Source organism: Aureispira sp. CCB-QB1 (assembly GCF_000724545.1).
Taxonomy (GTDB): Bacteria; Bacteroidota; Bacteroidia; order Chitinophagales; family Saprospiraceae; genus Aureispira.
Window position 1 is genome coordinate 1 of sequence record NZ_JHBV01000013.1, and the last position, 82,494, is coordinate 82,494.

The 82,494-nt window shown below is 35.5% G+C and carries 66 protein-coding genes; 37 read left to right on the plus strand and 29 right to left on the minus strand.

The genetic code is table 11. The features are described from left to right. Positions 1 to 318 precede the first annotated feature (318 nt). Positions 319 to 627: a hypothetical protein gene (locus CG11_RS04755; protein WP_052593679.1), complete on the plus strand. Its 309-nt coding sequence runs from the start codon at positions 319 to 321 to the stop codon at positions 625 to 627. 121 nt (positions 628 to 748) lie between these two features. Here the strand turns inward: CG11_RS04755 and proC are convergent, their stop codons facing one another. Continuing rightward, positions 749 to 1,540, minus strand: a complete 792-nt coding sequence (gene proC, locus CG11_RS04760; RefSeq protein WP_052593681.1) for a pyrroline-5-carboxylate reductase — start codon at positions 1,538 to 1,540, stop codon at positions 749 to 751. A gap of 205 nt (positions 1,541 to 1,745) precedes the next feature. Between proC and CG11_RS04765 the strand changes: the two genes are divergently transcribed. Next, positions 1,746 to 2,198, plus strand: a complete 453-nt coding sequence (locus CG11_RS04765; RefSeq protein ID WP_052593683.1) for an SRPBCC domain-containing protein — start codon at positions 1,746 to 1,748, stop codon at positions 2,196 to 2,198. On the opposite strand, the gene CG11_RS04770 is transcribed toward CG11_RS04765, so the two are convergent. From CG11_RS04770 to mdh, 4 genes are all read right to left on the minus strand, one after another. Then, on the minus strand, positions 2,181 to 3,170 hold the full coding sequence (locus tag CG11_RS04770; RefSeq protein WP_052593685.1) for an SDR family NAD(P)-dependent oxidoreductase: 990 nt from the start codon (positions 3,168 to 3,170) through the stop codon (positions 2,181 to 2,183). The two genes, CG11_RS04765 and CG11_RS04770, sit on opposite strands and share 18 nt — an antisense overlap. A 9-nt stretch (positions 3,171 to 3,179) precedes the next feature. Next, positions 3,180 to 4,385, minus strand: coding sequence for a sulfotransferase (locus CG11_RS04775; protein WP_052593686.1), 1,206 nt, complete (start codon positions 4,383 to 4,385; stop codon positions 3,180 to 3,182). A 2-nt stretch (positions 4,386 to 4,387) separates the two neighbouring features. Beyond that, a complete protein-coding gene (locus CG11_RS04780) occupies positions 4,388 to 5,572 on the minus strand; it encodes a DUF1214 domain-containing protein (RefSeq protein ID WP_052593688.1) in 1,185 nt (394 codons plus the stop codon). Positions 5,573 to 5,793: 221 nt separating this feature from the next. Continuing rightward, the gene (mdh, locus tag CG11_RS04785; RefSeq protein WP_052593690.1) at positions 5,794 to 6,723 is read right to left on the minus strand and encodes a malate dehydrogenase; all 930 of its coding nucleotides are present in this window, start codon (positions 6,721 to 6,723) and stop codon (positions 5,794 to 5,796) included. Positions 6,724 to 7,428: 705 nt separating this feature from the next. Between mdh and CG11_RS04790 the strand changes: the two genes are divergently transcribed. Then, positions 7,429 to 9,699 (plus strand): zinc-dependent metalloprotease, encoded by a 2,271-nt coding sequence (locus CG11_RS04790; protein WP_052593691.1) that lies wholly within the window; start codon positions 7,429 to 7,431, stop codon positions 9,697 to 9,699. Between the two features lie 162 nt (positions 9,700 to 9,861). Here the strand turns inward: CG11_RS04790 and CG11_RS04795 are convergent, their stop codons facing one another. Next, complete coding sequence (locus CG11_RS04795; protein ID WP_197043780.1) at positions 9,862 to 10,938, minus strand: nucleotidyltransferase domain-containing protein; 1,077 nt, start codon at positions 10,936 to 10,938, stop codon at positions 9,862 to 9,864. Next, a complete protein-coding gene (locus CG11_RS04800) occupies positions 10,922 to 11,701 on the minus strand; it encodes a nucleotidyltransferase domain-containing protein (RefSeq protein WP_052593693.1) in 780 nt (259 codons plus the stop codon). Before CG11_RS04800 ends, CG11_RS04795 begins: the two co-directional genes overlap by 17 nt. An 844-nt stretch (positions 11,702 to 12,545) precedes the next feature. On the opposite strand from CG11_RS04800, the gene CG11_RS04805 reads away from it, so the two are divergent. The 6 genes from CG11_RS04805 (at position 12,546) to rpsA (ending at position 19,310) form a co-directional block, all read left to right on the plus strand. Beyond that, complete coding sequence (locus tag CG11_RS04805; protein ID WP_052593695.1) at positions 12,546 to 14,675, plus strand: nitrite reductase; 2,130 nt, start codon at positions 12,546 to 12,548, stop codon at positions 14,673 to 14,675. Positions 14,676 to 14,703: 28 nt separating this feature from the next. Then, positions 14,704 to 15,468 carry a uroporphyrinogen-III C-methyltransferase gene (cobA, locus tag CG11_RS04810; protein ID WP_052593697.1) on the plus strand — a complete coding sequence of 255 codons (765 nt, stop codon included), beginning with the start codon at positions 14,704 to 14,706 and terminating at the stop codon, positions 15,466 to 15,468. 5 nt (positions 15,469 to 15,473) lie between these two features. After that, a complete protein-coding gene (locus CG11_RS04815; protein ID WP_052593698.1) occupies positions 15,474 to 16,055 on the plus strand; it encodes a bifunctional precorrin-2 dehydrogenase/sirohydrochlorin ferrochelatase in 582 nt (193 codons plus the stop codon). A 55-nt stretch (positions 16,056 to 16,110) separates the two neighbouring features. Further along, entirely contained in the window at positions 16,111 to 16,377 is a 267-nt protein-coding gene (locus CG11_RS04820; RefSeq protein WP_052593700.1) for a DUF2061 domain-containing protein, read from the plus strand. Then, positions 16,343 to 17,047, plus strand: a complete 705-nt coding sequence (locus CG11_RS04825) for a phosphoadenylyl-sulfate reductase (RefSeq protein ID WP_052593702.1) — start codon at positions 16,343 to 16,345, stop codon at positions 17,045 to 17,047. Before CG11_RS04820 ends, CG11_RS04825 begins: the two co-directional genes overlap by 35 nt. Before the next feature lie 346 nt (positions 17,048 to 17,393). Continuing rightward, on the plus strand, positions 17,394 to 19,310 hold the full coding sequence (gene rpsA, locus CG11_RS04830; RefSeq protein ID WP_052593705.1) for a 30S ribosomal protein S1: 1,917 nt from the start codon (positions 17,394 to 17,396) through the stop codon (positions 19,308 to 19,310). 366 nt (positions 19,311 to 19,676) lie between these two features. On the opposite strand, the gene CG11_RS04835 is transcribed toward rpsA, so the two are convergent. From CG11_RS04835 to rsfS, 4 genes are all read right to left on the minus strand, one after another. Then, entirely contained in the window at positions 19,677 to 20,957 is a 1,281-nt protein-coding gene (locus CG11_RS04835) for a hypothetical protein (RefSeq protein WP_156039661.1), read from the minus strand. A gap of 30 nt (positions 20,958 to 20,987) precedes the next feature. Continuing rightward, positions 20,988 to 21,620 (minus strand): LUD domain-containing protein, encoded by a 633-nt coding sequence (locus CG11_RS04840; RefSeq protein ID WP_063833009.1) that lies wholly within the window; start codon positions 21,618 to 21,620, stop codon positions 20,988 to 20,990. A 142-nt stretch (positions 21,621 to 21,762) separates the two neighbouring features. Then, entirely contained in the window at positions 21,763 to 23,772 is a 2,010-nt protein-coding gene (gene ftsH / locus CG11_RS04845) for an ATP-dependent zinc metalloprotease FtsH (protein ID WP_052593711.1), read from the minus strand. A 143-nt stretch (positions 23,773 to 23,915) separates the two neighbouring features. Next, positions 23,916 to 24,305 carry a ribosome silencing factor gene (gene rsfS, locus CG11_RS04850; RefSeq protein WP_052593713.1) on the minus strand — a complete coding sequence of 130 codons (390 nt, stop codon included), beginning with the start codon at positions 24,303 to 24,305 and terminating at the stop codon, positions 23,916 to 23,918. A gap of 202 nt (positions 24,306 to 24,507) precedes the next feature. Here rsfS and CG11_RS04855 point away from each other — a divergent pair, with 202 nt between their 5' ends. Then, the gene (locus CG11_RS04855; protein ID WP_063833012.1) at positions 24,508 to 25,281 is read left to right on the plus strand and encodes a biotin--[acetyl-CoA-carboxylase] ligase; all 774 of its coding nucleotides are present in this window, start codon (positions 24,508 to 24,510) and stop codon (positions 25,279 to 25,281) included. A gap of 8 nt (positions 25,282 to 25,289) precedes the next feature. Here the strand turns inward: CG11_RS04855 and CG11_RS04860 are convergent, their stop codons facing one another. Continuing rightward, on the minus strand, positions 25,290 to 26,492 hold the full coding sequence (locus CG11_RS04860) for a CapA family protein (protein WP_081909460.1): 1,203 nt from the start codon (positions 26,490 to 26,492) through the stop codon (positions 25,290 to 25,292). 337 nt (positions 26,493 to 26,829) lie between these two features. On the opposite strand from CG11_RS04860, the gene CG11_RS04865 reads away from it, so the two are divergent. The 3 genes from CG11_RS04865 to CG11_RS04875 all read left to right on the plus strand — a co-directional run bounded on the left by CG11_RS04865 (position 26,830) and on the right by CG11_RS04875 (position 29,245). Next, positions 26,830 to 27,228, plus strand: coding sequence for a (deoxy)nucleoside triphosphate pyrophosphohydrolase (locus CG11_RS04865; protein WP_052593717.1), 399 nt, complete (start codon positions 26,830 to 26,832; stop codon positions 27,226 to 27,228). A 414-nt stretch (positions 27,229 to 27,642) separates the two neighbouring features. Next, positions 27,643 to 28,584 carry a thioredoxin-disulfide reductase gene (trxB, locus tag CG11_RS04870; protein WP_052593719.1) on the plus strand — a complete coding sequence of 314 codons (942 nt, stop codon included), beginning with the start codon at positions 27,643 to 27,645 and terminating at the stop codon, positions 28,582 to 28,584. A 250-nt stretch (positions 28,585 to 28,834) separates the two neighbouring features. After that, entirely contained in the window at positions 28,835 to 29,245 is a 411-nt protein-coding gene (locus CG11_RS04875) for a hypothetical protein (protein WP_052593721.1), read from the plus strand. 1,056 nt (positions 29,246 to 30,301) lie between these two features. Here the strand turns inward: CG11_RS04875 and CG11_RS04880 are convergent. Both CG11_RS04880 and CG11_RS04885 read right to left on the minus strand, forming a co-directional pair. After that, positions 30,302 to 31,189 (minus strand): hypothetical protein, encoded by an 888-nt coding sequence (locus CG11_RS04880; RefSeq protein ID WP_052593722.1) that lies wholly within the window; start codon positions 31,187 to 31,189, stop codon positions 30,302 to 30,304. Between the two features lie 84 nt (positions 31,190 to 31,273). Beyond that, on the minus strand, positions 31,274 to 32,815 hold the full coding sequence (locus CG11_RS04885) for an acyl-CoA carboxylase subunit beta (protein WP_052593724.1): 1,542 nt from the start codon (positions 32,813 to 32,815) through the stop codon (positions 31,274 to 31,276). A 746-nt stretch (positions 32,816 to 33,561) separates the two neighbouring features. On the opposite strand from CG11_RS04885, the gene CG11_RS04890 reads away from it, so the two are divergent. The 6 genes from CG11_RS04890 (at position 33,562) to CG11_RS04915 (ending at position 39,309) form a co-directional block, all read left to right on the plus strand. Continuing rightward, a complete protein-coding gene (locus CG11_RS04890) occupies positions 33,562 to 35,109 on the plus strand; it encodes a leucine-rich repeat domain-containing protein (protein ID WP_052593726.1) in 1,548 nt (515 codons plus the stop codon). Between the two features lie 35 nt (positions 35,110 to 35,144). Next, positions 35,145 to 35,687: an HD domain-containing protein gene (locus CG11_RS04895; protein ID WP_052593729.1), complete on the plus strand. Its 543-nt coding sequence runs from the start codon at positions 35,145 to 35,147 to the stop codon at positions 35,685 to 35,687. A 65-nt stretch (positions 35,688 to 35,752) separates the two neighbouring features. Further along, complete coding sequence (locus tag CG11_RS04900) at positions 35,753 to 36,436, plus strand: NAD-dependent deacylase (RefSeq protein ID WP_052593730.1); 684 nt, start codon at positions 35,753 to 35,755, stop codon at positions 36,434 to 36,436. Between the two features lie 199 nt (positions 36,437 to 36,635). Next, positions 36,636 to 37,202: an NUDIX hydrolase gene (locus CG11_RS04905; RefSeq protein WP_052593732.1), complete on the plus strand. Its 567-nt coding sequence runs from the start codon at positions 36,636 to 36,638 to the stop codon at positions 37,200 to 37,202. A gap of 155 nt (positions 37,203 to 37,357) precedes the next feature. Beyond that, positions 37,358 to 38,128: an ABC transporter ATP-binding protein gene (locus CG11_RS04910; RefSeq protein WP_052593734.1), complete on the plus strand. Its 771-nt coding sequence runs from the start codon at positions 37,358 to 37,360 to the stop codon at positions 38,126 to 38,128. 5 nt (positions 38,129 to 38,133) lie between these two features. Beyond that, positions 38,134 to 39,309: an ABC transporter permease gene (locus tag CG11_RS04915; RefSeq protein ID WP_052593736.1), complete on the plus strand. Its 1,176-nt coding sequence runs from the start codon at positions 38,134 to 38,136 to the stop codon at positions 39,307 to 39,309. A 120-nt stretch (positions 39,310 to 39,429) separates the two neighbouring features. Here the strand turns inward: CG11_RS04915 and CG11_RS04920 are convergent, their stop codons facing one another. Then, complete coding sequence (locus CG11_RS04920) at positions 39,430 to 40,482, minus strand: Ig-like domain-containing protein (protein ID WP_052593738.1); 1,053 nt, start codon at positions 40,480 to 40,482, stop codon at positions 39,430 to 39,432. A 462-nt stretch (positions 40,483 to 40,944) separates the two neighbouring features. Continuing rightward, on the minus strand, positions 40,945 to 42,363 hold the full coding sequence (locus tag CG11_RS04925; RefSeq protein ID WP_052593743.1) for a T9SS type A sorting domain-containing protein: 1,419 nt from the start codon (positions 42,361 to 42,363) through the stop codon (positions 40,945 to 40,947). Between the two features lie 215 nt (positions 42,364 to 42,578). Here CG11_RS04925 and CG11_RS29710 point away from each other — a divergent pair, with 215 nt between their 5' ends. The 4 genes from CG11_RS29710 to CG11_RS04945 all read left to right on the plus strand — a co-directional run bounded on the left by CG11_RS29710 (position 42,579) and on the right by CG11_RS04945 (position 46,076). Further along, a complete protein-coding gene (locus CG11_RS29710) occupies positions 42,579 to 44,651 on the plus strand; it encodes a DUF1697 domain-containing protein (RefSeq protein ID WP_081909461.1) in 2,073 nt (690 codons plus the stop codon). Positions 44,652 to 44,761: 110 nt separating this feature from the next. After that, positions 44,762 to 45,064, plus strand: a complete 303-nt coding sequence (locus tag CG11_RS04935; protein WP_052593745.1) for a helix-turn-helix transcriptional regulator — start codon at positions 44,762 to 44,764, stop codon at positions 45,062 to 45,064. Positions 45,065 to 45,114: 50 nt separating this feature from the next. Further along, a complete protein-coding gene (locus CG11_RS04940) occupies positions 45,115 to 45,387 on the plus strand; it encodes a hypothetical protein (protein ID WP_052593746.1) in 273 nt (90 codons plus the stop codon). A gap of 86 nt (positions 45,388 to 45,473) precedes the next feature. Next, positions 45,474 to 46,076: a short chain dehydrogenase gene (locus CG11_RS04945; RefSeq protein ID WP_052593747.1), complete on the plus strand. Its 603-nt coding sequence runs from the start codon at positions 45,474 to 45,476 to the stop codon at positions 46,074 to 46,076. A 72-nt stretch (positions 46,077 to 46,148) separates the two neighbouring features. Here the strand turns inward: CG11_RS04945 and CG11_RS04950 are convergent, their stop codons facing one another. From CG11_RS04950 to CG11_RS04995, 10 genes are all read right to left on the minus strand, one after another. Further along, positions 46,149 to 47,120: an SdiA-regulated domain-containing protein gene (locus CG11_RS04950; protein WP_052593748.1), complete on the minus strand. Its 972-nt coding sequence runs from the start codon at positions 47,118 to 47,120 to the stop codon at positions 46,149 to 46,151. A 7-nt stretch (positions 47,121 to 47,127) separates the two neighbouring features. Further along, positions 47,128 to 47,745 (minus strand): 1-acyl-sn-glycerol-3-phosphate acyltransferase, encoded by a 618-nt coding sequence (locus CG11_RS04955; RefSeq protein ID WP_052593750.1) that lies wholly within the window; start codon positions 47,743 to 47,745, stop codon positions 47,128 to 47,130. A gap of 41 nt (positions 47,746 to 47,786) precedes the next feature. Then, entirely contained in the window at positions 47,787 to 48,131 is a 345-nt protein-coding gene (locus CG11_RS04960; RefSeq protein WP_052593752.1) for a hypothetical protein, read from the minus strand. Positions 48,132 to 48,346: 215 nt separating this feature from the next. Then, positions 48,347 to 48,598: a membrane protein insertion efficiency factor YidD gene (yidD, locus tag CG11_RS04965; protein ID WP_052593754.1), complete on the minus strand. Its 252-nt coding sequence runs from the start codon at positions 48,596 to 48,598 to the stop codon at positions 48,347 to 48,349. A gap of 12 nt (positions 48,599 to 48,610) precedes the next feature. Continuing rightward, positions 48,611 to 49,003, minus strand: coding sequence for a ribonuclease P protein component (gene rnpA / locus CG11_RS04970; RefSeq protein WP_052593756.1), 393 nt, complete (start codon positions 49,001 to 49,003; stop codon positions 48,611 to 48,613). Positions 49,004 to 49,266: 263 nt separating this feature from the next. Continuing rightward, entirely contained in the window at positions 49,267 to 50,121 is an 855-nt protein-coding gene (locus CG11_RS04975; protein WP_052593758.1) for a metallophosphoesterase, read from the minus strand. Positions 50,122 to 50,245: 124 nt separating this feature from the next. Then, complete coding sequence (locus CG11_RS04980; protein WP_052593760.1) at positions 50,246 to 51,604, minus strand: sodium:solute symporter; 1,359 nt, start codon at positions 51,602 to 51,604, stop codon at positions 50,246 to 50,248. A gap of 127 nt (positions 51,605 to 51,731) precedes the next feature. Beyond that, positions 51,732 to 53,165 (minus strand): SusD/RagB family nutrient-binding outer membrane lipoprotein, encoded by a 1,434-nt coding sequence (locus CG11_RS04985; protein ID WP_052593763.1) that lies wholly within the window; start codon positions 53,163 to 53,165, stop codon positions 51,732 to 51,734. Positions 53,166 to 53,223: 58 nt separating this feature from the next. Continuing rightward, complete coding sequence (locus CG11_RS04990; protein ID WP_052593765.1) at positions 53,224 to 56,421, minus strand: SusC/RagA family TonB-linked outer membrane protein; 3,198 nt, start codon at positions 56,419 to 56,421, stop codon at positions 53,224 to 53,226. Positions 56,422 to 56,562: 141 nt separating this feature from the next. Then, a complete protein-coding gene (locus CG11_RS04995) occupies positions 56,563 to 57,258 on the minus strand; it encodes a DUF2064 domain-containing protein (protein WP_052593767.1) in 696 nt (231 codons plus the stop codon). A 279-nt stretch (positions 57,259 to 57,537) separates the two neighbouring features. Here CG11_RS04995 and CG11_RS05000 point away from each other — a divergent pair, with 279 nt between their 5' ends. Next, the gene (locus tag CG11_RS05000) at positions 57,538 to 58,281 is read left to right on the plus strand and encodes a leucine-rich repeat domain-containing protein (protein ID WP_052593769.1); all 744 of its coding nucleotides are present in this window, start codon (positions 57,538 to 57,540) and stop codon (positions 58,279 to 58,281) included. A gap of 644 nt (positions 58,282 to 58,925) precedes the next feature. Next, the gene (locus tag CG11_RS05005; RefSeq protein WP_052593770.1) at positions 58,926 to 66,125 is read left to right on the plus strand and encodes an Ig-like domain-containing protein; all 7,200 of its coding nucleotides are present in this window, start codon (positions 58,926 to 58,928) and stop codon (positions 66,123 to 66,125) included. A 97-nt stretch (positions 66,126 to 66,222) separates the two neighbouring features. On the opposite strand, the gene CG11_RS05010 is transcribed toward CG11_RS05005, so the two are convergent. Next, on the minus strand, positions 66,223 to 67,332 hold the full coding sequence (locus tag CG11_RS05010; RefSeq protein ID WP_052593772.1) for a hypothetical protein: 1,110 nt from the start codon (positions 67,330 to 67,332) through the stop codon (positions 66,223 to 66,225). Between the two features lie 401 nt (positions 67,333 to 67,733). Between CG11_RS05010 and sigZ the strand changes: the two genes are divergently transcribed. From sigZ to CG11_RS05035, 5 genes are all read left to right on the plus strand, one after another. Then, positions 67,734 to 68,294 carry an RNA polymerase sigma factor SigZ gene (gene sigZ, locus CG11_RS05015; protein WP_052593774.1) on the plus strand — a complete coding sequence of 187 codons (561 nt, stop codon included), beginning with the start codon at positions 67,734 to 67,736 and terminating at the stop codon, positions 68,292 to 68,294. Between the two features lie 72 nt (positions 68,295 to 68,366). Beyond that, positions 68,367 to 69,152: an arsenite methyltransferase gene (arsM, locus tag CG11_RS05020; RefSeq protein WP_052593776.1), complete on the plus strand. Its 786-nt coding sequence runs from the start codon at positions 68,367 to 68,369 to the stop codon at positions 69,150 to 69,152. A gap of 311 nt (positions 69,153 to 69,463) precedes the next feature. Continuing rightward, positions 69,464 to 70,759 (plus strand): MalY/PatB family protein, encoded by a 1,296-nt coding sequence (locus CG11_RS05025; RefSeq protein WP_081909464.1) that lies wholly within the window; start codon positions 69,464 to 69,466, stop codon positions 70,757 to 70,759. Between the two features lie 226 nt (positions 70,760 to 70,985). Beyond that, complete coding sequence (locus CG11_RS05030) at positions 70,986 to 71,588, plus strand: hypothetical protein (protein WP_052593778.1); 603 nt, start codon at positions 70,986 to 70,988, stop codon at positions 71,586 to 71,588. Position 71,589: 1 nt separating this feature from the next. Continuing rightward, on the plus strand, positions 71,590 to 72,306 hold the full coding sequence (locus tag CG11_RS05035) for a cytochrome c biogenesis CcdA family protein (protein WP_052593779.1): 717 nt from the start codon (positions 71,590 to 71,592) through the stop codon (positions 72,304 to 72,306). A gap of 259 nt (positions 72,307 to 72,565) precedes the next feature. On the opposite strand, the gene CG11_RS05040 is transcribed toward CG11_RS05035, so the two are convergent. Further along, positions 72,566 to 73,606, minus strand: a complete 1,041-nt coding sequence (locus CG11_RS05040; protein WP_081909465.1) for a two-component regulator propeller domain-containing protein — start codon at positions 73,604 to 73,606, stop codon at positions 72,566 to 72,568. Between the two features lie 360 nt (positions 73,607 to 73,966). On the opposite strand from CG11_RS05040, the gene CG11_RS05045 reads away from it, so the two are divergent. Next, entirely contained in the window at positions 73,967 to 74,257 is a 291-nt protein-coding gene (locus tag CG11_RS05045; RefSeq protein ID WP_156039663.1) for a hypothetical protein, read from the plus strand. Positions 74,258 to 74,661: 404 nt separating this feature from the next. On the opposite strand, the gene CG11_RS05050 is transcribed toward CG11_RS05045, so the two are convergent. After that, positions 74,662 to 75,942, minus strand: a complete 1,281-nt coding sequence (locus tag CG11_RS05050) for a hypothetical protein (RefSeq protein ID WP_052593785.1) — start codon at positions 75,940 to 75,942, stop codon at positions 74,662 to 74,664. A 437-nt stretch (positions 75,943 to 76,379) separates the two neighbouring features. Between CG11_RS05050 and CG11_RS05055 the strand changes: the two genes are divergently transcribed. From CG11_RS05055 to CG11_RS05080, 6 genes are all read left to right on the plus strand, one after another. Further along, positions 76,380 to 77,639: a hypothetical protein gene (locus CG11_RS05055; RefSeq protein WP_156039664.1), complete on the plus strand. Its 1,260-nt coding sequence runs from the start codon at positions 76,380 to 76,382 to the stop codon at positions 77,637 to 77,639. A gap of 73 nt (positions 77,640 to 77,712) precedes the next feature. After that, positions 77,713 to 78,357 (plus strand): hypothetical protein, encoded by a 645-nt coding sequence (locus CG11_RS05060; RefSeq protein ID WP_156039665.1) that lies wholly within the window; start codon positions 77,713 to 77,715, stop codon positions 78,355 to 78,357. Continuing rightward, positions 78,354 to 79,271: a hypothetical protein gene (locus CG11_RS05065; protein WP_052593790.1), complete on the plus strand. Its 918-nt coding sequence runs from the start codon at positions 78,354 to 78,356 to the stop codon at positions 79,269 to 79,271. Before CG11_RS05060 ends, CG11_RS05065 begins: the two co-directional genes overlap by 4 nt. Before the next feature lie 5 nt (positions 79,272 to 79,276). Next, positions 79,277 to 80,086 carry a phosphodiester glycosidase family protein gene (locus CG11_RS05070; protein WP_052593792.1) on the plus strand — a complete coding sequence of 270 codons (810 nt, stop codon included), beginning with the start codon at positions 79,277 to 79,279 and terminating at the stop codon, positions 80,084 to 80,086. Between the two features lie 21 nt (positions 80,087 to 80,107). Continuing rightward, the gene (locus CG11_RS05075) at positions 80,108 to 81,118 is read left to right on the plus strand and encodes a phosphodiester glycosidase family protein (protein ID WP_052593794.1); all 1,011 of its coding nucleotides are present in this window, start codon (positions 80,108 to 80,110) and stop codon (positions 81,116 to 81,118) included. Next, positions 81,108 to 82,334, plus strand: coding sequence for a LamG domain-containing protein (locus CG11_RS05080; RefSeq protein ID WP_052593796.1), 1,227 nt, complete (start codon positions 81,108 to 81,110; stop codon positions 82,332 to 82,334). Before CG11_RS05075 ends, CG11_RS05080 begins: the two co-directional genes overlap by 11 nt. Positions 82,335 to 82,494 lie beyond the last annotated feature (160 nt).

The window sequence follows — 82,494 nt, forward strand, 5'->3', positions numbered from 1 at the left end:
TTTTTGTGGTAATTAAATCTAGTAGATTCCTATCTTTTTTCCAAAAAAAAAGTCATCGCCGAAAAATTCGGGATGACTCATGTTTATATTTTACACCTTAGGTAGCGCGTAGAATGCTTTATTGAACATCGATAATTTATTCTTGATCTTTATCAAAAAAATTTAAAACCTTACTTTTGTTCTTGTATTTACGTATTATAAATAAATTGGATGCAGATGGTATGCGTTGAAAAAAGCTGGAGATATAAAACTTCTTTTGCTCAATCTTTAAAACCAATGCGTTGTATAAATTTAGATTTAAACTTTCAATAAAAATCAATGAAAAAAATAGCAATATTAGTATTTACCTTTTTAGCCCTTTCATTTAGTAGTTGTGATGATGGTGCTTCTTCAATTATTACAGGGCAAATCATAGGAAAAGATGTCGCTGCCTGTTCTTGCTGTGGTGGTTATCTAATTCTTATTAATAATTTTACGTATCGTTTTTTTGATGCAGATTTACCAGCAGGAACAACGTTTTTGAACAATGCAACATTCCCAATTACAGTAGAATTAGAGTTTGAAAACCAAAGTAATTTGTGCAATAATATTGATCGTATTAGCATTAGCCGAATTGTAGAAAAATAGTTGCTTTATAACCTTTGTTAGACCTTTTTACTGCTTTTTTATTTTGTTATTAAGCACAAACTTAACGAAAGGATAAGACGAAGGTTTCCATAATCTATCATTGGAGAGGCAATATTTCTATCTATTGTTCAATTTTTTGATAAGAATTTAAAATTCCTTTGATTAGAGAAGAACTAAACCCTCGATGCTCCATTTCGTTTAATCCCGAAATGGTACAACCCTTGGGCGTGGTTACTTTGTCAATTTCCTCTTCAGGGTGTTTTCCGCCTTTCAAGAGTAGTTCTGCTGCACCTTTAACCGTTTGTTCTGCAATTGTACTTGCTGTGATGGCATCAAAGCCAATTTCAATACCTCCTTGCATCATGGCACGAATAAAACGAAACACAAACGCAATTCCACAAGCACCTAGTACTGTAGCAGCCTCCATGAGTTCTTCTTGGATAGCAACCGAAGCACCTAGGAGGTTGAATAAATCAGCAATCAAAGTATCTTGTTCTTTGGTAGCGTATTGCGAGCAAAAACAAGTAATGGATTCTTGAATCTCAATCGCAGTATTCGGCATTGCTCTAAAAGTTGGAATTTCAAATCCTATGGTTTTAATCATTGTTTGAATGGTAATTCCTGTTGCAACAGAAACTAAAATATGTTTCTGAGGATTTAAAGCTGGCCGGATTTCTTGTAATACTTCAGCAACTTTGTAGGGTTTGACAGCAATAATGATAATATCTGCTTGTTGAACGGCTGCTGTATTGTCTTTCCCAACTTGAATACCTTCGGCTTTTAGATGCGCCAACCGTTCTACTTTATTTCGGGTAATAAAAATATTGCTTGGAGCATACTGCTTGCTTTTGTACAAACCTTGTGCGATGGCACTCCCTAGATTTCCTCCTCCTAAAATGGCTATTTTTTGCATTGTGTTAAGAATTTAATACTTAGCCTACTGTGTACTAAGCTATTTTATACTATTTTATAATGATAATAAGGTCAGTTTGCAATAAAGAAAAAAATAATAGAAAAATGATCAGAAGAGTAACAAAAAATAAGTTTTTGTCAATTGACAATGATATATTACAATTTAGAATTGATCGTGCCACTTTATCATAAAAAATAACTTGCCTATGCCTAAGCACTTAATTGAGTCCAAAATAATCATCAATGCTCCGATACAAAGCGTTTGGAAAGTGCTTTCTAATTTTGATAATTACCATCAATGGAATCCTTTTACGCCTAAAATTGATATACAAAATACAATAGGCAGTACCATAGGCTTACACGTTCGGTTGAATCCTAAGTCAGCTAAAACTATTTTGCAAAAAGAGACCCTTTTGGCATGGGAAGAAGGACAACGTTTAGAATGGGGAATACAAAACTCATGGTTCGTACAAACCATAAGAATACAACGTTTAACAGCAATAGATGCGCAAACGACAGAGTATTATACTTCCGATGCTTTTAAAGGTCCTTTAACAGGGGTGATTCTATTATTATATCGGCAAAAAATTCAAATTGGATTTGACGATGTTTGTATGGGATTAAAAAAAGAAACAGAAGGCTTACAAGGCAAAGCCTAGTTCTGCCAGCAGTTGTTCTGATGCCTTCCAGACTTCCCGACCATTTTCGGCGTCATAAGCAGGATCTGCCATCATTTTGTCTTGCATCATATGCAGATATAAATTAGTTTTGCCTTCCATTTTAGGACTGCAAGCAAAGTACACAGCTGGGCGAGAGGCTTGAACAGGTGTTTGGAAAAAAGCTTTAAAAACCAACCATAAGATGGGTTTTAATAGAGTAGGGGAGTGTCGAGAAATATTGCTATGTACTGCTCCTGGGCAAAGTGTAAAAATAGATAAGTCGTCGCCATTGTTGGCATATCTGCGATTAAGTTCTACAATAAAAATATTCAGAATTAATTTATAATAACCATAGAACTTGACCACTTTGGCGGCACTGTAAGGAATCGGTTTCCCAAACGTTTTATAATCAATAGGGACATCAACTCGATGCGATTCTGAAGAAACAAAAATTAACCTTGGACGAGGCGTGTTTTGAGGGCGTATAATTTCATGTTTTAGGAGCAGATTAACAAAATAAAATGTAGATAAGTAATTTACAGCAAACATCAAATCCAAGCCATTGGCTGCGACCTTGCTTCCAGCTGAAACCATTCCAGCATTACAAACCAAGATGTCAATCGTTATGGCTTGTGCTTTGAGTCTTAAAACCAAATCTTGAATGGATTGTAGGTCAGATAGCTCTACAAATTCCATATGGACATTTTTATGCCCGCTTAACTGTTGGATTTCTTCTCCTTTTTCAGGAATCCCACTGCGAACAGCCATAATAATGTGACCACCTCGTTGAGCTAATTTGGTGGCAATGGCAAATCCTAATCCTGTATTTGAACCTGTAACTAAAACTGTTTTGCCATCAATTCGATCGTTTTCGGCAAGTATTTTATCTGTTTTTGGAGGAAATAAAGCTTCTTTTATCCCTGTAATAGTTGCTTTGAAGGTGCTGTCAAATTTTTGATTATTCGAACTCATAGTACAAATTTAGTTGGTTATTAGTTGAGGATGTGCGTTTAGATAGAAAGAGAAATCTTGTTCGATGGAGTGATGGGTGAGTCCAAAGTCAGCCATCTTATATTGATGCTTGCCATACTTGTTTTTCTTGTTGTGAAGCATGGCCTTTTGGAGTTCCGCTTTTATTCTATCATTCCAAGGACGTCCAATTTGTTGGTAGATGGTTTGAATATAGGCAATCGGATTGTTAATTAGATCTGCATAGTATAGATCAATGATCTTTAAATTGGGATGTTTTTTGCGAATTGCCATTGTGTGTTTTAACATGCCAATATTCTTACTTACCCAGTGTTGCGCAACAGCAATTGGGTCAACCGCTTTGCTAAAGATTTTTCGACTATGGTATACCATGCTACAAAAAGAAGGAATGCACTCTTTAGGATGGCGATGGGTATGTATGATAACCGCATTGGGAAATTTTTTTGCCACCACATCCATGTATTCTAAATGTTGAGGGGTTTTGAGAATCCAAGTTTTAGGAGCTTTTTGCCACTCCAACACCTTCAACATTTTAATCATCCAATCGTAGGCAATACCATGATCTTGACGGGCAACCCATTGGCTAAAACTAGGAACATTTAAGGTCGCTTCAGGAATTGCACTCAACAAAGTCATGTCATTGAGCAAAATTTCTTCTTCGGGGCTATCAAATTCTACTGGGTGAATACTAAAGAAAATAGGAGACATATAGTGCAATGCCTTTTGGCTCGTTAAGGCTTGCTGAATGCGCTTCTTCTCCTCGTTCTTTCCTTTTAGAGGAATTGGATTGAGCGCCTCCCAAGATAATAAGGCTCGATTGTCACTATCAGCAGCTAGAAGACGCTGCAAAAAAGTGGTGCCCGTGCGCTGCAAACCTGCAATAATGATTGGCGGGTTTAGTTGCGTATCTAAAATTTCGGGCTGTTCTTTGAAGAGCTGAATGGCTCTCAAACGATTTTTTAAGACGCCTTTTAAACGCTCTTTGTTGGCAAAAGCTCCAAAAGGGTGCAACTGAGCTTCAGTATTAATAGCATGACAGAGCTTTTGTAAACGATCTTGATAATCACTAGCGCCAAAATCTGTTAGTCCAACACTTTTTTGTGCGGCAAGAATTAACTTTTGAGCATCAATTGTTGTATTGGAGAAGAAACGATTGTAAGCACGGATTAAAAAAGGATAGGAAGAATGTAAGCTCATTTTTATTGAATTATATTAGCAATATCCGTAAATTGAATGACCTCGATGTTGGGCTGAGGGTTGCTTTCGGCATAAGCCCAACGAAGCAACATGGTGCCTTCGTTATGATGAACGGTATCAATCCAGTTGGGATGCGGAGGCTTTTGATGCGCAACAAATATTTTAACACTGCCATCCGGTTCAACATGGGCGGTATGCCTGTTGATATGGATATTAAAGTAACGATAATCTAAGGATTCCATCCAATAGTTGTTCAATTGAAAGTTCCAGTATTTGCATTTAGGAGGCGTAAAGTGGATATAAAGAGCTTCGTGGTCTGCTAATTTCCAATAACTATGATAATACCAAATATTATCATCACCTCCAGCTGCATTTGAGACCTCTGGTGGGAATAAGGGAAGTTGATTAGGGTGTTTGGTAAAACCTGTTGCCCATTTTGAGAATAAAAAAGAAGCGCCAGCAACAAAAGTTCCAGCCATATTTAAGCCATTATAAACCAATTCAGGGCTCAACGGGAGTGGCTTTTCGGAGCCGCCAATACATTCAATCTGAACGGCTGCTGCTACTTCGTTCTGGGTGTCCATAAATGTTTGACGAAGCATTAATAAAGTAGTTTCAGCTTCGATTTTTAGCCAATTTTTTCCCTTTTTTTCTTTGGTCACAAAAATTTCGAACGAACCATCTTCTTCAAAATACATTTCACCATCTTCTAAAACGCCACAAGGGGATAATCCACCTGTACTTCCATAACTCCCATTTTGAGTAAAAAAGCCCATATAAAAAACAGAATTGCGATTGCCCCAAATGCGATATTCATAGGCACCACTAATTTGGGCATTAGAATAATGATTGTCAGGATTATCGGCTCCTAACTTTACTGTTTCATGAACCATTCTTTTGAAACTTGGGAATTGTGGATCAGCGTGTTCGATAAAGGCATCCAAGCCAGCCCTTGTCAGCCTAGTGAGATAGCGAATTCCTTCTGCCTGTTGAAAAGGATCTAAAGGAGCGTTTCCATAGAGCAAAGATGTACCAGCAGTCTTTAAGGTATCGCAGAAATCTTCCCAAGCTTTACCCGTAACAATTTGCTGATGAATGACATCTTGTTCTGTCTTACCCAATACTTTGTTTTTTAGGTTTTTTACTTTTTTATAGGTATTGGCAATTCCAAAAATTAGTTTTTTCATATGATTTTAATTGAAGGACACTTTATTTTGTGGGAATAATGTAGTGGCGCGATCTCACGACCGTAGGGAGTAACAAAGTAAACTAAGCAAAGCGACCTCACAAAGTGAGTCGTATTAGTTTAATTGTACCTATTTTGACCACTTATGTGTGATCTAAAAAAAGAAAGCCACTCCTAGATTAGGAATGGCTTGGTATATATTTTTAGAGAAGAAATCGAGTATTATAATTCAAGATTTCCATTGTTAGTTTTAACGGCTTCAGCAGAAGCAGCCAAGTGTTCTTTTTCGGCATCATTTAATTCAATTTCAACAATTTTTTCGATACCATCTTTTCCTAAAACAACAGGAACACCAATACAAAGGTCAGATAAACCATACTCGCCCTCTAATAAAGCAGAACAAGGGTAAATTTTCTTTTGATCGCATAGGATCGCTTGCACCAAACCAGATACAGCAGCACCAGGAGCATACCAAGCAGAAGTTCCTAATAATTTAGTTAGTGTTGCACCTCCAACTTTGGTATCTTCTTTTACTTGATTCAAGCGATCTTCTGAAATAAATTCCGAAACAGGAACAGAGTTGCGTGTTGCCAAACGAGTCAATGGTACCATACCTTTGTCAGAGTGACCACCAATAACCATTCCATCAACATCAGAAATAGGAGCACCCAATGCTTCTGCTAAACGATACTTGAAACGAGCAGAGTCTAATGCTCCTCCCATACCAATAATTCTATTCTTTGGCAAGCCAGTTGTTTTATGAACTAAATAAGTCATTGTGTCCATAGGATTAGAGACAACAATGATAATGGTATTTGGAGAATGCTCTACTAAGCTCGCAGATACAGATTTAACGATACTTGCATTGATTCCCAATAATTCGTCACGAGACATTCCTGGTTTACGAGCAATACCAGAAGTAATCACACAAACATCAGAACCTGCAGTTTTGGCATAATCATTTGTAACACCAGTAACTTTGGTGTCAAAACCATTCAAAGAAGCTGTTTGCATTAAATCCATTGCTTTTCCTTCAGCAAATCCTTCTTTGATATCAAGTAATACAACTTCTGCCGCAAAGTTTTTAATAGCGATGTACTCCGCACAACTAGCACCTACAGCACCAGCACCAATAACCGTTACTTTTCTCATGTCTAAATTTTGTTTTTCTATAAGATTAATTAGATAATCATTTTAATTCACTTGATGGACTTAATTTGTTGTTAATTAGTGGTTTAAGTCCTTGTGTTTGTGAATTGCAATCTATACTTTGTGTAAAAAGAAGGAATATGCAAAAAAAAACTGATTTATCCTTGTTCTTGCCACATAAATGTAAAAAAAAAGAGATTACAAGCTCTTTTTGTTTTAGATGTTTTTAAGTGTTAAAAAAAAAACTTATAATTGACTTATCACATTATACTCATCCAACCAAACAGTTATAATTACTTTGTGTTTTATTGTTGATGTCAATAACCCCAACTATGTACACTGACTATAAAACACATTATAAAAATCTATTATTAGAAGCCTTCTCTAAAGACTTCGATTTTGATAGATAAATCCAAAGAATAATTTGTTTTAATTGACAGTTACTTGATAGAATCAATTGCTTCTGTCATACTATATTCAATTCTGTAAAATTTTCGTGCTAAAAATTGCTATACCCAAAAGTTTTTGCTTTTTTTGAGGTTGATAAAGAGTAATGATTAAGTTGGTTTCATTGCTTTTGCGACCTTCAAAATTCATTATGTTGGTATTGTAAGAGGTTATAATATCTATAAACAAATGAGTTTAGGAAGGAGCAATCAAACGTATTGGTTATATATTTATTAATTCATTTTAACTCAATCCAAGGTTATGGTTCGTTGTTTATTATATGTAATAGGAGTGATCTTGTTATTCGGAATACAAAGTTCTGATGTACAGGCTCAAATCCAAACTACTACTCACAATCATGCGCAATGTGGCGTAGGTCTAATTGAAGGTCAAGCCATCAAAAATCGTATGCTTGATAATAGAAGGAATAAGGTTCAATTACTAGAAAAATTTGAAAGAGGACGTGGAAACGACAGTACGGTATATGTTCCTATTCAATTTCATATTGTTAACAAAAGTGATGGAACAGGAGGAGAGAGCAATCAAGATATTTTCGACAACTTATGTCGTTTAAATCAAGATTATGCAGGTATTAATGTTGAATTTTACCTAGCAGGTCCAACCCGCGTTATCAATCAAGATTTGCTATATACCAATAGCTTTGATAACGGAATGGCAAATTATTTCATGGGATTATACCGTGTACCTGGTGTTGTTAATGTTTTCGTTGGTAACGAAATTGTAAATGGTCAATCAGGTGGTACAACATTAGGATATTATACTAATGGTTTAGATATTGTTTATGCTATTCAAAGTGCTGTAAGAGGTACGGGTACCACTCTAACGCATGAGTTGGGGCACTTCTTTGGTTTGCCACACACCTTCTTTGGGTGGGAAAACAAAAACTATGGAGGTGTAATGGCAAATACAACAGGTCGTACACCAACTATCGTAACGTACAACAACCAACCTTATGATGTAGAGTTGATTGCTCGTAAAAATTCAGATGCACCAGAGAACTGTCAAGCAGCAGCAGATGGATTCTGTGATACAGATGCAAACTACTTGTTTGGTTTCTTTGGGTCACTTTACAACAATGGTTGTGAATATGCAGCTACCGCAATAGACCCTAGAGGATGGTTGTTCCGTCCAGAAGTTATCAATTCAACACCAAGTCGTTTCAAAATCCTAGAAGATGAAACGGCATTTGATGAATTGTGGTTGAAAAATAACTCTACAAAAGATAAAATCTATCCTAAAACATTGATTGTTGTAGAAGCAGAGTATACATTGGGTGGTACAACGACTATGATGTGGCAAGATACAATTGGTGATTCAGATACGACAGATATTTACTGTAACACAAATTCGGATGATAATATTATTGGTACAGGAGTATTGGACGTTAAAAAAGGTTTTATTAACCTAAACAATCACCGTTTAGACGTAAACGTTACGGCTCCTTCTGCACCAAGTTTATCTTTTGCGGCGGCTCCTGCTGAGTATACCATTACTCCAGCAACTGGCAACCACAGAACAGACATGGATAGTTTGAGAGTGATGAATACAAGTACAACGGTAACGGTTAATGCAGGAACAAATGTTATTGCTACGGATATTTTCTACAATGGTGGAACACAAGTATCTTCAAGCGATAGAACATACTCTTTGCCAGTTGCTTTGGCTCCAGGAGAAGCTTATACGTTCTCTCCAGTAGATTTGAGAGTAGATGCTATGCAACTAGCAGGTGTTACTTTTGGTATCAATACATATGCACCTCACAGAGATACATCTGGAACTACCTCTGAAAATGTGATGAGTTATTACGATGATAACTGTGCTACTCAGTTTTCTGTAGAGCAAGGAGACGCAATGAAGATGGATATTGCATCTAGAGGGTTTGCAACACTTTATGCTAAACCATCTAACATTGTTATTACAGATACAGCTGTTGTATTGCATCCTGTAGATAACTCAATTGCTCCTCAACCATTAGTACATTTCGCATGGAATCCTGTTAATGGAGCGACAATGTATCACGTATTCATTTACGAAATTAATGCGATTGGTGCACCTTTGTTGGGTGGTCAACAATTTGATGTAGTTGTTAATGGTACTGACTATTGGCAAACACTTACAGCAAATAGCCGTTTTGAGTGGGTGGTTACGCCTATGAATGCAACTACTTTCTGTGATCGTGGTATTGCTTCTAAAAAAGCAAAATTCCGAGTATTTAATTGGAATGTGGGAGTTGATAATGTAGAAGCTGAAATTCACTCTTCTAAGATTTATCCAAACCCATCTAACACTCGTCAAGATGTTATTTTGGAAGTAGAGTCGAAAGTAGCAGGAGATGCGCAAATTACAATCTTTAACGGTATTGGTCAAGAAGTAATGCCTACTCAAGCGATTAGCTTGATACCTGGTAATAACATTCAAAAATTGACAACTTCTACTTTGGCAGCAGGTTTGTACGTTATCAATGTTAAGACGCTTAATGGTACTACTAGTCACAAATTGTTGATCAAATAGTACTTTGAAAAATAAAAGATAGATCTTCTATCTTAAACTATAAGAGGCAACCTTATCAATAAGGTTGCCTCTTTTTAGGTTTAATAAGAGACGGGTTCTTTGTATTCAATAGTTAGCTACGTTGCTACTATGTATTATGATTACTTATCCTCTCTCAAAACATTAAGAACAACTATAGGCATGGTAAAATGCTTTTCGAATCGTTACCAGTATTTTTTCTATCTGTATTTTATCTGGTTTTGAAGGAAGTGTAGAATGTTGATACAGTTGCTCAATTTTTTTGACTTTCACTTCTGCCTTTTTCATCAATACCTCATATTCAAAAGTACCCTTTCGGATTTCTAGTAGCTCAGCTCGATTGGGACGATGTACTTGAATTTCACCAGTAGATAAAATTTCTTCTGCCATGTCCAACAGCCGAAACGTGTGCATAATATTTTTAGCATCATAATTTTTCCCATGCGCAATAGTATTGGCATAGCGACTATCATTGCGGTTGTTGACCCATTCCCAATACTGCTTATAGTCTTTACAATATTTTTTATAGCCATCCTTGTTAAAATAAAGAACAGCTAATTGTCGTACCTCTTTAGGAATACTACTCAAAAGAATGGTATCAACCGTTTTAGGTTTGATAATGCCTTGAAAATTATATTGATTATCAAAGTCGTAATATAAGCCATAAAGGTCTTTCATATGAGGAATATTGACCAATCCACAACGTTCTTGTATCAAACCGTGTTCGTTTAGCCAATCTTGCACTCCAATAGCACCTTGTTTGTATTGTACATAACAAAAATCCAAAACCCCTTTTCGTTGCTTTTCCATTGGATTCATGATCTTTTTGTTCAATCCCCTTGCTTTTTTGATTTGAGACATTGCATAACCTGCAAATGTATCCTTACATTGTTTGGATAGAAAAAGAGCTGCATCCAATTGCTTGAATAAGGGGTGTTCGTATAAAATGCAATCCTTTGGAGTGTTTAGCAGTTCTAAAATATTGGGATTGTTCTTGTATAATAATTCCACAAAGCGTCCTAGCTCATAATAAACTTGATCATTATTACGATCATTTACTTGAGGGATATAATTCAAACCATAAAAAATATCTTGAGGGAGCACAAAGACTCCTTTTATATCTGTATCGGAAGTAGGCAAGGATAAACCATAAGCCTTGCTGCCACTAATAGCTTCAAATAGAAGTAAATTTTGTGTTTTAAGGTCATTGATTGTCAACATAGGATAACTGAATAAATGCTCTAAATAAATGATTTAAAGGAGTACTAACAGCTTGCTCTGCGGATAAATCCTTAGCAAGAATAGCACATGCTGTCAACTGTTTTTGTATAAACGTTTGAATAATACGAACAGGTTCTGTTAGATCCCCTTCCAAAGCAGCTACTTTTTTACGAACTAATGTTTGAATCGCTGCATACAATGCTTCTTCTGATTTTAATTGTTCTAACAAGGGGACAAACTCCATTGGAGGCACTGTTTTTTTATGACAAATCCAGTAGGCAGCTAGAAGTGGTCGCAAGACATAGAAGTATTTCTTAATGTCCATCAATCCATCAACCAAGCCTTTTTTAGAAGAATTTTTTGCTAAGCCCAAGTAATGAAAAGTCATAGAACGTGGCTTGAAGTAAGTATTGGTCAATTGCCATAATTCGGATCTAAAATTATAAGGATCTAGATATACGATAGGAGATTGCAACCATTCAAAAGGACTCGCATTAGACCCTCTAAATAAGCGAAGTGTTTTGCGCAATTCCCACCCCGTTAAATCTAGTTCGTGCTCGTCAATGGCAAAATCCAGCATATCTTTTGATTCATCTATAGAAAGGTACCAATCTTGAGAATGAACGTATATGAAACGGACATCCCAATCACTATTTGGCGAAGCAAATCCCCAAGCTCTGCTACCTGATTCACAAGCGTATAATATCGTGATGTTATGAATCGTTTCTAGTTCTTTTAAACGTTTTAGGATTAAATCTTTCATAAGTTTTTTTAGTTTTTAGCATACATTATTTTCCTGAATGATTGCGGAATAGTAATGCTGATGAATGGTTTATGTAACTCATAAACGTAAGGTATAGTTCCAGTACCTGAATAGTTTTGTTTGTTGAAACGATGTAGAAATAGCAGATAATAGCACAGTACTACTAGCTAAGTTTGTCAAGTAATGAAACTTTATCAGTTGATTATCGATACTTGGAATTTTTAAGTGTTTTAGGTGTATAATATTGGTAGTTAGGTTTTTATGGTTTTTAAAAAAGGAGTGTTGTACGGAACAGTTACCCAATTTATGGATTATTTTGAATAAAAAAATAACTCCAAAACTTGCATTTTTAATTTTTAATGTACAGCTTTGTATTATCAAACCGACTAAAATGGTTTTTAATTAAAAGACAAACATGAAATTTATCATTACATATTCAATCAATACTTGTTGTTGTTCTTGTCAGAAAAAACTCTGGTAGGAATGCGTTATCTTATATGTAATCATAATTAAATAAAATATAACCAAGAACCTTCTAGAGATACTAATTTCTAGAAGGTTTTTTTTATTCTGTATCTATAAAATCCACGAAACGTTAAGAAATTGAGTGGAGTCAATCAATATCAATTTATGTCTATTTATACTCTATATAACTGTTGTACCTGCTGTTGTTGTTGCTTCAAGATAATTTCTTGTAAGTGGATGTGCACGTTATGGATAAACCTATATTGATAGACAAATAATAGTATTCATTTAATGCAAAAGCCCTTTCAGGAAATATTACTTCCTGAAAGGGCTTTCTCTTTTATTTCTTAACTGTGGATCACTAAAAAACTTATATGTCATGGCAACTAAATTAAACTTAGAAGGTATTCAACCTGCTGATCAAAAAGACATTACTGAATTAAAACAAAAGATAACAGATGTTCAATTGGGACGGATTGATGAGGAACGTTTTAAACATTATAGACTGACAAGAGGGGTATATGGACAACGTCAGTTGGGGGGGCAAATGTTTAGGACAAAAATTCCGTTTGGTCGTTTGACAACAGAGCAGTTGGATGCTTTGGCAGATGCTTCAGAACGATATAGTACGGGAAATTTACATTTGACGACGCGTCAAAATATACAGTTGCATTATGTGAAGCTCAAGGATACACCTGCTTTATGGGCTGACTTATCTAGAGTTGGAGTGACTGCAATGGGGGCTTGTGGCAATACGATTCGAAATATTACGGCTTCTGCAAAAGCGGGTATTCACCCTGACGAACTGTTTGATGTGTCTCCTTATGTACATGCTTTGTTTGAGTATTTTTTGAGAAATCCTATTGCGCAAGAAATGGGACGAAAAATCAAAATAGCCTTTTCTGCTACCAATGAAGATTCCGCTTTTGCTTACTTCCATGATTTTGGATTTATACCTCGAATTAAAAATGGAGAACGAGGCTTTAAGGTATTGTTAGGAGGAGGCTTGGGGGCACAAGCGATGATAGCACCAACTGTTTATGAATTTTTGCCGACGTATAAAGTCATTCCATTTGTAGAAGCTTCGATTCGAGTTTTTGATCGTTATGGAGAACGAGAAAAAAGAATGAAAGCTCGATTGAAATTTTTATTAAAAAAATATACAATCGCTGAGTTTTTAGAACTGGTAGAGCAAGAAACCCGTGCTTTAGCCAATGCTTCCATAGAAATTGAGGATAGTAATAATTGGCAACCAACGCCACCCGCTACGTTGGCAGAAGAAACTTCTATTAGCATTCAAAATCCTACTGCCTATCAATTATGGCGCTTAACAAATGTTTTTGAACAAAAGCAAAAGGGGTATCATGGCGTACAACTGAAAATTCGACTCGGCAACTTAAGTGCATCTTTGGCTCGACAATTAAGTGGAATTGTTCGAAAGTATGCTGCTAATGAATTGCGTTTGACGATTAATCAAGGAATTCTACTAAAATACATTCCAACAGATTCTTTGCCTGCGATTTACAATGCCTTAGATGCTTTAGGCTTGGCAAACCCTGGCTTTGGTTCAATTGTAGACGTTACGGCTTGTCCTGGTACAGACACGTGTAATTTAGCGGTTAGTAATAGTACTGCTTTGGCGAATCAGTTAGAGCAAGTATTGTTAGAGAATTATGCGTATTGGATTGGAGATAAGGAGGTGAACATCAAAATTAGTGGTTGTATGAATGCATGTGGACAACATATGGCCGCTAATATTGGCTTTCATGGTAGTTCTATCAAAGTTGGAAAACAGGTGCTACCTGCCATGCAAATTGTTTTAGGGGGTGGGGTAGATGAAACGGGTAAGGGGTTTATTGCAGAGAAAATTATTAAAATTCCAACGAAGAGGACTCCAATTGCCTTGACTTGGCTGCTAGATGATTATGAAGAAAAAGAACTTGGAGGAGAGCGTTTTAATGATTATGTCCAACGTCAAGGAAAAATGTATTTCTACAACTTGCTGAAAGAACTAACAACAAAGGATGATCTACATTCTAGTGATTTTTGGGACTGGGGACAAGAGACGATGTATAAAAAAGAAATTGGAGTTGGTGAGTGTGCAGGAGTCGCATTTGATATGGTAACTACGATTTTGAACGATGCCAAAGAAAAAGTTGAATTAGGCCGCCAAGCATTAGAAGAAGAGTTGTTTGGAGACAGTGTTTATCTGAGTTATGGAGCTTTTGTGGTTGCTGCCAAAGCCATTTTATTGGGTATTGATGTGAAGTGCAATACGCACATTGGGATTATCAAGGATTTTGATCAGCACTTGGTTGATACAGGTCTTTTTGATTTGGAGGTGCCTTTTGCAGAGTTGGTTTTGCAAATCAATCAGAACCAGCCAGAACCAGCCTTTGCGGAGCAATATTGGCAACAAGCAGCTGCCTTTTTAGAACAAGTATTTGCTTATAGAGAAGCACGTTTGGATGGAAATAAAGAAGTTATTAATGCCCATTATAACGCCTAAAATCATCATCTATAAAATATAAAAGACAATGAAAAAACAACCAAAGATAACGTTAATGGGCGCAGGTCCAGGAAGTGCAGACTTGATCACAATTAGAGGGCTAAGAGCCTTGAGAACAGCGGATGTCATTTTGTACGATGCTTTGGCAAATCCAGAACTGTTGCAGAATGTATCTGAGAATACACTAAAAATTAATGTAGGGAAACGAGCAAATAAACATCGCTTTAGCCAATCAGAGATCAATTTAATGACGGTAAGTTATGCCTTTTCACACGGACACGTGGTGCGATTGAAAGGAGGAGATCCTTTTATATTTGGAAGAGCATACGAAGAGTTGCAATATGCGACTTCTTTTAATATAGAGACAACTATTGTACCTGGTGTGTCGAGTAGTACTGCGTTGGTAGGTTTGCAAGAAGTACCTTTGACACATAGGAATTATAGTCAAGGATTTTGGGTATTGACAGGAACAACCAAGCATGGTGTATTGCCCAAAGATTTTTATTTGGCAGCGCAATCAAATTCAACTCTGGTTATCCTAATGGGGCTTCGAAAATTGGCTGAAATAACAAGGGTTTTGCACCGCTACGGAAAAGGAAATACACCCGTCATGGTGATTCAAAATGGCTCCTTACCCAATGAGCGTGTTGTATTGGGGACAGTAGATACAATTGTTGATATTGTAGAAAAAGAAGGGATTCAAACGCCTGCTGTTATTGTCGTTGGGCAAGTGGTTGCTTTACATCCCGACTTAGTGAAAAGTTATGCTATTACAGTCAATTCAAAAAATTAAAGAGTATGAATACATTATATCCTGTTTTTCTAAAAGTTAATCAATTGCCTATCTTAATTGTTGGTGGTGGGCATGTAGGTTATGAAAAAATTAGTTTGATTCTAAAAAATAGCCCCGACGCAAGAATTATTTTGGTCGCTATAGAAATTTCTAAAAAAATTCGTTCGCTGCTGGTGGGGCGAGAACATCAAGTAACCTTAATAGAACGACCTTTTCAATTGTATGATTTGGAAAAGAAAAGTTTGGTCATTGTAGCAACCAACAATCGTTCGTTGAATAAATATATTTGGAGTGAAGCCAAGTCAAGAGGTACTATTGTTAATGTTGCCGATACACCTTTGTTGTGTGACTTTTATTTGGGGTCTGTTGTTACCAAAGGAGATTTAAAAATAGCTATTTCTACCAATGGGAAATCTCCAACTTTTGCCAAAAGGTTGAGGCAGTTGCTCGAGAATATATTGCCAGAAGAAATTGAGGGACTTTTGGAGAATATGTATGATTTTAGACAAACATTGGGAGTTGATTTTGAACGAAAGGTTAAAATTTTAAATGCTTTGACAGAAAGCTTATTGGATAAATCTGCTTAGTAAGTAATCATTCAAAAAAATATACTTATAAGCTTCAAAATGATACTTACTGATCATGAAAAAAGAACAAAAACGAAGAAGCCTTGTCAAAGCATTGACCTATAGAGTCGGGGCAACAATTGCTACGTTTTCCATTACATTGGCATTTACTGGCAATATTAAATTAGCAAGCACAATAGGTTTTTTAGATGGAATTGTAAAATTTCTATTGTTTTATATCAATGAACGAATTTGGATTAGAACCAATTGGGGCTATCACACCAATCACCCTTCAATTTTATCAGATTATGAAAACCAAGAAGCCTTTTCCAAACTCAAATAGTCCTATTGATGATAAGGATATCGCAAGCCTAAACGAGCAGTTTAAACCATTGCCTCCTATAGAGCGCATCAAACTTTTGTACCATCTATTTGATGTGAAATCTATCTTATATACCTCTTCTTTTGGGACAAAGTCAGCCTTGTTGCTTTATTGGATTAGTAATCTTCAAGCTGCACAGAAAATTCATTTTCTGGATACTGGATACCATTTTGAGGAAACGCTAAGATACAAAGATGCATTGGTTCAGTCTTTAAATTTGGAAGTCGTTCATTTGAAACCAGAAACAACAGCCCATCAGGCAACTTTAGAGGCTGAAATGTGGAAGAATAATACTAGTAAGTGTTGTTATATTAATAAAGTAGTGCCACTAGAATTGGTGAAGTTAGATTATGATATTTGGATTTCAGGTCTGATGGCTTATCAAACCCCTTTTAGAAGAAACTTAGAGGTATTTGAGAAAAAGGATAATATCTTGAAATTTTATCCATTAATAGATCTTTCAGAATCAGATTTTAACACAGCCTACCAAGCAACGAATTTGCCCCCTCATCCATTAGAGGTATTAGGGTATCATTCAATAGGATGTTTGCATTGCACGCAAAGAGGCAAGGGGCGTAGTGGTCGTTGGAGTAGAAGCTCAAAAACAGAGTGCGGTCTGCATTTTAACTAAAATATCTTATCGTAGTAGTTAGCTACGCTGCTACTGCATAGTTTTAACGAACTATTATTATCGAAAATGAATAGAATAATAGAGTCAGTCTGCTAAAAGATTATCAAAGAAGCAATCAGTTTTAGGGGTAAAGCTGACGGTTATTGAAAAGGGAGGTGCTAGAAATGGCATCTCCCTAGTTTTTATGCATCAATCATTTTTATTTCGAATAAATTCAAAATGTTTGGTAAAAAACAGCTTTATTATTATCTTTGCACTCGCTTTTTAAGCTCTTATACAAGTGTTTGAGCCTCAAAAGCTGATCGAAAAATTATTTCTTAACCTTTTAAAAACAAGTTTTTTCTAAATGGAGAATCTTGAAAACGAAAACAACGAAGAAAAAGTTGTTGAAAACAATCCAACAGTAGAATCAACTGTTGAAGAAACTGTAGAAACTAACGAAGAAGTGGTAGTAGAAGATACTAATCACGATGATTTTGACTGGGATAAAGGTCCTAAAGGAGTATTGAACTACGAGGACAATGTGATTGCAGAATATGAGGAGTTGTATGAAAATACGTTGAGTTCTATCAAAGAATTTGAAATCGTTGCTGGTAAAGTTGTATTTATTACAGCTAGTGATGTTGTTTTGGATTTGAATTGTAAGTCAGACGGGTTGGTATCTCGTACAGAATTCCGTGACATGCCTGATTTGGCTGTCGGTGATGTAGTAGAGGTATACGTAGAAACTCAAGAAGACAAACGTGGACAATTAGTTCTTTCTCGTCGTAAAGCTAAATTGTTGAATGCTTGGGCTAATATTGTTTCTTCTTTCGAAGAAGGAAAAGTAGTGACAGGTACTGTAATTAGCAAAACGAAAGGAGGTCTTATTGTTGACATCGATGGATTGGAAACATTCCTTCCTGGATCTCAAATTGATATTCGTCCAATTATTGACTACGATGCATATGTTGGTAAAACAATGGAGTTCAAAGTAGTTAAAATTAACGAATCTATCAAAAACGCTGTTGTATCTCACAAAGCACTTATCGAAAGTGACTTGGAAGAGCAACGTCAAGCAATTATCTCTAAATTGGAGAAAGGACAAGTATTGGAAGGTACGGTTAAAAACCTTACTGACTTTGGTGCTTTCTTGGATTTGGGTGGTGTTGACGGTTTGTTGTACATTACGGATATTTCTTGGGGACGTATCAAGCACCCAAGTGACGTATTGGAGAATGGTCAAAAACTAAACGTAGTAGTATTAGACTTTAATGATGATAAAAAACGTATCTCTTTGGGTCTTAAGCAACTACAACCTCATCCATGGGATGTATTGGCAGAAAGCGTTGAGCCTGGTTCTATCGTAAAAGGTAAAATTGTTAACATCGAGGATTATGGTGCTTTCTTGGAAGTTACTCCTGGTGTTGAAGGTCTTATCCACGTTTCTGAAGTATCTTGGAGCAGTCAACCAATCAACTCTCGCGAATTCTTTAAAGAAGGAGACGAATACGAAGCAAAAGTGGTTACTATCGACCGCGAAGACCGCAAAATGTCTTTGAGTTTAAGAAAACTACAAGAAGATCCTTGGACAAACATCGAAGAGAAGTATCCTAAAGGTTCTCAGCACAAAGGAGAAGTTAAAAACTTGACTCCGTATGGTGTATTCATCGAGTTAGAAGAGGGAATTGGTGGAATGATTCACATTTCTGATCTTTCTTGGACAAAACGTTTTGCACACCCTGCTGAGTTTACAAAAGTAGGTGCTGAAATGGACGTTATTATTCTTGAAATCGACAAAGATAGCCGTAAATTATCTTTGGGACACAAACAATTAGAAGAGAATCCATGGGATACTTTTGCTGATGTGTTCCCAGAAGGTTCTACACATGAAGCTACTATTTTGCGTCGTGACGATAGAGGTGCAATCGTATTGTTGCCTTATGGTTTAGAAGCTTTCGCTCCTATCCGTCATATCAAGAAAGAAGATGGAACATTGGCTGAGGTAGACGAGCAATTGCCATTCAAAGTAATTGAGTTTAACCGTGATGACAAGCGTATCTTAGTTTCTCACTCTCGTTATTATTCTGATGCTAAGCGTAGTGCAGAGCAAGCAGAAAAAGACGCTGCTAAAGCAGAAAAACAAGCTGCTAAACAAGCTGTGAAGCAAGTAAATTCTAATACAGAGAAAAGTACTTTTGGTGACTTAAGCGCATTCTCTGAATTGAAAGAGCAGTTGAAGAACGAAGAAAATGATTCTACTGAAAACAAAGATGGCGAATAAGCAATCGATTGTTTTGAATAATACAAACGGATGTACACTTGTTGTGCATCCGTTTTCTTTTTATAACTAGGTCTATTCTGTACATGGAATTGAGAAAGAATGTTCTATTTATAAAATCGCTTTTTCTAATGAGGAAAAAAACGGAACTGCGAAAAACAAGAACCATCTTATCAATAACCCAATGTATGGTGAACTTAGGTAATAAATACAAAGAACACAACTAAGCTTATTAGAAGAGATAACATACGGCAGATTAAATCTGCTGATCATTTGTCGAAAGAGCCATAGAAATTGGACTGAGTTTAGGCAATAAAAAAATGCAGACTAAAATAAAGTAGCCTGCATTTTTTGTGGTGTTATATTCAATTAAGCACCAATTGTTTTTTTATACTTTACGGTTTTTTCCTTTTTGTCCTTTCCTCTATCGGTAGAGAACGAACCTTTTCCTCGCCCTGTTTTTTTGAAATGAAAATCATTTCCTGTAGAATTGATGGGGTTTTCCAAATGCTGTGCTTGGTTTTCTAGCCAACGCTTTTTCTCACCAGTCATTTTATAAACATCTAAGCCTCCGTAACCTGATGGTTTTTCAGAACTAAAGTATAGCTCTCCCGCATTTTGATAATAAAAAGGAGTGATCTCATCTCCTTGACCATTTATACGAGTCCCTAAGTTGTATGACATTGTAAAGGCACCATCGGTTGTTTTTATGGCATACCAAATATCATAGCCGCCTTGGCTACCTGGGAGGGTAGAGGCAAAGTATAGAATTTCTTGTCCTTGTTCTGTGACACCAATGGTTGGGTGTTTACTAGAATAGCCAACACGATTAACACTAGGACCGAGTTTTTGAATGTTTTCAATCTCACCAGTAGCCGTCATTTTACCAGAAAAAATACTGTATTCAGCTTTTCCCATTTCTTGTTGTGCAAAATAAACAGTTTCTCCATCTGGAGCAATGTGAGGCGAAGCGGAATTGAATATAGGATTGCCTACTGATCCTTGCAACGTTTCGATTGTATTGTCAGGATAAACCTTTTTTAAACAAGTTCCTTTAGAAGTTTGGCACTCGATTAAGCCAATTTTGTATTTACTAGCCTGTGTCAATGCTCGATATATGGTTCCTTCTTCAGCACTTTCATCTGTTAAATCATCTAAGAACCAAGCAGATGTATTTTCTTTTTCTTTTAAAACCTTTTGACATGTTTTGAGGTGCGTTTGAGCCAACTTTACATAATCGTTGTTGGCATCGTGTTGATTCGCATTTAAGTAGGACTGAAAATGTTGGGTAGCCAAAACGTATTGCCCTGTATATTTTAAGGCAGAGGCATATTCATAATGAATAAGTGGGTAGCGTTTGGCTTTAGGGAGCAAAGGACCTAGTACATCTTGTGTCGTTTGATAATCCTTGGCAGCTAAAGCGGTTTTTCCCAAGCGATAAAGTTCTTCTTGGGACATTTTTTTCTTCATTTCGCTGAGTGCTTTGTAATAATAATAAGCATCTTCATAGACCGCTTCTCCATATAGTTTTTCAGCTTCAGCAATAACTACTTTAATTGGTTGTTGTTTTATTTCTGATATATCAGGTGTTGTTGCATATAAAGCAACGACCTGTAACATTAGAACTGTAAATAGTGTTAAGAATTTCATTGAATAGATGATTGAAGAGGGGGTGAGTGATCAAATTTCTAAAAAGAAAACGTAAAGTTCTTTAGGACCATGAGCTCCATTAACAAGCGTTTTCTCAATATCTGCAGTACGGCTATTGGTTGAGGTAAAACAAAGCATAGAAGGCCAATGGTCTTCGCGAGCCGTTTGTAGATTTAGAACTTCTTTTAAGTTATAAATAACCTGATTAGATGTTGCTATAACAATATGAACTGGTGGAACAATAGATAGGCTGCGTCCAGAGGCAGCATTACTACTTAATAAGATAGAACCAGTTCGAGCGATTAATGCTTCGCAAGTAGTGAGGCTTGCATCTGCATGTATTAAGGACTCTTTTTGTGTTTGATAAGAAAAATTTTGTTGGTTTAGTAGTTGTTGCAATTCCTTTTCCCAACAATATACCTTTGTCCATTTTTTTTGCTGAGTTAGCAAATGGAGGTTTGTTATCAACTCTTTTTGAGATTCACAAAAAACAAATTTGCCACCATTATTTTGAAAATTTTGAGCAAATAGGACATCCAAAGCCTCTGTTGGTTTAGGATAAATAGATATCGTTTCCTTTTCCAAATTAGGGTAAGGAAGTGTTGGAGTGTGGTTTTTTATATTTTTTAATCGACCTAATATGTTGTCTTTTGCTGTCTGCACAAAAATAGGATTGTTTTAAGAAATTCAATAGAATAGATAACTGCACAAGATAAGTATTTTTAAAATTTAAAGCAGTAGTTTAACATAAAAAAAGCTCGAACTGCTTTAGTTCGAGCTTTTTAGGTTTGATATTGTATCTATTTTAGTGAATTTCTGGCTGATCGTCTGGGTCTAACAATGTATCAACACCATTATTTTCTCCAGCAGCCTTTTCACCGTTTTTTTCATCTGGAACATCATCATAAATTCGTTTTCCAATCAGATGTTCTACATCAGCTCTTAACAAGACTTCTTTGTTTAACAATTCATTAGCCAATAATTCTAATTCTTTGCGCTTTTCTTTCAACAATTGAAGTGCTCTTGCATATTGCTCATCAATGATTTTGCGAATTTCTTGATCAATCAATTGAGCCGTAGCTTCTGAATAGGGTTTGGCAAATTGGTTGTTTTTCATCATTTCATAATAAGAAACATTGCCTACTTTGCTATTCATACCATAAATCATGACTAAGTTATAGGCATGTTGCGTAACACGGTCTAAGTCATTTTGTGCACCAGTAGATACCTGTCCAAAGATAATGTCCTCCGCAGCACGTCCAGCCAATAGACCACAGATTTGATCTAGTAGATGTTGTTGAGGGACAATATGTTTTTCTTTTGGCAAGTATTGAGCATAACCCAATGCCGTCAATCCACGAGGAACGATGGTTACTTTTACCAAAGGATGTGCGTGCTCCAAGAACCAGCCACTAATAGCATGCCCAGCTTCATGATAGGCAATTACTCTCTTTTCTTCTGGAGAGATTAGCTTGTTTTTCTTTTCCAAACCACCAATAACACGATCAATAGCTTTGTTGAAATCTTCCATATCTACCTCTGACTTATCGTGTCTAGCGGCGATTAAGGCAGCTTCATTACAAATATTAGAAATCTCAGCCCCTGCAAAACCAGGTGTTTGCATCGCCAACGTTTTGGCATCAACATTATCACTGATTTTGATAGGTTTTAGATGTACTTTGAAAATTTGCTCCCGACCAACTAAGTCTGGTTTACCAATTCCAATTTGGCGGTCAAATCGACCAGGACGCAACAAGGCTGTATCTAAAATATCAGGGCGGTTGGTTGCTGCAACAAGAATAACCCCTTTATCGGTGCTAAAACCATCCATTTCTACCAACAATTGGTTCAAAGTATTTTCACGCTCGTCATTTCCTTGCATCGAATTTCTTCCTCTTGCACGACCAATAGCGTCAATCTCATCAATAAAGATGATACAAGGTGCTTTTTCTCTAGCTTGGCGGAACAAGTCACGAACTCTTGATGCTCCTACTCCCACAAACATTTCAACGAAGTCAGAACCAGAAATACTAAAGAAAGGAACATCTGCTTCTCCTGCTACTGCTTTTGCCAATAATGTTTTACCCGTACCTGGAGGGCCTACTAACAAAACCCCTTTTGGAATTTTACCCCCTAAGACAGTATATTTTTTAGGATTGCGCAAGAAGTCAACCACTTCCATGACCTCTTCTTTGGCTTCGTCCAAACCAGCAACATCTTTAAAGGTTACATTTACCTTTGTATCTTTGTCAAATAGAGTGGCTTTAGAGCGACCAATATTAAATATTTGACCACCAGCGCCACCACCACCGCCACCAACGCGGCGCATGAAGAAGACCCAAATTCCAATGAGCAAAATAAAAGGAAATAGCCACATAATAATCCCAGCTAATGTACCTTTAGTTTCGGTACCAAAGGTTATTTCTTCCGCATTAGGATTAGCTGCCAAATATTCTTTTTGTACCTCTTTTACTTCTTTCATAAAGGTCTCAACAACGATAACCGTATGTTTGTAGTGAGGACCAGGATTGGCGGTACCAATCGTAGATTTGGATACTTTTTCGTATGCTTCATTCGATAGTTTTTCCTTGTCGATGTAAATGTCTGCATACTTACTCTGTTCTCCCGTACTTACAATGACAATCTTATCAACATCCCCCTTTTTTATGAGTTTTGTCAATTCCGTCATTGATATATCAGGAGTAGAACCTGTAAGGTTGAATAAGTTAAGCGAAATTAGAATCACCGCAATGATGGCATAAAACCAATAAGCATTAAATTTTGGTTTGTTGCCAGGTGAATTTTTTTGTTCCATATTTATTGATATCTATAATTGTTTCTGTTTAGTCTTATCCTTTTAAACTAAAAAGAAAATAAAAAGTTGCATTAAGAATGTCAGAAAAGCGCAACATTGAGTTAAGAAAAAATTAATGTTCGCACAAATATTTCCCTGTCATTTTAATCTTGATTATCGTATTTAGTTACTTTAGCATCACTCCACAAGTCATCTAAGTTATAAAAAGCTCTTTTTTCACTTGAAAAAACATGTATAACCACCGAAAAATAATCTAGTAACATCCAATTGGCTTCTTGTCCTTCTGAGTGATCAGGTCGAATTCCAAATTCTTCATAAACTCGTCGCTCAATGTTTTTGATGATACCTAAAATTTGTGTTTTTGAATTTCCATTGCAAAGAATGAAAAAATCACTACTAGCTTCTTCTAATTCACGCATATCAAACAAAGCAATTTCTTTCCCTTTGTTATCTTGAATAGCATCAATAATAAGAGTTGTCAAAGCACGAGTATCTTGTGCATCTTGTTGGAAGGCAATATTTTTGTTGCTCAATACAGTAAGAGTTTTACTACGCAGTACACTGTTTTATAGTCAGTAGAGTACTTTTCAGTTGCGTTATGATAAATAATAGTTTTTTGGTTTCTTTATAAACTTTAATAGTAACTTGAAATAAAATTATATTTTTGAAAAAATCTGAACAAACAGATTCTAAAATTTATTGGGTAAAAATAACGAAAAAAAATTGGTCTTAGGCATGAAACCTGTATCTTCTAACAGCCTTTTCATTGGAAAAGTTGCAAATTATCTTGCAAGTGTAGATTCTACCAATATTTTTGCTAATACTCTACTGGCAAAAAGCACTCCAATCGAAGGAACTGTCATTTATACCGATAACCAGTATGCAGGAAGAGGACAGATTGGCAGTAAATGGGAAAGTGCCAAAGGTGAGAATATCACCTTGTCGGTTATTTTGTATCCAAAATTTTTGCCCATCCAATCCCAATTTAAGCTAAACCAAGTTGTTGCGCTTGCCGTCTATGATTTGCTCAAAAATTATATTGTTCCTCTTGATGAATTGTCTGTCAAATGGCCCAACGATATTTATATCAATGACAAAAAAATAGGAGGGATATTAATAGAAAATAAACTAAAAGGGCATGTATTGGCAAGTACAATAATTGGTGTGGGGTTAAATATCAATCAAACGTATTTTTCGCCAGAGTTACCCAATCCTACTTCTTTGTTCTTAGAAACAAACATTCGTCAAGATACTTATCAACTGATAGGTCTATTCTGTGAATATTTAGAACAACGCTATTTGCAATTAAAAGCAGAACAGCACGATCTTTTAAATCAAGATTATTTGCAAACATTGTACGCTTATCAAGAATGGCGTACTTATCAAGATGCTAAAACAAAGGCTACTTTTCAAGGAAAAATCGTAGGCATATCTCCCGAAGGTCGACTACAAATCCAAACAAATCAGCAGATTGTGGCGTATTCTTTTAAAGAAGTTGTTTTTATGTAATAAATCTACTAATGTTCGGATTTATTTTGACTACTATTATCTATGGCAATGCTATCGATAGCGGTAGGAGTTGCTTCTAATGTAATCGGAAGAATACTTCCTTCTTCTAAAGAAAATTCTACTGGTGATTCTGGAAAATCTTCTAACGACAAATCAATGAGTTGTTTCCAAGCTTGTTGCGCCTCGTCATATACAGGAATCCCTTCTCCCAATTGTTTGGTTGGAATAACTTTTCCACCAAGAAACTTTCCTTCTTTATTGACTTGTATATGTAAAATTGGACCAACACCCTTGGGACCTTTTAAGCTAAATTTTTCGTAGGTACAAAAATTACCCATACTGTAAGTTATAAAACGATTTTTGTACACTTCCACTGCACGAGTTACATGGGGACCGTGTCCTAGTAAAATATCTGCTCCTGCATCAATGCAACCATGAGCAAATTTATAGACATTACCACGATTGTAACCCAAGAAAATCTCATCTTTGCGAGGCGTATGTATGGCACCAGCACCTTCCGCCCCAGCATGAAAAGAAACAATGACAATGTCACAAAGACTATCTAGCATCTGCACAATTTCAGCCGCTTCTTTGTACTTTTTCATACTAAAACACCCACTGTTAGGTGCTGTAGCCAAAAATCCATATTTGATGCTGTCTTTTTCAAAAATAGTGTACGGTTTGTTTTCGGAACCTGCATAAAAAAGACCAGATGTGTCTAAGACTGCTGCACTAGCTTTTCTCCCACCTGCACCAAAGTCATTAGCATGATTATTGGCAATACTAACAACATCAAAGCCTGCTTTTTTTAGATGGTTGGTATAGTGGGCTGGCATTCGGAAGGTATAACAATATTGTGGTTGATTACAAGATTTAGCAACACCGCCACGCCCAATAACTCCTTCTAAATTTCCAAATGTTAGATCAAAAGGTTCCAAATATTGTTGAACATCCTTAAATAAGGTGGCGCCATCTTTGGGAGGGAGGGTTCTAGTGTTGGGATAATCTGTTCCCATCATAATATCACCAACCGCAGCAATCGTAATAGTGTCTTCTTTTGGGATGAGAACAGTATCGACACTTTCTAACTGAAGGGGTTGAGGTTCTTGATCGATTGGAGTTTCTGCAATTTCACTTCCCAAAGAACAGCTAATTGTATAAACAATAAGTAAAGCAAAAGCAAGTAAACGAAGCATGTATGTTTTTTTCATAATAATCAATCTAAACCTCAAAGTGTTATCAAGTGTTTTGGAGGCACAAAAATAATGATTTTTATACGATCGGCATAGTCTATTGATAATCTTACTACAATTTTTAGTTTAGAATAATCTATTATCATAAAGTTGATTTGTATCTTAAAGTATAATTGTAGTTGTGTTAAGGTAATTAGTCTGCTGATTATCAATGATGGAAATGTATGTATTGTTGAGGATTGGTTTATAGTTAGCAAGACATTCCTTTCTAGAAAATTCTACAGAGCATTCTAAAAAGAACAGAACGACTATTTGGTAGCGCAATCTAATTTTTTATACATAAAACACCCAAACAATGAAAAACCGAATGAGAGTCACTTGTGGCGTTATAGAGAAATCTGGAAAATACCTTATTGTACAACGAGGAGAAGATACTAGTCATGCTTTGAAGTGGGAATTTCCTGGCGGAAAAATTGACCCTGGAGAGACAGAAGCGGAATGTATGGCACGAGAGTTAAAAGAAGAATTGGACATAGAGGTGATGGTAAAAGAGCAGTTGGTATCTATAGAAAGAGAGGAAACCAATATGATTATTGAGCTGATTCCTTTTCGATGCACGATTGTAGGAGGAGAAATTACATTGTTAGAACATCTTCAGTTGGCATGGATTGATATTCGAGAACCTATCGAGTACGATTTGTGTATTGGCGATTATGGAATTGTAGATCAACTAAAAGCACAAATAAGTATCTAAATTGGAATAGCACAGTCTAGCAAAAAATGTTAGCATACTATTAATTTAATTATGCTATAAGCTTCCAATAATTTGCTAAATTTGAAACGTCTACTCTTTGTAGAGTTAGATTGTATTATGAAACATTTCACAAAGAAAGTTTGTTATTCTTTATTCTTATAAAAAAGCTTTTTTATGAAGAGTTATGTAATTTGAAAATAGTAGTTTGTTGATAAGCTTCGCTGCTACTGCGTGGTTTCAACGAACTATTGTTGAAAACAAAATAACAATTATTACAATAATAAATAATAAGTAAATTTAAAACATAATTTGTCGATTTGCCTAATTTGATTCTAAAATGAACCCCAAATATCGCTGCAAATTTTTGACAACTTATTTTTACCTTTGCTAAAATCAAAAATCAAATAATAAAAAATGGCTAGAAAAGAGACGTGCGTCATCATTGGGTCAGGACCTGCTGGATATACAGCAGCAATTTACGCAGCTAGAGCAAATATGAAACCTGTTTTGTTTACAGGAAGTGAACCTGGAGGACAATTAATGATTACCAACGATGTAGAAAATTTTCCTGGTTACCCCAAAGGCATCATGGGCCCAGAAATGATGGAGGATTTGAAGCAACAAGCAATGCGTTTTGATACAGAGGTGAATGTTGGCGTTATGATAGAAAAAGTGGATTTCTCAGGTCCCGTACACAAACTTTGGACTGATGGTGGTGAAGAAATTCATGCAGATTCTGTTATTATTGCGACAGGGGCTTCTGCTAGGTACTTGGGCTTGGAGTCTGAGAAAAAATATATGAATAAAGGAGTTTCTGCTTGTGCCGTTTGTGATGGTTTTTTCTATAAAGGAAAAGAAGTTTGTATCGTAGGTGGTGGAGATAGTGCTTGTGAAGAAGCAAGTTATTTGTCTAAGTTATGCCCAAAGGTACATATGTTTGTTCGTAGAGATGAGTTGCGTGCTTCCAAAATTATGCAAGAGCGTGTTCTTAATAACGATAAAATTCAAATCTATTGGAATACAGAAGTAGATGAAGTTTTGGGCGATGAGGAAGGTGTAACTGGTGTTCGTCTGGTTAATAATAAAACGAACGAAAAGCAAGAAATTAGCTTATGGGGATTTTTTGTAGCAATCGGGCACGTGCCGAATACGAAAATTTTTGAAGGTTGGTTAGAAATGGACAATACTGGATATTTGTTGACCAAAGCAGGTAGTACACATACCAACATAGATGGTGTATTTGCAAGTGGTGATGCTCAAGATAAAGATTATCGTCAAGCAGTGACTGCTGCAGGAACAGGTTGTATGGCTGCTTTAGATGCAGAGCGTTATTTAGCGGCAAAGGGATTGATATAATACAACTCGCATAGATTTTATACAAAAAAAAGAAGCTATAGAGAATAGCTATAGAGAGGCTTCCAAAATTATTTTTTGGAGGTCTTTTTTTGTTGGGTTGGTTTTAAAGATATGCTTTACAGTTGGTTATGTAGAAGTAACTGATGAGAAAATTAGCAAGCAATTTATTTTTTGCGTATCATTGTGTCGTAATTAATCAAAATCCCAATGATAACCTTTATCATTATAATCCTCCAATGTTTAAATTTCAATGAAAGTCTTTAAATTTAGTTTGTTAGAGTGTTTTAAAGTGCGTAACCGAATTGCAGAAAATATTCTGTGGATGCTTTGTTTTGCTTTATGTAGTACTATTTGTTCATTTTCTACAATCGCATCGGATACAGGTGGAAATAAATTTGCTCAATTTCAAATTGATGATGCATCTTCTGCTGCTGCGTACAAAAAAATAGAACATTATATTCGAGCGCAACCAGAAATTTTGAAAGTAAGTATTGACATAGAGACAGGAATTGTATTTTGTTTGTTTGATGGAAATACTACTGTAGATGAAACTTCTTTTGCGCATTGGTTAACTCAAAAGCATTATACATTATCGTGTTATCGAGAAGGTGTCATTGGTGTTGACCCTATTCTAACTAAAGAAGAATTTGAATGTATGTAATGTTGTTGGGTGTATAGTTTAATATGTAATAAATTATTTGTCAGATAATATAGTATGAAATCGTAAAAACATATTAGAGTTTTATAACATTTTATTTTTTTTAAAAAAAACAAAATAAATGAAACAAATATGAACCTATTTATCGTATAAATAAAAAAGCACACTAATAAAGGAGTTTCATTTTTTACTTCAAAACTTCAATGGGATGAAGTTTTGTTGGCACACAAATTACACAATTACACACACACACGTAACATACAGCCTCTTTTACTGTAACAAAGTCACTATCTATCTACTTATTAGCCATTAGAGTTTTATACTATTACAAAGTATTTTTGTTTTATACCACCATTCCATTACAAAACAAAAACTACGAAATTTTATAGAAATAACATCAAAAACAATTTAGCCGAATTATTGAAACATTAAGGTGTTGAACACAACTTTATTTAAGTAAGCTCCACATCTTTATGTTAAGAATAAACCAAAATCTCGCTGCAAATGTATATGGCTATAAATGGTCATATACGTCAAAAATTAATCAATTAGAGGTGTGCGTTGGGTGACAAATAAACTACCTTGGCTATAGTGAAATAGTATATATTTAGGAGTAGTTTATTTGTCCCCAATACCTACGAGAAAATAATTCATATCCTTGTTTAAGGACATATATCAATACACAATAGTTCATTTAGGAGGAGGGATGCAGGGAGAGAGCAAGGGCTGATCTTGGGGAGGATTAGGATAACTTGCTCATTTTCTCATCCCTCAATGAAGCCATCAGTAGTTTGTTTAACCAATTTTAACCTGTTTAAGCAGACGATTTATATATATTGTTACATCAGTAGTTTGTATTCATCATCCATAGTATTGCACGGTATCTTTTGAAATAGAACGATACCAGTGACAAACTACTAATTTGAGGAGAGGTTTTTTGTGAAAATCCATAACCAATAAGAGATTTTACCTCCCTCAAGCAGCAAGAAACAGCTCTATCTGTCAGCTGTTTCAAGATTTCTTTCGACACTCAGGCTTCTCAGTTGCCTGAGTGTTTTTTTATAGCCATTCCAAAGTTTCTGGCACCTGCTGAAATAGGTTATCAAGGACTGTAATGGTTGTTGCTTGTCGTTGCATTTCTCGCCAAACGGTAGGATGTGCTTGATTGATAAGTTGCTGTTGCAAATTTAAACTGGCACAACTTTTTTGCGCCTCCAACGAAAAGGTTTGAAAATATTTGGAAGGAGTAAATAGTTGATAGAGTTGCTCAAGAGAAGAACAAGATTGAATATCTATATATTGTTGTAGCAAGGTTTGGTAATTTTGATAAGCCTGCAATCGGTTTTTTACTAATCCGTCTCGGGTGTTAAGTTGCAATGTCTCAATAGTATAAGCAGCGCGCTTGTAAGCTCTGGTTTGTTTGTTTGTAGCTTTGGGATAGAACAAACCACTGTGTAAGTCCAATTGTAAATAATCTAAGGGATTCTCTGTTCTAGGATTAATAAAAACGGCATCCTCATTAGGAGGGGGAATAAATTGGTAGTCTTTGACTAAGTTGATGACTTTGGCAGAATCAGGTGTTTTGAAGATTTTAAATTGTGAAACTTTGTGCTTGCCATTGCATTGTTTGCAAGTCCATAGGTAGTTTTCCCACACAAATGTTTTGTTAGGATACAAGCCTCTAGGGTAAATATGCTCAATAGTAGTTCCTATATTGGCTTCACAGTAATTGCAATAATTATTAGTGCCAATAGCAATTTTTTGAAGCTCCTTTTCTACTCGATTAAAAGCTGCTTTTTGAGCATTGGTCTTTTTTTTATTTTGCCAAAGTACTTTAGCTTGTTTTACTTTTGTTTTGTAATCAGGTAAGGCATCAATATCTTTTTGTAATTTTTGTAGATGATTGAGGATACCTTTGCGTATGGTAGTTGGATTGGTTTTTATCATAGAATAAGAAATGACAGCTTGAAGTTACTGCGCAAAAAAACAAAAGGAGTAGCTTTTGCCACTCCTTTTGGTAATATGTATAGCTTACAAAGGCAAATTACCATGTTTTTTACGAGGCAATTGATCTACTTTGTTTTCTAACATCTTGAAGGCTCGAATTAATTTTTGTCTAGTTTGGTTGGGCTCGATCACCTCATCCACAAAGCCACGGAAAGCAGCGCGATAAGGATCTGCAAATTTGTCTGCATATTCAGCTTCTTTTTCTGCTAGTTTAGCCTCAGGATCGGCAGCATTTTTAATCTCATTTCTGAAAATAATTTCACTAGCTCCTTTGGCTCCCATCACGGCAATTTCCGCAGAAGGCCAAGCATAATTCATGTCTGCTCCAATGTGTTTAGAGTTCATTACGTCATAAGCACCACCATACGCTTTTCTTGTGATAACCGTAATTCTTGGAACAGTCGCTTCACAGAATGCATACAATAACTTGGCTCCATTCGTAATAATGCCATTCCATTCTTGGTCGGTACCAGGCAAGAAACCAGGAACATCTTCCAAAACTAATAGAGGAATGTTAAAGCTATCACAGAAACGGACAAAACGTCCGCCTTTTCTAGAGCAATCTACATCCAAACAACCTGCTAAAATCATTGGATTGTTGGCAACAACTCCAATTGATCGACCTCCTAAGCGAGCGAAACCAACAATAATATTTTCGGCATAGTCTTTATTAACCTCGTAAAAGGAATCTCCATCTACAATTTCGTGAATGACTGAACGCATATCATAAGGTACGTTGGCACTATCAGGAAGAATCGTATCTAGGGCTGTACGCGTTTCATCACTAGGCGTGTAGGCTAAGCGAGGCGTTTCCTCTTCACAGTTTTGAGGAATATAAGAAAGCAACTTTTTTAATTGATTGATGCAGTCAATATCATTGGCAGCTGTAAAATGGGTCACTCCAGATTTTGTAGCATGAGTCATGGCTCCTCCTAACTCTTCAGAAGTAACATCTTCATTTGTTACAGTCTTAACAACATTAGGACCTGTAATAAACATATAAGAGGTGTTCTCTACCATATAAATAAAATCTGTAATGGCAGGAGAATAAACAGCACCACCAGCACAAGGTCCCATGATGGCTGAAATTTGAGGAATAACACCCGATGCTCTTGTATTTCTATAAAAAATATCAGCATAGCCTCCAAGAGACTGAACACCTTCTTGAATACGAGCTCCGCCAGAGTCATTCAAGCCAATTATTGGCGCTCCATTACGCAAGGCCATGTCCATTAATTTGCATATTTTTTCTGCATGGGTTTCGGACAATGATCCTCCAAAAACAGTAAAGTCTTGTGCAAATACATAAATCAATCGACCATTTACAGTCCCGTATCCTGTTACTACACCATCGCCATAATATTTTTGTTTTTCCATTCCAAAATCGACACAACGATGGGTAACTAGCATACCAATTTCTTCAAAAGAACCTTCATCTAACAAGAAGTGAATACGCTCTCTAGCGGTCAACTTCCCTTTTTCATGTTGTTTTTCTATTCTTTTTTCGCCACCACCTAATTTGGCTTCGGCTACTTTATTAGCTAGTTTCTCAAACTTATCTTGCATGTTTAGAATGATTATAACGTGTCGAAATATTTTGTGATTTTACACCAACAAAGTTTGATTTTTTATAGCAAAAAACCAAAGCAATTTAGCAATAAATATAACGCAAGATAATTATTTATCTCAAAATAAAATACTAATCTACATGAGTTGAATAGAATATGTTGAACGTTTGACTCATGCTGGAGTGATTGTAATGTTATCTGTTAGTTAGAAGAATGGCTTCTATAATCGTTTGGGAATCTCTAAACCTCTTGGAGTTCTATGGTATTAATAGTTCGTTGAAAGTAAAAATAATACAAAAGTTATCGGTCACAATGCTAAGGGAATCAATAAGAAATAGTGCTCTAGGTAGCATATAGAACGAGTCGTATTAGAGCAAACTACGAATCAAAATTTCAAACGTTTTTATTTACTTCGTGTCATAAATACTTCCTTTTTTCTCTTTTTTTCTTACCTTAATATGGTCTTCCCTTGTTAAATTTCAAATTTATGACCATTTGCTATTACCCAAACACAAACAAAGATATAGTAAGGTCTATTACTACCACATTCTAAGCTTACTTCTTTGTACTCCTGTTGCATCTTGATTATGACAAAAATATGCATTCTTATAAAGCTCAAAACCTAAATTCAGAAACATCGTTACTGTGGTTTTTTAGGTTGTTAGAACTACATAATAGAATGGTTTTTTGAATCAGAAAAAAGAACAATGAGCAAACAAAGGAAGTAATAAATTTAATAGCAATATGAAAGTTATAGGTATCATTTGCCTGCTTTTTGTTAGCACTACTATATGGGCTCAATATGAAAATAAAGAGCAAGGTTCTAGGATTTTTTACAACCTAGAAGAAGCGCTGCAAACACCTAAAAAGGTGTTCAAATTATATTTGGAGCATGATAACTTAGAGGAATTACCTGAAAGAATTGTTGAGTTAACAGAGTTGAGAGAATTACAACTTGGGGGCAATCCAGATCTAAATTGGGAATTTACGTTTCGTTTGCTAGGACAGTTGCCTCAATTAGAGAAGTTAAGTCTTAGTGAAAATAAAATCAAGAACCTCCCTGCTGCTGTTGTTAAACTTCAAGCATTAAAGACGCTTATTCTGGTCGATAATCCAGATTTAGAGTGGCAGCAAGTTTTTAATTACTTGGGACAGTTGCCTCAATTAGAAACATTGGATATTGGTAATAATAAGATCAAAGATTTGCCCCCCAATGTCAAAAAATTGCTTGCTATAAAGAAGTTGTTTTTATGGAATAATCAAATGATTAATTTACCTCCAACGATTGGAAGTTTAACAACCTTAGAAGAACTAGATTTATCCAACAATCAACTAAGACGTTTAACTTCTACCATCAATCAACTAAAAAACCTTCAGCGACTTTATCTTTGGAACAATCATTTGACAGAGCTTCCAGATGAATTAGGAAAGCTGAAAAACTTAGAAATGTTGAATTTGGGTGGGAATAATTTGACAACTCTACCAACAACTATATACCAACTAAGAAAACTGAAAAACCTAGGGTTAGCATACAATGATTTGCTATATTTTCCTAAAAAATTCTCCAAATTAAAAAACTTGCGAAGTTTGGATTTGGAAGGAAATCCGAACTTAAATTGGGTATCTGTTTTTGCTAAGCCTGAGCAGCTAAAAGAATTGGCGGTATTAAATTTAATTAATAACCAACTGATTGATCTACCCCTCAATATAGATCGTTTGCCTAATCTACAAGTGCTTGATATAAAACAGAATCCAGATATTAACTGGCGTTCAGCCTTTATACAATTGGCTGCTGTAGAGAGTTTACAGCAATTGGATATTTCTAATAATAACATACAGGATTTGCCGTCAGAAATTACTTCTATCAAAAATTTAAAATACTTGCATTTGGGGTCCAATCCAAGCTTGAAGTGGAAGGAAGCTTTTTATAGTATTTCCAAGCTTAAAAGCTTAGAGACTCTAATTTTGAGTAGCAACGAATTAAAAGAATTGGCAAGAGAAATCAACCAACTAACCAATTTAAAAGAGCTTGAATTGGGAAATAACCCTGCTTTAGATTTAGACGATTTGTTTGAAACGCTTTCATCCATGCATAATCTAGAAACACTTAGTTTGATAGACAACAAAATTTCTCAAGTTTCTTTATCTATTGGAAAATTAAAACATTTAAAAGTACTCCATTTTTGGATGAATGAGATTCATTTAAATTCATCGGAGCATAAGAGTATACAAAGCTTGTTGCCTAAAACAAGCATTATTTATATGCCTCGATATTTGTCAACTGTGCGCTAACTTTTCTGAACAATTATAAATACAAACCATATCTTATGTGGAATCAAGATATTTATCTTCAAACATTGTTATTTGCAGGGCATGCACACCGAAAGCAAAAAGTACCTGCCTCTGAAATGTCTTATGTAGTGCACATCACGAATGTAGCCATGGAAGTAGCCAATGCATTGGTTCAACATCCGAGTGACGATTGGGATGGAACTTTTGCCATACAGTGTGCGTTATTGCATGATACTATTGAAGATACCGAAGTAGAATACGAAGATTTAGTAGCAGAGTTTGGTTCTCAAATTGCGGCAGGTGTTTTGGCCTTAACCAAAAATCAGAAATTACCAAAAGAGGTTCAAATGGCAGATAGTTTGGCTCGAATTGTAGCACAAGGAAAAGAAGTTCGAATCGTTAAAATGGCAGACCGAATCAATAATTTGCAAAAACCTCCCAAGCATTGGGATACTGCCAAAATGAAACGTTACCAGAAAGAAGCAGTGTTGATTTTAGAGCAGCTGGGAGGCATACACCCTTATATTGAAGCTCGTTTAAAACAAAAAATTGACGACTATAAACAATATTTTGAATAAGAGATTTTGGAATAAGCGGTTCTATTTTAGGTAACTATTACAACGTAAAATATAGCGAAAAAGCAATGAAAAAGAAAAAAATAGTGGTTCTGACAGGAGCAGGAATTAGTGCTGAAAGTGGTATCCAAACCTTTAGAGATGCAGATGGTTTGTGGGAAGGACACGATGTAATGGAAGTGGCATCTCCACAAGGATGGAACAAAAACCAAGAGTTGGTATTAAATTTTTACAATCAACGCCGTGCGCAGTTGCATACTGTGAAACCGAATGAGGCGCACAAGGCTTTGGCAGAGTTAGAGCAAAAATATGAGGTGTGTATTATTACACAAAATGTTGATGATTTACACGAACGTGGTGGTTCTTCTAGAGTGGTGCATCTGCATGGAGAACTCAAAAAAGTACGCAGTACTTTAGACGAAAACTTGGTGTATGATTGGGAAAAGGATGTACGCTTAGGCGATAAATGCGATAAAGGAGGGCAATTAAGACCACACATTGTATGGTTTGGTGAAGCCGTACCTTTAATCGAGGTGGCTACTCAAATTTGTGGGATTGCAGATATTTTTATCATTGTTGGCACATCCATGCAAGTTTATCCCGCTGCTGGTTTGGTGAATTTTGTAGACGATGAGGTGCCAAAGTATTTTATTGATCCCAATCCTGCTGCTGTCAATGTGCCTAATTTAAGAGTCATTGCAGATAAAGCATCTACTGGAGTACGAAATTTGGTGAATGAATTGATGCAGTAAGGTAAGTTAAAAAGCAATCAATGTATATGCTGTTTTGTAGTTGTTTGACTTTATCTAATGATTGGCTTAAAAATGAAAAGAACTTCGCCATCTCTGGATTTTATTTTCTTATGTTTGTAGAACTAGTTAGCCATATAGCTAACTATGAGATAATATTAGAGAGACTAATATAGACTTATTGGACTGTTTAAACATTCTTATGAAAGAAAATGAGACAAAAAATCCTTGGACAACGCTGGAACGTACAGAGATTTACGAAAACCCTTGGATCAAAGTAACCGAGCATCAAGTACTTAATCCTGCTGGAAATGAGGGGATTTATGGTTTGGTACATTTTAAGAATATTGCGATTGGAATTGTTCCTTTAGATGAAGATCACAATACTTGGTTGGTAGGGCAGTATCGCTATGCTCTGGGGCGTTATAGTTGGGAAATTCCCGAAGGGGGCTGCCTGATTGGCAAAGAAACCAAATTAGAAGCTGCACAACGAGAGTTAAAAGAGGAAACAGGATTGGAAGCAAAAGAGTGGACTGAAATCATGGAAATGCATCTTTCAAATTCTGTAACGGATGAAGTAGGGTATGTTTTTGTTGCTAAAAACTTGACCAAAGGAATTGCTCAGCCAGAAGACACCGAAGAATTGAAGTTAAAAAAAATACCGTTTGAAACAGCATTGGAAATGTGTATGCGTGGAGAAATTACAGATAGCTTGACGTTGTTGGCACTGTTTAAAACCAAACTGTTAATGGAGCAGGGGGTGTTGTAAAACCTTTTGCACCATAGAAATGCCTCTTTTTGTCGAACAAAAAGGGGCGTTTGTATAAGTATCTTGATGCTAATATAGCAACCTGAACTTTTTGAGAGAGGTAGAGGTTAAAAAAAGAATAGACGGACAATCAATTATCACGAAAAATAATCCAAATGATACAAGTTGAACAGCTTAGTAAACAATATAAATTGACCAAGAAGCAGCAACAAGAACTGCAAGCAAAAACCAATTCGATATATGCCGTTAATGACATCAGTTTTGTGTGTCAACCTGGACGTGTCTTCTCTTTGTTGGGACCGAATGGGGCAGGTAAAACGACTACTTTGAGAATGATTGCGACAATTTTGAAGCCTTCCAAAGGAGATGTTCTAGTTAGTGGTCATAGTGTGGTGCATGAATCGGAAGCCGTGCGCCGAAAGATTGGTTTTTTGACAGGTTCTACTAATTTGTACGACCGTTTGACACCTGAAGAGATTGTTCGATATTTTGCCGATTTATATGGAATGTCTAAATCAGACTTTAAAACTCGAAAAGAGGAGCTATTCGAGCAGTTAGGGATTAATGATTTTTTGAAAAAACGGATTGGGCAATTGTCTACTGGTATGAAGCAAAAAGTTTCTATTGCAAGAAGTATGATTCACAATCCTGATGTTGTTATTTTTGATGAACCTACTTCGGGTTTGGATGTTATCACGGCTAATAATATTATTGAGTTGATTCGAAATTGTAAGAAGGAAGGAAAAACGGTAATTTTTTCATCGCATATTATGAGTGAGGTAGACTTGCTTTGCGATGATTTGGCAATTATCAATAAGGGGCAATTAATTTATAGCAATACCATGGAAGCTTATCGCCAACTTTCCGCCAACCAGTCGCTTACAGAGACATTTATTCAATTAGTTCAACAAAATCAAGCTCAATAGTTCCTATGCATACAATTATAACCGTTATAAAGAAAGAATTAAAAGATACCTTACGAGATAAGAAAACATTATTTTCTGCTATTATTCTCCCTGCTTTAGCCATCCCTTTGTTGTTGATGGGGGTATCCTCGCTACAAAAAGATCTAATTAAGAAAGAAAAGGCTAAGGAATTAAAGGTGGTTTTGATGAATGCCCCTGAAGCTGTTGCGCAGCAATTTGAGGATGAATCAATCAATCTATTAACTAGCGCTGATTTGGAGCATGCAAAAGATTCGGTAGCCAGTGAAGTGTTTGATGCTGTTCTCGTTTTTGATCCTAGTTTTAAAGAACAAATAGATAGTCTCGAAACAGGAGTTGTAGAGTTTTATTACAAATCAACCAATATAATGGTGCAGCGTAGAATTGAGGAGAAACTGAATGCGTACAAAGCCGTTGTCTTGGATGAAAGAATGGAGCGTTTAAATATTTCTGCTGCTGTCTTGCAACCTATAAAAATAGAAACAGTCAATGTAGCCTCAGTCAAAGAACAGGTTGGGGAAACTATTGGAGGATTGATTCCTTATATTTTCATTCTATTCTGTTTTATGGGATGTATGTACCCCGCACTGGATTTGATTACAGGAGAAAAAGAACGTGGAACAATCGAAACATTATTAACTGTTCCTGCTTCACGGTTTAGTATTTTAATCGGAAAAACAATTACCATTGCTCTGGTTGGTGTTGTTGCTGCTGTGATGACTATAGGGGGAATGGTGGCTGCTTTAAATTTAGGAACAGGAATTCCCGCAGGATTGATGACATCAATAGGGGATATGTTGAACCTAAAATTTATATTCATGCTTTTTGCCATGTTATTGCCTTTGAGTTTCTTTTTTGCGGGTGTTTTGTCTGCTATGGTTGTACGAACAAGCTCTTTCAAGGAAGCTCAAAGTTATGTAACACCAATGACTTTTGTTGTTATTGTACCTGCTATGGTGGCAATGATGCCTGGCGTGGAATTAAATTGGCAAATGGCATTTATTCCTATCCTAAATGTTGCATTGGCTACCAAAGAAATTATTGGAGGAACAATGGATTTAGGATTATTTGCTATTATTGTTCTTTCGTTGATTGCTTTTGCAACCTTGGCTGTGTTTGTAAGTTATCAGCAGTTTTCGCAAGAGAAAAATGTGTTGAAATAGAAGTATCTAAAGTATGAAAAATCTCTCTGTGTAATAGCTAGATTATATTAAAGGTTGAGTCAATGTTCTTTTGCCAAGAAGTAACGTAATACAAAGTATATGATAGGTTTAGGTTGGCTACTATTTAGGAGTGGGACGAAATAACCATTCTACAGGTATCCAATCTTTTTTCTTTTCTTCAATTGTAAGAACTTCAAATACTCTATTGATACGATTGTTGGCTAAATCGCAGACCATTTTTTCAAAAACCACTTTATAAGAAGCATTTTCCCAAGCTTTATTTGGGATGAATTTAAAATTTTGGTCAGAGACAACTCTGAAATTACCATGTACAACTTTTTGAGTTTGCGTATTAATCACCTTGACACCATCAATTATAGAACCATAGTCCATTTTTTCAGAAAATAATAAAGATAGTGGTGCCTTGCTTGCTATTGTAGGAGGCGTTAGCTTGTCAAATAAAATACTAGGCGACTGGCGATCGGGTGGAGTAATTTTAAAGGTTTTTTTGATACGATTTTTGAGCGGACAATTATAGCTACTTTTTAAGTTTGTATCTATTAATAGGGTATATTCTTCTCCCTCTTTAAAGGGAATTTCCCAATCAATACCTCGTTTTAAACGACCAGGATGCACCATTAAAACTAAGCTAGTTTTGTTGTTCAGCCAATAGGCTTGAACACGCCATAGTTGATCTATGCGATTTCCCTTCTGATCTAGCATTTTTATAACTTCGTTAGGTTTGAAGTTTTGCATAGGTTGGTCAAATTGAACATGGAAAAAACAAGTGTTTTGGGGAATTTCATAGCTTTGAGGATAAATTTGGAGTACATGGCAGAATTGACCAATTTGCTTTCTTCTAGGAGTAGAAAAAACTTTTGAACTGGTACCATTAGTGTGATGATATATCACTTTAAACGAACTCTCCATTTGTAAAGCATAAATAGGTTCAAATACCAAGCGGTTGCCACGGATCGTATATGTACCAAAAAGTGGTGTAGAAAGAGGATGACCTTGGTTGATTAAATGAATTGTGAGTATTTTTTGTGCTGTAGAAATACTTAATTCGCCTTGATCAGTAGCTTCAATTGGAACACTTATTAGTGGCCTTAAGGGAGTTGACAAGTCAATAAGAATAGAATCATTTCCTTTTGCATTAGTACCTAAAAGCATAAAAAGGAAGAGTAGTTTATAGCAAAAAATCCAACGCATTTTGTATAATCTTAAGATATGAATAAAAAATGGAGAATGGTTTCTAGCCACCAATTAGAAAACCATCCTCCAAGAAAAAATGCTTAAATCCATCGCTAGTGTGATGAAAATAATTAAAATCAAGTGACGCAACACCTCTTATTATCTAACTGTCCCCACATTAGTTAATAAAGTCTATACAGGTGTTTACATTCCCTCTATTGTAAAACATGGATTAGGTAAAGTTTTCATTATTCAATTAAACTACCAACTAGCAAAACATAGGTTTAGGATTTAGAATTCAATGAACTAAATAAAGCTACTCCCTTGGTTTCTATAACTACTGGTGATGTAATCATAATTTAAAGGGGTACTAACTGAATAAAAGAACTACTTGATTTTTAGTATAAAGTTTGAAGAAATAAAGAGGATTTGAAAAAAGTCTTAATCCGTGATTAGTAATTTTTCATGAAAAAGAACTTTTTCATCTTGTTTTATAATTACTATATATTTACCAGGAGGAATGGTTTTTATGTTAATAGTAGAATGTTCACTAGATAGTTCCTTCTGAAAGATTTCTTGACCATTAACGGTATAAATCTTGACCACAGGGCGGTTGTATGAACTAGCAAAACCTAAATTTTCTGATTTTAAATGAAGTTGTAAAAAATCTTGGGCTGGATTAGGAGAACAGGTTATGTTCATCTCTTTTGAATTTGTTACTTGAGTATTAGTAAGATTAATTCCTGTTGCAAACAATTTTAGTGTATCTGATTCTAGCACCACCATGTTGTAATGGTCAAAAAAAGCAATCATTTCAAAAGAATGATTATTATAGATTTTAAAATCTGCATCTGTTAACCCTGCCGAAACACCTGTGGCGGGGAAGTTTCTTAAATGAACCGTATTGTTATTGAAAGTGTTGGTTGTTTCTGGTGTTCCATCAATATAGTGTTCTCCAATACGCATAAAGAGAGCCCCAAAGTTGAAGTCATCATGTAAGTTGAATAAATAGCTTGTACCATTTTGTTGTTGGTGAATTACTTTTATAGGAGGATCATAACGAACATTGAACACTTCCTTAACAGCTAAAACTCCAGTGCCTGGAACATCGGACGTTTTTATGGAAAAACCAGGAGCGCAAAGCGTTACTCCCATCAAACGCTTGACACCGTTAACTACCCCAAAGTCTAATTTTTCTAAGGGAGCATCTGTTAAATAAACACTGCCCTGATTTGTCTTAAACATGGAAGTAGCTCGTTCAGTTGCTAGTGTGCCATTGACAAAAGGTGTGCTAATACTGACCAATTCTCCATCTAAACTCCATCCTCCAGAAGTAACATACAGCGTATCATCTCCGTAAGTCATGTCTTGATAATTAAATCTTGAACTAGATAACTTAATTTTGGAATATATTAAGTTATTGGTATTTAAAACAGAAACATTTGCTCCATTATTCTTTATAAGAACAATTTGGGATTGTGTAGCTGCTTGATTGCGAACTAAAACATAAATGGATTTGGAAATAGGGTTAACTTCTATATTTGCGACAACGATATCCGAGGCATTGAGTCCTGTCACGCCACTCAATACATTCGTGAAATCAGGAATAGCAGTGAGGGTGTTATTGATCGCATCCAAACTATTGTTATCTGCAATATCAATGGCATACAAAGCCGTATCGTTAGAGGAGGTGGCAACCAATACAACATCGGTACCATTCGAGACAAGCTCCAAACCATCAATATAAGAGGTTAAACTTGCGGTTGCTGGCGCTTGTAGTAGTGAATTCTGCCCTTTTAGGAGCGGTGTATTGAATAGAAGTAGACAGGTAACTAAATTTAAAAGTAATATATCTTTCATAAAATGGAACGTTTACAGAATTAATAGAAATAAGTTTATTACATTTTAAAGGTACTGTACAACCAATCGAAACTTATTGCTTCAAGTCTTATCGACTGGTGATGTAAAGGTATAGGGGAATTTGGGGGATTAAAAACAAAAAAAAACAGAAATGTAAAAGCCTAAGTTGTATCTTTAAATGCTTAAAAGGTCAGGCAATTTCATAAAGTTAGGTTATGGATAAACTATTAGAACTAATACACTCTTTAACACCTAGTGAAAAAAGGTATTTTAAGTTATTTGCTAAAAATCAGTCAGGTAAAAGTGTGAATAATTACATATATTTATTTGATTTTTTAAATAAGCAGGATAAATACGATGAAAAGAAAGTGCATCTTCATTTTAAAGGAGCCAAATTTTTGAAGCAACTACATGTCACTAAATACCATTTGTATCAACTTATACTTAAAAGTTTGAGAGCTTTTAGAGCAGGAAAATCGGTGGATAGTCAAGTGTTTTTATTTTTTGAGAATATCGAATTGTTATTCGAAAAGGGATTACTTTTACAATGTCGCCAAGAAATTGACAAAGCGGAAGCTTTTATGCAAACGCATAACAAATACTTAGATTTGTTAAGATTATCAAGGTGGAAACGAGAAGTACATGTGAAAATAGATAAAAACTTGCCTTATGAAGCTATAGAAAAATCTTTGGAAGAGGAGCGTTATTTGTTAAAATTAGTGGATAACTTGATGCAATACACGCATCTCACAGACAAGTTGCGGTATCAAGTAACGCGAAATGGATTTAAGCATTTAAGAGAAGATTTTAAAAAACATCCTTTATTGCAGGATGAGAAAACGGCATTAACTTTGCCTGCTAAAAGAGATTTTCATAAAGCTAGAACAGTTTGTTTATGGTATTCTAGTACTGTTGAGGAACTGGTGCCTTTGGTGCGAAAGGAATTAGATTTATTTGAAGAAAATCCTGTTTTCCTTCAGAATAATTTACTTAGTTATGCACTAAGCCTAAACCTATACTGTGTTGTAACGCACGAGTTAGGTAATATGCCCTTATTTTTAGAGGCATTAGACAAGCTTCGAAATATAAAAACTACTAAAGTTCCTGTTGCTCTGCACTCCAAAACCTTGTATTTTATATGTGGAGCAAGGTATTATGGTGAGAAAAAAGAAGAAAATGGGGATATTAGCCGATTCCTAAAAGAGATGGTAGAGTGGTTCCATGCTTCTTCTGAACAGTTGAGTAAAGCTTATCAGCTAGTTTTGTTGACCAATATAATTCACATTTATTTTGTGCTGGAAGATTATGAAGCAGCTTTGGATTATTCAAATCAATTCCTCGCTCAAGGAAATACTTTTATTCGGGCAGATACACACCGTTTAGCTCGGTTGCGTATATTGCTTATTCATATAGATTTAGGAAACCTAGAGTTACTAGAGTATCTTACTCGATCCCATCTTAGATTTATACAAAAAGAAAAAGAAACAAAAACAATAGATATACAAACGGATATAGCCTTCATTCATTTTATTCAGAAAAAGATTTTGGAATTAAATTCTAAGAAGAAGTTACAAGAAGCTTATGTTGCATTCTTTGAGGAAGTTAAAAGACTTGCCTTTAATAGTAACCGAGTAGAGGAGTATCATTTTCTTTTAATGTGGGTAAAGAGCAAAGCATTAGGTGTTTCTTTTCAAGATACATTTGAATATAAAGATAACATTAAGCAATCACCTAATGATAAAAATCAAAAAAACATGAAATACATAGCACTACTAAGGGGAATTAATGTCAGTGGGCAAAAAAAAATAAAAATGTTGGACTTGCGTAATATGTGTGAAAAAATGGGCTGGCATGACGTTCAAACTTATATTCAAAGTGGGAATATTATCTTTGAAAGCAACGAAGAAGATAAAAGTGTTTTGGAAACGAATTTGAAAGAAGCCATTCAAACGACTTTTGGCTACGAGGTACCGGTGATGATCATGACACAGGCTTATTTGAAACAGGTGGCAGATCAAAATCCTTTTTTGAAGAAAGATCCAAGCATTGATATAAAGTTACTACACGTTACCTTTTTAGGGGCTAAGCCAGCAGACGATTTGGTCGTGGCACTGCAAGAAAAAGATTATGGAACGGATGAGTTTGAGGTGCTTGAAGATAAGGTTTATTTGTATTTTCCAAATGGGTATGGTCGTACAAAGTTGACCAATAATATTTTTGAAAAAAAATTAAAAGTAGATGCAACTACACGCAATTGGCGAACAGTATTAAAATTAAAAGATTTTTAAGATCTTTCTAGTGGCTATTTTTCAAAAGGATTAACAACTAGTTTGTACTTAAAGTAATTTTTTCTTTCAAAATACTTTGTTATATCGGTATTTGTCGATATGTTTGCAGTATGGATAAAGAAACAGTAATAGAAATTAGTAGATTATTAGCAAACCCTACACGATTGGAAATTTTAGAATGGTTGAGAGAGCCTGAGAAAAATTTTCCACCACACGAAGTTGTCCAACATTTTGATGATGGAGTTTGTTTGACCTATATTCAAAAAAAAGCAGGTTTATCACAGTCTACAATTTCAACTTATTTGGCTAATATGAAAAAGTGTGGCTTATTGACCTTAACAAGGCATGGAAAATGGTCTTATTTTAAGCGAAATGAAGCAACACTAAAAGCGTATGCAGCTTATATTTTATAAAAAAATTTAGATAATTATATCTATATATATCAATATAACAATGTAATATTATGAGCACATTTATGATCGAAGTTATTGGCTGGTTGGGATCAGCCTTTATTCTTATCGCTTACGGAACAACTTTAACAGAAGGCAACAAATATGTTAAACTTAATACGATATTTAATCTAATTGGAGGTATTTTGATTGCTACAAATTGTTATTACAATGGCGCCATTCCATCTTTAGTAACCAATTTAATTTGGAGTGTTATTGCGGTAGGAACAATTATGAAAGCAAGAGCAACAGAAATAAAAATGAAAAAACAATATCAAAAGGTCTGATGTTCCATCTAAGTACTATACATTGATCCGTAAAGCGCCCCCAAATTATGCGTAAGTAGTTTTTTAATAAGTTAAAATAATAGAAGATGAAAATTCTTATCATTGGAGGAAATGGAACAGTTGGGCAGTCTTTAGCAGCACATTTTGCTACCCAAGATGAGGTTATTATTGCAGGAAGAACAAGTGGTTCTATACAAGTTGATATTGAAGATAGTAATTCTATAAGAGCCATGTTTGAAAACATAGGAAAAGTAGATGCTATTATTTGTGTTGCAGGAGAAGCAAAATGGGCTGATTTTGATTCTTTATCAGAATCTGATTATTACATTGGCTTAAGGAGTAAATTGATGGGGCAAGTGAATTTGGTTCGCCTAGGAAAATCTTATTTAAACAAACAGGGGTCTATTACTCTTTCGACTGGGATTTTGGCAGACGATCCAGTAGCTCAAACGGCTAGTGCGGCTATGGTAAATGGGGCACTTCATAGTTTTGTAAAAGCTGCGGTACTTGATTTGAAAGAAGCAATTCGTGTTAATGTTGTTTCGCTAGGTGTTGTAGAGGCTGCTTATGACAAATATAAAGAGTACTTTCCAGGACACCATCCGATTTCTACGACCAAGGTAATTAATGCCTATGTTCGAAGCGTAAAAGATAGAGGAAATGGAGAAATCATCCGTGTTTACCATTAAGAATTAGATTGAAGGAAATCTTAGGCATTGACTAGCTAATCAAGGTAGCTATGTGTTTCAAAACCACTTATATTAAGGTAAATAGTCAAATTTGTAGACACGTGCCTTGTTTTTTAGTCCCTCAGAAGCGATGAATAAGTCACCTCTAGAATTAAAGGTAATGCCTTCGGGTTGCTCAAATCGTTTGGCATCCAATCGCTTTAAATGTTTGATATTAAAACTTCGATCTAGTACGACCAAACTATTGCTAACAGCTGATAATAAATAAAATTCGTTCGTAACAGGATGGATTGCAATGGCAGAAGGCTCTAACAACATACTTTTTTTAGCCTTTTTGATTTCTTTCAAATAAACTTTATAAGAAGGATACTCTTCTAAATTTTCTTTGATATACTTTTTAAATGCTTTTCGCGATAATAAGAACGTAGGGTCGAGTTCAAACTTATTTTTCTTTAAATCATAGGTATAGATAGCCCGTACATCCGTGACTTTATCCCCAATAGCAGCCGATGCTTTGCAAGCAATTAACAACCTATTCTTGACAGGGTCAAAGGCAAGTCCTTCTGTATCGTTTACTTCTCCTAAGTTGGTATCAATAACTTTTGTTCGCACTCGCTTTTGTTTTCCTTTCCAATGTTTAATTTGAAATAGTACACCATCTGCTCGAAGCGTATAAAACGTCTCTTTAACGCAAGCGATTCCTTCATAGTCTCCATCTGCGGCAAATTCAATAATGTCCTCTGTATCTCCTGTCTGCATATCAATAAGATAGATTGCCCCTTTTTCATCTTGAACCGCTGCCAACCATTTGTCTTTATAACAAGTCAAACCCGAAATTTCTTTCAGTTCTTTGGAGAGTTTAAATTTGTCATTAGGGGCTTCTAAGTTATACGCAAATTTCGAGTCATACGGCATAGTAAGTATAGAATCGGAGGATGAAAGCTTCTTATTAGAGGTATTAGAGCTGTTTGGGTTTCTACAACCCAACAACACAATCAGAAAAAGAAATTTTAGAATGAAAGATTTAGCATACAAATATAACATGACTGCTTTATTTTTGACCAGAAGCTGTTTCAGAAGATTTGGTAGGCTTCAAAAAACGATGATCCACACTAAAGTTGGCAGGTTTTTTAGCCGTTTTATCCTTAAAGAAATCCATGATTACAGCCATGTCAGCATGTAAGTCACCTGTTGGATAAACTACTTTTCCAAAACCACCCGTTTTTGTTTTATAATCCAAATACCCCAAACAAATAGGAACATTAGCTTGTAGAGCAATATAATAAAAACCCGTTTTCCATTCTGTTTGCAAGGAACGTGTACCTTCTGCTGCAATCATTAAGCAAAGTTTATCTTCTTTAGAAAATAGGTTGGCAATAGCTTGTACGGTACTTTCTCTCTTTTCGCCATCCTTTTTGGGTTTTCTGTTAATGGCAATCCCACCAAGAGATCGCAACAAAGGACCAAAGGGAAAGCCCATGAGTTCTTTTTTGATAGCATATCGAGCTTTTACATTTAGCATACTCATAATAGCTAATGTAATAGGAAAATCCCAGTTAGAAGTATGTGGAGCACAAATCATAACACATTTTTCGTGCAATTCTTTAGGAGGGTTCGGTTCAACTTTCCAACCTGTTAATTTTAAATAAGCTTTACTTAATAATTTCATTTGATGAAGTATGTTTTTTTAGAAGTAAGCAAAAGCAGGGATTAATACCCCATATTACGAGCTATCTCTGGACATTGATTTTCTAAAGCATTAATAAATTCTGCTTTGAATTGAACCAATGCTTCAGGGTCATCTTTGAGCTTTTCTAAAGGATCATCCTCTCCCATACATGCAAGGTGTTCGGTTTTTAGTTGCTCAAAAGTAGCTTGATTAATCGTGCCTGCTTTGAGTTGTATCGTCGCTTTAGAAAAAGCATCGGAGCAGTCACAGAGTTTTTGTGCATAGTCCTTGCCAGAAGGTCCACCACAGCTTGCAACCAATAAACAAGCAATAAGAAGGATGCTGAATGGTTGCCAATATTGAGTGCTATTAACTATTGTTTTCATGCATATATATTTAGTGGTCTGTTTGAAGATGATTAACAGAGCTAGACATAACAATTTTACTTTCATTAAGTGTTCGGGGCTAGTGATTGTTGGTCTACTTTTACAACAACTAGCATAGCTTGTAGCAGACTATCGTAAAATCCATTGAATAATAGCTTTAGAAACAAGCGTACTATTTGTTAGTTTATTTGGGAAAAATATTATGTATTAGTCAGCTAAGGAACAGGGTCGTGCCCATGTCCACCCCAAGGATTACAACGCAAGATACGACGAAAAGCCAAATAACCACCTTTAAAGGGACCATATTTTTTGATAGCTTCTAAGCTGTATTGCGAGCAAGTGGGCGTATATCGACAAGATGCGGGCAAAATAGGAGAGATAGCCAGTTGATAAAAACGGATCAAACCTATAAAAAGCAGCCCAATAAGTTGGAGGGGAAAATAGAGAATTGCTAATAGTATTTTCATAGTAATCAATTATTATAATTCAAGTTGGGGTAGCAATTTGTCCATTAATTTAAGATATTTTTTTTCAACAGTTGCAAAATCAGAAGGCTCTTTACCGACATAAATCAGCATTAAGTTGAGTTGTTTGTTGCCTGAGTTAAGGTGTTGGTACAGTTCCTGTTTGTGCAAACGGAATGCTTCTCGCATCAATCGCTTGTGTCGATTCCGTTTGACTGCTTGTTTAAAGATCTTTTTGGAAACACTAAAACTAATGCTAACGGGATGAGAGGCATTTGAGCACTCTTTTTCTGCCCAAAAAATACGCAAAGGATAAGCACCAACACTTTGGCGTTTTTTGAATAAAAGCCCAATTTGTTTTCTACTTTTCAGCCGTTCTTCTTTGCTGAATGTATTGGATTTTGACATGTATGCTACTTTAATTATATGTTAGAGGTACTAATACTCCGTTGATTTTTTAGTTTTCCTACGAAAAACGTAAAAAAGCATCTTGCATTAGTTTGATTATCAGCCTTTTAGCATAAAAGTCAACAAAAGCGCATCTTACTGATAATCAAACTAATACGATTTTTCAACGGAGTAATGAGGTACAAAATTACATATTTAACCTCTAATGTCTGCGGTAATGTTCCCTTAACTTAAAAAAATTGAATTTTTAGAGAAAAAGAGACTCAAGAAACATTGTTTTTTGCAGGACATTTTATAAACAGAGGCATGCCTTGCTGATGTGTTTCTACGGATGGCAAAATATCACAATTGTCCCAAATGCCTGTTCTTAGAGTATGGGCATAAGCTTGGGGCAAATGATTGTCTTCCATCAGTTGAGCAGTTTTTAAATGATCGTAGGCAAATTTATTAAATTCAAAACTCAAAAACCCTTGTTGATCGCAGAATTCTAAATACCAGACAGAGGTAGCACCATCGTTTGCAGGCATTCCAATAACCCCCGCGTTGAGCCAGTATTGACCATTTTTATTATCGTGAAATGGAATGCCACAATGCCCTGCTAGAATAACATCTACATTGAGTTGTTGAAATTGCTTTGCTTTTACTGTCCAAGGAGTCGATTTAAAAATAAATTCTGAGGTGTTTTGATAAGAACCATGCAAGACAAAACACTCTTTTTCTGCATAATTGAATTGAATAAATTCGGGCAAGGTTTGTAACCATGCTAAAGAAGTGGCACTAACTTTCGATTTGGCAAAGGGATACCAATTTTTGGAAAAAAGATCACAACGAGTACTTTCTTCAAAATTACAGCCACAGTCATCTTCATTGTTGATCAATTGAAGCTCTACATTACCTGTAATACAATGAATGCCCCAATCTTGTATGGTTTGCAAACAAGCTTCTGGCTCTGCACAATAAGCAACAATATCTCCCGTACAAATAATATTAGATGGCGGAATTTTTTTTGCTTTGGCAATACTTATGAGTTGCTCCAAAGCTTGTAAATTACTATACACACCTCCAAAAATAAGTAAAGGTCCATTTAGTGTTCCGATATGTTGAATGTTATTTCTCATAATAAAAAAATATTAATACTTATAGCTTCTTGTATTCAGTCATTGAGTGCTTTATATATTTGGTCGTGTGTTCTTGCTCCAACTGACAAAATTGTTCTAATAATTGATAGGTGATTATGTGGTATTATGTTTTTGCCAATAAGGTCTGGACGCCTTTAGGGATTATAAAAGCTAGAAAACAAGCAATTGAACCTAAAATATTTAGCGATAGATAATCTCCGTATTTTCCATCAAAAAACAACAAAGCATTCGGACAACCTATAATTAGGATAATACCTGTTAAAATTCCGATAGCAACCGAAAGGTGGAATGATAGTTTAGGTACTGTCCAATTCCAAAGCAAAAAAACAGGTGCCAAGCCAATGACCATAGTACCACTAACTGTCGTTGCGGATAGTATTTCGGGATTAAAAAAAACAGGAATCGTTCCAACAATAGCCAAAACAGCCATAGTCAAACGCCCTTTTTGAACTGTAATTTCATTCACCCATCCCAGATCAATAGTGACTAATTTGGAGAAAGATGAAAATGTTGAATCTAGTGTTGATGCTGCGGAGGTAATCATAATGAAGTTCATAATTAACATCATAACCACACCTAATGTTTTACTAACGACAACAGGTGCTTCTCCTTCTAGTCCATTTATTCGAGCATAGATACCTACAAAGCTGAATAAAAGAATACAAATAGCTCCAATTAGCCCCGCCCACAAAAAACTCTTTAAAGTTGTTTTGGGAGCGGCAATAAAACCTCTGTCTGTCATGACAGGATCATGGAATGGATAACTAAACGATTGTATAATGGCAACAAACAACAGATTTAATCCCATTGTCATCGACCAAGTGCCTTCCTGAAGATAGGTGTTAATCCCCCCATCTGTTTGCGGAATGATTTGCCCTAGAATGATGGCTAACAAAACTCCAAACAAAGCCATTTGAATCAGATCAGTAAACAAGGAACTGCGCATTCCCCCTTTGAGACTATACACTAAAGTTAAACCTGTGAAGACTAAAATAGAGGCATAGTAAGCACTGCTGCCAGCTGCGCCAAAATAACTACCGATGACCATCGTATTAGACCAAATTTCATTAAATAATCGAATGGCAATTAAAATAGAAAACAGCCACAAGGCACTTCGACCGTATTTTTGATGTAGAAATTGGTGAATGCTTTTAAACCCTCCTTGGGTGCGCAGTCGATAAATAATAATGCCCGCTACACAAAAGGAGAGGTAGTACCCTGCATAGGCTAATCCTCCGACCAATCCAAAACTCAACCCAAGATTAGCTGCGTTGGTGATGGACTTGGCAAAAATCCATGAGATGACTAAACTACTGGTCAATAAAACAAAATTGGGAGCTTGTCCACTTTTATTTTCTGCCTTGAAAAACTGTTGTGCGTTTTTAGCAATAGGAGAAAAAAGAATTAAAATCAAACTACTTAGAATAACTAATCCCCATTGCCAAACGATGGTATTGTCCATATAATCTGTGTTAGATTGTAATGATGAGACTGGAAAATTGGAAGGTTGTCAATTTGAAGCCTTTAAATGATTTTTATTTTTTTTAAACCATTACTTACTTCAAATTGACAACTTTTTATAACAGGAACTAAGGCTTATCCCACCAAACTTTGATGTTGTACGTGTCGCCACCAATTCGACTGACAGCAGCATTGTAATTATTCGGGTTGACGGCCTTTTCTGTATCAGGATAACGATAACGTACAGGAACCATATCATTATTGACATTGTCAACTGCTTGTTTCAAAACAGGAAAACCTGTACGGCGATAATTAAACCAACCTTCGTAACCAACTAGCATAGAAGCCAACCACTTTTGAGTGATGATTTTGCTCAAAGAGCCATCCCAAGCGACTTCAGATTGTACTAAATAGTTTGAAGGCATCGTAGTGTTATAATAATCAAAAGAAGCTTGAATGCCATTCTCATAATACATTTGAGCAGAGCCACCAATCAATCCCCTTTGAGCAGCTTCGGCTAAGGCAAATTGCAATTCGCTATATAGCATAAGCACGGCATTGACACCAGCTGGTTGGTCTCTAAAAATAGCTCCTAAAGTGGATACATCGGCTAAGTCGTATTGTCCAATACTGGCAGGACCTAAACCATTAGGAATGCTTTTGTAGACAGGCATTCCCATACCGACACTAGCACTAGTTGGCTTAAACCAAACTTGCAAACGAGGATCATTTAAGTTGGTGAGCACAGAATCAATCATACTCGACATACGCACACCGCTGTAATCCCCCTCTCTGATGGTATGCACAAACCATTGACTTGGAGCCGTTGCTAAGTAAGGAACCAAGCTATTATCCATATTGCTTTGCATCAATAAATTGCTGCTAACAATGGTTTGTATTTCAGACGCTACATTGATTTTATTAGATACTCGCAATAGATACCTAACTCGCAAGGAATTGGCAAAGCGAATCCATTGGTCGACATTGCCATTATAAATAAGATCTCCTTTGATAGGCAAGTTGTTGCGACTACCATCTAAAATTGTTACTGCATCACGAAGCGTTTGCAAAATGCCTTCATTTCCCGTATAAATTTCTTCTTGCGTATCGTACTTAGGACTGAAGTTGTTATCAGAAGTCCCTTTTATAGCTTCAGAATAGGGAACATCTCCCCACAAGTCAGTTAACGTAGCAAATAAAAAGGCACGCATGACCAAGGCAACTCCTTTGTAAGTTTGGTTGCCATTTTCGGCTAATGTTTCTAATGATTTGACATCATTAAGCAACAAGTAAGTTTTGTTCCACAATTCTGTATTGGTACGAATGTCATACCGATCAATTTCATTAAAATTGTGTTTTGCTGTTAACTGTGCTAAAAAGTTTCCTGCATTCCAAGCATCTACCGCGTTGTTGTTGGCTGCATTCCAAAGAATATTAGATAGTAAAAATTGTGCATCTACTTGCTCAGGAGCATTAGGGTTGGTGTTTATCTTTTCGAATTCCTTAGAGCAGCTCCCAAAACTAAGGCAAGCCAAAAGGAGTATATATATTTTATAATTCATTGTTGTTATATAGTTTTTTCTGAAGGATTACTTAAACCCTCCATCGTATTAGAACCGTTTATAAAGTCAAATTAATGCTGAAACCGAAACTTCGGCTAGATGGATAAGACATATCTTCTACTCCAAATGTAAAGTTGCGTCCTTGCATGGCAGCCAATTCTGGATCAAAATGCGGATTTTCTGTAACGACAGCTAGGTTTTTAGCAATGAAAGAAAATTTAATGCCTGTAAAGTGAATTTTCTGAACCAACTGTTGTGGCAAACTATAGCTCAAGCGAACTTCACGCAATTTTAAGTATGAAGCATCGTACAAAGCATTGGCTTCATTGTCTCTATCGTAGAACTGATTGTAATAATCTTGGGCAGGAATAGCCGTTGTGTTGTCTACATAAACAGGTGTTTGATCGGTGCCTACATTAACAACACCTGTTCCAACAATACCTGTTTCTCGACCTTCTAGGGTACTAGCTAAAGCTCCTGATGTACTAGCAATTGCCAACGTACGAGAAACAATAGTACCCCCTTGTCGCCAGTCAAATAAAACACCAAGACTGATGCCTTTCCAAGACAACTCTGTTCCAAAACCTAAGATAAAGTCAGGATTATAATTGCCCAATAGACGCAAATTAGGATCTTTGACGGGATTTCCATTCGCATCATACACGTGCTTGCCATCTACTTCCAATAAGCCTGTTCCGTACATGTCTCCAATTCTACCCCCTTCTGTAGCAATATAAAATACGCTTCTATCAGAGCGATCATAAACACGAGCTGCTCCTGTGACATACTGTTCTACGCCTTCTGGCAATTCGATAACTGTACTTACATTTCTACTAAAATTAGCAAATAAGTTCCACTGAAAATCTTTTGTACGCACTGGTGTGGCGGTTAAGATAGCTTCCACGCCTGTACTTTGAATTTTACCACCATTCGCAATTTTAGAAGTATAGCCACTTGCGGTAGAAGTGGGTAGTTCGATAATTTGGTTGGAACTAATGTTATTATAATAAGTAAAATCCAAACCTAAGCGACCTTGGAAAAATCGAAAATCTCCTCCAAATTCATAAGCCGTAGAACGTTCTGGTTGTAATTGGCTGTTGAGCAATGTGCTGGAGTTGGTGACGGTAGGATTAGAGCCATACAACTGCCCAAAAGCAAAGGTATTGTTTAGATTATAAGGATCGGTATCATTTCCAACACTAGCAACGCTTGCTCGTACTTTGATTAAACTAATTGCCTTTGGCATTTTAATCAAATCAGAAATAATAGCACTCAAGGAGAAAGCGTAATAGGCATAAGAATTATTGGCTGTTGGAAGTGTACTAGACCAATCGTTGCGAACTGTTACATCTAGAAAAATACTGCTTCTAAAGGCAATTTGACCTAAGGCATAAACACTCATAATTTGCTTTTGCTGGCGGTACTGAATATTGCTTAAAGGTACTCTAGAGTTGCCAAAATTATAAATACCAGGAACCGATAATTCCTTAGCCGAGGTACTCAAATAACTAAATTGCTGATTCATCAAATTGCCACCCAACGCAACTGAAAATTGCCAATCGTCATTAATCGTTTTGTCATAACTCAACAAAAAGTCGGTATTTACTTCCGAGAAAGTAACTTCGTCCTCTCGATAAGCACCATTGCGGAAACGTTGCGAACTGAAGGCACGTTGCGAAGTGCGTAAATCGTTGTAAAAATCAATGCCATTTCGCAAACGAATTTTTAACCCATCCATTAATTGATAAGCAACAGAGGTATTGTTGATAATGCGGTTCTTGTTAAAACCATTGCGATTTTCTAACATAGCCAAATAAGGATTGTCCATCCACGCATAGTTATAATTAAATTGTGCTAATCCCTCTTGACCACGTTGCCAATAATCCTTTAGTGCCGCTACATCAACTTGTCTACCCATCCAAGTAAAGAGATACATGATATTTTCAGAACCATACCCACTTGCAGGTCGATTGCTACTATTAGAATTGATAAAATTAATATAGGTTCTTGCTGATAACTTAGGCGTTAATTGATAGCCTCCACTAACGGCAAAACTGTGTCGCTTTAAGTCCGTGCCAGGAATAATTCCTTGGTTATCAATGTTGGTATAGGATATTCTAAAATAGCCCTTATCATTAGCACCAGTTAAGGCAACATTATTGGTGAACGTTAGACCAGTTCTAAAAAAACTTCGAATATTATCTGGACGAGCGATCCAAGGGGTTGGCGTAATGGCATTGCCATTTCGACCAATAATATCACCACCACGAATGGCTTCCCCCGCTACGCTAGTAGAAGGACCATCAAACTGAGGTAATAGGCGACCATCTAAACGTGGTCCAAAGCTAACAATTTGTCCACCACCACTAGACGTACCATCGACATATTCAAAATTACCATTGGTTCCTTGACCGTATTCATTCTGATATTGTGGTAGGCGAAATAAAGACTCGGCAGTAAAACTACTGTTGATCGAAACGCCAATGCCTTTTTTTCCTTTTCCTGTTTTGGTGGTGATAACGACCACTCCATTGGCTGCTCTAGAACCATACAAGGCAGTCGCACTAGGTCCTTTTAGAATATTGATGGACTCAATATCGTCTGAACTAATTTCTCCCGCACCATTTCCATAATCAACTTCTTGAAAACCTGTTGCATCATTTTCGGTTTGGTTGGTAATCAATTCATTGCTGATAGGAACGCCATCAACGACAAATAAAGCTTGGTTTTGTCCTGAAAGAGACGATTGCCCTCGAATAAAAATATGAGACGAAGAACCGACACCAGATGAACCATTGGTAATTTGTACACCAGCGACACGTCCAGCCAAACTATTGACAACATTTTCTTGGCGAACTTCTTGCAAAACAGCTCCATCAATTTCTTGTGTGGCATAGCCCAACGCTTTTTTCTCGCGTTCGATTCCTAGTGCTGTCACTACAATTTCTTTGAGGTTTTCGGTATCAAAACCTAAGGTTATTGTCAAAGGGCGGTTGCCTTCTGTTTTTACCTCTTTGGTAACCATTCCAATGTAGGATATGATTAAAGTGGCCGTATCTGTGCTGAGGGTTAGTTCAAATGCTCCTGTTTCGGAGGTGACGGTGTTGTTGTTGCTTGAGTTTTTTTCGTAAACCAAAGCTCCAATTAAAGGTTCTTGTGATTCTTGATCAATTACTTTGCCCTTGACAGTCTGTTGTGCTATACTGTTTAAAGAAAGTAATACCAATAGAAATCCCAGAAGAAATCCCTGTCTCATAAACTTAATTTTTAGTAATAGTAATAGAATGGTAATAACCAAGTAGTTGGAGATGGTATACCAATACTTAGCATTAATTTTTTTTTCAGAAAGAGGGGGATCTATCTTATAACAATGAAAATGAAAGAGAATGTATGTCCGTTAGACATGGAAGGGCGGAGGACGATTGTAGTGATAGATGTAATAATTGATAGTACCTTGTAAGCGATTCTGAAAACAGGGCAAGAAAGTATGAGAACTATTAATCAGTTGCTTTAATCGAAAATTAAAGTTATAGTTGGTACCTGATTTTAAGAACTGCATTAAGTCGTAAAACGAGTCAATGTCTTGTAGTTTTTGAGTCGAATAGATCGTTGCATCTCGATTCAAAAAATAGTTTTTTAGGTGCTCAAAGATAGCCTCCGATTCCCATTCAAGATTGGCAAATATAGTTTTGTCAAACTGCGCCCGATGAAAACCAATTAGGTAAACACCGCCATCGTTTGAGGCACCTAATGTAGCTTGTGTCGTGCTAATTTGTTGTGCCGCATTTTGCAGCAATCTACTAGAGATATCTGGTGTGTCTGTTCCTATAACCAGTACTTGGTTAAAACCTGCTTGAAAAACAGTAGCAACAGAATTGCTTAAACGTTCTCCTAAGTTGTCCCCAACTTGTTGATTGGAGTTGATTTCAATAACTGAAAAGCTAGTTTGTTGAGCCGCACGACGAGTTTTTGCAATCAATTCTGCACATATCTTTTGGTTGGTTCCATAAGATAACCGATCTCCCGAAAGCTTGTGTTTGGCTTCGGCACCAGAGGTTCTGGTAAAGATGAGTATGGCAGTTTGTTGGTGCATAAATCTATTTCGTGTGAGCTAATTCACTCATTTGGGGACTTCTATCAATGTCTAAATGTATAGATTCATTTTCAAGAAAAAAAGATATTGAGAAATAAATGTTAAAAAAGGATGTTTTTATGACAGAGAGCTGGCATTTGATTGAGCATAAGTTTTTTAGTGGCAAAGTGAGTAGAAAGTATTTGGAAGAATGGCTGTTTGTAAATAAAAATGTATTTTGAACCACTTTAATAATTTCTTAGTATACTACTTTATAATAACGAATTACTAAACAACAATATGAACCACGAGTTGTCCCCTGAAGATTTAGATCAAATCAAAGCACTTCTTTCCAGCAATCAACTAGAAAATAATGAAATTGTCTTTTCTATTTTAGAAGGTTATGGTTTAATCCCAAGTGGAGTCCGAAACTTTTTTAACAATAGATATAAATATAAAATAGGAGAGCAGAAATTTCGATACCAAGGAGGCGAGAATATCCTAGACATTCGAGTAAAAAGGAATAATATTTACTTTTATTTGAACTTGAATGATTTGAAATTAAAAGAAATTCCAGCAGAAATTGGACTTATTCAAAATCTAAAAGAAATCAATTTAAGCCAAAATAACTTGACCAGTATCCCCGAAGAGTTGACGAATTTAAAATATGTCGAAAAATTAAGTATAGCGTATAATAAGAATATTCATACAGATTGTTTTCAAATTATTCAAAAATTCAGACAACTCAAAGTGCTGAATATAAGTGGGTGTAGTTTGACCTCATTTCCCGAAGAATTATTAGATATGAAGGGGCTAGAGGTGATTTATTTAGAATCTAATATGTTAACTACATTGCCGTCTGAAATTTCTCAATTAGAGAATTTATACTATTTGGATTTAAGCAGAAATTGCTTTTCAAAATTTCCCTATCAGTTGTATAATACCCCAAGTCTAGAGACACTATTGATGGAATATAATCGATTCACACCAGCCCAAATCGTAGCTTTAAAAAGAAGCAAAAAGAAAATTAAAATTAAATTTTGATAGTTTTTGTTATGGTTATTTTGTGTGTTTATATTGGAAGATATGTTGTGCAGAAGAGTTGTATAAAATGAGCCACATGGAAAATGAAAAATTATAACTTTTAACTGTACAGATTATAAAGTGAAGGTGCGTGAAATAAATTATTTGTTTTATGTATTTTAAATATTTTTAAATTGTATTTACTTGTTAGCTAGGTTGTTTTGTAGTGTTTTTTATTTATTTAATTTGTTGTGTTTGTGAAGAGATAAGCTTGATTATCAAAAGTTAAAGACTAGACACAACTAAATAGTAAGAATGCGGATAAGTATTAATCCAAAATGGCAAAAAAATAAATCACAATGGCAAGAATGTGCCCTTGTATTTGTCATAAAAAAATGTATATTGCAACTCGATTACAATATGTAGAACATTAAAATAGTAATATCTTTGTAAGATATACAATGCCTTCCCTCGAACATTCTAACTATATTAAAATCTTCTATGGTTAAATCGTAATATTCCCAATATTCCTTTTAATGTAAAACTCTTCCAAATTGCAATCCAAATTTATCTATTGCAAAAAAATTAAGGCATGAAAATGTCAAACCGCACATAATTTAAATTTAATAATATTAATTATTTTATAAAATTGAATGCACGTAATTATGAAGAGAAAAATACACGCTTATCAGATAACCTTTATCCGATTATTACTAGTGGTATTGATTTCGTCCCATCTTCCTTTTAAAGCGGACAGTCAAACGACAATTTCAGGTGTAGTAAATAGCTATACCAATGTAACAAGTGTCAACGTAGCACCTTGTGAAAGCTCTATCACAGTAGGAGATGCTTCGTTATTTTCACCAGGAGACAAAGCACTTATTATTCAAATGAAAGGAGCAGATGTAGATTTAACCAATACGGCTGCATTTGGCTCTATTACCAATTACAACAGTGCGGGGTTGTACGAGTTTTTTACAATTATTGATGTGAATGTAGGTGCCAATACAATTGTAACAGGTAGTTTTAACAATACTTACGATCCTGCAGGGTTGGTTCAGTTAGTTAGAGTACCTAGTTATGATAATGTCACCATCAATGGAAACTTAACTGGTCAAGCATGGAATGGTACTACTGGAGGAGTGATTGCAGTATATGCGACCAATACGGTTGATTTGGCAGCAGATATTGATGCTTCTCAACTTGGTTTTAGAGGGATCACAACACCTAGTTCAGCATCCAACTGTTTGGCAACAGACTATTCTTTTAACAATACTAGCCCTGATGGGGCAGACAAAGGAGAAGGAATTGCTATTACAAATGCCAATTTTGCAAGAGGTCGAGGGGCATGGGCTAATGCTGGAGGAGGTGCCAATATCCACAATGCCGGTGGCGGTGGTGGTGGAAATGGCGGTGCTGGTGGTCGTGGTGGAGAGCAGTGGCAAGGCTGTGGAAATACCTTAGCTGCTGGACCTAACCAATTTGCAACAGGAGGTGTTGGTGGACACGCCATGCCTATAGGACCTTCTTTTAACCGTTTGTTTTTAGGTGGAACAGGAGGATCAGGAGATTCTAATAATGGTTTCGCTTCTAATAATACAGAAGGAGGAGGAATTGTAATTATTCGTGCTAGTCATTTAAATGGTAACGGTTTTACGATTAGAGCAATCGGAGGAACGGTTCCTGTTAGTGCCAATGGGGCAATTGACGGTGGTTCTGGTGGTGGCGCTGGAGGAAGTGTTTGTTTGGATTTGCAAACAATTGGAGCATCTGCTTTAACAGTAGATGTTCATGGTGGAGATGGTCAAGATATTGATTATCGTGGAGATGATGCACACGGTCCTGGTGGCGGTGGCGGTGGTGGTATTTTGTGGCATAACTTACCAACCTTGCCTGCCAATGTAGTGGTGGTTAATAATGGAGGAAGAGAAGGTCGTATGTTACAAGCTCCTAACGCTGGTACGCCTAATGGTGCTCTTGCTGGAGCCTCAGGAAGAGTAATTACTAGTTTAGTTTTACAAGAAATAGATGATAGAGACAACGATGGTTTAAGTGCCAGTTGTGATATTGATGATGATAACGATGGTATTCCAGATGTTGTAGAAATTTGTGGTTTGGGAGCAACTGATTTTACTTGTGTAGGTGGAACAGATCCTGGATTAGATGATGACGGCGATGGTATTATTAATTACAGAGATCCTGATTATTGTGTTTTGAATGCTAATGGTGTGTGTGCCTCAATGGACACCGATGGTGATGGCGTGCCCAACCATTTGGATTTAGATGCGGATAATGATGGTATAGCAGATATTATAGAAGCTGGCGGTGTTGATACTGATGGAGATGGAGTTATTGATAATGTTGTTGATCAAAGAATTCCAGGAGGATATTCAGAAAATAGTTGTAGTGCTACCCCTCTAACGATCACAAGTCCAACGACAATACCAGGCGCAGATGATGGTACTTCAACAATACCCCTTCCTTTTCCTTTTGACTTTTTTGGGAATACTTTTAATGGCAATCTAACAGTCAATCTTAATGGCTGGGTTAGCTTTGATGCAATAGCTCCAGGAAATACCTTTAATAATGTTACTTTTCCCAATGCTGCATATACCAATACTATTGCCATGAACTGGACTGATATTGCTTCTCATAATGGGGGGATTGTACGTCATGGTACAAATGGAACTGCACCCAATCGTATTTTTATTCTAGAATATGTAAATGTGCCTTTCTTCTCTGGAACAGGAACAACAACAACACAATTGCAACTACACGAAGGAACAAATGAAATAAGAATTGTAACAACTAATTTTAATCCTTCTACAGGAACAAATACAATGGGGCTAAACCAAAATGGTACAACAGCCTATACGATTACAGGAAGAAATAATGTAGCTTATACGATTACAACACCAGAATGCCGAGGGTTTACCTACACTGTAGGAGCTATCCCAAATGGATTAGCGGATATTTATGACGCAAATCCGCTACCTATTTTCGATACAGATGGTGATGGCATTCCTAACTTCTTAGATTTAGATGCGGATAATGATGGCATTCCAGATATCGTAGAGGCAGGTGGAACAGATGCGAATGGCGATGGACGTGCCGATAATTACACAGACGAAGATAACGATGGTTTTAACGATGTAGTAGATGGTGATGTAGGGAATAATGGTACAGCAGAAAATACATCTAATGCATTGGTACTAACAGGTGCCGATGGTAATAATGACGGTCTTCCTGATAGTTATCCAGCGAATGATACAGATGGTGATGGCATTTTAGATTATCTAGACTTAGATGCAGATAACGATGGCATTCCAGATGTAGTGGAAGCAGGAGGAACGGATGTAAATGGCGATGGACGTGCGGATAATTATGCTGATGCGGATGGAGATGGTTTTAACGATGTAGTAGATGGTGACCCAACGAATGCATTGGCAGCAGGAACAGATACGAATGGAGCGAATACATCAGATGCACTGATAGTAACAGGTGCAGATACCAATGGTGACGGTGCTCCGAATAGCTATCCAGAAGGTGATACGGATGGAGATGGTGTTTTAGATTATCTAGACTTAGACGCAGATAACGATGGCATTCCAGATGTAGTGGAAGTAGGTGGAACGGATGTAAATGGCGATGGACGTGCGGATAATTATGCTGATGCGGATGGCGATGGTTTTAACGATGTAGTAGATGGCGATCCAACAAATGCTTTAGCGGCAGGAACAGATACGAATGGAGCGAATACATCGGATGCCTTACAATTGACAGGAACAGATACGAATGGCGATGGTGCGCCGAATAGCTATCCAGAAGGAGACATAGACGGTGATGGAGTGTTAGATCAATTAGATTTAGACGCAGATAACGATGGCATTCCAGATGTAGTAGAAGCAGGAGGAACGGATGCAAATGGCGATGGACGTGCGGATAATTATGCTGATGCGGATGGAGATGGTTTTAACGATGTGGTAGATGGCGACCCAACGAATGCATTGGCAGCAGGAACAGATACGAATGGGGCGAATACATCGGATGCCTTGCAATTGACAGGAACAGATACGAATGGCGATGGTGCGCCGAATAGCTATCCAGAAGGCGATACAGATGGCGATGGTGTTTTAGATCAATTAGATTTAGATGCAGATAACGATGGCATTCCAGATGTAGTAGAAGCAGGAGGAACGGATGTAAATGGCGATGGACGTGCGGATAATTATGCTGATGCGGATGGCGATGGTTTTAACGATGTGGTAGATGGCGACCCAACAAATGCTTTAGCAGTAGGAACAGATACGAATGGAGCGAATACATCGGATGCCTTGCAATTGACGGGAACAGACACGAATGGCGATGGTGCGCCAAATAGTTATCCAGAAGGGGATGCGGATAGAGATGGTGTTCTAGATTACTTAGACTTAGATGCAGATAACGATGGCATTCCAGATGTAGTGGAAGCAGGAGGAACGGATGTAAATGGCGATGGACGTGCGGATAATTATGCTGATGGGGATGGAGATGGTTTTAACGATGTAGTAGATGGTGACCCAACCAATGCGTTGGCAGCAGGAACAGATACGAATGGAGCGAATACATCGGATGCCTTGCAGTTGACAGGTGAAGATATCAATGGTGATGGTGCGCCAAATAGCTATCCAGAAGGTGATACGGATGGAGATGGTGTTTTGGATCAATTAGATTTAGATGCAGATAACGACGGGATTCCAGATGTAGTGGAAGTAGGTGGAACGGATGCAAATGGCGATGGACGTGCAGATAATTATGCTGATGCGGATGGAGATGGTTTTAACGATGTAGTAGATGGCGATCCAACAAATGCTTTAGCGGCAGGAACGGATACGAATGGAGCGAATACATCAGATGCCTTGTTATTAACAGGGGCAGATACCAATGGTGATGGGAAACCAAACAGTATGCCTAACGGTGATTTGGATGGTGATAATGTATACAATCATTTGGATTTGGATGCCGACAACGATGGTATTTTGGATATCGAAGAAGCAGGCGGAACGGATGCGAATAGAGATGGTCAAGAAGATGCTTATGTGGATGCGGATGGAGATGGCTTTAATGATGTAGTTGATGGCGATCCAACGAATGCATTGGCAGCAGGAACAGATACAAACGGAGCGAATAGTGCCAATGCGACTACTCGAACAGGAGCTGATACGGATGGTGACGGTGCACCGAATAGCTATCCAAATGACAACCAAGATGGTGATAACAATTATAACTTCTTGGATATAGATGCAGACAACGATGGTATTGTTGATAATACAGAAGGACAAGCAACTAGTGCTTACATCGCACCCGATAATAACGATGCGGATGGAGATGGAATAGACGATGCTTATGATAATGACGATGCTAATTTTGGTGGATCGGATTCAGGTATTATACCAAATAATCAAGATGGCGCAGCAGATAATCCAGATTATCTAGATTTGGATACCGACAACGATGGTATCGCGGATGCTATTGAAGGGCATGATACAAATGGTGATGGTGTTGTAAATGGTGCCGATAGTCCAAATGCCAATACAGGCTTATCAGGTGGTACAACTGACGCGGATGGTGATGGTTTGTTGGATGGTTATGATAACAATACAGCAAGTACCAATGCAACTAATACAGGATTGAATCCGAATGCTCATCCAGATGCTAAAAATGAGATTACAGTTGAGCGTGATTGGAGAGAGGGCAATACAACTTATGTTGTTAACGATGTTAATTCGACACCATTAAATGTAACGGTTACAGGTAATGTCTTGACGAATGATTATGATCAAGAAGGAAATGTGCAAGGAGTGACTGGAAACATTGAAATCGATACAGATGGAGATGGCATCCCTGAAACAGGTGCTGGTTTAGGAACAGGAGTAACGGTTGGTGGTGTGAATGAAGATGGTACTCCAACTGCAAACGCAGGAACCTTGACTCAAAATGCCGATGGTACGTATACTTTTGTCCCAACAACAGGCTTTGTTGGAGAAGTAACTTATCATTATCAAGCATGTGATAATGCTACTCCTCAAATTTGTGGTGAAGCAGCTGTAACCATCGATGTAGAACCTGCTCCAACGACAGACAATGGAGAATTGGCTTTAGCACCAGATGTCAATACAACATACGATGATGTAGTGGTAAATGGTCAAGTGTTAGCAAATGACAATGACCCAGATGGTGATAATATTTTGGTAACAGGAAACATTCAAACAGATACAGATGGTGATGGAACCGTAGATGCAACAGTAGCTCTAAGTACGCCAACAACAATTGGTGGCGTTGATCAAAAAGGGAACCCAGTTGTAAATGCAGGAACCTTGACTCAAAATGCCAACGGTACCTATACTTTTGATCCTGTTGCTGGATTCATAGGTGTGATAGAATATATTTACACGGCTTGTGATGATGGGACACCAATTACTTGCGAACAAACAACGGTAACCATTAATGTTTTGCCAAGGGTGTATAATAGTACCAATGCAATAGATGACGAAGAGTTTGTAGACAAAGGAGCAACTTTAAATGATAATGTTTTGGCAAATGATACGGATGTAGAGGGCGATAATCAAGTCGGTGGAGTGTCATTAGTGACAGGTCCGACCAATGGTAGTTTGACCTTGAATCCAGATGGAACATACACTTACACGCCAACTGATCCTAATTTTGTTGGTAACGATGAATTTGTATACAGTGTATGTGACAATGGAAGCCCTCAAGTATGTGACACAGCAACTGTTTATATTACAATTTTGGATGTGAACAAGGATTATAGCGAAACTGGAGTTTATGGTGTGGCATGGCATAGAGCTATAAGAGATGGTAACGGAGATAACGTATTAGACGGTGGTACCGATGTTTGGTTGGGATCAAATACAGATTTTGAAACAGGAAGCTTAGTATTAGATAACTTTGATGATGGGATAACAATTGGTGCAGGTCCTGGAGAATTTCCTACTGCTGTGGTCGCTAATCAAGTATTTAACTTGGATATAACTGTTAATTCTACGGTTGCAGATAATGTATTCTATGGTCTATGGATTGATTGGGATAACAATGGAGCGTATGACGATTTTTATACAGGAAACGTAGCAACAGCGAGCCCAACAACAACAACGATTGCAGTAACGGTACCTGGAACATACAATGGGACCGAAACCGTGAATATTCGATTGAGAGCGGACGATGATGCATTTGCAGTAGGAGATTTTGCTGGAGGAAGAACGAATGGAGAGGTAGAGGATTATCAAGCATTGGTTGTCGATTTGCCAGTAGAGTTGTTATACTTCGATGCAAAATTGAAAGACAAAAACATTGGTGTCTTAAGTTGGGCAACCGAAAATGAATTGAATAATGCTGGTTATGAAGTAGAACATGCATTACCAACGACAGGAACACCTGTATTTGAGCAAATAGGTTATGTAGATGGTGCAGGAACTACTTCAATGCAACAGTTTTATACTTACGAAGTACCTCGCTTAGTTTCAGGAGTACACTACTTCCGCTTGAAGCAAGTAGACTTTGATGGCACATCGACTTATACTCAAATTCGAGCTTTAAGAGTAGAGGAAACTTTAGTTCAGAAGTTATTCCCAACGCTATTGCACCAAGGAAGCAATACTGTTTATATCCAAGTAGAGAAAGACGATAATTACAAGATAGAAGTACTGACAACTTTAGGACAAGTTGTAGAATCTTATACCAAAGAAATACAATCTAGCAATTATCACGAATTGAGATTGGCTACGGATCGTTATCCATCAGGAGTCTATTTAATACGAGTAAGTAATGGTACCAATGCATTTACTGAAAAAATAAGAATAGAATAGTCTTAAGTGACTTAGAAGCATAAAAAAGGCTCTAACTAAATTTTAGTTAGGGCTTTTTTTTATTAGAATTTTCCTTACATTTTATGGTTTAAAAAGATTAGAATGTTCTTTTTATCCAAATGATAACATCATCTTTATTATTAATTGCTTGAAAGCAACGAATCCCTAATGTTTCAATCCAAGCGATATCTTCTATAAAGAATTGGATTGATTTGTCTTTTTTCCAAGAACTAGTTATAGTGTTAATATCAATAACAAAAGGGGAGGATATTTTTTCATTTTCGATAGTATACAAAAGAAGTTTGTTTCCTGAGGTTTGAGTCTTTTCGATAAGACAAAACTGCTCTTGATTTTTAGAAAAAACAGGTCGACTTTGCAGTTTTGTAATTGTTCCATCTTTTAAGGATATCAAAAGATATTCTTCATCTTCCCAATATTCTTTTAAAAAAAGAACATAATTCACTTTTGGATAGTATTGAATGAACTTACAGTGACTAGTGCCTTCTTCGACTTCGTTATGATTTACGGATGCTAAGATTAATTTTTTCTGATTTTTTAGCTCAATTTCAATTGAATTTGATTGTTCATTTATTTTTATGAAACTAGGTTTGATCAAAGCCCTTTGGGAGGAAGTTGGTTGCATATACGTATTGGATGTCTCCTCAACATAGATATCCTTGTTCTCAAAAATAGTATTCGTTTGGATTGCTCTAAAGGTATGTGTATTATTATAAGCATAAATCCGAAAAGACTTATCTGCCCAAATACCCGTAGAATCACTCATAGGAATCCAAGACTCTAGCACTACATCGTGATAATGAAGGGTATTAGTACGTTCTTTTTTTATGTAATATTCTCTTCCATACTCTGAAAGGACAGGTATATAATTATTATCATCACAGTTGATAAAGAAAGTATACAACTGTTCATTGCTGGTTCCTGTTGCGCTGGGTGTATAAGCTACAATATCCGTTTTATCGTCTTTATTTAAATGAATAAAAGAGATAAATCGATATTCGGTTTTGTCAATCACAAAATCGACTAATTCTTGTGGTTTATCTCTAAATAAATTAGCATTTATTTTTACGATCTTATTTGACTTGGAACAGATTGGAAGTGAGTCTATAAACGTCACATGATTAGATTTTGGGGCTGCAAACGAATACTGAACAAGCCATATCAGTAAGCTTATAAATAACGGTTTCATAATATTTATTTTTATCAAGTAGCCAAAGAAAATGGCAATAAAAAAAATGAAAACACCAAGTTAAAATAAATAATATGTATTTATAATGCCTATTGATTATTTGGTTAAAATAATTGGTTATTTGGCAAGAGTTGATGAAATACTTATAGAAAATATAGGGATAAAAATAAGAAAGCGATTTTTGCCAATAGTTAGCGCAATACCGTTGTATTGGTAATTGCAAATGAAAACTTTGTACTGGCGATTTTGGCTAGGATTGCAATGTATTTTCGTATTTAGATAGATCAATAGCAAGTAAAATATAGGTTCTTAATACTGTCTTTTGCGTCTTTTTTTCATGTTTTCGTCTATAACATGGTACTCTTTTGCATTTATTTAACCTACAAAACATGTAACAAAATATGAATACTCTTATTGCTTGGAATAAAATCAATGCCCGATTAACAAATTTTGTTTTGGGCAAAGTAAAAGACAAGGATTTAACAAATGATATCGTTCAAGATGTCTTCTTGAAAGTTTTTACTAAAATTGATACGTTGAAGGATAATAATAAATTAGTCTCTTGGATCTATCAAATAGCAAGAAATGAAATTATTTCACACTTTAGAAAAGTAAAGCACGATGGCTGGGAGGAAATTGAAATACCAGAGACTAAAAAGGAAACGCTCACCTCAGAGCTAGCAGAATGCCTACATCCCTTAATTGATACGCTGCCTGACAAATATAAGGAAGCTTTAATTTTAGCTGATATTGAAAAAGTCCCACAAAAAGAAATTGCCAAGAGATTAAACATATCGTATTCAGGTGCTAAGTCACGTGTACAACGAGGTCGGGAAATGCTGAAATCAACTTTATATCAATGCTGTACCATTACCACAGATGTCTATGGAGATATATTGTATTATAAACAAAATAATTGCGAGGAAGGTAAGTCGAATAATTGTAAAATAAACTGTGATTAACTTTTTGCGTCTTTTTTTTGATAGGGCGTCTATAGGGTGAACGTAATATTAATCACTTAAAAAATAAATGTCATGTCAAAAGAAATTAAAGATGCAGTTAAAAAAACGTATACAGAAGTCCTAAAGGCAGGTGTTGGTTGTGGCTGTGGTCCAACTTGTAGTACCTCTGATCAGAACTGGTCACTTAGCGAAAGTTATGAATCTATTGAAGGATACACCGAAGAGGCGGACTATGCGTTGGGTTGTGGAATTCCAACTAAAGATGCTAAAATTAAAGAAGGAGATACAGTGCTTGACCTTGGTTCTGGTGCAGGAAATGATGTTTTTGTTGCTCGTAGTTTGGTAGGCGAAAAAGGGTATGTTATTGGAGTTGATATGACGGAAGCAATGATCGCCCAAGCCAATAAAAATAATGAAAAACTGGGTTATCAAAATGTAGAATTTGTTTTAGGTGAAATTGAAGATTTGCCGATTGCGGAAAATTCGATTGACGTAGCTGTTAGCAATTGTGTGTTGAATTTAGTACCTGATAAATACAAAGCGTACTCCGAGGTTTACAAGGTTTTAAAACCTAATGGGCACTTTAGTATGTCGGATATTGTGTTGAGAGGAGATTTACCCAAAGGCATACTAGAGGCTTCAGAGATGTATGCAGGTTGTATTGCTGGTGCTATGCAAAAAGAGGATTATTTAGAGGCGATTAAAAGGGCAGGCTTTAAAAACATTAAAGTAACGAAGGAGCGAGAAATTGAATTGCCTGATGAAATAGCACTTCAATATGCTACAAAAGAAGAGTTGGAAGCATTTAAAAAAGGAACCAATGCCATTATTAGTATTGGTGTTTATGCTGAAAAATAATAGATAATAAGGCGTGGTTTCCTACTAACTTAAGTAATTGGTCAGAAAAAAATATATGAGAGTGTACTTTTTTCTGAACGATTACTTACGTGTTTAAGTAATCGTTCAGAAAAATTCTATAAACCACGCAGTAGCACCGTAGGTAAAACCGCACTGTTTGGATATACCTTTGGTATACTGTACCAAGCTCTCGCAGTTGCTACTACGTGGTCACTGCGTTCATCAATTAGCACTAAAAATAAGGCTATTTTTTACCTATAATTTTTTATGCCTACTTACTTATAATGTAAAATTTAAAGAAAAAGATAAAAATGGAAAATTCAAATAATTCAAACTGCTGCACACCTTCTACCAAAGCCAATTCAGAAGAAACTTGTTGCCCTCCAACAACTCAGAACCAACCTCAATCACTCGGCAATAATTTTGCTAAAAGCAATCCCAATTATCTAAAATCTATGTTTGGTAGAACGGACTTGATGCCTTTATGGATTGCAGATATGGATTTCAAAGTAGCTGAACCGATCACGCAAGAATTGCAACGTTTGGTTAATAGAGGCAACTTTGCTTATGAATTCAACACGACCAAAGTGTTTGATGCTTTGGTGAATTGGAATGTGAAACGCCACAATTTAAAATTAGAAAGTCAGTCATTTATAGAGGTTACCAGTGTCTTGACAGGAATAAGTCTACTGATTAGAGAGTTGTCTAAAGAGGGAGAAGGGGTATTGGTGCAAACTCCTGTTTATCATCAATTTTTCAAAGTTATTCGATCAGCCAATCGAACGGTAGTAGAAAATCCATTACAGTTACGAAATGGTCATTACGAGATGGATTTTGAGGACTTAGAGCAAAAACTAAAAAGATTAGATGTAAAAATCATACTACTTTGTAATCCACATAATCCTGTTGGTCGTGCTTGGAAAAAAAGAGAGTTGCAACAATTGGTTACCTTAGCCAATAAATACAAGGTAAGAATCATCAGTGATGAAATTCACTCTGATATTATCTATTCCTATTCCAGTTTTAACAGCATAGCTTCCTTTGCTGATAATTCGCAACACATTGCAGTAATAGGAGCTCCCTCTAAAACGTTCGGAATGCAAAGTATCTCTAATGGCTACCTCTATGTGCCAGATATGGTCACATACAAGCAAGTAAAAAACACCATCGGCTCTTTGTATCTTGATCATGGAAATGCTCTATCTTCTTATGCTACTTTGGCAGCTTATACCAAAGGTGAAGAATGGTTAGAGGAAACAATTTCGTACATAGAAGAAACAGTGAATTGGGTAGAAGGATATTTGAGAAATGAACTTCCAGAAGTAAAGCTCATACGTCCAGATGGCACTTACCAAATATGGTTGGATTTTAGTGCCTTGAATTTAGCACCAGATGAGTTGAATCAATTGATGATTCATTCTGCAAAATTAGCATTAACCCCAGGGACTTGGTTTGGTAGTAATGGAAGTCAATTTATGCGAATGAATATAGCTTCACCATTAGCGAAAATTCAAAGAGCATTTTATCAAATAAAAAAAGCGATTAAAGATGGAGTAGGAAGTGCTACAAATACCAATATTAAATCTCCTAATTGCTGTGGTTGTTAACAATAGCATCTAAACTCTCCTTTTTGCATCTTTTTATTTAAATCCCGTCTATAAGGGAACTGTAAAAACATTATACCTTAACACTAGTTCGTCGGAATCATGCAGCTAAGTCTGAACTATTACGCAGTAGCACCAAAGATAGCTAGGTGATAGCTGAGTAGGCTTGCACTAGTAGCAGAAAAGAGCTGTTCATGGAGTAATCAACGAACTACTAATCTTAAATAATATGGAAAATTCAAATTGTTGTTCACCCAATCAAAATAATACTACCAATTGTTGCCCTTCTACGGAAACTAAAAAAGTGAGGGTAAAAAAAAGCATTGGTTTCTTTGTTTTAGGTTTGGCTTTTGTTTTTGCAATTTCGTCCGCATTTAGAACCGCTACGAGTGCTAATGATATGGGAGCTATGCCACCATCAATCGAAGATTTTGAATGGATGAAAACAGATAAAGAAGTTGCTTATGTTTTCATAAAAGGGGATAAAAAAGAAGCAAACGAAGCGTTGTCTTCCAAAGTTTTGGCTATTGTAGAAGATCTGAATGAAACAGATGGCTCAGCAGAATATTTTGAGCTATTTCCTTCCCTTAAGTATTACAATAGTTTTATAGCAACGATAGGTGTAGAAACAACTCCTTCAATTGTTGTACTTGGTAGACTAGGAACGCTTTCTATTGTAAATAGTGAATCTGCAAGTTCCATGAAGTTGTATAAAGCTTATATGGCGGCAATAACCCCTCCAGTATCTTGTGCTTCCTCTAAAAACTGTAAACCATCATCATCTTGTACACCTGCACAAAAAGCAAAGTGTGCTACAAAAAATAACAATTAGGATGTTAGAAAGTATTCAACAATGGTCAGGTGGGATTATTGAAAGTCAACTGAATTCACCACTTTTTTTTGTTGCCGTCTTTTTCTTAGGGCTTATTGCTGCGGTCGGCTCATGCTGTAACATTGGAGTAGTTGCAGCAGTAACAGGCTACGCAGGTACAGGTGCTCAAAGGATGGATAATAAATCTCATTTCAAAACAGGAGTATCCTTTTTTTTGGGTAATGTTATCTCTTTATCTTTGCTTGGAGCATTAACAGGCTTTGTGAGTCAGTCGTTAGGTGCTACGGTGGGGGAGTACTGGAAGATAATTGCAGGTTTATTAGTCGTTTGTTTTGGGCTAATAAGCCTCGATATGTTTCCTTTTAAACTAAAGTTAGGGGATTCGTTAAGCACAAAGCTTAATGCATTAGCTAATAAAGGATTTCTTTTTGGTTTAGCCTTGGGAGGTTTCGCTACTGCTTGTTCTGCTAGTTGTAGCCCTATTTTTCCTATCATTTTAGGAACATCTTTTTTGCAAGGAAGTATTGTATGGAGTTGGTTGACGCTCTTCGTATTTGCCATTGGGTATAGCCTTCCTTTGGGGGGCATATTAGTTGGTGTTGGATTTGGGTTTGATAAATTTTTAGAAAAACTAATGATTAATAAAACAATATTCAACAGCATTTTTGGAGTGCTAATGGTTGTTGTTGGGTTTGGATTATTATTGGGTTTTGTTTAGTTTTTTTTCAAGGAGTCTGTTGAAAAAAAGTTTATTTTTAACTTCATTTTAACGGACATTATAAACATTATTAGACATGATCATGAATAGAGTTATATAGTTGAAAAATCAATGTTTTTTTGAAGGACAAACAAAAGTGTAAACTCATAGCTGTACGCTATGAAGTAGAGCATTTGACGAAGTCAATCAGAAAAAGATGTTTTTGTAGACATACCATTTCATGCGTGATCATGTCTATTAACTATAGTTTTTTTATTGGTTATTTTGTGAATTTTTCAAATGTTATTCCATTGAATTTATATGCTCCGTTTTGGTGAGAGCCAAGCCAAAGATCACCTTTGTTGTCTTTGTATATTTTGAATAAAGCAATCTGTTTCGATTTGTCTTGAATGGCATAATGTGTAACTTTTGTTCCATCATATTTCCATACACCATCAAGATAGGTCACAAACCACAAATTATTATTGTTATCTTTTACGGTTGATAGATACTCGTCTAAATTGCTGTCTTTCTTCCCATCTAAACCACCTATACTTTGATACCTTGTGTAAAATTGATTGCTTTTTAATGTTGTACTATCATAAATACCATATCGATATTCAGTGTTAAACCAAAAGTCACCATTTTTGTCTTCTGCAATGGACCGTACTCCGTTTGCACCTTCATTGCGAAATTCTGTTATGTCTTCTTCTGTAATCCATTCAAACGATTTTCCATCGTATCGGCATACACCGACAGGATTGGTACCAAACCAAATATTTCCTTTCCTGTCTTTATAAATACTGTAAATTTCAAAAGGATTGGGTAGATTAGGTGGTTTGGGCAATTCCAGTTCGTATAAGGCACTTCCGTCATATCGATATACCTTCTCATTTCGATAAGCGTGTTTAAACCATATATCTGTGGGTTGAAGTTGCCAGTCGTTACTAGGTATTGGTGATAATGTCGTAAAATTATTTCCATCAAATTTAACTACCGTAGAAGTTGGGTGGCAACTAGTGAAGTATATGTTACCAAATTCATCTTCTTTTATTTCATCAATTCTATTGTTTGGCAAACCGTGCTTTGTTGTGTAATTGGTCAATTCTTTTCCATCGTATTTATAAACTCCTGTTTCCCAACTTCCAAACCAATAAACATTCTTACTGTCTTGATAAATGACCATTATATTGTTACCAAGTTTAGATACTGATTCCCCATTGATAAACTTGTCAGTGATTTTTTTCTTATTTGAAGTTTGCCCGTTGCATGATGTCAGCGCAATTTGAGTGATTAGAAATAAAAGTATGTATAATCTCATTTTTATTTGTTTGATAGTTAGAATGTGTCTTTGTTATAGTTAACGGCAACTTGTGTGCAAAACCATACCTCTATAAATATACGATGGTTCAAAAAAAACGAGACACAAAATTAACGTAAAAATCGTAAATTTGTGTTACTATAATCCAACAAAAAGCGGCTACAACAAAGTCATAGCTGCAAGAAACGTCATAAAACACCATCCTAATTAGTAGCTCTAAGGAACTTAATCGGTGTATTTTTAGTGCTTGATTGTTAGTTTTTCGTGGAGTTTTGTGTTTTTTAGGTACAAAAATGGGATAAAAAGGAAGTGTTGCTTATCTAGTATATGTATTATATTTATATCTTGATGAGAAAAAATATGAATGACTTTTTAGATGTGGAGTTGTACAAAATTTTTAGGAAAGGAATACCCCAAGAAATCAACAAACGAGAAGCATGGTACAATATATCCTATAAAATTTTTACAAGCCAGCGAGTAGAAAGTAAATCAGATTTTTACAAGATGATTGCTTTTGCTTATTCTTGGATGCCGACCATTCCCAAAATAGATATTGGATTAGTAGAAAATAATTTGAGAATGGACTTGATCCTGCAATTACAAAATGGAACACTAGAAAAGAAGGATAGGGAAGTACTGTTAAAAATATAATTCCAATCATCAATAATAGCTTAGTAGGCACATCGAAAACGCTTCATTTTATAGCTCCAACACAAATTCCAGTTATAGATAGTAGAGTAGTAAAGGGATGGTTCGCTTTTTTTGAAAAACGGAATCCTCGACTTTTACCTTTATTAGCCCGATCACATCGAGCTAATTATTTAAAACCAAGTCACCTTAGTGAATATTTGGACTATTGGGAGTTGATAGAAAAATGGAAGGACAACTGCAACGATCCTAAAATTACCTTACGAACAATCGAAGAAGGATTCTTTTATTGGGGAGTTGATAAATAGAAAAAAAACTATTATTAATTCTTACTTATTTGTCTAATTAATTTCTCAGCAATTCTAACGATGTAAGAAAATATATTAAATAATAATAATATTAAATAGCTATTCTAATTGAGGTCGAATATTGACCTTTCTAGCGATTATTTGATAGATTAAGTTCATTGAAATAGTAGGAATAAAATCAAAGAGTACTCGAACTTTCTGCCTTAAATCACGCAATGTTTTTGCTTCTTTTAAGGCTTGTTCAAAACTTTCATCAACAGCCCTTGTAATCTGGTCAACAAAAAATGCTAATAGCATAATCAAAGCAAATACTGTTGACAAGTAGAATTTTCCATGACCATAATTATGTTCCAAATTGTAGTCTTGATTCTTCAAGGTGTTAAATGTCTCATTTTCAATTTTACAACCTGCTCTTCCAGCTGTGGCAATAGATGAAACATTTGATTTAGTCAAAGTTAGGTTGGTAATCCACTTATTGGAATAAACCACTTTATATTTTTCTAAATCATATTCTTCGTATTCTAAATAGTTTACGATAATATCTTGGTTTGCGCCATTTAGAATGAGGTTAGATGCCCACCTGTATCGACACAGAGTCTTTTCATTTTTCTGGTATTGACACTGATGCAAACTATCCTTTTTTCTAAGTTGCTTAACTTGTTCCAAAACATATCCTTCCTTGATTACTATGATGTAATCCATTTGGATATCTTGTGCTTGAAGTGCTTTAATCGTTGGACCATCAGCATATAAAGCATCTAAAAGAATTAAGATCTTTTCTTTTGGCAGTATGCTGCGTAAATGTGGAAATAATCGTTTACATGCCTTTCGTTCACAATCATTCTTTTTTGAACCATCCTGCCGCGTTATTGCTTCTCCAAAAACAGGAAAAACGGTCTTGAAATTAGGATGAACTACACTCGCTGCTAACAATTGGTGATGATGTTCTATTGTACCATTTTTTCTTTTCTTTGTTAAACATTGAGAACAACCAATCTTATTGGAAGAAAATGTACCTGTGGCATCAACACTTACTAGCAAATGTTGGTCTAAGTATCTTCTACTTTCGAGTATTTTGAGCCTTTCCAAATGTTCAAAGATTGTTTTAAAAGTAGGTTGAAAAACAGATGGTTGGACAGCATCTAAAATTTTTCGCATCCCATTATCTGTTGGAAGCTTACTAATTTTAAAGACTTGTTCTAAATTGTCCTTACGATGAATGGCATTATCTATAAAACTCAATAATGATGGATCTTTTAGACCAAACATAGCAAATGCTCCCATTAAACAATCATGTAGCAAATATTCTGTATGCCCTTTTCGATGGTCTGGAACTTGGTGAAACTCTTTGGATACTATTTCTACTAATTTGTCGTACATCGTTTACTTTTTAGTAAATGTACGTTCCTTTTTCAATGAACTTAAATCTTATTTTATCATATAATTCTGTTTATCGTTAGAATTGCTGTTAATTTCTACGACTTATAAGAAATATTATAGTTGGTGTTTATAAAGATAGGGGATAAAGTAAATGTATATATTGTTTAAATACAAGTGTTTATTCTTTTTTTTTGAAAGGTGCGGTTTTGGGTCTATTCAAAAAAAGAATTTCTTGTAAACAAGAAACATTATCTCAATAATAATATTACTTTTTTAGAACATATTCGGTGAAATAGAAAAAATGATTTAATTTTACATTCTATTAGATATTGTACTATAATTTAAAATTTTATGCTAAAGTTTTCGTTAACTTGAATATATGTACAATTCTTGATTTTTCAATGAACTTCTTTAATTAGTATTAATTGCTTTTATAAATGAAATTATCCCCTTTTTTTACAAGAAACATATTAATGATTCTTTTTCTTTTATTCTTTTTCTTTACTAATTCTTCTTTTGGGCAAACAATTGAACAATTAGAAAATGAAATAGAAGGTTATGAGCAAAAAATAACAAATTTAGAGAAAGAAATTACTCGAAATAATACTTCTAATAACTCTTCTGCAAATTCTTCTTTGGAAAGCCAAATAAAGAGTTATGAGCAAGAAATTGGAGCATTAGTCAAGCAAATCAAAGTAATACAATCTGGGGGGACGGTAAATAAAAATGACTGTGAATTAGAGATTATGTCTTGTAGAAAAGAGATGGAGGTCCTTGAAGAAGTCATAGAAAAGCTTGAAAATGAAAGTTTAGACTTGCAAAAAGAAATTCAAAGACTAACGATGCAGGGAGGAGGTTCTGCTGAAATAGAAAAATTACAAAAAAAAGTTGAATCTCAAAAAAGGGAAATTCAGGTATTAAAGCAACAGATTCAAGGATACCGACAGAATTCTAATACCTCTTCTTCTAATTCACCTAAAGTTCAAATAATAAAGTTGGAAGGAAAAATAAAAGAGCTAAAGAATAAGAATAATTATTTACAACAACAATTAAATAAAAGCAATTCAAGTGTTGGTTCTAATGGAGCTCGCCATTTATTCCAAAAACAATTTGTTTTAAAAAATGCTACTAGTCTTGTATTTGGGTATAAATATTCAATCTTGCCTAAATTAAATTTCAAAGAAACTCCTAAATTATATCAAAGTGCAAGAGATGCAGGATCATTTATATCTGTTCCTAATGATCAGGTCTTGGGACATAATGGTTTTTGGGGAGTTGAGTTTTTATGGCATGGATTCGATGTAGGGGGAAATGTTGGTTTAACTGCAAATTATTCTTATAATATGCAAGAGAATATGATTTATCATATTTTAGGGTTTCAATTTAGCCCTGAGTTGACAATTCTACCTTTAAGAATTGGCTTAAAACCATCTGCCTATTTTGGGTATACATGGGGGAAAATAAATAATCATAATGCTTTACTTAATAACTCTTCAGTTCAATCAAGTCCCGAGTTTAGTACAATGGCTTGGGGGTGGGATGTAAAATTAAGAGTGTATATTTCAAGGTTTATTGCATTTACAGGATCTATTGGCTCAGACTATCCTCTATCTCAGGATTTTGATATGGAGTTTTGGGACACATCTTTGAAATTTGGAGTTGGGATAGACTTTATTATTCCTGTTAGCATAAGATAGAATTGGGTTGTAAGAATAAATATGTTTTTTAATAATGATACAGCCTTTTAAATTTTATAACAAGATGACACATATGAGACTTTATACAATTCTTTTTGTGTTATTTGGAGTAGTTGTTTCTGCAAAAGGGAATTACCTAAAGAGTTATCTTATTGAATCCAACGATTTGACCAATGAAAATTTTTTAGATAAAATCTCATTTGAAGAAATCTTTAAATTGACATTATCGAATACGACAAATTATGAAGAAATAGAAAAACTTTTGATAGATCACAATCGAAATATTGATGCATTTTTTCTTCAACTAGCTGAACGTAAAATAGAAATTGATCCAACCGAAATTAACAATAAAACTAATTTACTTGATTACCTAGATTTAGGTGAATTCTTAATTAAACATGATAGTAGAGAATTTCAGATCGCTAGTGACATTATTTTGGGAACATTAGCGGAAAAACTAAATAAAGGATTTAAGGAAGGGGATTTACAAAAATCTGATCAAGAGATAATGAATATTGTCGAAAAACTTAAAGCACATCAATATGGGGTTTCAGTTCCTGTAAGCAATATGGAAAAAGGAATACATCATCTTAAAGAGGGGAATTTAAATTACATTTGGAGTCGTTTATGGTTTGATTACCCTATCTTATGTATTATTGGAATATTAATACTCTTATTTGTAATGTATTATATAGTAAAAAAAATAAAAAAGTCATGAAAAAATCTACTACTCTAAACACATTTGTATTTCTTATTTTTAGTACCATTTTTGTTTTTTCTTCTTTTTCAACGATAAATAATAAGTACTATGGTAATGGTTATTCAAGTTCTTATTTAAAAAGCTTTAAAGGAGATAATGTTAAAGTCTATTCCTTAAAAGAAGGGTATTCAGAAATAGGACACTCTATTTGGTTAAGTAGGGGGGCAAAAAAAATGAATGCTGTATATTTCTCAGAAGGAGATGTTTATGGGAAACATAAAAAATGGAGTAATGGAAAAGATGTTTTTCTTACCTGTAGTGGAGCTTTTTCCGATGATTTAAACAAAACGGCGGGAGCATTACCTGTCGGTATTAATGTGGAAAATGGATATGTCAAGAATAGAACTGTCATTAAGGAGGGAATGGACGCTTTAGTTGTTGTTTATGCAACAGGTGGAATTGTAGTTTCGGATTTAACAAAAGGGGATCTTTTTTTGAAAAGCTTAGGGAAGGAAGTTAATATACGTAAAGATGTCTCTGCTAAATATGATTTTTTGGATTGGGCAAAGAAAGAAAAAGCAACCGTTTTTCAAACTCAGCTTTTAGCATATAAAAATGAACTGAAAATTGACTATCAAGGAAGAAAACAAAAAAGAGAAAGAAGATTTCTTGCTTTGGCAACTACAAACTCAGGAACTCTTTATCATATTATTTTCAATTTACCTAATGGTGTCTATTTGTATGATGGAACTAAAAATGTATTGGATCATTTGAAGGACCAAAATATGGATGTCACTGCAATATTGAATTTAGATACTGGTGCATATAATGTATTACAAGTTAATACAGGTGATTATGCTATTGATTCGCACTTAAAAGGGGCAACAAGTATTAGTAGTGCGGTTAATTTATTGAGTTATCATTATAATTAGTCATAATGATAAAAACAATATTATCTATACTCTTTCTATGGATTATATATTGGTTTGCTTCTATTCCTAGTTGTACTAAGTATTATCTGCTAGAGCATCAAGAATCATCTATTCTAAGAGATACTATGATTAAATGGCGAGGTAAAAATTATGTTGTTTTGAGTACCTCTCCAGAAAAATTAAGTTTTTTCTTAGGAGATAAAAGTAATAGATTTAAGAGTTTTTCAAACCTTGCTTCCCATTTGAAGAATAAGAACAAACAACTACTGTTTGCTATGAATGGTGGAATGTATCTACCTAACCATAATAATGAGCCTCAAGGCTTGTACATTGAAACAGGGAAAATTATAAAAGAACTCGATTCAATAGTTGCTTATAGACCAATAAAGACAAATTTCTATTTACACCCTAACGGGGTTTTTTATATTACAAAGGATGGAAGTGCTTATATAAAATCAAATAAAGAGTTTCAACAGGAATTTAGAGGTGATAGAATCAATAGAATTAAATATGCGACTCAATCTGGACCTTTGCTGGTTAATCATAAAGAACTTCATAAAGCTTTTACTCCTAAATCAAAAAATGTTCATATAAGAAATGCTGTAGGCATTTTGCCAAGCGGTGAAGTCTGTTTTGTAATATCAGAAGATAAGATTTGTTTTCATGATATTGCATCTCTTTTTAAGGACAATTTAAAATGCAGGAATGCTTTATACCTTGATGGTTTTGTCTCTGAATTATACTATCCTAAAATTAAAAAATACAATAGTTTAAATAGAGGTGATTTTGGGGTGATTATTGGAATTATAGATTAATTAAATTTAGATAATGGAATAATGACGAAGCCCAATAACTTTAAAATATCTATTTTTGTTTTTTTTATATACTTAGTATTTTTACTTGTTTTTTTGAGTTGTAAAGAAACAATACATCTAACTAAAAGAGCTAAACAGCATTCTATTCACTCACTAGTAGATTCAACTATTCCTGATTCATTTGTTGTGAGAATAGACTCTTTAGTGAATGTTTTTCAAGCAGATTCAATTCAGGATGATAACAAGTTGGTTGAAGATATAGTATTAAAGGAGCCCTTTGAACAAATATTTGCCTCTAATACCCAATATCAAGCTAAAATTTCAGTGTATGAAATTCATTTAGATACTGCAAGTGTAACTTTGATTGATGGACAATATAAACACCTGAAATATATTTATGATTCTCTACCTAATGACTATTTAATGTTGACTAATGGAGGAATGTTTCATCCTCAAGGAATTCCTGTTGGGTTATTTCAAAGTGATAGTATACAAGTACAAAGATTAAATTTAACTGCTGGTCATGGGAATTTTTTCTTACAACCTAATGGTGTATTTTATATTACAAAAGATCAAAAAGCTGGAGTATTAGAATCGCACATTTTCCTTGATTCAATTTATAATAAAGAAACACCTTTACATCTGGCCACTCAATCTGGACCAATGTTAATTATTGATGGCAAATTTCATCCAAAATTTAATAAAAATTCTCCCAATAAATATATTCGAAGTGGAGTGGGAGTAACTGATGGTCAAAAGATAATTTTTATTATTTCAGAAGAAGTTGTTAACCTGTACACATTTGCTAAAATGTTTAGAGATAAAGGATGTAAAAATGCACTCTATCTTGATGGAGCTATATCTTCAATGTACATAAGAGAGAGAGGAGATAATATTGACAATTTTCGTACTAGATATGGCCCAATCATTGGTGTTTTTCCTAAACGGGATAGCATAAGTAATGATGATAGAATACCTCGAGATTCTATCTATCAATCATCAAAATCTAAAAATGAGAATCATGAAAAATAGTTTACTCTTAGTATTTTGGCTCCTATTTTTAATACCTCCATTTTTGAGTGCTCAAATAAGCAAAAAAGGTCTAGTTGCTCATTACCTATTTAATGCTGATGCCAAAGATGCAAGTGGAAATAATAATAATGGACTTATCTCAGGTGGTGTATTTCCAACTAAAGATCGATTTAACAATGACTGTGGAGCTATGAAGTTTAATGGCTCTGATGGTTATATTCATGTTCCTCACTCTAAGTCTCTAAGTTCCCCACAGTCTGAATATACAATTGCTTTGTGGTTTAAGGCATTAGACGGTTCAGAGTATTCAGACTTACAATGGATGACAATTTGTTGTAAGTCTAATATCAGAGATGAGACAAGTACTAGTCCTCAATTTCGGTTGCAATCTACACGATATACAGTATCAATGAATACGGACTTTACTGAGAATTTTGATCACAAAATTGAATTTAATAAATGGTATCATTATGCAGTGACTTATGATGGTGACTACTGTCGAGTTTATTTAAATAACAAAGAAATTGTTAACTGGGCATATAAAACAGAATTTTCTCCTAACCAACTTGCTATGGAAATAGGGAGAGATTTGCCTGGAATTATTGAATATTTTTGTGGCGTAATGGATGAATTAGTCATTTATGACAGGGCTCTTAGTCAAAGAGAAATAACATCTCTCTATAATAATCAGAGCGAAAAGACATCTAAAAAGCCATGTGGTTTTAGCCCCCCTATTACAATACCTAAAAAAAATCTTAACCCTAAAAAGGAAAATAGTTCTAATGTAATTACACAAAGTTTAACAAGCAATTCATCTAATAATGAACCTTGTTCAAGTCACCCAACTTTTGTAAATGAAGATACTATTGAATATCAACAAATAGTAGTAGTTGATAATCCCAATATAAAACTTCTTTTTTATGATGCTGAGAAAGAAGATGGAGATATAGTTTCAATTAATTTTAATGGTGCATGGGTTTTAGAGCGATATCATTTAAAAAGGAAATCTACACAAAAACCTAAACAATTAAATTTAAGTCTAATCCCTAATTTTGAAAATTACATTTTTACAAAGGCTTGGAATTTAGGCTCTATACCTCCTAATACTTTAACTATTGAAATTATTGATTCTAATAGTAATAAACCACCAAGAATTGTCAATATTAAATCAGATATAGGTAGAAGTGGAGCTATTAAATTAATATACAAACCTTAAATAATAGATATTATTAAGAATAAAGCCAGACCGCGCGTACGCATACGCAAGGCAGGATTATTTTTCGTATATTAAAAGCATGAACTATGATAACTTAAAAAAGAATCCGACAAATTTCTTGTCTCTAACGAGCCTAAAGGTAGAAGAGTTTGAAAAACTT

Coding starts and splice junctions, on each gene's coding strand:
- CG11_RS05030 (WP_052593778.1), top strand. CDS start 70,986: ATGGAAAATTCAAATTGTTGTTCACCCAATCAAAATAATACTACCAAT.
- rnpA (WP_052593756.1), bottom strand. CDS start 49,003: ATGTCAAAATCCAATACATTCAGCAAAGAAGAACGGCTGAAAAGTAGA.
- CG11_RS04795 (WP_197043780.1), bottom strand. CDS start 10,938: ATGTTGACAATCAATGACCTTAAAACACAAAATTTACTTCTATTTGAA.
- CG11_RS29710 (WP_081909461.1), top strand. CDS start 42,579: ATGGATAAACTATTAGAACTAATACACTCTTTAACACCTAGTGAAAAA.
- CG11_RS04805 (WP_052593695.1), top strand. CDS start 12,546: ATGGCAACTAAATTAAACTTAGAAGGTATTCAACCTGCTGATCAAAAA.
- CG11_RS04955 (WP_052593750.1), bottom strand. CDS start 47,745: ATGAAATTATTAAGTAAAGCTTATTTAAAATTAACAGGTTGGAAAGTT.
- CG11_RS04985 (WP_052593763.1), bottom strand. CDS start 53,165: ATGAATTATAAAATATATATACTCCTTTTGGCTTGCCTTAGTTTTGGG.
- CG11_RS05010 (WP_052593772.1), bottom strand. CDS start 67,332: ATGAAACCGTTATTTATAAGCTTACTGATATGGCTTGTTCAGTATTCG.
- CG11_RS04875 (WP_052593721.1), top strand. CDS start 28,835: ATGAAAGTCTTTAAATTTAGTTTGTTAGAGTGTTTTAAAGTGCGTAAC.
- CG11_RS04940 (WP_052593746.1), top strand. CDS start 45,115: ATGAGCACATTTATGATCGAAGTTATTGGCTGGTTGGGATCAGCCTTT.
- CG11_RS05055 (WP_156039664.1), top strand. CDS start 76,380: ATGAAATTATCCCCTTTTTTTACAAGAAACATATTAATGATTCTTTTT.
- yidD (WP_052593754.1), bottom strand. CDS start 48,598: ATGAAAATACTATTAGCAATTCTCTATTTTCCCCTCCAACTTATTGGG.
- CG11_RS04880 (WP_052593722.1), bottom strand. CDS start 31,189: ATGATAAAAACCAATCCAACTACCATACGCAAAGGTATCCTCAATCAT.
- CG11_RS05070 (WP_052593792.1), top strand. CDS start 79,277: ATGATAAAAACAATATTATCTATACTCTTTCTATGGATTATATATTGG.
- CG11_RS04960 (WP_052593752.1), bottom strand. CDS start 48,131: ATGAAAACAATAGTTAATAGCACTCAATATTGGCAACCATTCAGCATC.
- arsM (WP_052593776.1), top strand. CDS start 68,367: ATGTCAAAAGAAATTAAAGATGCAGTTAAAAAAACGTATACAGAAGTC.
- CG11_RS05025 (WP_081909464.1), top strand. CDS start 69,464: ATGGAAAATTCAAATAATTCAAACTGCTGCACACCTTCTACCAAAGCC.
- CG11_RS05040 (WP_081909465.1), bottom strand. CDS start 73,606: ATGAGATTATACATACTTTTATTTCTAATCACTCAAATTGCGCTGACA.
- mdh (WP_052593690.1), bottom strand. CDS start 6,723: ATGAGAAAAGTAACGGTTATTGGTGCTGGTGCTGTAGGTGCTAGTTGT.
- CG11_RS04755 (WP_052593679.1), top strand. CDS start 319: ATGAAAAAAATAGCAATATTAGTATTTACCTTTTTAGCCCTTTCATTT.
- CG11_RS04950 (WP_052593748.1), bottom strand. CDS start 47,120: ATGTTATATTTGTATGCTAAATCTTTCATTCTAAAATTTCTTTTTCTG.
- CG11_RS04905 (WP_052593732.1), top strand. CDS start 36,636: ATGAAAGAAAATGAGACAAAAAATCCTTGGACAACGCTGGAACGTACA.
- CG11_RS04945 (WP_052593747.1), top strand. CDS start 45,474: ATGAAAATTCTTATCATTGGAGGAAATGGAACAGTTGGGCAGTCTTTA.
- CG11_RS04770 (WP_052593685.1), bottom strand. CDS start 3,170: ATGAGTTCGAATAATCAAAAATTTGACAGCACCTTCAAAGCAACTATT.
- CG11_RS04820 (WP_052593700.1), top strand. CDS start 16,111: ATGAAAAAAGAACAAAAACGAAGAAGCCTTGTCAAAGCATTGACCTAT.
- trxB (WP_052593719.1), top strand. CDS start 27,643: ATGGCTAGAAAAGAGACGTGCGTCATCATTGGGTCAGGACCTGCTGGA.
- sigZ (WP_052593774.1), top strand. CDS start 67,734: ATGAATACTCTTATTGCTTGGAATAAAATCAATGCCCGATTAACAAAT.
- CG11_RS04825 (WP_052593702.1), top strand. CDS start 16,343: ATGAAAACCAAGAAGCCTTTTCCAAACTCAAATAGTCCTATTGATGAT.
- ftsH (WP_052593711.1), bottom strand. CDS start 23,772: ATGGAACAAAAAAATTCACCTGGCAACAAACCAAAATTTAATGCTTAT.
- CG11_RS04980 (WP_052593760.1), bottom strand. CDS start 51,604: ATGGACAATACCATCGTTTGGCAATGGGGATTAGTTATTCTAAGTAGT.
- CG11_RS04800 (WP_052593693.1), bottom strand. CDS start 11,701: ATGAAAGATTTAATCCTAAAACGTTTAAAAGAACTAGAAACGATTCAT.
- CG11_RS04835 (WP_156039661.1), bottom strand. CDS start 20,957: ATGAAATTCTTAACACTATTTACAGTTCTAATGTTACAGGTCGTTGCT.
- CG11_RS05060 (WP_156039665.1), top strand. CDS start 77,713: ATGAGACTTTATACAATTCTTTTTGTGTTATTTGGAGTAGTTGTTTCT.
- CG11_RS04925 (WP_052593743.1), bottom strand. CDS start 42,363: ATGAAAGATATATTACTTTTAAATTTAGTTACCTGTCTACTTCTATTC.
- CG11_RS05045 (WP_156039663.1), top strand. CDS start 73,967: ATGAATGACTTTTTAGATGTGGAGTTGTACAAAATTTTTAGGAAAGGA.
- CG11_RS04765 (WP_052593683.1), top strand. CDS start 1,746: ATGCCTAAGCACTTAATTGAGTCCAAAATAATCATCAATGCTCCGATA.
- CG11_RS04935 (WP_052593745.1), top strand. CDS start 44,762: ATGGATAAAGAAACAGTAATAGAAATTAGTAGATTATTAGCAAACCCT.
- CG11_RS04865 (WP_052593717.1), top strand. CDS start 26,830: ATGAAAAACCGAATGAGAGTCACTTGTGGCGTTATAGAGAAATCTGGA.
- CG11_RS05000 (WP_052593769.1), top strand. CDS start 57,538: ATGAACCACGAGTTGTCCCCTGAAGATTTAGATCAAATCAAAGCACTT.
- CG11_RS05065 (WP_052593790.1), top strand. CDS start 78,354: ATGAAAAAATCTACTACTCTAAACACATTTGTATTTCTTATTTTTAGT.
- cobA (WP_052593697.1), top strand. CDS start 14,704: ATGAAAAAACAACCAAAGATAACGTTAATGGGCGCAGGTCCAGGAAGT.
- rpsA (WP_052593705.1), top strand. CDS start 17,394: ATGGAGAATCTTGAAAACGAAAACAACGAAGAAAAAGTTGTTGAAAAC.
- CG11_RS04990 (WP_052593765.1), bottom strand. CDS start 56,421: ATGAGACAGGGATTTCTTCTGGGATTTCTATTGGTATTACTTTCTTTA.
- CG11_RS05080 (WP_052593796.1), top strand. CDS start 81,108: ATGAAAAATAGTTTACTCTTAGTATTTTGGCTCCTATTTTTAATACCT.
- CG11_RS04775 (WP_052593686.1), bottom strand. CDS start 4,385: ATGAGCTTACATTCTTCCTATCCTTTTTTAATCCGTGCTTACAATCGT.
- CG11_RS05075 (WP_052593794.1), top strand. CDS start 80,108: ATGACGAAGCCCAATAACTTTAAAATATCTATTTTTGTTTTTTTTATA.
- CG11_RS04815 (WP_052593698.1), top strand. CDS start 15,474: ATGAATACATTATATCCTGTTTTTCTAAAAGTTAATCAATTGCCTATC.
- CG11_RS04910 (WP_052593734.1), top strand. CDS start 37,358: ATGATACAAGTTGAACAGCTTAGTAAACAATATAAATTGACCAAGAAG.
- CG11_RS04790 (WP_052593691.1), top strand. CDS start 7,429: ATGGTTCGTTGTTTATTATATGTAATAGGAGTGATCTTGTTATTCGGA.
- CG11_RS04900 (WP_052593730.1), top strand. CDS start 35,753: ATGAAAAAGAAAAAAATAGTGGTTCTGACAGGAGCAGGAATTAGTGCT.
- CG11_RS04855 (WP_063833012.1), top strand. CDS start 24,508: ATGAAACCTGTATCTTCTAACAGCCTTTTCATTGGAAAAGTTGCAAAT.
- CG11_RS04780 (WP_052593688.1), bottom strand. CDS start 5,572: ATGAAAAAACTAATTTTTGGAATTGCCAATACCTATAAAAAAGTAAAA.
- CG11_RS04920 (WP_052593738.1), bottom strand. CDS start 40,482: ATGCTTTTAGGTACTAATGCAAAAGGAAATGATTCTATTCTTATTGAC.
- proC (WP_052593681.1), bottom strand. CDS start 1,540: ATGCAAAAAATAGCCATTTTAGGAGGAGGAAATCTAGGGAGTGCCATC.
- CG11_RS04975 (WP_052593758.1), bottom strand. CDS start 50,121: ATGAGAAATAACATTCAACATATCGGAACACTAAATGGACCTTTACTT.
- CG11_RS04895 (WP_052593729.1), top strand. CDS start 35,145: ATGTGGAATCAAGATATTTATCTTCAAACATTGTTATTTGCAGGGCAT.
- CG11_RS04885 (WP_052593724.1), bottom strand. CDS start 32,815: ATGCAAGATAAGTTTGAGAAACTAGCTAATAAAGTAGCCGAAGCCAAA.
- CG11_RS04995 (WP_052593767.1), bottom strand. CDS start 57,258: ATGCACCAACAAACTGCCATACTCATCTTTACCAGAACCTCTGGTGCC.
- CG11_RS04860 (WP_081909460.1), bottom strand. CDS start 26,492: ATGAAAAAAACATACATGCTTCGTTTACTTGCTTTTGCTTTACTTATT.
- CG11_RS05035 (WP_052593779.1), top strand. CDS start 71,590: ATGTTAGAAAGTATTCAACAATGGTCAGGTGGGATTATTGAAAGTCAA.
- CG11_RS04890 (WP_052593726.1), top strand. CDS start 33,562: ATGAAAGTTATAGGTATCATTTGCCTGCTTTTTGTTAGCACTACTATA.
- CG11_RS05005 (WP_052593770.1), top strand. CDS start 58,926: ATGAAGAGAAAAATACACGCTTATCAGATAACCTTTATCCGATTATTA.
- CG11_RS05050 (WP_052593785.1), bottom strand. CDS start 75,942: ATGTACGACAAATTAGTAGAAATAGTATCCAAAGAGTTTCACCAAGTT.
- CG11_RS04915 (WP_052593736.1), top strand. CDS start 38,134: ATGCATACAATTATAACCGTTATAAAGAAAGAATTAAAAGATACCTTA.